This window comes from Streptomyces sp. 2131.1 (genome assembly GCF_900105515.1).
GTDB lineage: Bacteria > Actinomycetota > Actinomycetes > Streptomycetales > Streptomycetaceae > Streptomyces > Streptomyces drozdowiczii.
The window spans coordinates 2,454,710-2,568,216 of sequence record NZ_FNSY01000001.1; the positions used below are offsets into that span (position 1 = coordinate 2,454,710).

A 113,507-nucleotide genomic window follows, 5' to 3' on the forward strand; every position below is an offset into this window, starting at 1 on the left:
GGAGACGACACCCACCCCATCTACGACGTCCGCACCGAGAAGCGCATGAACCCGTCCCGGTCCATCGTCGTGGGCGAGCACGTCTGGATCGCCAAGCACGCGGTCGTGATGGGCGGCGTCACCATCGGCAACGGCTCCGTGATCGGCTTCCGCTCGATCGTCACGTCGTCGATCCCCAACAACTGCGTCGCCGTGGGCGCACCGGCGCGGGTCGTGCGGCGGAACATCGCCTGGGAACGCCCCGAGGTCGTGCCGCGCCGCCCGAACGAGGAGTATCCGCGCAAGGGCGAGAAGTCCGCGCAGTACTGGAACCTCACGGACGACGACGGCGTTCAGGGAAGCCCGGTGGTGCGGCCGCGGCCCGTGACGAAGCGACGGTGGACCCGGGTGCTCCCGGCCCCGGTGCGACGGCTGGCCAGGAAGCTCAGGTCCTCCTGAAGCGAGCACCACTGACCGGCGGACCTCCACGGGTCCGCCGGTCAGCCTGCTTCTAGCGGTCCTGGCCGCCCGATTCCAGGTGGGTCACCATGCGGTCGAGCCCGGCCGGCAGGCCGACCACCGGGCTCCAGCCCAGCGCCGCGAGGCGCGCGCTGTCCAGCCCCTGCTTCTTGGTCATGCTGTACGCGCGCGCGTCGGCCTCGTTCGTGAACCGCAGCTGCAGCCCGCGCTCCGGGCGCACCTCGGTGAACAGCTCCGCCAGCCGCCGGATCGACACCAGGCCGTCCGGGTCCGCGACGTTGTACGCCACCTCGTCACCGCGGAGCATCGCGTAGAACATGCCGGCGACCGCGTCGGCCACGTAGGTGTAGGTCCGCACGCCGGAACCGTCGCTGTTGAGCACGATGTCCTTGCCGGTCACCACGTTCGCCGCGAAGTCGGCCTGCACGCGCCCGTCGTCGAGCGCCATCCCGGGCCCGTAGACGTGCCCGAACCTGACGACCCGGCTCTCGATGCCGTGCTGCGCCCGGTAGGTCGCGCAGATGGTCTCCGCGGCGCGCTTGCCCTCGGCGTAGCACGCACGCGGGTTGAGGATGTCGAAGCCGCCGTAGCTCTGCTCGTCGATGAGCTCGGTCTCCGGGGCCTGGGCGCCGTAGACCTCCGCCGACGACATCAGGACGAAACCGCGGGCCCCCTTCTCCACGCAGAGGTCGAGCAGGTGGAACGTGCCCATCAGGTTCGCCCGGATCGTAGTGACCGGGGCGCTCCCGTGCAGGGCCGGCCGCGCGGCGCTCGCCCCGTGGATCACGTAATCGAGCGGCCCGGACAGTTCGAGCGGGGCCGACACGTCCTGCACCACCAGCCGGAAGTCCGGACGGTCGACCACGTCCGCGAGCAGCCGCCTGGCCTTCTCCTCGTTCCGCACCAGGCCGTGCACGGTGATGCCCGCGCCGTTCCGGTCGTTGAGGGCGAGAAGGGTGCGCACGGCGTACGACGGCAGCATGCCGCTCGCTCCCGTGACCAGCACGGTGCGGCCGGAGAGCTCGCTCCAGGGCAGGTCACGGTCGAGGATCTCGCCGAGGTCGCGCGCGACGACGGGGCTGGTATCGATGGTCACTGGGTCAGATCCCTCCGATCTGCTTGTTCTCCAGGATCTCGAAGAACGTCCGGCACAGGTAGAAGTCCTCGGCCGTCGTGATCTTGATGTTGGAGCGGGGGCCGACCACCCGGTAGATCTTGCGACCGTACCGGTGCATCAGCGAGCACGAGTCGATGCTGTCGTGCTCGCCCTCCTCGACGGCCCGGTCGTACAGCGACAGGATCTCCCCGAGCCGGAAGCTCTGCGGGGCCTGCGCGGCGTAGATGTGGTCACGCGGGATCACGTCGTCGATGTGCTCGTTCTCACTCGACACCACGGTCTCGTTGAACTTGGTGCAGGTGATGGCCGAGCCGTGCTCCAGGACCGTCGAGATGTTCGAGCTGATCAGCTGGGCGTCGATCAGCGGCCGCACACCGTCGTGGACCAGCACCACGGTGTCGGGCGGGCACTCCGCGGCGACCGTGGTGAGGGCCTTGTGACGCGACTCCTGACCGGTCCGGCCGCCGTCGATGATCCACTTGACCTTCTGGATCTCGTACCGCTGGAGCAGCTTCTGCATGTGCTCGCGGTACTCGGGGAGTATCGCGACCGCGATCGCGTCTATCTCCGGGTGCGCCTCGAAGTGCTCGAGGGTGTGGATGATGATCGGCTTGCCGTGGATCTCCAGGAACTGCTTGGGGAGGGCACGGGAGTTCATCCTCGAGCCGATACCACCGGCAAAAAGCAGGGCAACGTTCACAACTTACTCCTCCGACTGGTCACTGAGCGGCTGGTCGCCCGCTGTCGTATTGTCCGATACGGGCGCGAGCCACGGGCGCCCACCGCCCGTTGCCTGGTCACCGTGGTCCCCGACAACCAGCCAGTCGATGACGCGGTCCGCCGAGTTGGTGTCGACGTAGTCGAAGTTCTCCCGCCGGAACTCCGCGACCTTCGAGAGGTCGAAGTCCTCGTCCTGCAACGCCTTGACCAGGTCGTCGAAGGTCGTGCAGATCTTGCCGGGGGCCGTGGAGTCGTAGTCCCGGTGGAATCCGCGGATCACCGAGTACGTCTCCTTGTCGTACGCGTAGAACAGGATCGGCCTGTCGAGCAGCGTGTACTCGTAGATGATCGACGAGTAGTCCGTGACGAGTACGTCGGTCACCTGGAGCAGGTCGTTGGTGTCCGGGAACGACGCAAAGTCGATCAGCCGGTCCGCGTACTCGGCGGGGATCGGCGGGGCCTCGTCGATGAAGTGGTGCATGCGGAAGAGCACGACGTACTTGTCGCCGCAGACCTCGTGGAGCTTCGCGAAGTCGAGGCGGTCGTAGGGGTAGTGCGCGTCCCCGATGCTCTTCCCGCGGAACGTCGGCGCGAACAGCACGATCTTCTTGCCGCGGAACTGCGGGTAGGCCTCGAAGAAATCGTCGCGGACCTTACCGGCGCGCTCCTCGTCGAGGAACGTGTCGATACGGGGCAGACCGGTCGGCACGACCGCCGACTCCTCGATGCCGAACGCCTCGGCGTACACCGGCACCAGGTGCTGGGACCCGGTGATGACGTAGGTGTACTTGCGGTGCGCGTTGGTCAGCTTCGGCGAACCGTACTTCCCGAACCGGCTGTAGCCGACCGACTTGAATCCGCTTCCGGCGTGCCAGAGCTGGATGATCTTCGTCTCCGGCGCGATGTTCAGGTTCCCGAGGAGCCCGAAGTAGTCGTCCATCAGGACGGTGTCCGACGTCGCGAGCAGGTAGATCAGCCGCAGAGTGCTCCACTTGTTCGCCGTCGACGGTATGCGGAACGATCGGTTGAACGTGTACTTCTTGTCGAGGCCGCGCTCGATCATCCGGTCGTGGACGCGGGCCAGGTTGCCGCCGAGGCCGGTACGCATCTCCGAGGCGAACAGGATCCTGTTGCCCTTCGGCGGGTTCAGGCGGCGCGAGATCTTGTAGAAGCGCTGGGCGAGCTTGCGGCGCCGGGGCCTCGGCAGCACCTTCAGCGCCAGGCGCTGGCCGAGCGGCTTCTTCACCGGGTTCTTCGCCGGCCCCGCGCTGCGGTTCAGCTGGTACGTCCGCATGAGGAACTCGGGGTTCTCGTCGTCGTCCGACAGCCCGAACGCGATCACGTAAGCGGAACGGTTGCGGTCGTAGAGAAAGACCCGCGAGGATACGTCGAGCTGCTCCGTCGCCTTGAGGTCGTACGTCGCGCCCAGCAGCTTTTCCCCATTGAGGACGGGGACGATGCGCCACGTGCCGTTGGGTATCTGACGACGATCCGTGAAATTCGTGACGTTGAATTCCAGGCGGTACTGCCCGTCACCGACGAGCGTGGAGTTCACCGGGAATTCACGTTCGTTGTCAATAATGAGGAACCGGAGATCGCTAGGATCTCCGGTGAAGCTCGGGATCGTCACCACCAGGCTGAGATGCACGCGCTCCCAAGAAATCGTTGCGACAGAGCAACGCACCATCTTCGTCCTTCCGATCGTGAACCGTTGCGCCTCGTGCGAGGCATGCGCGACGGCCACAGAGCCTGCCAGCGCGAGGTGAGACGATTGCGGGAGCATAGCCCATCAGGTTTCGAGATTCCCAAAGCGGGTACGGGCTCCGTCGGGCGATTGCCTGCCGTACACACCGACTTGAACCCTCCCGCCACCAGCGGCGTTGCCTCCGAGGACCCTCCTCCGAGTCTGCGGCCGGGTCGCACCGCGCAGGGAAATCTCACATTCTGAAGCCGGGCCGCCCCCTTGATCCGCATGCGACCCGGAGTTCCCATTCGCACAGTAACCAGGCGAATACTCTCCGCAGTTCTTCCGACCCACCCGCGTCCGTCTCCACAGAGCGCTCGGTGGCGCCGGGGCCGCCGTGGCGACAGGGAGTGGGCCGCCCCGCCGACGCGGGGCGGCCGAACTTCGTCACTCGCTCCGGCGGAACGCCTCCACGGCATTCTGCAGGCGGTACCGGAGCGGTGTGGTCCGCCAGGTCCGCGACCACTGATGGATGCGCCCCGCGCCATATCCGCCGAGGACGGTTGCCAGGGCCTGACCGATTTCCGAGTAATGCATGACTGCCTCCGCACGCGCCGAATTCCCTCGGCACTCTTCCTGAGCGCCGATCCGATTCAAGATTCGGCGCTGCGGACCGACCCCACCGGCAGCCCGCCGGCGAGTTTCCGGCACGCCTCCGACCTGCGAAAACAGCTGTACTGGCAGCGAATTGGCAACGCATCGCGAGGCCGATGGAGGCCGGTCTTCCCGTTTTCGGTACCGGACGCCACATGCTGCGATAGCCTCCCCGCCAGGCTCGGTGAATGGGGGGGGCTTTGTCGTCGGTCGACCTCGGCGCGGAACACATGAAGGAACTCGAACGCCTTATCGACAGCGCAGCCGCCTGGCCGGTCGTCGAGAAGTGCTCGTCCCTGCTCGGCTGGTTACCGGATGCGCGGGTGCCCGCGCAGGACACGACCGCCAACCGCGCACGTGCCTTCCGCGCGCTGCTCGGCGAGATCGTCGACGACGCGCACCGCGCGTACATGGACGACCCGGGGGACTCCGCCGCACGCGACACCCTCGCCGTGGGCGCGCTGCTCGGCCTGGTGACATGGGGCCCGGATCAGTCCCGGGAGCGGGCGACCGCTCCCTCTGCCAGTAAAGAGGTACGCCGGGGCCTGGCCGGAAGCTGGCTGGATCCGCCCGTACAGGCCGACACCATCCGCCGCAGGGAGAACAAGGCACGCCTGCTGACGGAGTTCCGGCACAGGCTGCACGACTGGGTGGAGCCGTCACCGGAGCCGCGCGCAGAACCCTCACCGGATCCGCGGGCCGAGCCCCTGGCGAGCGCACAGCCGGTGCAGCCGGTGCTGAGCGCGCAGCCCGCCCCCTCCGGCTCCTCCGACGACCCGCCGCCGACGCGCCCCGCTCCGCGGTGGTGGTCCGTACCCCGGGCGTGGTCGGCCGCCCACAGGCGGACCGTCCTGGCGGGCGCCGCGGCTGTCGTCATCGGTGCGGCGGCGACGCCTTTCCTGCTCCAGGGGAAGGACGGCGCCGGCGAAGTCCTCTCCATCGACGACGTGGCCCGCGCCGAAAGCGCGGACAGCTTCGTCCTGCCTCTCCGGCTCGACCTGACCCCGGCCCAGCTGGACCGGATGAACCATGACAAGTACTGGCAGGGAGGCGCGGGTCACACCGGGTCCTTCACCTCCTGGTTCGACGGACAGAAGGCCGTCTGGGCGGAGAACTCGCTGATCAACGTGACGCTGAGCGGGGCGACGGACAAGACCGTCCGGATCACGCGGATCGACATCGACAGAGGCGCCTGCCGTGCGCCGGCCGGCGGCGGAACCCTCTTCTACGCACCTGTCGGCGGCTCCGGCGAGGACGAGAACATCGGCCTGCTGTTCGACCTGGACCTGCCGCAGCCGGTGGCCATGGGCAAGGAGGGCGAGAACTACTTCTCCCAGCGCGCCATCACCCTGGAGCCCGGCGAGGCGGAGACGATCAGCCTGTTCGTCAGCACCCATCGGCAGGACTGCGAGTACAGGTTCCGGCTGCGGCTCGTGGTACCCGGCGGCAAGAAGGCCGTCACCCGCACCATTCCCGAGGAGGGCAGCCCGCCCTTCCGTCTGACCGCGCTCGCCACGAACGACTCCTCCCTCCCCTATTCCGCCTACCGGGCCATGTACGTGGGCGGCGCCGCGTCACCGGCGCAGGGCGCCTTCGTACCGGCCGACCCGCTGACGTACGACAACGATCCGGCCACCCTCACCCAAGCTCGCCCGGGGGCCGGCCCATGACACACGCATCCAAGCGGCGCGGCCCGCTGCTCGCAGCGGTGATCGCCACGGCGGCCGTCCTCCTCGCCTGTGGATTTTGGTGGCTGTACCGGACGCACTACACCGCGTCGAAGCAGCCGGAAACCACCTCCGCAAAGCCGGGCAAGCCCCTGGACCTGGAACGGGTCGACTGGCGCAACGCGGTCATCCCCGGCGGGCTGTGCCATCACCGGGGCACCATCCGACTCCGGGACGGCACGGCGGTCAACGTGTCGTCGACCTTCGACGGCCCGGAACCGCACATGCCCCAGGACGTGGCCGCCACCACCGACCAAGTGGTCTACGGGGACCTCACGGGCGACGGCCGGTGGGAGGCCGCCCTGCCGGTGCTCTGCGCCAACCACAACTCGACCGCGGCGGGCCAACGGGCCATGGGCATCATGGTGTTCGACGGCTCCACGGGCCGGCTCCGCCACATCGGCACCCTTACCAGCCAACAGCCACACCTCGGGGAGCCCCCCAACGCCGTCCGCGTCGAAAGGATCACGCAGGGCCGCATAACGGCCACCGAGATGTTCTACGGCCCCCATGACGTCAACTGCTGCCCCACGGGCCTGGCGGACAGCTCCTGGCACCTCGTCGACGGCCAACTGCTCCCGGAGAACAGCGCAGTGCGCACCACGCCCTCACCGGCACCGTGACGTCGCGCGGCTGCCGTCACGGTCCCCGAAAAGTTCAAGGGCCCGACCCCGAGGAGCCGGACCCTTCATGACCTGCGTGCCCAGCGGGTGACCTCTCCCATCGAAACACCCGTCTAGTAGCTCGACGGCAAGGTCGACGAGTCCTACGACGCCCGCGCCGAGCTGATCGGGATCACGCCGACGCCATAACCGCCGTCAAAGGGCCTGCCCTCCCTCGGCGGCTCTGGCAGGCCGACCGCCATTGAGGTCTTCGAGGAGGCGGGCGATCCCCGTTGCAGCCCCGCTCTCATCGGCCTGCTGGACAGCGACAACCCGACCCTCCGCGAATGGGCGGCCGTGGACCTGGCGAGCCGGGAGATCGATGGCTCGGTCGAGCCGCTGCGCCGCGCCCACCACGCCTGCCCAGGACGGGCCGCCCTAACCGGACTGGATACATCGGAATACGCGCCACCCATCCAGCACGGTGACGCCGAAGGGGGGCGAACTGGGCAGAAGTTCGACCCCTTCCGACGCGCACATCCGAGTTAACCTCTAACGCAGAGTATGCACACGGCTAAACGTTGAAGCGGAACTCCACCACGTCGCCGTCCTGCATGACGTAGTCCTTGCCCTCCATGCGGGCCTTGCCGGCCGCGCGGGCTTCGGTGACCGAGCCGGTTTCGATCAGGTCGTCGAAGGAGATGATCTCCGCCTTGATGAAGCCCTTCTGGAAGTCGGTGTGGATGACACCGGCCGCCTCGGGGGCCGTGGCGCCCTTCTTGATGGTCCAGGCGCGGGTTTCCTTCGGGCCGGCCGTCAGGTACGTCTGGAGGCCCAGGGTGTCGAAGCCGACGCGGCCCAGGGTGGCGAGGCCGGGCTCCTCCTGGCCCATGGACTGGAGGAGTTCCAGGGCCTCGTCGTCGTCCAGCTCGATCAGCTCGGACTCGATCTTGGCGTTCAGGAAGATCGCCTCGGCGGGGGCCACCAGGGCGCGCTGCTCGTTCTTGAAGTCCTCGTCGACCAGTTCGTCCTCGTCGACGTTGAACACGTAGATGAAGGGCTTGGTCGTGAGGAGGTGCAGCTCGTGGAGGAGGCGGCCCTTCTCGGTGGAGGCGGTGATGCCCGCGTGGAAGAGGGTGTCGCCGGCTTCGAGGATCTTCTGGGCTTCCTCGACCGCGGCCAGGACCGCGACCTTCTCCTTCTGGAGGCGGGACTCCTTCTGGAGGCGCGGGACCGCCTTCTCGACGGACTGGAGGTCCGCGAGGATCAGCTCCGTGTTGATCGTCTCGATGTCGTCCTTCGGCGAGACCTTGCCGTCGACGTGCACGACGTTCTCGTCCTTGAACGCGCGGATGACCTGGCAGATCGCGTCCGACTCGCGGATGTTCGCGAGGAACTTGTTGCCCAGGCCCTCGCCCTCGCTCGCGCCGCGCACGATGCCCGCGATGTCGACGAAGTCCACCGTCGCCGGAAGGATCTTCTGCGAGCCGAAGATCTTCGCCAGGGCGTCCAGACGGTGGTCCGGGACGCCGACCACGCCGACGTTCGGCTCGATCGTGGCGAACGGGTAGTTGGCCGCCAGCACGTCGTTCTTGGTCAGGGCGTTGAACAGGGTCGACTTGCCGACATTCGGCAGTCCGACGATTCCGATACTAGTACTCATGCCACAAACGTCCGCTCAGGATCAAGAAGGGTGGGGTCGGCCGCGACGGCAGCCCAGGGGGCGCCATCGTCCACGTGCGCGTATCACGGTACAGGGGCCGGAGCGAGGAGATCTCCTCGCTCAGAACCAGTGCAGGCAGTGCGGGGCGACGTCGCTCCCGAACAGCGCGTCCGCGCGGGCGGCGGCGGCCGGGTCGTGGGCGCGGATGTGTCCGGCGCGTACGAGCGTGCTCGGGCGGGTGCCGCCGAGGTAGACCGAGCCCAGGTCCCGTACGTCCAGGGACAGGTCCGGCCGCCGGTCCGTGGGCACGCACTCCGCCCCGCCGTCGCGGACGGTCAGCAGGTAGCGGGCGTGCTCGCCCAGGAACGGGTCGTCGACGTCCAGCACGAGCTCCCCGTCCGCGAACCAGCCCCGGGCGGTCAGGGCACGCGGTACGTCGAGCAGGCGCACCCAGAGCCAGTCGGTGACGCCGCCGACCTCGCCGGCCCGGGGGTCGTCGAGCTGCCAGCGCAGCGGATGCTCGGCGGGGAGGTGCCGGAACACGACCTTGGTGACCAGGTCGTGGCCGAGGACGTACCGGGCCAGGGCGGTGAAGGCCGCGTCGTCGACGGCGATGGTCTCGTCGACCGTGAGGGTGCCGGACTCGGTCGAGTAGCTCGCGTACCCGTCCGGCGTGCCGTCGGCGTCCCGGTGGACGGCGACATAGCGGGGTGTCCGGGCGACCGGTGGCTGACCCGCGCCCAGGTCCCACCAGCGGTGCGGCCGGGACAGCGCGCCGGGCTGGGCGCGGCGGTACCGGTCGTAGACCGCTTCGAGGATCTCGCCGCACCCGTCCCGCCGCAGCACCTCGACGGAGCCGGCACCGTCCTCGACGCCGGTCCCCCGGGCCGCGGCCCACTCCGCCTTGTGCCGCTCCACCGTCAGCCGTGCCGTGGACGTGGCCGGTCCGTAGCCGAACCGGCCGTAGATCCGCGCCTCCGAGGCCAGCAGCACCGACAGGAAACCGCCGCGCTCCCGCACGTCCGCGAGCTGGTGGCGCATCATCGCGCTGAGCACGCCACGCCGCCGGTGCGAGGGCAGGACGCCGACGGCGGTCACGCCGGCGGCCGGGACGAGCGCCCCGCCGGGCAGGGTGAGCTCGAAGGAGTACGCGGCGGCGGTGCCCACCGGCTTGCCGCCCGGCGCCACGGCGAGCACGCCGCGGTCCATCTCCAGCGCCGACCACCAGCGTCCGCCGTCCCCGACCGGGGTCTCCGGGAACTGCCCGAAGGCCGTGTGGACGGTCTCGACGAAGACCTCCAGGTCCGCATCGGTCGTGGGACGGATCTCCATCACTGCCGCTTCTCCTCGGGTTTCGGAAGGGGGCCAGCGTACGGGCGGCCCCGCACCGGGCGCACCGGATTACTCGTGGGCGGAGCGCATCGTCACGGCTCCGCGGAAGCCGCCCGGCTCCATCGTCGACATCGCGTCGAGCGACGCGTCCGGCACCGGCAGCAGATGGGCGTCGACCCAGGTGTCGCCGGTCGCCCCGTTGGCCCAGGGGTCGTCGATCACCACCGCGCCGGGCACGACGCCGTGGCAGAGCACCCAGTGCGGCACCTCGAACCCCTGCATCGCGGCGAGCGAGAGCAGCAGCAGTACGTGCTCCCGCCGGCCGATCGCCTCCCGGACCGCGCTCACGGGGAGGTGGCCGGGGTCGACCGGGACGCCGATGCGCTCGGCCTCCGTACGGGACACCCGCTGGAGCAGTGCGCGCCACTCCTGGTCGGCCGGGGGCAGGTGGCCGAGCATGAGCGGCCGGTCCGTGTCGAGGTGGACCGTGACCCCGGACGAGGGCCGGGACCGGCGCAGGGCGACGCCCAGGCCGACGGGTTCGCAGGCCATGAAGTTGGTCGCGTCGCGCCACAGCGTCAGCTCGGCCCGGCGGTCGAGGGCTTCCCGGGGCAGGACGCCCGCGTGTACCTGGGCGACGAGGGCGGTGACGGCGCCGCAGCTGAAGTGGGTGGTCTGCCCGTAGTACGGGGGCGCGGTCACCGCGTCGTCGTTCAGCCAGCGCACGTAACCGGTGGCCGGTCCGGCCGCGCCCTCCGACTGCGAGAGCGGTGCGTCGAGAGGCGCGAAGCCCGCGGCGGCGGCCTCCTCCGGCGTGACCGTCCATCCCTCCCACTTCAGCTGGACGAGCCCCCGGCCGCGCGCGTGGGCGCCGACCGCCGCGAGGACGGCCGGTACGTCCCCGACGGCGTCGACGATCTTCAGGTACGCCGTGCCCGGGCGGGCGGTCACGAGCGCGGCGCCCGCCCACTCCACGCCGTCACCGGGGACGGCCACGAGGTGCGGGGCGTGGGCGGTGCGGTCCACCGCGTGCCAGCGCTCCGCCACCTCCGGGGGTACGAGCGAGGCCGGCGCGGTGCCGGACTCGTACGGCACGACGATGTGGTTCACGGACGGCACGGACCCTTCTTGCAGGGACGACGGCATTCGAGCACTCCAGAGGAAGTCAGGCGCGGGACTGCTTGAGCACCCACACGAAGTACGGCGCGCCGACCAGCGCGATCATCAGGCCCGCCGGCACCTGGGCGGGGGCGACTACGGTGCGGCCGAGCGCGTCCGCCACGCACACCAGCAGCCCGCCGAGCAGCATCGCGACCGGGATCGCGCGGGCCTGCCGGGCACCCGCCAGGGAACGGGCGAGGTGCGGGGCGACGAGCCCCACGAAGCCGACGACGCCGATGGCGATCACGCTGAGCGCGGCGAGCACGGCGGCGATCGCCAGTGCGGTGAAGCGGGTGCGCTCCACCCTGACGCCGACGATGCGCGGGGTGTCCTCGTCGACGGCGATCACGTCGAGCCGCTCGCGCATCGACAGCAGGACGGGCAGCGCGAGCGCCAGGGCCACGGCGACCGGGACGACGTCGGAGAACGTACGGCCGTAGGTCGTGCCGGAGAGCCAGGTGAAGATGCGGGGCGTGTTGTACGGGTCGGCGCGCAGCAGGAGGAAGGTGGTCACGGCGCTGAGGCCGTACCCCGTGCCGATGCCGATCAGGACGAACCGGTCGGGCAGGAAGCCCCCGCGCCAGGCCAGCAGGGCGATCACGGCGAAGGTGGCGAGCCCGGCCGCGACGGCGACCGCGACGAGCACCGTCCGTCCGCCGCCGAGCCCCGAGGTGACGACGCCCGCCGCGCCGAGACCGGCGCCCGCCGTGATGCCGAGCACGCCCGGCTCCGCGAGCGGGTTGCGTACGGTGCCCTGCACGACGCATCCGGCGAGTCCGAGTGCCATGCCCGCGAGAACGGCGGCGGTGACCCGCGGCACCCGGTCGTCGAGGGCCGCCCCGATCAGGTCGGGGGCGGTGCCCTGGATCCAGAGCGCGACGTCCCCGGTCTTCAGCCAGAGGCTCCCCGCCAGGGTGCCGACGAGGGCGGCCACGGCCAGCAGGGCCGCCGCGCCGGTCACGACGAGGAGGTAGGCGCGCCGGGACCGTACGGCGACCCGGGCCCGTGGGGGCTGCTGGAGCCGGCCCGTGTCGCGCAGCCGCAGCGCGAGGACCACGATCACGACGGAGCCGAGCAGGGTGGTCGGGACGCCGGTGGGGATGGAGGCCGCCCCGTCCGCCCCCTGCACCGCGCGCAGGACCGCGTCCGCGAGCAGGATGAGCAGCGCGCCGAGCAGACCGGCCGCGGGGATCAGGAGCAGGTGGCGGCGCAGAGCGCGGACCCGGCCGGCGATCAGGCGGGCGAGGACGGGGGCGCCGAGGCCGACGAAGGCCATCGGGCCCGCGAGGGTCACCGAGGTGCTGGTCAGGAGGACCGCGCAGAGCACGGCGAGGATTCGGGTGCTGCGGATCGGCACGCCGAGGGTGGCGGCGGTGTCGTCGCCCAGGTTCATGACGTCGAGGCGCCGGGACAGCGCGAGGGCGGCGCAGAGCACGAGGACGACGAGCGGGACGGCGCGCAGTGACGCGTCGATGTCGAGCTGCGAGAGCGAGCCGCTCCCCCAGGCGTACAGGCCGGTGGTGTTCTGCTTGAACAGGATGAGGAGCATCCCGGTCGCGGAGTCCAGGGCCATCGCCATCGCCGATCCGGCGAGGATGAGGCGGGTGCCCGAGGTGCCCGCCGCCCGGCCCGCGAGCAGGAGCACGAGCGCCGCCGCGACCAGGCCGCCGGCGAAGGCGACGACGCCCGAGGCCCACAGGGGTACGGAGAGGCCGAAGGCGGCGACGAGCGAGACGGCGAAGTAGGAACCGGCCGAGACCGCGAGGGTGTCGGGCGAGGCCAGCGCGTTGTGCGTGACGGACTGGAGCAGGGTGCCGGCGCAGCCGAGGGCGAAGCCCACCGCGACGCCCGCGAAGAGGCGCGGCAGGCGGGAGCCGGTGAGGATCTCGCCGACCGGCGCGCCGTCGGCGCTGTCCCGTTCCCCGGCGAGGTGGCGCACCAGGTCGCCGACGCCGACGCCCGATGTGCCCTGGGTCAGGTGCCACAGGCCGACGAGGACGGTCGCGGCGAGGAGGACCGCCAGGACGGCCGCCCCGGCGGGGCCGCCGCCGCGTTCCTCGAGCGGACGCGGCGGCGCTCCCTCAGCGGGTGGCGCTGTGCGTACGGCGCTCACTTCTTCTCGAGTACGTCGACGTAGGCGTCGATCGCCTGCTCGTTGGAGCGGGGGCCGCCGGCGCCCCAGACCCGCGCCGGGAAGGCGTGGGCGCGGCCTTCCTCGACGGCCGGGAGCTTCTTCCAGATCGGGTTCTTCCGCAGCGCGGCGACGTAGCCGCCGGCGCCCTCGTCGTTGGCGTAGAAGAGGTTGGCGTCGCCCACCGCGACGAGTCCCTCGACGTCCGTCTGCGCGAGGCCGTAGGCGGGGTCGACTCCGCCGTCGCCGTGCTCCTTGTTGACGCTGCTGGTCCACGCGGGCTTCAGGCCGAGTTCCTTGCCCAGTTCGGTGAAGAGGGCGCCGTCGCTGTAGGGGCGGACGGTGAGGTTGTTGCCCTCCAGCCAGCCGTCGAAGAACACGAAGTCCTTCGTCGGCAGGTCGGCGTGGGTGACCTGCTGCTTCGCCTTCGCGAGGTGGTCGTCGAACTCCTTGAGCACCTGGTCGGCGCGCTCGGTGCGTCCGGTGGCCTGTCCGATCATGCTGAAGACCTGGCGCATGTTCCCGATCGGGTCCTTCGGGTTGGCGCCGCGCGTGGCGAGCACGGGGACGCCGCGCTTCTCCAGCTTCTTGATCATCTCGTCCTTGGCGTCGAACGCCTCCACGACGATGAGATCGGGCTCGGCCGCGTAGAGGGTGTCGAGGTCGGGCTCCTCGCGGGTGCCGATGTCCGTCACGCCGCTGGGCAGCTTCTCCGCGCTGACCCAGGTGCTGTACCCCTTCGCGTCGGAGACGGCGGCGGGGGTGACGCACAGGGTGAGCGCGTCCTCGACCTGCTGCCATTCCAGGACGGCGATGCGCTTGGCGGGCTTGTCGAGCTTCACCTGCCGGCCGACGCCGTCCGTGAGGGAGACCGGCTTCGTCGACGTGGTCGTGGTGTCGTCGGCGCAGCTCTTGGACGCGGGGGCGGCCTTGGCGCTGCTCTTGGACGTGACGTCGTCGGCGTCGGTCGTGCCGCAGGCGGCGAGGGCGAACAGGGCGAGCCCGGTCGTGGCTGCGGCCGTCAGGCGGCTGGCGCGGTTCATGGAGGGTCCTCTTTCTCAGGTTCTCGGACGTTGAGCCGGAGCGCCGCACGGCTGCTCCGGAAGGGGTGGCGGCCTCGTCAGGAGAGGTGGCGCCCGAGTGGGTCGATGCGCAGCCGGCCCGTACGCGGGTCGAGGGCGACGTCGACGCGGATGTCGTAGACCAGGCCGATGTTCTCGGCGGTGAGCACGTCGGCGGGGGCGCCCGCCGCGTGGATGCGGCCGGCGTGCATGAGGACCAGCGTGTCCGCGACCCGCGACGCCTGGTCGAGGTCGTGCAGCACGATCCCGACGGCGAGGCCGTGCCGTTCCACGAGGTCCCGCACCAGGTCGAGCGTCTCGAACTGGTACCGCAGGTCCAGGTGGTTGGTCGGTTCGTCCAGCAGCACGACGCCGGTGTCCTGGGCGAGGCAGGCCGCCAGCCAGACGCGCTGCATCTCGCCGCCGGAGAGCTCCCCGACCTGCCGGTCCGCCATGTCCCGTACGCCGGTGACGCCCATGGCGCGGTCGACGGCGGCACCGTCCTCGGGGGTGGGTCCGGCGAAGCCGCGCCGGTAGGGGTGGCGCCCGAACGCCACGACCTCCGCGACCGTCAGCCCCTGGGGTGCGGGCCGCGACTGCGAGAACAGGGTGACCTCGCGGGCGAACCCGCGGGGGCTGAGCAGGGCCGCGTCCCGCTCGTCCGCTCCGTCGGGTGCGCCGAGGGTGACCTTGCCGCCGTCCACCTGGTGCAGCCGGGACAGCGCGCGCAGAAGCGTGGACTTCCCGCTGCCATTCGGGCCCACGAGGGCGGTCGCGCGGCCGGGTTCCAGGGCGACCGAGACGCCGTGGACGACCGGCTCGCCGCCGTAGCGCAGTACCAGGTCGCGCCCGTGGAGCGCGGCCGCCGGGCCGGCGGGGCCGTCCGGGAGTCTTCCGGCACGGCGGAAGGGGCTTGTGAACATGAGGAGGTCCGGGTGAGTCGGAGGGGCGCGGAGTGGGGCACCCCCCGCCCGGCCTTCACGGGCCGGGCCGCACGCTCTCCCGCACGCGGGCAGCACCGCATACGGGCGCACGCGGGCAGCGCCGCGCACGGCGAGCAACAACTAAGGGTTACCTAACTCGAAGAAGACTATATTCCGCTTGTCAGGCAGACAATCCGGCGTTCTCGCCACCCGATACGGAATTCCGGACATCCCCGGAAGCCCCGCCCGCCCCGAAGAACGCGCCGGGCGTGGTGCCCATGACGCGTCGGAAGGCGGCGATGAAGGAGCTGGACTGCGCGTAGCCGAGGTGCTCGGAGACGGACATCACATCGAAGCCGTCGGACAGGAGCATCAGCGCCCGGTGTACCCGCAGCATCTGCCGCCACTGCGCGAAGGAGAGCCCGGTCGACTGCCGGAACGCCCGGGTGACCGTGCGGTCGCTGGTCCCCAGCTCCCGCGCCCATTCCTCCAGCGAGCGGCCGTCGGCGGGGTCGTCCAGCAGTGCCTCGGCGATCGCGTCGATCCGTGGGTCCCCGGGCAGCCGCAGCGCCAGCTGGTGCTCCGAGGGCTCGATCACGTCGAACACGACGGCCTCCGCCCGCAGCCGGGCCGCCTCGTCGAGATCGGTGCGCGACAGATGGCTCAGGAGCGATACGAGGAGGGGGGTCATCGCGATGGCCTCCGGCTGCCCGAACGCGAACGGTGTGCGGTCGGGCGCGAAGAAGGCGCTGTGGAAGCGCGCGCCCTCCGTGGCCCGGCCCGCGTGGACCACTCCGGCGGGCATCCAGAGCCCGTGACCCTCAAACACGGTGAAGACGCGGTCGCCCACCCGGGAGGTCAGCGTCCCGCCGCGCACCCAGACCAGCTCGTGCAGCCGGTGCGCGTGCTGCGCCCACTCCGTGGGGGCGGGGACGACGCGGAACTCGGCGACGACGGCACCGGAGTCCGTCGCCCGCTCGGGGAGCGCCCCGGCCCGGCGGATCACCGTGCCCGCCTCGCGCCGCCACAGCCCCGGGCTCGGCTCACCACGGGACGACCGGACCATGCGGACGAGTCTAAGCGCGGGCCCCGATCCGGTTCCCGTTGCGCCGTGTGGCATCGAACTCATCGCCAAGGTCGGCCAAAGCGCGTGTCCCGCACCTGATTCCGGGCTCCCGGCGACCTACGTTGTCCCGGTGGAGCAGCACAGGACACGTCCCCCGCAGCGCAGGCAGACCCGGCAGACCCCGTTGTCCCCGATCGGGGCGGACCGGGGAGCCAGGAAGGCCGACGGCTCGGGGGCGCTCGGTTACCGGGTGATGAGCGCGCCCGCCGGGCGGGCGGCGTCGCCCGCCGTGCTCGCCCTGCGCCGGCTGCCCAACCCCCGGCTCACCGGTATCGGCGCCGGGCTGTTCGCGGCGGCCGCGATGTTCCTGATCGGGTGCGTGGACTGGCTGCTGTTCGACGAGTCCCCGGTCTTCTTCGGGCTGCTGTTCCTACCGGTCAGCGCGCTGACCGCGCTCTGGGTGCGGCCGGCGGACCTGGTGACGGCGCCGATCAGCGTGCCGATCGCCTTCGCCGTCGGCGTCGCGCCCATCGCGGGCGGCACCGGCGGTCTCGGCGGCCAGACCATGGCCGTCGTCACCGCACTCGCCGTGCACGCCGGCTGGCTGTACGGCGGCACCCTCGTCGCCGGCCTCATCGCCTCCGTACGCAAGGTGCGGCTGATGCGGGCCCGGCAGCGGCGCATGATGCTGGCCGCGCAGACCGCGCGGCCGGCCGCCGCCGGGCCGTCACCGGCGCCCCGCCCGGCCGGGCGGGGCGCCCGCAAGCCGTCGCAGCGCTGAGCCGTCAGTCCGAGGCCGCCGCCTTCGCGGCCATCGCCGCGCCCACGATCCCCGCGTTGTTCTGCAGCTCCGCCGGGACCATCTCCGCGCGTACGTGCTCGATCAGCGGCAGGAACTTGTCGGCCTTGCGGCTGATGCCGCCGCCGATGATGAACAGCTCCGGCGAGAACAGCATCTCCACGTGGGCCAGGTACTTCTGCACCCGGCGGGCCCAGTGGTGCCAGCCGAGGTCCTCGTCCTCCTTGGCCTTCGTGGACGCGTGCTTCTCCGCGTCGTGGCCGTTCAGCTCCAGGTGGCCGAGCTCCGTGTTCGGTACGAGCCTGCCGTCGACGAAGAGCGCGCTGCCGATCCCCGTACCGAAGGTCAGCATGATCACCGTGCCCTTGCGGCCCCGGCCCGCGCCGAACGTCATCTCGGCGATGCCCGCCGCGTCCGCGTCGTTGAGCACGGTGACCGGGAGGCCCAGTCTGTCGCCGAGCAGGGTGCGGGCGTCCTGGTCGATCCAGCCCTTGTCGACGTTGGCCGCGGTGCGGGTGACGCCGTCCGTGACGACGCCGGGGAAGGTGATCCCGACCGGGCCCTTCCAGTCGAAGTGGCCGACGACCTCGGCCACGCACCCGGCCACGTCCTTGGGGGTGGCCGGGTGCGGTGTCAGTACTTTGTGGCGCTCCTGCGCCAGGTCTCCGCGGTCCAGGTCCACGGGAGCACCCTTGATCCCGGATCCGCCGATGTCCACGCCGAAGATCTCCATGTGATCCACCGTACGGGCAGCGGCGCGCGATCACTCCCGGAACGGCACCCGAAGGCGCCGGTTACTCGCCCTTCAGGGCCGCCGCCTCCGCGCGCAGGTCGCGGCGCAGCTCCTTGGGGAGCGAGAAGACGATGGACTCCTCGGCCGCCTTCACGATCTCGACGTCCTCGAAACCCCGCTCGGCCAGCCACGCCAGCACGCCGTCGACCAGCACCTCGGGCACGGACGCGCCGGAGGTGACGCCGACCGTCGAGACGCCGTCGAGCCATGCCTCGTCGATCTCGTCGGCGCCGTCGACCAGGTGGGAGGCGCCGGCGCCCGCGCCGAGGGCGACCTCGACCAGGCGGACCGAGTTGGAGGAGTTCTTCGAGCCGACGACGATCACCAGGTCCGCGTCGGCGCCCATCTGCTTCACGGCGATCTGGCGGTTCTGCGTGGCGTAGCAGATGTCGTCGCTCGGCGGCGAGATCAGCAGCGGGAACTTCTCCTTGAGGGCGCCGACCGTCTCCATGGTCTCGTCGACCGAGAGGGTGGTCTGGGAGAGCCAGACGACCTTGGAGGGGTCGCGCACCTCGACGTTCTCGACGTCCTCGGGGCCGTCGACCAGGGTGATGTGGTCGGGGGCCTCGCCGGAGGTGCCGATGACCTCCTCGTGGCCCTCGTGGCCGATGAGGAGGATGTCGAAGTCGTCCTGCGCGAAGCGGACGGCCTCCTTGTGGACCTTTGTGACGAGCGGGCAGGTCGCGTCGATCGTGGCGAGCTTCCGCTCGGCCGCCTCCTGGTGCACGGTCGGGGCGACGCCGTGCGCGGAGAACATGACGATCGAGCCCTCGGGGACCTCCGCCGTCTCCTCGACGAAGATCGCGCCCTTCTTCTCCAGGGTCTGTACGACGTACTTGTTGTGGACGATCTCGTGGCGCACGTAGACCGGGGAGCCGTACTGCTCCAGGGCCTTCTCCACGGCGATCACGGCACGGTCCACGCCCGCGCAGTAGCCACGGGGAGCGGCGAGGAGGACGCGTCGGGGGGTCGTAGCAGTCATGCGTCCCATCGTAAGGCCGTACCGAACGGGCGCGAGGAGCGGCGGGTCGGGAGACTGGTGGCGACGCCGACTACGGAGGGCTCATGGCCGACAGCGCTACGGATTCCGGCTCCACGGAGAGGGCCCGGCTGCGGCGGACGCTCGGGTTCCGGGACCTGGTGGTCTACGGGCTGCTGTTCATCGCCCCGATGGCGCCCGTCGGCGTGTTCGGGACGCTCGACGCGAAGTCGGACGGGGCGGTCGCTCTGGTGTACGTCGCCGCGACCGTCGTGATGGCGTTCACCGCGTTCAGCTACGCGCAGATGGTGCGGGTCGCCCCGATGGCCGGGTCGGTGTTCGCGTACGCCCGCAAGGGGCTCGGCGAGGGGCCGGGCTTCATCGCCGGGTGGATGGCGATGCTGGACTACCTGCTGATCCCCGCCGTGGCGTACCTCTTCTCCGGGATCGCGATGAACTCGCTGGTGCCGGAGGTCTCGCGGTGGGTGTGGACGGCGCTCGCCGTCGTCGTGACGACGCTGCTCAACCTGTGGGGCGTGCGCGCCGCCGCCCGGGTCGGCTTCGCGGTGCTCGCGATGGAGATCGTGGTGCTGCTGGTGTTCGTGGTGTCGGCCGTGGTGGTGCTCGTACGGGACGGGGCGCAGCGGGGCTGGCTGACGCCACTCACCGGGGACTCGGGGTTCTCGACGACGGCGGTGCTGGGCGCGGTGTCCGTGGCGGTGCTCTCGTATCTCGGCTTCGACGCCATCGCCTCGTTCGCGGAGGAGGTGACGGGCGGCTCGGCGCAGGTGGCGCGGGCGGTGCTGTTGTGCCTGGTGCTCGCGGGGACGCTGTTCGTGGCGCAGGCGTACCTCGCCGCCCTGCTGGAGCCGATGACCTCGGCGGAGCTGACCGCTGATCCGGGGGCGCAGGGCTCGGCGTTCTACGACACGGTGGACGCCGCGGTGGGGACCTGGCTGCATGATCTGGTGGCCGTCAGCAAGGCGATCGGGGCGGCGTTCGCGGCGCTGGCGGGGCAGGCGGCGGCGGGGCGGCTGCTGTTCGCGATGGCCCGTGAGCGGCGGCTGCCGGGGCTGCTGTCCCGGGTGGACGCGCGCTCCGGCGTGCCGCGGACGGCGATCCTGATCGCCGCCGTGGTGACGCTGGTGGCGGCGGTGTGGGCGGCGCGGCGCGACGACGGGCTCGACCATCTGGTCTCGGTGGTGGACATCGGGGCGCTGACGGCGTTCGTGCTGCTGCACGCGTCGGTGGTCGGCTGGTTCGTGGTGCGGCGGATGGAGGGCGAGCCGATCTGGTGGCGCCATCTGGTGGTGCCGGTGGTCGGTGCCGGGGTGCTGGTGGCGGTGATCGTGGAGGCGTCGGGGAGCGCGCAGGTGGTGGGCGCCTGCTGGCTTGTGGTGGGGCTCGTGGTGGTGCTGGTGCAGCGGGGACGGCAGGGCGTGGCCCGCTGAACGGGGAAGGGCCCGTTGTCCGTCCCGGCCGTTACGCTCGCTCGCATGGCTCTGAACACTTCTCCGGAAGCCCCGCTGCCCGTCGGTGACGTGTCGCGGCTCATCGGCGGCTGGATCGACCGGCTCGGTGCGGTCTGGGTCGAGGGCCAGATCACGCAGCTGTCGCGGCGGCCGGGTGCCGGTGTGGTGTTCCTGACGCTGCGCGATCCCTCGCACGACATCTCGGTGAGCGTGACGTGCTTCCGGCAGGTCTTCGACCGGATCGCCGATGTCGTCTCGGAGGGCGCGCGGGTCGTCGTACTGGCCAAGCCGGAGTGGTACGCGCCCCGGGGGCAGCTCTCGCTGCGGGCGACGGAGATACGGCCTGTCGGCATCGGCGAGCTGCTGGTGCGCCTTGAGCAGCTGAAGAAGTCCCTGGCGTCCGAGGGGCTGTTCGCACTGGACCGGAAGAAGCCGCTGCCCTTCCTGCCGCAGCTGATCGGCCTGGTCTGCGGCCGGGCGTCGGCGGCGGAGCGCGATGTCCTGGAGAACGCCCGCCGCCGCTGGCCGGCCGTCCGCTTCGAGGTCCGCAACACCGCCGTGCAGGGGGTGCACGCGGTGAACCAGGTGGTGCGGGCGGTCAAGGAGCTGGACGGCATCCCGGACGTGGACGTGATCGTCGTGGCGCGCGGCGGCGGCAGCGTCGAGGACCTGCTGCCGTTCTCGGACGAGGAGCTGATCCGTACGGTCGCGGCCTGCCGTACGCCGGTGGTCTCGGCGATCGGGCACGAGCCGGACTCCCCGCTCCTCGACCTGGTCGCGGACGTACGGGCGTCCACGCCGACGGACGCGGCGAAGAAGGTCGTGCCCGACGTGGGCGAGGAGCTGGACCGCGTCCGGCAGCTGCGGGACCGGGCGCTGCGGACGGTGCGGGGGCTGCTCGACCGGGAGGAGCGGGGCCTGGCCCACGCGCTGGGGCGGCCCTGCATGGAGCACCCGCAGCGGATGGTGGACGAGCGCGAGGCGGACGTCGACGCGCTGGCCGGGCGCGCCCGCCGGGTGCTCGGCCATCTGCTGGACCGGGCGGACTCGGAGCTGGCCCACACCAGGGCCCGGGTCCTGGCGCTGTCCCCGGCCGCGACCCTGGAGCGCGGGTACGCGGTGCTCCAGCGCGCCGACGGGCACGTGGTCCGGGACCCCGAGGACGCGGGCGCGGCCGGTGAAACGCTGCGGGCCCGGGTGTCGGGGGGCGAGTTCGCGGTGCGGGTCGCGGAGTAGGGGCGGAGCCCCGGGGCGTACGGGCCCGCCACATACCGATACGGATACCTCTACCTAGGGTGGAACACATGACGGACGACGGGACGGCGGCCTCCGCCGCGAAGGGCACGCTCGGCTACGAGCAGGCGCGCGACGAGCTGATCGAGGTCGTGCGCCGGCTGGAGGCGGGCGGGACCTCGCTGGAGGACTCCCTCGCGCTCTGGGAGCGCGGCGAGGAGCTGGCGAAGGTGTGCCGGCACTGGCTGGAGGGCGCCCGGGCCCGCCTGGACGCCGCGCTGGCGGGGCCGGCGGAGGACGAGGCGTAACGACTTATTCCGGTTCTCCGGCGTGAGTCTCCCCACTCCCCATTTAGTTGAACGTTAACGCACTTTCGCCGTACCGTGATCGTCGTGGCCCGATCCCGCGTGTTCGCGGCCCGCTCCCCCCGTGTACGTCCGGAAGGTAATACGCACGATGTCCCTCGTTCTTGACCCCGCCGCCCAGGACCTGCTGTTCCGCGAGGCCCGCACCGCCAACACGTTCACCGACGAGCCGGTGACCGACGAGCAGGTCCAGGCCATCTACGACCTGGTCAAGTTCGGCCCGACCGCCTTCAACCAGTCGCCGCTGCGCGTGGTCCTGGTGCGTTCGGACGACGCTCGCGCGCGCCTCGTCAAGCACATGGCCGAGGGCAACCAGCCGAAGACCTCGACCGCCCCGCTGGTCGCGATCCTGGCCGCCGACAACGAGTTCCACGAGGAGCTCCCGGCGCTGCTGCCGCACTTCCCGCAGGCCAAGGACATGTTCTTCTCGGAGCGCCCGGTCCGTGAGTCGGCCGCCTCGCTGAACGCCGCCCTCCAGGCCGCGTACTTCATCATCGGCGTCCGCGCCGCCGGCCTGGCCGCCGGCCCGATGACCGGCTACGACGCCGCGGGCATCGAGAAGGAGTTCCTGGACGGCGACCACAACGTCCTGATGGTCGTCAACATCGGCAAGCCGGGCGAGGACGCCTGGTTCCCGCGCTCGCCGCGCCTCGCGTTCGACGAGGTCGTCAAGACCGTCTGAGCCACCGCCTTCTGAACGGTGAACACGGGGAAGGCCCCGGAGCACTCGCTCCGGGGCCTTCCCCGTGTCCGTACGCGGTATCGGTACGCGGCGTCAGGACGTCCTGAGCGCCGCCGCCATCTCGGCCAGCCGCTCCGCCGGGGCCGAGCCGGTCACGACCGTCGTCGCGCCCTTCTCCTCGCGCACCAGCGCGTCGTACTTCGAACCCTCCCAGCGCTGCCAGGTCTGCCCCGCGACCTCCTGCGTGCGCCCGGTGTTCTCGGCCTTCTGGCTCACCTGGCCGATGTAGAGCTTCGCCGGGGCCGTGGACTGCTCCACCGCGACGTACCCGCCGCCCGGGGCGAGGAAGCCCAGGTGCCAGCTGTCGCCCTTGTCGCGGCTGTACGTGACCGAGGTGGGCTTCCAGCCCGCGGGCAGACCCTCGGGGGCCGCCACCGGGTACGGCGCGGCGCGCCGCGCCGTCAGGAGTTCGACCCGGTAGTCGACCGCCTTGATCGGGTCGGCCTTGTCGTCGTGCGGGATGAAGATGTAGACGACACCCGCCACGGCGGCGATCGCCAACAACGACAGGATCATGTCCCGGACGGTCTGCTTGCCTCGCTTGCTTGCCACGCGTCCATCGTCGCATCAGCCCCCGAGCGGCCGGACCGGGGGCCACCCCGCTCAAACGTGACCCGGTCTGCTCATTTTATCGACCTGGCGATAGAGTCAGATCACCCTCATCCGGTCGTCGCCGTACAGAAAGGTGCGCTCCGATGTCCGAGCATCATCTGCCGTCCCAGCTGGAGGTCTCCCCGGAGGCCCCCGACCGCAACCTCGCCCTGGAGCTGGTCAGGGTCACCGAGGCCGCCGCCATGGCCGCCGGGCGCTGGGTCGGCCGCGGGGACAAGATCGGGGCCGACGGTGCCGCGGTGAACGCCATGCGGACCCTCGTCTCCACCGTCTCCATGAACGGCGTCGTCGTCATCGGTGAGGGCGAGAAGGACGAAGCGCCCATGCTGTTCAACGGCGAGCACGTGGGCGACGGGACCGGGCCCGAGGTCGACATCGCCGTCGACCCGATCGACGGCACGACCCTGAACGCCAAGGGCATGCCCAACGCGATCGCCGTCCTGGCCGCCGCCGACCGGGGCGCCATGTTCGACCCGTCCGCGGTCTTCTACATGGACAAGCTGGTCACCGGCCCGGAGGCGGCCGACTTCGTGGACATCAACGCCCCCGTCTCGGCGAACATCCGCCGGGTCGCCCGGGCGAAGAACTCCACGCCCGAGGACGTCACCGTCGTCGTCCTGGACCGCCCCCGCCACGAGGGCATCGTCAAGGAGATCCGGGAGACCGGCGCCCGCATCAAGTTCATCTCCGACGGCGACGTGGCCGGGTCGATCATGGCCGCCCGCGAGGGCACCGGCGTGGACCTGCTCATGGGCATCGGCGGCACGCCCGAGGGCATCATCTCGGCCTGCGCCATAAAGTGCCTCGGCGGCGTCATCCAGGGCAAGCTCTGGCCGAAGGACGAGGCCGAGCGGCGGCGCGCCCTGGACGCCGGGCACGACCTGGACCGGGTGCTGTCCACGGACGACCTGGTCAGCGGGGACAACGTGTTCTTCGTCGCGACCGGGATCACCGACGGCGAGCTGATGCGCGGGGTGCGCTACCGCTCGGAGACGGCGACCACCGAGTCCATCGTCATGCGGTCCAAGTCCGGCACGATCCGGACGATCAACTCCACCCACCGGCTGTCGAAGCTGCGCGCCTACAGCGCCATCGACTTCGACCGGGCGAAGTAGCACCCGGGCCCCACCCGCGGCCCGCGTCCGCGCGTCCGCCCGAAGAGGCGCCCCCCATGTGCGGTGGGGGCGCCTCTTCGTACGTACGGATACGGGACCTGGACCGGGTCAGCCCGCGGCCTTCAGCTCGACGTCGCGCCGGCGGCGCCGGGCGAGCGCGACACGGCGCTCGGCCGCGGTGAGGCCGCCCCACACCCCGTACGGCTCCGGCTGCATCAGGGCGTGCTCGCGGCACTCCACCATCACGGGACAGCGCGCGCAGACCCGCTTCGCGGACTCCTCGCGCGAGAGGCGGGCGGCAGTCGGCTCCTTCGACGGGGCGAAGAACAGCCCGGCTTCGTCCCGGCGGCACACCGCCTCCGAGTGCCAGGGGCCGGCCTGGTCCTCCCGAGCGGGGGCCCGCTGCGGGGGGACGGCGGCGACCTGCAGGGGCTGATGCGGCAGTTGCAGCACGGTCCACTCCTGACGACGGCTTCGCGAGCGAGAAGAGACGATGCAGCAGTCCCTACCCGCTGTGCGCGCGCCTATGCACTGAGTGGCACTCAGGTCCGTTTCACGCAATTGCGGTCGAGCGCCTTTCGGCCGGAAAGAATCCCCGCCGCCGCACCCGGCCGGACGCCCTCAGCGGTCGAGGTGCTTGTCGAGGTGCTTGCGCAGCCGGTCCTGGAGATCGGTGATGAACTTGCCGCGTTTCGGCTTCGCCTCGACGCTGCCGAACACCGAATAGCCATTGACGACGACCACGGGCGCCTCGGGATCGGCGGATTCCAGCGTGCGCACTTCGAAACTGCCGAAAACACCCGTGCCGCTGCCGCGCAGCGAGATGTTCTCGGGCACCCGGATCTCCACGCTGCCGAACACGGAGGTCGCGTTGATCACGGTGAGACGCTGTCCGAAAAGCGCCTCCGTCAGATCGATTTCCACACTGCCGAACAGCGAGAAGGCGTTCGTACGGGCGCCCACCCGCCAACGGCCCCTGCGCGTCGAGCTGCTGAAGATCGCCACGAGGTTCTCGGCGGGACCGGCGGCCTGTTCGGGGCCGTAGGCGTACGGCGCCCCGGTGGCCGCCCTGGGCTCGCCGCCCGGCGCCGGCAGGTCCCGTACGAGCGGTTCGAGTTCGCCGACGGTCTTGGCGCGGTACACGGAGTCGATCCGCTCCGCGTGCTCGTCGGCGGTCAGCCGGCCCTCGGCCAGCGCTTCCCGCAGGATGTCCGCGATCCGGTCTCGGTCCGCGTCGGAGGCGCGGATGACGTCGGTGTCCGCCGGTGCGGTCGGCTGCTGGGGCTGCTTCTCGAGGTCCACCGCCCCAGCGTACCGAAACGCGATAGATCGCGACAGAGGCGGTGAGCCCTACCTCACAAGCCCGGCGCACGTGCCGCGTCCTACCCTGGTGGGTGCGCTGTCCAAGGGTGGCCAGCCGCTGTCTGCCGAGTGAGGAATGGCCGTAATGCCAGAGTTTGCGTACTCCGATCTGCTCCCCCTGGGAGAGGACACCACGCCTTACCGCCTGGTCACCGCCGAGGGTGTGTCCACCTTCGAGGCCGACGGACGTACGTTCCTCAAGGTCGAGCCGGAGGCGCTGCGCACCCTGGCCGCCGAGGCCATGCACGACATCTCGCACTACCTGCGGCCGGCGCACCTGGCGCAGCTGCGGCGGATCGTGGACGACCCGGAGGCCTCGTCCAACGACAAGTTCGTCGCGCTCGACCTGCTGAAGAACGCGAACATCGCCGCCGCGGGTGTCCTGCCCATGTGCCAGGACACCGGCACCGCGATCGTGATGGGCAAGCGCGGGCAGAACGTGCTGACCGGGGGCGGTGACGAGGAGGCCCTGTCGCACGGCATCTTCGACGCGTACACCAAGCTCAACCTGCGTTACTCGCAGATGGCCCCGCTGAACATGTGGGAGGAGAAGAACACCGGCTCCAACCTCCCGGCGCAGATCGAGCTGTACGCCACCGACGGCGGCGCGTACAAGTTCCTCTTCATGGCCAAGGGCGGCGGCTCGGCCAACAAGTCGTTCCTCTTCCAGGAGACCAAGGCGGTCCTCAACGAGGCCTCCATGATGAAGTTCCTCGAGGAGAAGATCCGTTCGCTGGGCACCGCGGCCTGCCCGCCGTACCACCTGGCGATCGTCGTCGGCGGTACGTCCGCCGAGTTCGCGCTGAAGACCGCGAAGTACGCCTCCGCGCACTACCTGGACGAGCTGCCCGCCGAGGGCTCCCCCACGGGTCACGGCTTCCGGGACAAGGAGCTGGAGGAGAAGGTCTTCGAGCTGACGCAGAAGATCGGCATCGGGGCGCAGTTCGGCGGCAAGTACTTCTGCCACGACGTGCGCGTGGTGCGCCTGCCCCGGCACGGCGCCTCGCTGCCCGTCGCCATCGCCGTGTCCTGCTCGGCGGACCGCCAGGCCACCGCGAAGATCACCGCCGAGGGCGTCTTCCTGGAGCAGCTGGAGAAGGACCCGGCCCGCTTCCTGCCGGACACCACCGACGAGCACCTCGACACCGAGGGCGACGTCGTCCGCATCGACCTGAACCGCCCGATGGACGAGATCCTCGCGGAGCTGACCAAGTACCCGGTCAAGACCCGGCTCTCGCTGACCGGTCCGCTGGTCGTGGCGCGCGACATCGCGCACGCCAAGATCAAGGAACGTCTGGACGCGGGCGAGGAGATGCCGCAGTACCTGAAGGACCACCCGGTGTACTACGCGGGCCCGGCGAAGACCCCCGAGGGGTACGCGTCCGGCTCCTTCGGCCCGACGACGGCCGGCCGGATGGACAGCTACGTCGCGCAGTTCCAGGCGGCGGGCGGCTCCAAGGTGATGCTGGCCAAGGGCAACCGCTCCAAGCAGGTCACCGACGCGTGCGGCGAGCACGGCGGCTTCTACCTCGGCTCGATCGGCGGCCCGGCGGCCCGGCTCGCGCAGGACTGCATCAAGAAGGTCGAGGTCGTCGAGTACGAGGAGCTCGGCATGGAGGCGGTCTGGCGGATCGAGGTGGAGGACTTCCCCGCGTTCGTCGTGGTCGACGACAAGGGCAACGACTTCTTCACCGAGCCCGCCCCGGCGCCCACGTTCACCAGCATCCCGGTGCGCGGTCCCGGCCTGGGCTGAGTCCGGGCCGCGCGTCCTACGGCGGTTTCCAGCCAATCTCTCGCGTGCGCCGCGGCGGTCGTCCCGCCGCGCCGACCGGGTCCGGGGCCACCCGGAGGGGACCGGGCCGGGCCGCGGGCCCCCGTCCGGGCTCCGGCGCGGCCCGCGGCGCACCGCCGCTTTCGCGCACCGGGCCGTCCGCCGGACTTGCGGGGTGCCGATCGGATGCGGTGGGTTGTCCGGCGTTGCCGGAAAACTCCGCACCGCCGGGCGAACCAGTGCGGCCGCCCCACCCTCACCGTCCCCGTTCCGGAAAGGCGGACACCGCATGACGCCGGTCCCCCACCGCAGCCATGCCGACGACCTGCTCTCGTTCATCGCGGCGAGCCCTTCCCCGTACCACGCCGTGGCGAGCGCGGCCCAGCGGCTGGAGAAGGCGGGCTTCCGCGAACTGCGCGGAACCGACGACTGGACGGGCACCACGGGCGGCGGCTTCGTCGTCCGAGGGGGCGCGCTGATCGCCTGGTACGTTCCCGAGTCGCTGCCCGCCCACACGCCGTTCCGGATCATCGGCACGCACACCGACTCGCCGAACCTGCGGGTCAAGCCCACCCCGGACACCGCTTCGGCGGGGTGGCGGCAGGTCGCGGTGGAGATCTACGGCGGAGTGCCGCTGAACACCTGGCTCGACCGCGACCTGGGCATCTCCGGCCGGCTCGCGTTGCGCGGCCCCGGCGGCGGGACGGAGTCCCGGCTCGTGCAGATCGACGAGCCCCTGCTGCGGGTGCCGCAGCTGGCGATCCATCTGGACCGCTCCGTCAACGAAGGGCTGGCCCTGGACCGGCAGCGCCACATCGCCCCCGTGTGGTCGCTCGGCGCGACCGACGAGGGCGCGCTGCTGCGCCGGGTCGCGGCGGCGGCCGAGGCGGAGCCGGGCGAGGTGCTGGGCTGGGACCTGATGCTGCACGACGTGCAGCCCCCCGGATATCTGGGCGCGGAGCGGGAGTTCCTGGTGTCCTCGCGGCTGGACAACCTGGTGTCGGTGCACGCCGGGGTGACCGCGCTGGTGGCCGCGGCGACGGCCGCCGAGCCGCCGGCGTACGTCCCGGTGCTGGCCGCCTTCGACCACGAGGAGGTCGGCAGCGGCTCGGACACGGGGGCGCAGAGCCCGATGCTGGAGCGGGTACTGAGCCGTTCGGTGACGGCCCGGGGCGGCAGCGCGGAGGACTGGTCGCGGGCGCTGGCAGGCGCGTACTGCGTGTCCGCCGACATGGCGCACGCCGTGCACCCCAACTACGCGGAGCGCCACGACCCGGGCCACCAGCCGCTGCCCAACTGCGGCCCGACGGTCAAGGTCAACGTCAACCAGCGGTACGCGACCGACTCGACCGGGATCGCGGTGTTCGCCTCGGCCTGCGAGCGGGCGGGCGCTCCCTGGCAGCCGTTCGTCTCCAACAACGCGATGCCGTGCGGCACGTCGATCGGCCCGCTCACGGCGGCCCGCCTGGGCGTGCCGACCGTCGACGTGGGCGTTCCCGGGCTCTCGATGCACTCGGCCCGCGAGCTGTGCGGGGCGCAGGACCCGGGTCATCTGGCGGCGATCCTCACGGCGTTCGTGACGTCCGGTTGAGCGGCACGGGTACGGGGCGAGGCGACTGCGGCCCTTCCCCGTACCCGTGTCCGCGGCGGGTTACGCGAAGCGCTGCTTGGCGGTGCCGTCGCAGGGCTGGAGCCTCAGCGGGTCGTGGGCGCCCGCGAGGGTCGCGCACAGACCCGTCGACGCGGCGGGGCGCAGGGTGCCGGACTGGCGGACGAACCGCTGGTTGGCGGCGCCGGAGCAGTTGTAGAGGATCAGCGAGGCGCCGGCCTTGTAGTCGGCGCCGGGGACGTCCAGGCAGCGGTCGTGGCTCAGTTCGGTGCGCAGGGTCTGCGTGCCGGAGTCGTACCACCAGCCCTGGTTGCGCCCGCCGTGGCACTCCCAGCCGGTGACCCCGGTGTTGTTGCGGGTGACGGAGGCGGGGACGTCCAGGCAGGTGGCCGTCGCCTCGCCGCGCAGCGGCTTGAAGGCGTCGTCCCAGGCGAGGGGCTGGAGGACGGGCTGCCCGGCGCTCGCCGGGTCGGCGCAGCTCGCCTCGCGCAGGCCGGAGTTGTAGATCTGGGTCAGGCAGGAGGCGAAGGCGCCGTGGCCGGCCGCGTTCGGGTGGAAGGACTGGCGCACCGAGTTGGAGTCCGGCGGGAAGTGCGACAGGTCGATGTAGAGGCCGCGCGCCCAGGCGGACTCGCTGCACACCTCGTGGCCGTGGAAGAGCCGGGAGTTGTCCAGGTAGACGGCCCCGGTGTCGGCCGCCGCCCTGCGCATGCCGCGTTCGAAGGCGGGAACGGCGGCGTTGCGGCCCCAGGCGGCGTCGGAGTCGTACCCGGCGCAGCCGCCGGGAAGCTTGCCGGGGAACTTCGGGTTGTCGTAGAAGTCCGGGCCGATGGGGCTCGGGTAGCCCATGACGACGAGCTTGTAGTCGCCGTCCGCGTAGCCGGCGCCGGTCATCACGGTCCGCAGATCGCGCACGGTCTTCTCGACCTTGGGGACGAGCCCGTCCACGCGGGCCTGCCAGCCGCCCTCGTACTTCGACTGGCACGCCCCCTGGATGAGGACCCAGCGCTCGACGCAGTCCGTCATGACGGGCCCGAACTGGAGGTCGTCGTTGGCGCCCGCGACCAGCACGATCATCTTGATGCGGGTGTTGCGCGCCTTGATCGCCAGGTTGTCGCTCTGCACCAGTTCGTCGGCGTACTGCTTGGAGCCGCCGATGACGATGTTTCCGGTGTACGCGCCGGAGCACGAGACGTTGTACGTGACGTCGGCCGCGATCCCCGTGCGGTGGATGGCGGAGTCGGGCGAGCGGTGGCACCAGTTGTCGGGGCCGTTGGTGCCGGCCTCGTACGTGCCGACGCCCTCGCCGGAGATCTCGCTGTCGCCGAGCGAGATGAGGCCCGTCTTGCGCTGGGCCGGCGGGCGCTCGGCCGGGTCGCCGTACAGCCGGGTGGCCTCGGCGGCGCGGATGGCCTCCAGTTCGGGTGACAGGGGGGTTGATGCGGTACTGCTGGTACCGGACGCGGCGGCGGCCGTACCCGTCGCCGCGGTCATCCCGCCGAACGCCGCCGCGATGGCCGCGGCGGCCGCGACGGTACAGCGGATTCTGTGCCTGGTGCGCCTCATTGCGCCTCCCCGGGTTGTGGTTACCCCCGGTATTTACTGGTCGGTAGGCATCTTGGGAATACATGGAACAAGACAAGTGCTCATCTTTTTGGGTGACTTCAGAGAGGTTGAACGATGACGGATCAGGGAACGGGCGAGGGCTACCGCGTCGAGCACGACTCGATGGGCGAGGTCAGGGTCCCCGCGGACGCGAAGTGGCGGGCCCAGACGCAGCGGGCCGTGGAGAACTTCCCGATCTCCGGCCAGCGCCTGGAGCGGGCCCACATCGAGGCCCTGGCCCGCATCAAGGCCGCCGCCGCCAAGGTCAACGCCGAGCTGAAGGTGCTCGACCCGGACATCGCGCGGGCGGTCCGGGAGGCGGCCGACGAGGTCGCCGAGGGGCGCTGGGACGCGCACTTCCCGGTCGACGTCTTCCAGACGGGCTCGGGTACCTCCTCGAACATGAACACCAACGAGGTCGTCGCCACCCTCGCCACCGAGCGCCTCGGCCGCGAGGTCCACCCCAACGACCACGTCAACGCCTCGCAGTCCTCCAACGACGTCTTCCCCTCCTCCATCCACATCGCCGCGACCGCCGCGGTCACGGCCGACCTGATCCCCGCCCTGGACCACCTCGCCGCCGCCCTGGAGCGCAAGGCGGCCGAGTTCGCGACGGTCGTGAAGTCCGGGCGCACCCACCTCATGGACGCCACGCCCGTCACCCTCGGCCAGGAGTTCGGGGGGTACGCCGCCCAGATCCGCCACGGCGTCGAGCGGCTGCGCGCCTCGCTCCCCCGCCTCGCCGAACTCCCCCTCGGCGGCACGGCCGTGGGCACCGGCATCAACACCCCGCCCGGCTTCTCCGCCGCCGTCATCGCGGAGGTGGCCCGCGTCACCGGGCTGCCGCTCACCGAGGCCCGGGACCACTTCGAGGCGCAGGGCGCGCGGGACGGCCTGGTGGAGACCTCGGGCCAGCTGCGCACCATCGGGGTCTCGCTCACCAAGATCTGCAACGACCTGCGCTGGATGGCGTCCGGCCCGCGCACCGGCCTCGCAGAGATCTCCCTGCCCGACCTCCAGCCCGGCTCCTCGATCATGCCGGGCAAGGTCAACCCGGTCATCCCCGAGGCGGTGCTCATGGTCGCCGCGCAGGTGACGGGGAACGACGCCACGGTCGCCGCGGCGGGCGCCGCCGGGAACTTCGAGCTGAACGTGATGCTCCCGGTCATCGCGAAGAACCTGCTGGAGTCCGTACGGCTGCTGGCCAACGCCTCCCGGCTGCTCGCGGACCGCACGGTCGACGGGATCACCGCCCACGCCGAGCGGGCCAGGGAGTACGCCGAGTCCTCGCCGTCCGTCGTCACCCCGCTGAACAAGTACATCGGCTACGAGGAGGCGGCCAAGGTCGCCAAGAAGTCGCTCGCGGAACGCCGGACGATCCGTGAAGTGGTCCTCGAATCGGGCTACGTGGAGCGCGGAGACCTGACCGAGGAGCAGCTCGACGAGGCCCTGGACGTGCTTCGCATGACCCACCCGTGACGGGCGCCACCGCGCGGGGGCGGCGCGCTCCGTAGGATCTCTCCATGACAGGTACCGGAGGGACCGAGCGCTGGGCGCCGGGTGACCAGATCCTGTGGCGCTACCGCGGCAACGGCCCCCGACGGCCGGATTCCGCCGCTCACGCGTTCCACATCTGCCGTCCGGTCACGGTCGTGCAGGACACCGACGAGCTGCTCGCGGTGTGGGTGGCGCCCGGCACCGAGTGCGTCAAGCCGGTGCTGGCCGACGGCACCGACGTACACGCCGAGCCGCTCGCCACCCGGTACACCGCCCCGCGCACGACGGCCCGTTCGCCCTGGCTGGGCAACGGGGTGCTGAAGCTGGCCAGACCCGGCGAACCCTGGTCGGTGTGGCTGTTCTGGGAGCGCGGCTGGCAGTTCCGCAGCTGGTACGTGAACCTGGAGGAACCGCGCACCCGGTGGGCCGGCGGCATCGACTCCGAGGACCACTTTCTCGACATCTCCGTCTACCCGGACCGCAGCTGGCTCTGGCGCGACGAGGACGAGTTCGAGCAGGCCCAGCGGGTGGGCCTGATCACACCGGACGCGGCGCGCCGGGTGCGGGCGGCGGGCCGCGCGGCGGTCGGGCTGATCCGTGACTGGGGGACGCCGTTCCGGGACGGCTGGGAGGACTGGCGGCCCGACCCGGCGTGGCGGGTGCCCGAACTGCCGGACGACTGGGACCGCCGGCCGGACGGTTCGGATCGTACGGCTTCCGCCATGCCGTCGTGAGACCCTTGATGCACCCCAGGGGGGCAACCGTAGGATCGTCCCGACGAGAGCGGCTCGGCCCCAACCGGCAGGCGGGGTGCAGGGCCTGACCGTAAGTCACCGGCTCGTCGCACAAACCGCAGCCTCATCGACCGCACAGGCGTCACGAGTCGCCCGCATCGCATGAGCCACTACGAGGGGGTGGAGACGTGTCCGCTGTCCGCTGCCGTCCCCTCGGAAACGTTGTCACCGACACCCTGACCCAACATCGCGTTTCGGCCCCGTGTGGCGGGGAAGGCGATGTCAGCCGTTGTTATTGCCGCTCCTGCCGGGGCACAGTAGCGCCCCTCATGGTGATTGCCTCATACAACCGGCCCGGACGGACGGAATCCCACGCGTGACGGAGCATCCCACCTCCCACGAAGGCCGGCAGCCTCTCGCCGCCCGGCCGCAGGAACGCACCCGGCCGCGGCAGCGGGACGCCGCCGTGGCGGCCGCCGCTGCCGCCACGACGATCCCGGCCCCCGCCAAGGGCTCCGCCCCGGCGGCCCCCGACCCACAGGCGGCGACGCGGCGCGAGGGCGACCGGCTGCGCTTCGTGGGCGCCGCGACCCGGCGGATCGCCCGGGGCATAGACCTGGACGAGATCGTGCTGGGGCTGTGCCGCGCCAGCGTGCCGACGTTCTCCGACGCCATACTCGTCTACCTCCGCGACCCGCTGCCCGTCGGCGACGAGCGGCCGGTCAACCCCTTCGTGCTGCGGCTGCGCCGCTCGGACCGGCTGCGGCTGACCGACGAGGAGACCGAGAGCCTGTCGGAGACGGAGCGGCTGAGGCTGCCCGCCGTCGACCCGCAGGCCGATCTGATGCCCGCGGCCGAGCTGTGCGAGGTGCAGGCCGGGAGCGCGCTGGCCGAGGTGCTGCGCGGGGTGCGGCCGGTCTTCGGCGACTCCGCGGCGGCCCGCGTCGCGCTGCCCGAACTGCTCGGCGCGGACCGCACGGTGCCGTCCGGGCACCGGGTGATCCTGGCCCCGCTGCGCGGCCGGCGGCGGGTCATCGGGGCGGCGGTCTTCCTGCGCGGCGCCGAGCGCCCCGCGTTCGAGGCCAACGACCTCCTGGTGGCCGCCCAGCTGGCGACGCACACCGCCCTCGGCATCGACAAGGCCGTGCTCTACGGGCGCGAGGCGTACATCGCGGACGAGCTCCAGCGCACCATGCTGCCCGACTCGCTTCCCCAGCCGACCGGCGTGAAACTCGCCTCGCGCTACCTCCCGGCCGCCGAGACGGCACGGGTCGGCGGCGACTGGTACGACGCGATCCCGCTGCCCGGCAGCCGGGTCGCCCTGGTCGTCGGTGACGTCATGGGCCACTCCATGACCTCCGCCGCGATCATGGGCCAGCTCCGCACCACCGCGCAGACCCTGGCCGGGCTCGACCTTCCGCCGCAGGAGGTCCTGCACCACCTCGACGAGCAGGCCCAGCGGCTCGGCAGCGACCGCATGGCCACCTGCCTCTACGCGGTGTACGACCCGGTCGCGCACCGCATCACCGTCGCCAACGCCGGCCACCCGCCGCCCGTCCTGCTCCACCTGGGCGGCCGCGCCGAGGTGCTGCGGGTGCCCCCGGGCGCGCCGATCGGCGTCGGAGGCGTGGACTTCGAGGCCGTCGAGCTGGACGCGCCCGCCGGAGCGACGCTGCTGCTGTACACCGACGGCCTGGTCGAGTCCCGGCTGCGGGACGTCTGGACGGGCATCGAGCAGCTGCGGGAGCGGCTGGCCACGACCGCCCGGCTGACCGGCCCGGACCACTCGCCGCCGCTGGAGGCCCTCTGCGACGACGTGCTGGACATGCTCGGCCCGGGTGACCGCGACGACGACATCGCGCTGCTGGCCGCCCGCTTCGACGGGATCGCGCCGAGCGACGTCGCGTACTGGTTCCTGGAGCCGGACGAGTCCGCCCCCGGCCGGGCCCGCCGGCTGGCCCGCAGGGCGCTCGGCCGCTGGGGCCTGGACGACCTGTCGGACTCGGTGGAGCTCCTGATCAGCGAGGTGGTCACCAACGCCGTGCGGTACGCGGAACGCCCGGTGACCCTGCGCCTGCTGCGCACCGACACCCTGCGCTGCGAGGTCGGCGACGACTCCCCGCAGCTGCCCCGGCAGCGCCGCGCCAAGGACATGGACGAGAACGGCCGCGGCCTGTTCCTGGTCAACCGGCTGGCCCGGCGGTGGGGGGCGACCCGGCTGTCGACCGGCAAGGTGGTGTGGTTCGAGATGCCGGTGCGCGGGTAGCGCCGCGCGCGGGACACACGCGAACGGGCGGTGTACGAGGAGGCTCCTCGTACACCGCCCGTCGTCGCTGTCAGGCGCGGCGGATCAGCGCGTCAACCGTTGTCGTCGCTGTTGCCCGGCCGCTTGTCCCCCTTGTCCCCCTTGTCCCCCGAGAGGTCCGGCAGGCCCACGGAGGTCGACGGGTCCGGTCCCGGCTCGGTCGACGGGCCCGTGGGCGGCTTCTCCGAGGCGTCGCCGGACGGCGAGGCGGGCGGGGAGCTCTGCGGGGACTCGCTGGCCGGCGGGGGCTCGGAGGTCGCCGACTTGGACGGCGACGTGGAGGGCGTGGGCTTCTCGGAGGGCGAGGTGCTCGGGCTCGGCGAGGTGGACACGGGCGGCGGGCTGACCGCGGCGCCCATGTCGGTGTCGAGGTCGAACTCGCGGGCCTTGCCGACCGAGTGGCCCATGTAGTCGGCCCAGATCTCGGCGGGGAAGCCGCCACCGTTGACGCGTCCGCCGCCGCCGGCGCCCTGGAGGGTCACCTGCGCGTTCTTCTGCACCTTCTTGCCGTCATCGCCGGTGCGGTCGAAGGCCGCCTCGCCGAACAGGCCGACCGAGGTGACGAGGTTCGAGGTGTAGCCGGTGAACCAGGCCGACTTGTTGTCGTCGGAGGTACCGGTCTTGCCCGCGATGTCCTTGTCGGAGAGCCCCTCCGCGTTGCGGACCGACCCCCGGGCCGTACCGTCGTCGACCACGCCGGTCAGCACCGAGGTCACGGAGTCCGCGGCCTGGCGGGAGATCACCTGCTCGCCGATCGCGTCGGGCATCTTCACCGGGGAGTCGCCCTGGTGCACGGCGGACTTCACGATCTGCGGGGTGACCTGCTTGCCGTGGTTGTCGAGCGTGGCGTAGACCCCGGCCATCTCCAGCGGGCTCGCACCCATGGAGCCGAGGGTCATCGCGGGCGCGGCCTCCAGCTTCTCCACGTCCATGCCGAGCTTGCCGGCGGTCTTCATGACCTTGTCCATGCCGACGTCCACGCCCATCTGCGCGAAGACGGAGTTGACGGACGCGTTCATCGCGGTCTGGACGGTGATCGGGCCGTAGTTGTGGTCGTCCTCGTTCTCCGGCGCGAAGAACCGGTCGCCGCCGACGACGGGCCGCTTGCTGGTGCCGTCGTAGCGGGTGTTGGCGGTGATCCGCTGGCCTTCCTGCGTCTTCGACTCCTGGTCGAGTGCTGCGGCGAGGATGACCGGCTTGAAGGTGGAGGCGGGCTGGTAGTCGCGCCGGGAGGCGTTGGACGTCCAGTGCTCGTTCTGGCCGCGTCCGCCGTACAGCGCGACCACAGCGCCGGTCTTCGGGTCGACCGAGGCGGCGCCGGCCTGGATGTCCTTGTCGAGCTTGCGCTTCTTGGTGTCCAGCTTGTCGAGCAGCTTCGTCTCGACCGACTTCTCCAGCTGCTTCTGCTTCTTCTTGTCGATGTTGACGGTGATCGTCCAGCCGCCGAGGTCGAACTGGTCGTCGCTGATGCCCAGCTGCTTGATCACGGCCTTGCGGGCCGCCTCCACGATGTAGCCCTTCTGGCCGGCCGTCCCGTTCAGCGGCTTCGGGTCGCGCGGCACCGGGAACTTCAGCCCCTGCCGCTTCCCGGAGTCGAGCCAGCCCTCCCCGACCATGTTGTCCAGCGTGTACGCCCAGCGCGCCTTGACGAGCCGCTTGCCGTTCGGGCCCGCGACGGCCCAGTCGTACTGGCTCGGCGCCTGGAGCAGCGCGGCGAGGTAGGCGCCCTGGGAGACGTCCAGGTTTTTGGCGTCCACGCCGTAGTACGCCTGCGCGGCGGCCTGGATGCCCCAGGCACCGCGGCCGAAGTAGCTGGTGTTGATGTAACCGGCGAGGATTTCCTTCTTGGTCTTCTTCTGGTCCAGCTTCAGCGAGATGACCAGCTCTTTGAGCTTCCGGCTGACCGTCTGGTCCTGGTCGAGGTAGTAGTTCTTCACGTACTGCTGGGTGATGGTCGAGCCGCCCTGCTTGCCCTTGCCCGAGATGGTGTTGAGCAGGCCGCGCGTGGTGCCCTTGAAGTCGACGCCGTGGTCCTTGTAGAAGGACTTGTTCTCGGCGGCGACGAAGGTGTCCTGCACCTCCTTGGGCACCTCCGCGAGGCTCACGACCTCGCGGTTGACCTCGCCGGTCCTGGCGAGCAGGCTGCCGTCGGCGTACTTGTAGACGTTCGCCTGCAACTCCATCTTGGGGTTGCCCTCCGGCACGTCCACGAGCATGTAGAGCACGGCGAAGGCACCCATGCCCAGCAGGATCACCCCGAGGGCGGTGCCCAGTAGTTTGCGCCAGGTGAAGAGCCTGCGTATGCCGCTCTTCTCAGCCCGCCGCTGGGCTCGTCGCGCTTCCGCTCGACCCATCGCTTGGTCGCTCCCGTTTCTCTGCTCGGCCGGATCAGCTCGGACATGCCAGCTAACACCGTTGGCAAGCCCGAAAAGCAGGAGATCCGACGTTTTACGGACGTGAGAATCAGCACCCGTCTCCGATGGAACCGACTCCTGAGGGGTGCGCATGGTTGCGAGATCCATTAATGTGTAATCACATTGCTATCGACCGGCTAGCTCGTCCACCACGGGGGAAACCATGACCGATCCGCACGACCGCAACACCGCCGCCCAGACGTCCGCCGGACTGACCCCGGACGCCCCGGAGATGCCGGAACCGCAGGTCCGCGAGACGAAGGCGCACAGCATCGCCGGCGGTCTCGGGCTGCTGCTGACCGTGCTCGGAGTGATCGCCGGGATCGCCCTCGCCGTCGTCGGGGGCGTCATCGGCTCGAACGGGAACAACGCCGTGGGCATCCCGGTCTGCATCGTGGGCGTCCTGCTCGCCATCGCCTCGTTCTTCTGCATGGGCGGTGTGAAGATGGTCGCACCGGGCGAGGCGCGGGTCATCCAGCTGTTCGGCCGGTACGTGGGCACCATCCGCACCGACGGACTGCGCTGGGTCAACCCGCTGACCTCCAGCCGGAAGATCTCCACCCGGGTCCGCAACCACGAGACCGCCGTCCTCAAGGTCAACGACGCCTACGGCAACCCGATCGAGCTCGCCGCGATCGTCGTGTGGAAGGTCGAGGACACCGCGCAGGCGCTCTTCGAGGTGGACGACTTCCTGGAGTTCGTGGCCACCCAGACCGAGTCCGCCGTCCGGCACATCGCCATCGAGTACCCGTACGACGCCCACGAGGAGGGCGGCCTCTCGCTGCGGGGCAACGCCGAGGAGATCACCGAGAAGCTGGCCGTGGAGCTGACCGCCCGGGTGCAGGCGGCGGGCGTCCGGATCATCGAGTCGCGTTTCAGCCACCTCGCGTACGCCCCCGAGATCGCCTCCGCGATGCTCCAGCGGCAGCAGGCCGGCGCGGTCGTCGCGGCCCGGCAGCAGATCGTCGAGGGTGCGGTCGGCATGGTCGAGATGGCGCTGACCCGGATCGCCGAGCAGGACATCGTCGAGCTGGACGCGGAGCGCAAGGCCTCCATGGTGAGCAATCTGATGGTGGTCCTGTGCGGTGACCGCGCCGCCCAGCCGGTCCTCAATACGGGCACGCTCTACCAGTGACCGAACAGACCCCGGGCGAATCGCCCCGCGCCCGGCCGCGGCAGCGCAAGCAGATGCTGCTGCGCCTTGACCCCGCCGTGCACGACGCACTGGCCCGCTGGGCGTCGGACGAGCTGCGCAGCGCGAACGCGCAGATCGAGTTCCTGCTGCGGCGCGCGCTCGCCGAGTCAGGCCGGCTGCCGGGCGGGGCGGCACCGATCCCGCGCCGGGGGCGCCCGCCCAAGGCCGCGGAGGACCCACCGGCCGAGGAGTGACACGTCAGAGGCCCGTCCCGTGAGGGGCGGGCCTCTGACGTGCGCCGTTCGGGTGTACTCCCCGCGTATACACGGCAGGTATACACACCATGTAGAGTGCCGGTCATGTCTATCGGCCACACGCTGCTCGGGCTCCTGGAGTCCGGCCCCCGCCACGGTTACGACCTCAAGCGGACGTTCGACGAGAAGTTCGGGCACGACCGCCCCCTGCACTACGGGCAGGTCTACTCGACGATGTCCCGGCTCCTGAAGAACGGCCTCGTCGAGGTCGACGGCGTGGAGAGCGGCGGTGGCCCCGAACGCAAGCGCTACGCGATCACCGACGCCGGCATCACCGACGTCGCCACCTGGCTCGCGCAGCCCGAGAAGCCGGAGCCGTACCTCCAGTCGACCCTGTACACCAAGGTCGTCCTCGCCATGCTCACCGGCCGCAACGCCGGGGACGTGCTGGACGCCCAGCGCTCCGAACACCTGCGTCTGATGCGCATACTCACCGACCGGAAGCGGCGTGGTGACCTCGCGGACCAGCTGATCTGCGACCACGCCCTGTTCCACCTCGAAGCCGATCTGCGCTGGCTGGAACTGACCGCCGCCCGCCTCGGCCAGCTCCAGAAAGTGGTGACCGCGTGACCCCCGCCGGCTCCCTCCTCGCCGCGCACGACCTGCGCAAGACCTACGGATCGACCCCCGCCCTGGACGGCGCCTCGTTCTCCGTCCACCCGGGCGAGGTCGTCGCCGTCATGGGCCCCTCCGGCTCCGGCAAGTCCACGCTGCTGCACTGCCTCGCCGGGATCATCACCCCGGACTCCGGCACCATCACCTACGACGGCCGTAAGCTGTCCGCCATGTCCGACGCGGAACGCAGCGCCCTGCGCCGCAGCGACTTCGGCTTCGTCTTCCAGTTCGGCCAGCTCGTCCCGGAACTCACCTGCGTCGAGAACGTCGCCCTGCCGCTCCGCCTGAACGGCACCCGCCGCAAGGACGCCGAGCGCACCGCCCGCACCTGGATGGAGCGCCTTGAGGTCGAGGACATCGCCTCCAAGCGCCCCGGCGAGGTCTCGGGCGGCCAGGGCCAGCGCGTCGCCGTGGCCCGCGCGCTCGCCGGCTCCCCGAAGGTGATCTTCGCGGACGAGCCGACCGGCGCCCTGGACTCCCTCAACGGCGAGCGCGTCATGCAGCTGCTCACCGAGGCCGCCCGCTCCGCCAACGTCGCCGTGGTCCTGGTGACCCACGAGGCCCGCGTCGCCGCCTACTCCGACCGCGACGTCACCGTGCGGGACGGCCGCGCCCGCGACCTGGAGCACGCCGCATGACGCTCCTCGACGAGAAGCGGACCCCGGCCCCCGCGCCGTCGCCGGCCCGCCCCTCCCGTGCCGCGCCCTGGCTGCGCGACCTCGCCCTCGGCATCCGGTTCGCCGCCGCCGGCGGGCGCGAGGGCTGGACCCGTACCCTGCTCACCGCCGTCGGCGTCGGCCTCGGCGTCACGCTCCTGTTCCTCGCCGCCTCCGTGCCGCACGCGCTCGACGCGCGTACCGCCCGGGAGAACGCGCGCAGCGAGACCCAGATCTCCGAGAACCCGGACGCGCAGGCGAAGAAGTCCGACACCACGGTCCTGCGGATCGCGGCCGAGACCGAGTACCACGACCGCACGATCCTCGGCCACCTGATGCGCGCCGAGGGGACCCACCCGGTCCTCCCGCCGGGCATCGACGCCCTGCCGGCGGCCGGCGAGATGGTCGTCTCCCCCGCGCTGAAGGACCTGCTGAACGACCCGGGCAACGCCCTGCTCAGGGAGCGTTTCCCCTACAAGGTGACCGGCACGATCGCGGACGCAGGACTGCGGTCGCCCAACGAGCTGCTGTACTACGCCGGCAGCGACACCCTGACCCCGGCCGCGGGCGGCCACCGCGTCACCGGCTACGGCGACCCCGGCCCGACCCCACCGCTCGCCCCGCTGCTCGTCGTGCTCGTGATCATGGTCTGCGTGGTGCTGCTCGCGCCCGTCGCCATCTTCATCGCCACCGCCGTGCGCTTCGGCGGCGACCGCCGCGACCGCCGGCTGGCCGCGCTGCGCCTGGTCGGTACGGACATCAGGTCGACCCGCCGGATCGCGGCCGGCGAGGCCCTCTTCGGCTCCGCGCTCGGTGTGCTCATCGGCCTCGTCCTCTTCCTGGTCGGGCGGCAGTTCGTGAGCTACATCGAGGTCTGGGACATCAGCGCCTTCCCCGCCGACCTCGCCCCCGACCTGCGGCTCTGCCTGCTCATCGCGGTCGCCGTCCCGCTGACGGCCGTCCTCGTCACGCTGTCCGCGATGCGCTCCGTGGTCATCGAGCCGCTCGGGGTCGTACGCAACAGCCGGTCCCGCAAGCGCCGCCTGTGGTGGCGGCTGCTGCTCCCGCTCGCCGGCCTGGGCGTGCTCGCGGTCAACGGACAGTCCGGCGAGTACGAGGTCGTCAACCCGTACACCATCACCACCGGCGCGGTCCTGGTCCTGGTCGGGCTCGCCCTGCTGCTGCCGTGGCTGGTCGAGGCGTCCGTGGGCCGGCTGCGCGGCGGCCCGGTGCCCTGGCAGCTCGCCACCCGCAGGCTCCAGCTGAGCAGCGGGACCGCCTCCCGCGCGGTCAGCGGCGTCACCGTGGCGGTGGCCGGAGCGGTGGCCGTGCAGATGCTGTTCGCCGCGATGAACGCCGACTTCAACAAGGCCACCGGGCAGGACACCAGCCGCGCCCAGTTCTACGCCTCGTCGGAGCAGGTCAGCGGCAACGCCGCCGTGGAGACCATCAAGGAGTTCCGCGCCACCAAGGGCGTCACCCAGGTCATCGGCATGATCGAGGCGTACGCCAGCAAGCCCGGGAAGTATTCCGAGGACGACATCCAGCCCACCACCTCCTTCAGCATCGGCGACTGCGCCACCCTGCGCGAGGTCGCCCGCATCGACTCCTGCAAGGACGGCGACACCTTCGTCGTGCACCCCAGGGACGACAAGGACATGTCCGGCTGGATGGACAAGACCGCCCGCAAGGGCAAGGAGATCGAGTTCGAGTCCGGCACCGGCAGGAAGCTGCGCTGGACGCTGCCCGCCGACGCGAGGACCGTCGTCGGCCGCAAGGACCCGGTCGGCGAGGACCGCTGGGGCATCATGGTCACGCCCGGAGCGATCGACGCGACCACCCTGCCGGGCGCCAGCACCGTCTCCCAGATCCGCATCGACGACAGCGTGCCGGACGCCGCCGAGTACGTGCGCAACACGGCGGCCCGCATCGACCCCGGCATGCGCCTGGTCACCATGACGTCCGTCGAGCGCGACCGCCAGTACGCCAGCGTCCAGACCGGCCTCCAGGTCGGCGCGACCGTCACGCTGCTGCTGATCGCCGCCTCCATGCTGGTCTCCCAGCTGGAGCAGCTCCGGGAGCGCAAGCGGCTCCTCTCGGTGCTGGTGGCCTTCGGCACCCGCCGGACCACGCTCGCCTGGTCGGTGCTCTGGCAGACCGCGCTCCCGGTGGTCATCGGCCTCGCGGTCGCGGTGGCCGGCGGCCTCGCGCTCGGCGCCGCGCTGTGCTGGATGGTCGGCAAGCAGGTGACCGACTGGCTGATGTTCCTGCCCCTGGCGGGGGCGGGCGGGGCGCTCATCCTGCTGGTCACGCTGCTGTCGCTGCCGCCGCTGTGGCGCATGATGCGCCCGGACGGGCTCCGCAGCGAGTAGCCCTGCCCCGCGGCGGGCGGCCGGACGTCCCTACGTCCGGCCGCCCGCCGTCACGCGTACCGGCAGGGCCCGCATCGTCTCGCGCAGGGCCGCCGCGAACTCCTCGAACTCCTCCTGCCGGGCCGCCCCGGTCCGCATCGCCAGCGCCACCCGCCGCGTCGGCGCCGGGTCCGCGAAGTACCCCGTGGTCAGCGCCTCGTTGCGGGCGGTCTCGACGGTGACCGCGGTGCGCGGCAGCAGCGTCACCCCGAGCCCGCCGGCCACCAGCTGCACCAGCGTGGAGAGCCCGGCGGCGGTCGTGGTGACCGGGGCGCCCTCCGTACGGCCGGCCTCGCGGCAGATGTCGAGCGCCTGGTCCCGCAGGCAGTGCCCCTCGTCGAGCAGCAGCAGCGGCAGTTCGCGCAGGGCGTCGCGGGGGATGTCGGCCCGCCCGCCGAGCCGGTGGCCGCGGTCCATGACGAGCACGAAGTCCTCGTCGAACAGCGGGAGCTCACTGACCCCGGGGACTCCGAGCGGCACGGCGAGCAGCAGCAGGTCGAGCCGTCCGGCGCCGAGCCCCTCCACGAGCGAGGAGGTCTGCTCCTCGTGCACCTGGAGGTCGAGGGCCGGGTAGCGCTCGTGGACCAGGCGCAGCACGGCCGGCAGCAGATACGGGGCGACGGTCGGGATGACGCCGAGCCTGAGCACCCCGGTGAACGGCGCGCGGACCGCCTCGGCCTCCTCCATCAGCTCGCCGACGGCCTCGAGCACGACGCGCGCCCGCACCGCGAGCCGTTCCCCGGCGGGCGAGAGCAGCACCTTGCGCGTCGTACGCTCGATGAGCTGGACACCCAGTGCCTCCTCCAGCGCGGACACGGCCCCGGAGAGCGCCGGCTGACTCATCCCGATTGCTGCCGCGGCGTCCCGGAAGTGCAGATATTCGGCGACGGCGGCGAAGGCGCGCAGCTGCGAGAGGCTGGGCTGTTTGAGCCGGTTGCCCGGATTGCTCTGCACCACTGATAGGTACCTCCGATCATCACGACCGAGTGTAGCTATTTCCGCGATCAATGCACTCTGTGCCATGGTGGTGATCGTCCAACCCCCAGGAACTCCCTCAAAAGGGGAGAACCTACGCTGCAAGGAGAGCGCGTGCTCACTGTCGGTGACAAGTTCCCCGAGTTCGACCTGACCGCCTGCGTGTCGCTGGAGAGCGGCAAGGAGTTCGAGCAGATCAACCACAAGACCTACGAGGGTCAGTGGAAGATCGTCTTCGCGTGGCCGAAGGACTTCACCTTCGTGTGCCCCACCGAGATCGCCGCCTTCGGGAAGCTGAACGACGAGTTCGCCGACCGTGACGCCCAGATCCTCGGCTTCTCCGGCGACTCCGAGTTCGTGCACCACGCCTGGCGCAAGGACCACCCGGACCTGACCGACCTGCCCTTCCCGATGCTGGCCGACTCGAAGCACGAGCTCATGCGTGACCTCGGCATCGAGGGCGAGGACGGCTTCGCGCAGCGCGCAGTCTTCATCGTCGACCAGAACAACGAGATCCAGTTCACGATGGTGACCGCCGGTTCCGTGGGCCGTAACCCCAAGGAGGTCCTGCGGGTCCTCGACGCCCTGCAGACCGACGAGCTGTGCCCGTGCAACTGGACCAAGGGCGAGAACACCCTGGACCCGGTCGCGCTCCTCTCGGGCGAGTGAGCTGATACCACCATGGCACTCGACGAACTGAAGTCCGCCATACCGGACTTCGCCAAGGACCTGAAGCTGAACCTCGGCTCGGTCATCGGCAACAGCGAACTCCCGCAGCAGCAGCTCTGGGGCACCGTCCTGGCCTGCGCGATCGCCTCGCGCTCGCCGAAGGTGCTGCGCGAGCTGGAGCCGGAGGCGAAGGCCAACCTCTCCGCGGAGGCGTACACCGCCGCGAAGTCGGCCGCCGCCATCATGGCGATGAACAACGTCTTCTACCGCACGCGTCACCTGCTCTCGGACCCCGAGTACGGGAACCTGCGCGCGGGCCTGCGGATGAACGTCATCGGCAAGCCGGGCGTGGAGAAGGTCGACTTCGAGCTGTGGTCGCTCGCCGTCTCCGCGATCAACGGCTGCGGCCAGTGCCTCGACTCGCACGAGCAGGTGCTGCGCAAGGCCGGCGTGGACCGCGAGACCATCCAGGAAGCCGTCAAGATCGCCTCGGTGATCCAGGCGGTGGGTGTGACCCTCGACGCCGAGGCCGTGCTCGCCGAGTAGGCGCCGTACCCTGAATACGAGAAGGGCCCCGAGGACGACCGACCGTCCGAGGGGCCCTTCTTCCGTGCGTACGCGCTACGAGGCCTCCGGGGACGGCTCGCCGTCACCCTCGTCCTTCTCCGGCGCGGGGCCGGGGGCCGCCGCCGGTGCCGCGTCCAGCGCGGTCGCCCCGTGCGGAGGCGGCGAGTGGCGGCGCGACTCCTCCTGCCCGTACGACCGCAGATAGCCGACCACCGTGTTGGTCACCGCGACCAGCGGCACCGCGACGACCGCACCGCCGATGCCGGCGATCATGCCGCCCGCGGCGACCGAGAGCACGACGGCCAGCGGGTGCACCCGCACCGCCCGGCCCAGGATGAACGGCTGCAGGACGTGGCCCTCGATCTGCTGCACCGCGAGGACCACCGCCAGCACCATCAGCGCGGTGAACACGCCCTCGGTGACGAGGGCGACGACCACCGCCAGCGCCCCGGAGACCACCGCGCCGACGAGCGGGATGAAGGCGAACAGGAAGATGAAGACGGCCAGCGGTACGGCCATCGGCACGTCGAGGAAGTAGATCCCGAGCCCGATGAAGATCGCGTCGATCAGGGCGACGATGACCGTGCCCCGTACGTAGGCGGTCAGCGTCCGCCAGGCGCGCGGACCGGCCCCGGCGACCCCGGGCCTCGCCTGGGCGGGCACCAGCTTGAGCACCCACTGCCAGATGCGCGCGCCGTCGTAGAGCAGGAAGAGCGTCGAGAACATCGCGAGCAGCGCGCCCGTCATGAACTCCACGACCACGGTGACGCCCTGGAGCCCGGCGGACGTGATCGCCTCGGTGTTGGTGCCGACGGTGTCGCTCAAGTTCTTGGCGATGTCGTTGATCTGTTTGTCGGTCACATGGAACGGGCTGGCCAGGAGCCAGTTCTTGAGGTCCTCGATCCCCTTCGTCACCTTTTCGGACAGGGTGTCGATGTTGTCCATGACCTGCCACACCACGAACCAGCCGACCAGGCCCATGATGATGAAGCCGGAGACCGCGGTGACGGCGGTGGCCAGTCCCCTCGGCAGGCCGTAGCGCCGCAGCCGGGCGACGGTCGGCTGGAGCAGCGCGGTGACGAGCAGCGCGGCGACGAAGGCCAGCACCACCAGTTGCACGGCGCTGATGACCCGCATCAGCACCCACAGGGTCCCCGCGAGCACCAGGAGCCGCCAGCCCGCTTCGGCGGCGACCCGCATCCCCCAGGGGATGGCCGCGACCGGATCGGGCCGTGCGGCGACGGAGGGCGCGTATGTGGGCGGTGCGGGCACGTGGTCGACGGCCTCGTCCTTCCCGGACCTCCCGCCCGGCTCCCCGAGCAGGGGGTCGTCGGCCTCCGTCTCGGCCCGCCGTTCGTCAAGGCGCTCGCTCAGCCTGCTCAGTTCCGCACCCAGTTGTCCGAGCCACCCCGGCAGTTTCGACATAACGGTTCCTCTACCCCCGTCCGCTCTCCCCACCGCTCCCCCGGGAGCGGTTCCGCACGACCGTACACGCGTGAAGCCCCTCACCGTAGGACGGTGAGGGGCTTCACGAGGTTGAGCTGGTGAACCCTGGTCTCTAGTACCAGTGGTTGGCCTGCCAGAAGGACCAGGCGCCACAGGGGCTCTGGTAGCGGCCGTTCATGTAGCTGAGGCCCCACTTGATCTGGGTGGCCGGGTTGGTCATCCAGTCGGCCCCGGCGGAAGCCATCTTCGAGCCCGGCAGGGCCTGGACGAGACCGTAGGCACCGGAACCCGGATTGCTCGCGCGGTAGTTCCAGCTCGACTCGTGGTTCACGATGTTGCTGAAGCACTGGAACTGGTCGGCCGGCACGATCTGCCGCGCCATGGCCTGCACCTCGGCCACGGTGTACGAGCCCTGCACGGCGAAGGAGGTGGAGCGGACCTCGGAGCGGCTTGCGCGCTCCTGCGCTTCCTTCTTCTTCGCCTCGCGCTCGCGCTCGAGCTTGTCCTCGGCGGCCTGCTTCTTGGACTTGGCGTCCTTGGCGGCCTGGACTCGGGCGGTCTCCTCGGCCGACTTCTTCGCGGCGGCGTCGGCCGCGGACGCCTGGGCGTCGGCCTGCTGCGTGAGCGAAGCGGTCTGGACCTGGGCCTGCTGGCCCGCGGGGATGTCTGCGAGCAGCGTGGTGTCGGCTGCGGTCGCCTCGAAGTTGTTGTCGTCGGCAGCAGGGGTGCTGCCCGATGCAACGCCCACGACGGCGCCTACGGTGGTGACCGCGGTGGCGGATGCCACTGCGAACCCCCGGACCGAGATCCGGCTCACACGGTGTCCTTCCAGCATCGCCCGCTTAGGTGACCTCGCGGGCGCAATCGTGCCCCTGGCACTGGCCTCCCTACTGCTTGGGTCACGGGAGGCACGGGCCCGGTGGGCGACTCCCCGGGGGAAGCGCCGCGTGGTGCTCGCGGGCGGCATACGGACGGCGGTTGTTGAGTTGTGTGGTGCGTGGCGCCTCTGGAGGTGCCGGTGTGCCGTATGCGGGGCCTGACGGAAGCAAGACTCTGCCGGAACGGCACCACGGGAAGCAATTCTCCGTTGCGTGTGAAAGGTCACACCCCGTTTGGCGGACCCGAATTACGGAAAAGGCGCCGCAACACGACGCCGCCCGGCTAGGCTGCTTGGCCCGCCGGGCGGCGTCGGTCCCCCAATCCGTGTCAGATCTGGCCTTCCTCCAGCATTTCGGTCACCAGGGCGGCGATGCGGGAGCGCTCGGAGCGGGTGAGCGTGACGTGCGCGAAGAGCGGATGCCCCTTCAGTTTCTCGACGACGGCGACGACTCCGTCGTACCGGCCGACCCTGAGGTTGTCGCGCTGGGCCACGTCATGGGTGAGGACGACACGGGAATTCGTGCCGATCCTGGACAGGACGGTCAGCAGGACGTTCCGTTCGAGCGACTGGGCCTCGTCGACGATCACGAAGGCGTCGTGCAGCGAACGGCCCCGGATGTGGGTGAGCGGCAGGATCTCCAGCATGCCGCGCCCCAGCACCTCTTCGATGACCTCGCGCCCCGAGACGGCCGAGAGGGTGTCGAAGACGGCCTGCGCCCAGGGGCTCATCTTCTCGGCCTCGCTGCCGGGGAGATAGCCGAGTTCCTGGCCGCCCACCGCGTACAGCGGGCGGAAGACCATGACCTTCTTGTGCTGCCCTCTCTCCAGCACCGCTTCCAGGCCCGCGCAGAGCGCCAGCGCCGACTTGCCGGTGCCGGCCCGGCCGCCCAGCGAGACGATGCCGACCTCCTGGTCGAGCAGCAGGTCCAGGGCGATGCGCTGTTCGGCGCTGCGGCCGTGGATGCCGAAGGCCTCCCGGTCGCCGCGGACGAGCCGGACGTTGCCGTCGGGCGTCACCCGGCCGAGCGCCTTGCCGCGTTCGGACTGGAGGACCAGGCCGGTGTGCACGGGCAGGTCGGCGGCCTCGGGGACGTACAGCCGCTCCTCGGTGAAGAGGAGGTCGATCTGGTCGGCGGCGAGGGGCAGTTCGGCCATGCCCGTCCAGCCGGAGTCCGTGATCGCCAGCTCCGCGCGGTACTCCTCGGCGAGGAGGCCCACCGAGGAGGCCTTGATGCGCAGCGGCAGGTCCTTGGAGACGACCGTGACGTCGTACCCCTCGGCCTGGAGGTTGCGCGCGACCGCGAGGATCCGTGAGTCGTTGTCCCCCAACCGGTAGCCGGCGGGCAGAACGCCGGGATCGGAGTGGTTGAGCTCGACGCGGAGCGTCCCGCCGAGGTCCCCGAGGGGGATCGGCGCGTCCAGTCGGCCGTACCGGACCCGGAAGTCGTCCAGCAGGCGCAGGGCCTGGCGGGCGAAGTACCCGAGCTCCGGATGGTGCCGTTTGGCCTCCAGTTCCGTGACCACGACGACCGGGAGCACGACTTCGTGCTCGTCGAAGCGGGCCATGGCGTTCGGATCGGCCAGCAGGACGCTGGTGTCGAGAACGTAGGTGCGCCTGTCGGGCATGCGGCGCTTAGTGCTGGTCACCACGGAAGGACGTACCCCCTCGGAAGAGGTTGGGGTGCGACGGCGTCGCGGAGCATCCCAATGGGAGAGGACGGACCGGGCTCCGGCCACCTTGCACGGGCCGTGCGCCGGCCCTCCGCGTCAGCCGCACTGTTCGTACGGTCCTTCGTGTGCAAAGGGCCTCCCGGGCGAGCGGACTCGACGCCGCTCACTTGGACACGGCGTCCGCCTGGTTGGTGACCGGACGCCGACCTGTCAGGGATATGCCCTCTTACCCGGCCGGCCATGCCGACCGGCCCACTTCCGGGGGAAGGGGGCGCGGGAACACGCGCCCCGGCGCCTCAGCCCCCGTAGCGGCGGTGGCGGGCGGCGTAGTCGCGCAGCGCCCGCAGGAAGTCCACCCGGCGGAAGGCCGGCCAGAAGACCTCGCAGAAGTAGTACTCGGAGTGGGCGCTCTGCCAGAGCATGAAGCCGGACAGCCGCTGCTCGCCGCTGGTGCGGATGACGAGGTCGGGGTCGGGCTGGCCGCGGGTGTAGAGGTGCTCGGAGATCAGGTCGGTGGAGACGATCTCGGCGAGGTCCTCGAAGGAGGTGCCCTTGGCGGAGTGGTCGAGGAGCAGGGAGCGCACGGCGTCCGCGATCTCCTGCCGGCCGCCGTAGCCGACGGCAACGTTGACGAGTATCCCGTCGATACCGACCGTGGCCTGCTCGGCCTCCTTGAGGACCGTCTGGGTGTGGGCGGGCAGCAGGTCGAGGGTGCCCACGTGGTGGACGCGCCAGCGGCCGTCCGCGGCGAGGCCGCGCACGGTGTTCTCGATGATGCCGAGGAGCGGGGTCAGCTCGGACTCGGGCCGGTCGAAGTTGTCGGTGGACAGCAGCCAGAGCGTGACGACCTCGACGTCGGTCTCGCTGCACCAGCCGAGGAGTTCCTTGATCTTGTCGGCCCCGGCCTGGTGCCCCTCGGCGGCCGTGCCGCCTGACGCCTTGGCCCAGCGGCGGTTGCCGTCGAGGATGACGCCGATGTGCTTGGGCACCTGGGCGTGGTCGAGGCGGGCCTCCACCCGGCGCGCGTAGAGCCCGTACACCAGGTCGCGCAAGTTCACTGAGTCCACCTCTCGGTTCCGTGCGGGCCCGCCGGCCCCTTCACCAGGGGTCCGGGGTCGTCCCCTGGGGATCGGATCGCCGCACTGGAAGGGGGCGGATCGCCCCGCCGTGTCATGGCAGTCCCGTCAGGCCACATTACTGCGCGGGCGCCGCACCCACCCAACCCGGCCTGTCACAAGTACGTGATAAGGAGAGAATCGTGACTGATTCCTCCTCCCCCTACCAGGCCGCCGGCTCGCGCTACGACTCCATGGAGTACCGGCGCAGCGGACGCAGCGGTCTCAAGCTCCCGGCCGTCTCGCTCGGCCTCTGGCACAACTTCGGCGACGACAGGTCGCTCGGCTCCCAGCGGGCCATCCTGCGCCGCGCCTTCGACCTCGGCGTGACCCATTTCGACCTGGCCAACAACTACGGCCCGCCGCCCGGCTCGGCCGAACTGAACTTCGGCAAGCTGTTCCGGCAGGACTTCGCCCCGTACCGGGACGAACTCCTGATCTCGACCAAGGCGGGGTACGAGATGCACCCGGGCCCGTACGGGGAGTGGGGGTCGCGCAAGTACCTGCTGTCGTCGCTGGACGCCTCGCTGAAGCGGATGGGCCTCGACTACGTCGACGTCTTCTACTCGCACCGCTTCGACCCGGAGACTCCGCTGGAGGAGACGATGGGGGCGCTGGCCTCCGCCGTGCAGCAGGGCAAGGCGCTGTACGTGGGAGTGTCCTCGTACAACGCGGCGCAGACGGCCGAGGCGGCGCGGCTGCTGCGGGAGATGGGCGTGCCGGCCCTGATCCACCAGCCGTCCTACTCGATGATCAACCGCTGGACCGAGGAGGACGGGCTCCTCGACACGCTGGAGGCGGCCGGGATGGGCTGCATCTCCTTCGTGCCGCTGGCCCAGGGGCTGCTGACCGGGAAGTACCTGAACGGCATCCCGGAGGGGTCGCGGGCCACGCAGGGCAAGTCGCTCGACCCGGACCTGCTGTCGCAGGAGGTGGTGCGCCGGCTCAACGGGCTGAACGACATCGCGCGCCGCCGGGGCCAGTCGCTCGCCCAGCTGGCCCTCACGTGGGTGCTGCGCGACAGCCGGATGACGTCGGCGCTGATCGGTGCGTCGAGCGTGGGGCAGCTGGAGGAGAACGTCGCGGCGCTGGCGGGTCCCGAGCTGTCGGCCGACGAGCTGAAGGAGATCGACGTCTTCGCGGTCGACACCGAGGGCACCAACATCTGGGCCGGACGGGGCTGAGGCCCCCGGGCACAAAAAACGGGCCGGTCCGTGGGGGGGGGTTACGGACCGGCCCGAGGGGGGGTTTCCACCATAACCCTTCGTAAGTGATGGTGGGTGCCGCGGCGCGAAATAATTACTCTCCGAAAGTGAGCAGCTCCGCTCCGGGCCCGTCCGCGATGGCCGCTTTGCGGTCGTGACCTGCGGCGATACGGCCCGTCTCCGAATGGGCGACGGGGACGCACCCGAGACGTCCACAGGATGTCCACATTCCGTTCGGTGGAGCCGTCAGGTCGGGGCGGCCGCGCCGCGGTGGCCACGGGTGAACCGGATGCCCACGGTGTCCCCGCCGACGACCACGAACCGGCCGCCCTCGCACCGGATGACCGCCTCGTGGACCTCGCCCCGCTCGTCCCTGCGCTCGTCGGTACTGAGCACCGTCCAGCCGCCCTCGGGAGCCTGCGGCAGACCCGCCAGGGCGGCGAACTCCCACTGGGCGGCGGGCACACACCAGTCGGGCATCTGCGGCCAGGTGCCGGCGCCGATGTGCAGGGTGCCGTCGGAGGTGCAGGTCAGGCGGACGGACAGTCCGTCGTCCAGCACGAAGCACACGGCTTCGGGCTCGCCCATGCGCCCCTCGGGCCGGTAGAAGATGCCGAGGACACCGACGATCCTCGCCCCCTTGAGCCACTCGGCACCGCCCCGGCGCGGGCCGTGCGTGGCGTCCCCGTCGGTGCCGCGGTCCATGGCCTGCCCCTTCCTCTGGACGCCCCCGAGCGCTCAGCGACCAGAGTGCCATCCTTCGGGCCCCGAGGGGGCGTTGGTCTCACGCGGGTTTGCGGGCCTCGATCAGGAAACGGGTGGTGTGCGCGACGAACGGGCCCTCGTTCTCCAGCCGGTGGTGGAGCTCGGCGAGCCGGGGCCGGTACTCCTCGACGGTGAAGCCGGGCACCATCCAGATCACCTTGCGCAGGAAGTAGACGACGGCGCCGATGTCGCGGAACTCGGTGCGCAGCCGCTCGAACCGCAGGTCGACGACGTCGAGTCCGGCCGCCTGCGCGTCGGCCCGGGCCCGCTCCGGGTCGCGTGCGCCGCGCACCTCGGGGGGCTGCGGTCCCAGGAAGTACTCGACGAGCTCGAAGACGCTGGCCGGCCCGACCTGTTGGGAGAAGTACGTGCCGTCGGGGGCCAGCACCCGGGCGATCTCGTCCCACCATGTGGTCACCGGGTGCCGGCTGACCACCAGGTCGAACGCGGCGTCGGCGAAGGGCAGCGGCGGCTCGTCCTCGTCCGCGACGACGACGGCCCCGAGCGGATGCAGCAGCGCGGTGGCGCGGGCGACGTTCGGCGGCCAGGACTCCGTGGCGACGGCGAGCGGCGGCAGCTTCGGCACGGAGGCCAGCACCTCGCCGCCGCCCGTCTGGATGTCGAGCGCGGCCCGCGCCCGGCCCATCCGCTCCCCCATGGCCCGCGCGTACCCCCAGGAGGGGCGCTGCTCGGTGGCCCGGCCGTCGAGCCAGGAGAAGTCCCACCCGTCGACGGAGACCGCGTCGGCCTCGGCCACCAAAGCGTCGAACCGGGCGGCTTCGTCGGGGGCGGTTGCGGGGTCGTGGGGCGTCGCGGGCATGGGGGCATGGTCGCAGGCGCGGTCGTCGGACGCGACAGGATTACGCCGGGCGGTCAGGCCGCCAGGCCGCCGAACAGCACGCCCAGGAACGCTCCCGCGATCATGAACGGGCCGAACGGGATGCCCGTCTTGCGGCCCGCCCGCCGGAGGACGACGAGCGCGAGCCCGTACCCCGCGCCGAACAGGAAGCCGGCGAAGCCCCCGGCGAAGACGACCGCCCAGCCGTACCAGCCGAGGACCGCGCCCAGGGAGAGGGCGAGCTTGACGTCACCGAGGCCCATGCCGTCCGGATTGACGAGGAAGAGCAGGAGGTAGAACCCGCCGAGGACGAGCCCGCCGAGCAGGGCGGAGAGCCAGGAGCCCGCGTGTTCCGGCAGGAGCGCCGCCAGGCCCAGGAGTACGGCGGCGGCCCCGGCGGCCGGCAGGGTCAGCATGTCGGGCAGCCGGTGGACGCGGTGGTCGATGCTCGCGAGGAGCACGCCGACCGGGGCGAGCACCAGCCAGACCGCCAGCTCGGGCCGCGTCCCGGTGGCCCAGGCAAGGGCGGCACAGGCCAGGGCGGTGACGACGGGGGCGAGGCGGTGGGGGGCGGGGCCGGTGAAGGGGCGGCCGGCCGGGCAGTCGGTACGCCAGGGTTCGCCGGGCGGGACGGCGAACCGGTACGCGGCGCGCGGGACCAGCAGCCCGGTCGCGGCGCCCCAGAGTGCGGCGATCCCCATCAGCGTGGCGTACATCCCGGCGATCCTAATCGGCGCGCCCCGGCCGGGCGTCGGGCCTGTGGATTCCGCCTCGCGGCCGGTCCGGCGCCGCTACCGTCGGGCCATGGCTCGATGGCGCGACGGCACGGGAACGCTCACGATCACGGACCGGGACGGGGTGACCGAGACCCGGGTGCCGCTGCGGATCGCGGCGTCCTACCGGTGCCGGGCGCGCGGGCTGCTCGGCCGGGACGGGGTCGACGGGGCGCTGATGATCACGCCGTGCGGGAGTGTGCACTCCTTCGGGATGCGGTTCACGATCGATGTGGCGTACCTGGACCGGAGGTTCAACGTGCTGGCCGTCCACACGATGCGACCGGGCCGGCTGGGCCTGCCGCGGCTGCGCGGCCGCCATGTGATCGAGGCGGAGGCGGGCGCGATGGCGGCCTGGGGGCTGCGGCCGGGCATGCAGGTGCGGGTCACCCGGGCTCGCTGACCGGTCCGGATCAGCGGTTGGGCACGTCGCTGCCGTAGACGGTCCACGGCGACTGCCCGAAGGAGTTCACACCGGACAACTGCGGCTGGGCGGCGGCCACTTCGGGGAGCACGGCGAGGGTGTCGGGCCAGCAGTCGAAGTACACCGCCCCCTTGACGATGAAGCCGGCCCAGTCGGTGGCCGCCGACGCGCCCTCGCGGTCGAGCACGAAGCCGACGCAGAGCAGCGAGGCCCGCCCGATCGCCTCGCGTATCGCGCGCACCAGGCGTTCCTCGTCGGCGCGGCCCAGCGGGCCCAGGGCGAAGCGCAGTTCGACCGCCCCGTCGTCGCCCCGGCCGATCCGGACGTGGATCGCGTCCCCGCCGGGGAGCCAGAGCAGGAAGTCGACCCGGTCGAGGCGTTGCAGCCCGGCCAGCAGCACCAACTGGTCCCGGGTCACGAAGGACTGCGTGGCCGCCGGCCCGGCGCCGGGGCTGATCAGCGTGATCCGCCGGGTGACCGGGTGGTCCGCCCGTATCCCGGCCGCCTCCAGGTCGCCGAGCAGGGATTCGGCGTCGGGGCGGCTCCAGCACAGGTGGTACGAGCAGAAGAATCCGTCACTCATCGGCACGTCACCTCGGGACACGTGAGGGCTGCCCTCCTCGCCCGTACGACACCGCGTTCGGCGGCGGCACGGGGTGGCTGGCGGGTGGTCGGGCCACCAGCGTAGAGGCCGATGCCGGTCCGCGTAGAAGCCGTTGCCGGTCCGTGGCGCGGGCCGGTTCGTAGACTCGCCGGGGCGGGCCGGTCGGTTCCCGCGACGGGGGCGACGGGAGTCTCGGCATGGCGATGTGGGTCCAACCGGCTTCAGCCGCGGATGTGCTGGCGTACGAGGACGGGGTGCGCAGCGCCTACGCGGAGGCGTTCGCGGGGCCGCCGTGGCACGAGGACCCGGCCACGGCCGCCGGTTACACGGAGCGGCTGCGCGAGGACGCCCGGCGCCCCGGGTTCAGGGCTGCGCTCGCCTCGCGGTGTTCCTCGGCCCCGGGCACCCAGGACTCACCGGCCGTACGGGATATGCGCTGGACAGCGGAGCACAGGGCGGAGAGGCTGTGCGGCGATGACACGCACCGATACGCCTCCCGCATGGGACGAGCGCACCCAGCTGACCACCTTCCTCGACTACACCCGCGCCACCGCCGTGGCCAAGTGCGACGGGCTCACACAGGAGAACGCCGTCCGGGCACCCCTGCCCGGGTCGCCGCTGATGACGCTCGCGGGCATCGTCAACCATCTGCGCTGGGTCGAGTACTACTGGTTCGAGGTCGTCTTCCTCGGCGGTGAGGACGAGGGCCCGTGGACGGACGAGGACCCGGACCGCGAGATGCGGATCGCCGTCGACATGCCGCTCGCCGACGTACTGAAGGAGTACGAGGAGCAGAGCGCCCGCTACCGGGAGCTCGTCGCGGCCCACGACCTGAACGCCTCGGCCCAGCGGGAGCGCGTGGGCGGCCGCCGGCCCGATCTGCGCTGGATCATCCTGCACCTGATCGAGGAGACGGCCCGGCACAACGGCCACATCGACATCATCCGCGAGACCGTCGACGGGACGACCGGGGGCTGAGGGCCGCTACGCGGCGCGGCGCCGGGCCCGGTCCAGCTCGACGTTGAACTGGGCCCCGGCCAGCAGCGCCAGGTTGGTGAACCACACCCAGATCAGGAACACCACGAGCCCCGCCAGTGAGCCGTACAGCCGGCTGTAGGAACCGATGTACGTGGTGTACAGCGCGAACCCCGCCGACGCGATCAGCCAGAGCAGCGCCGCGAGCATCCCGCCGGGCAGCGCGTTGCGGGCCCTCCGTGCCGGCTCCGGGCCGGTCCGGAAGAGGAGCGTGATCAGTGCGGCGACCAGGCAGAGGATCAGGGGCCACTTCGTCACCTCCCACACCGCGTCCCCGACGTGTGTCAGGCCCAGCCGACGCCCCGCCCAGCGCGCGAACGGCCCCGTCAGCACGAGGGCGAACGCGCTGGCCATCATGAGCAGCAGCAGCCCGATCGCCCACGCCAGGATGACGTGGACCTGGCGCAGCGGGTGCCGGGTGTCCTGGACTCCGTGCATGGCGTGCAGCGCCCGCCGGAACACCGCCAGATAGCTGGAGGCGGACCACAGGGCGCTGACGGACCCGGTCGCCAGCAGCAGCCAGACGGCGCTGCGCTGTTGGGTGGCGGCCTCCAGCGGCTCGCGCAGCGCGGCGGCGGCCTCGGCGGGGGCGAAGGCCGTGATGTCGGCGATGAGCGCGCCGGTGGCGCCGGGGCTGGCGAGGCCGATGACGGAGACGGTCACCAGGAGCGCGGGCAGCAGGGCGAGGATCGCGTAGTACGTGAGGGCCGCGGCCCAGTCGGATATGTCGTCGTTCCACAGCGAGACGGGGGTGCGGCGCAGGGCAGCCGGCCAGAGCCGTACCCGCCCGGCGACGCGGCGGCCCGGGCGGGCCTCGGCCCGTGCGGATCTGGGCGGGTGGGGCGGGGCCCCGGCGGCGGTGCCGCTGGACTGGCTGGACACGGTTGCGGCTCCGGGGGCGTGAGCGGTATGCGGGGGCGGTGTGTGGTCTGCGGTCTGGGCGGCGGTGTCGGGGAACGGCGCTCCCCGTCTCCCCTCTTCTGCTCACCTTCCCGCCCGGTACACCCGTTCCGGGCGGCCCGGACCCCGTTGTCGGACCCCCGCCGTACGCTCCCCCCATGAGCGTCTCCCTCTACTACACCGCGCGCCGCACCACCCCGCTGAGCGGGCCCGAGTCGGCCGCCGTCACCCGTATCGTCACCGCGCGCCAGGCGTCGTTTCCGTACGAGGACGAGGAGAGCCTGTACGTGTACGACCCGCGGGCGGCGGAGTCGGGGACCGTCCTCGACGGCTCCACCAAGATGCCGTTCGACCCCGGCCGCCTGCTGCCGGTGATCGCCCATGTGCTGGACTCCGTCACGGAGTTGCGCCGGTCCCTGCCCGATGCCGAGTGGCATGTGCACATGGACGACCTGGACATCGAGTGGGACGAGACCAAGGGGTACGAGCTGCCGGGGATGCGTGACGCGGACCTGGCGGCGGCGTTCGCGGAGGCGGACCGGGAGGACGTGTAGGGCGCGCCGGACGGCCGTGCCGGGTCCTCTGCGAGGAGAACCGGGCCGAGGCGGCAGGCGTGCCGGCCCCGAGCGCCGCCCCGGTACGCCTGGGCGGCATACGCGACCGGAAGTGATCACGGACCGACCGAAATACGCTTGCGGGCGACCGGTCCCCTGTCTACTTTGGTCTGCATGGGTTCTCTGTGAAATTCCCCCTGCGTCTGCGTTGAGCTCCGCTCCGCAGCGCATTCTCCCGCGCATCCGCACCCCCACGCCTCCGTAGCTCCGTGACGCCTGCCCGCTTTCCGGCGCGCGTCCCCGGTGTGCTGCCGGCGTGCGCGGACGCGCCCCGACCACCGCGCGCCGATCGGCCCGGGCCGAGAACAGGGGGCTTCACATGCACACCGGACAACTCACTCTTCAGAACGTCACCCGCCGCTACGACGACCACGTCGTGCTGGACGACGTCACCTTCAGCATCGGGCCGGGCGAGAAGGCCGGCATCATCGGCGACAACGGCGCCGGCAAGTCCACGCTGCTCCGGCTGATCGCCGGGCGGGACCGGGCGGACAACGGTGAACTCACCGTGGTCGCGCCCGGCGGTACGGGGTATCTCGCCCAGTCACTCGCCCTGCCCGCCGGGGCCACCGTGCGGGACGCGGTGGACGCGGCGCTCGCCGGTCTGCGGGAGCTGGAGGCCCGGATGCGCCGGGCCGAGGCCGGGCTCAAGGGCCTGGCCGGGGCGGGACTGGCCGCCGCGCTGGAGGAGTACGCCGGGCTGGTCGCCCGGTTCGAGGCTCGGGCCGGCTACGAGGCCGACGCGCGGGTGGACATCGCCCTGCACGGGCTCGGTCTGCCCGGCCTCGACCGGGACCGGCCGCTGTCCACCCTGTCCGGCGGCGAGCGGTCCCGGCTCGCGCTGGCGGCGACGCTGGCCTCCCGCCCGGCGCTGCTGCTGCTCGACGAGCCGACCAACGACCTGGACGACCGGGCGGTGGCCTGGCTGGAGGACCACCTGCGGGCTCATCGGGGCACCGTGCTCGCGGTCACCCACGACCGGGTGTTCCTGGAACGGGTCACCACCACGATCCTTGAGGTCGGCGAGGGCCGGGTGACGCGGTACGGCGACGGGTACGAGGGGTACCTCGCCGCGAAGGCCGCGGAGCGCCGGCGCCGGCTGCGGGAGTACGCGGACTGGTGCGACGAACTGGCCCGCAACCGCGAGCTGGCCGCGTCCAACGTGGCCCGGCTGGACGCGATCCCGCGCAAGGTGCCGCTCAGCGTCTTCGGGCACGGCGGGTTCCGGGCGCGGGGGCGGGGGCACGGGGCGATGGTCCGCATCCGCAACGCGAAGGAGCGCGTCGAGCGGCTGACGGAGCGTCCGGTGACACCGCCGCCCGATCCGCTGGTGTTCGCCGCCCGGGTGACCGCCGCGGAGGCCGACGCGCCGCTGTTCGCCGCGGAGCTGGACGGCGTACGCGTCGACGGCAGGCTCTCCGTTCCGGCGCTGCGGATCGGCGGCACGGAACGGCTGCTGGTCACGGGGGCCAACGGGGCCGGCAAGTCCACGCTGATGCGGGTGCTCGCCGGTGAGCTGCGGCCCGACGCCGGGGCCGTGCGGACGCGGGGCCGGGTCGGGCACCTGCGCCAGGAGGAGACGCCGTGGGCGCCCGGCCTGACCCTCCCGGAGGCGTACGCCCACGGGCGCGGCGGGGACCTCGACGAGCACACCGACCGGCTGCTGTCGCTGGGCCTGTTCCGCCCGGCCGACCTGCGCCTGAAGGTGGGCGAGCTGTCGTACGGGCAGCGGCGCCGGATCGAACTGGCCCGGCTGGTCGGCGAACCCGTCGACCTGCTGCTCCTGGACGAGCCGACGAACCACCTCTCCCCGTCCCTGGTGGAGGAGCTGGAGGGCGCGTTGGCCGGGTTCCGGGGCGCGGTGGTCGTGGTGACGCACGACCGGCGGCTGCGGGACCGGTTCGACGGGAGGCGGCTGGAACTGGACGGTGGACGGGTGGTGGAACGTACGGAGGCGGCATGAGCGGCCGATAATGCCCTGGCACGACGCCGGGCACATGAACACCGGCCGAGAGAACCCACAGGAGAGTCACCGTGCTCGAAAACCTGGGCCGGTACGACGGCGCGCACAGCGACTACTGCAAGGCACACCTGTGCTGCCGCTGCCAGCAACGCACCTGGACGACCCGCCGGCACGACGAACGCCTGTGCGGTCTGTGCGCGTCGTGCTGTACCGACTGCGGCCGAGCACCCGCAGCCCATCTCGAAGGACTGGCCAACGGCATCTGCGCGGAATGCCTGGGCAGATGCCCCCGCTGCGGGAACCGGCTCCCGGAGACGGCCGCCTGCCCGTGCCGTACCTGGAAACGGGGACCGGGAAACGACCCAGTCGCCTACATCACGCAGGGCCTGCCCCAGCCGCTGCTCCAGGCCCTCGGCCACCGCCTCCCCCACACCCTCCGCGAGATCCTCTCCGCCGAACTCACGCAGCGCACCCCCGCACAGCTCCTCACCCGCGTCGAACGCCGGTGGCACACACGCTGGTCACACGCGATCCACGAGCGCGACGAGGACAACCGGCGGCGCTGGTCCCCCCAGGAGATCGTCGAGCACCTCGTCCGGCGCGGCTCCTGCCGGAACCCGGACTGCGAAGACGGCTACCTCATCCACGACGACCCCAGCCGCGACGACACCCCGTGCGGCTACTGCCGGCAACCGGCGCACCGCTTCGTTCCGGGCACCGCGTCGGTGACCTCGACCAGCGACCACGCACGCAGAACCGCCGCCCAGATCCGCCAAGCCCTCCTCGAGAACCGCACCGACCGCAAGAAGCGGCCCGGCCTCCGCGGGGGCGGATCCACTCCGCCAGTAGTCTGATGCGATGGTCGACGTGGGGGTGGGGGAGCTGCGGCGGAGCCGCGCGCGGCTCGAGAAGCAGGGACTGGCCGCCGAGCAAACGGGGGACGGGGCGAGCAGCGGGTTGTTGCTCTTCTACGCGGCGGAGTGCGGGTTGAAGGCGGAGATCCTGCGCTGGATTCTGCAACGGGAGGACACCTCCGCCCTGCCCAGTGACCTGCGGTCACACGATCTGCGCCGCTTGGCCAAGGCGCTGAACCTCCAGGATCCCGTCCCCGGCCACGACCCCTTGCGCTGTCGTCGGCACAAGGACAGCAGCTGGATCGAGAGCCATCAGTTGCATGAGGCCTGGCGTTATGGTGCGGAACTGCGCGCAGCTGATCAGAAGGCCGCGCTGGAAGCCTTGAAATCACTGGTGAAGAACGCCAGGAAAGGATCTTGAGCGTTATGGCCGGCAAGCTCTTCACCTGGGTGGACATCGACTCCCGACTGGCGGAGGCCGCTGTCGACGGCCTGTGGCCGCAGTGGCTGCTGGAGGTCGACGCCTGGTGGGACGCGCTGGAACTGACCGTCCGGCCCAGTACGGGGAATGGGGCCGTCCGCGACTGGCTGGACGACCAGTTCGGTCTCGGATCGACAGCCGAGAGTGAGCGGGGACTGACGCTCGCTCTCGATCGCCCCGCAGCTCACCACCCTCTCTCTCTGCCCGTACGCCTGGTCGAAGCGAACGACTCCGGCGCGGCCCCACGCCGTCCGAGGCTCAGCGAACGACGCGTCACCTCGGCACTGGGCGAGCCCCTGCAACGCCCGGGGAGCGCTCAGTTCGCCGACGACAAGCAGCTCATCGCGTTCCATTCCTTCAAAGGCGGCGTCGGACGAACCCTGCACGCCGTCTCGCTGGCCGACTTGCTGGCCTCCCAGGGCCGGCATGTCCTCCTCGTGGACGCGGACCTGGAGGCACCCGGCATCACCTGGATGTACGAGGCGCAGGGCGGCCGTTGCGATATCGCCTACGAGGATGTCCTCGCCCTCCTCCACGGGTCCCAGCACGGCGATCCCACGCGGGCCGTGGAGATCGCCGCCGCGTACCTCCCCAACCAGCGGGTCTCGCGCTACCCGGGGCAGGGCAGTGTCACGGTGCTTCCCGCCAGCCGGCGTACTCAGCTCGGGCCGCCTCGTATCGGCCCCACCGACCTGCTGACCGAGGACCGCTCGCCGTACTTCCTCAGCGAGTCCTTCGCCGCCCTCGCCGTCGCGGCCGGCGCCGACACCGTCGTACTGGACCTGCGGGCTGGAGCGTCCGAACTCGCGGCGCCCATCCTTATGGACCCGCGAGTGAGCAGGATCTTCGTCACCACGATCAGCAGCCAGTCCCTCCGGGGAACCCACCTCATGATCCGGCAACTCGGCGCGGCGTCCCCCGCGGTGGCGGGAACGGACCCGACTCCCGGCGCGATCGTGACGCAGTTCCGGCAGGACGTCCACGACGCCCACGCGCAGGAGGCGTGTGGGCAGTTGTCCGCCGAGTTGTCGTCCGCCCTCGCCACACCGGACGACGAGGGAGCCGAGGAGGATCTCGCCGTCGACAAGCAGGTCCTGACCGAACCCGTGCGCAGCCCCTTCCGGGAGGAACTGCTCGCGCTCCCGGAGAACTGGGACGCGGTGGTGGAGGTTGTACGGCGCTGCGGACTGCCCGATCTGCTCAGCGGTTTCGCCCCCAGCCCCCCGCAAGCGGACCTCCCACCGACCGGGGGGCCGTCGACACTGGAGGACCGCCGCCGCGCATTGGAAGGGGAGGCGAGCCGCCTCGTCTTCGCCGAGCGCCGGGGCATGGACGCGGGTCTCGGGTTTCTCACCACCGAGCCGGTGCGCCGCCTCGTCGCTGATCACATCACCGACCTTCCGGTGGCGGTGGTCGTCGGCGCGAAGGGCGCGGGCAAGACGTTCACGTTCGCCAGGATGTGCACGGCCGGCACCTGGGAAGGTTTCGCACGGGAGAACGGGCTGCGGGTGCAACGGACGGCCGAGGTCGTCCCGGTGCTCGACCCGGCCAACATGTCGGAGCCGACGTCCGGCGGACACTCCCCGCAGACCCTCCGCGACCGTGCCGCCGGTGGGCAGGGCATCACAGCCCCCCAGCTCCGCGGGCATCTGAACGCGGGCCTCGCGGACGACCGTGCCACCGACCCCGGCTTCTGGACTGAGCGCTGGCTGGAGTGCATGGCCTGGTCGGCCGGCGCGGACCGCGACGAACCGGCCGACGAGTTCCTCATCCGACGGGCCCTCGAACCGGGGCAGGGCTGCCTCTTCGTGATCGACGGACTGGAGGACTGGCTGGAGTCCCTGGAGGACGAACCACGTCGCATCGCCCTGCGGACGCTGCTGCACGACGTCCCCGAGTGGCTCCGCCGCCTCCGCAACCGCTCGCTCGGCCTGGTGGTGTTCGTACGTCAGGACCTGGTCCGCGGCGCGATCAAGCAGAACCTGGGGCAGTTCCTCGACCGCTACTCCCCGTACGAGCTGCGCTGGGGCACCGACGACGCGCTCCGGCTCTCGTTGTGGATCGCATCGAACGCCGGCGCCGTCGCAGAGCCGGAGGTTCCCATCGCGGACATGTCCCCCGATGAGATCGGGCGCGGCCTCCTCCCGCTGTGGGGCTCGAAGCTCGGTGCCGAGAACTCGCGGGAGGCGTGGACGGAGCGGTGGGTTCCGGCGGCGCTCGCGGACTTCAACAAGCAGATCCAGGCGCGCGATGTCGTCCGGTTCCTGCGTGAGGCCGCGGCCGCCTCCGTGGGCGACGATCACTGGCCGGACCGGGTGCTGACCCCGGCCGCCATGCGTGACGCGCTGAGTAGGTGCAGTCGCGCGAAGGTGGACGAGATCAGCCAGGAGAACCCTCGCCTGGGGAGGCTCTTGCGTCACATGGCGGACTTCTCCGACTCGGTCAAGATGCCCTTCGACGCGGGCGACCTGAAGCTGTCCACTGACGACGTCGAAGCACTGGAGCAGTGGGGCGCGATGGCCAGAGACGCCGACGGACGTTACCGAATGCCCGAGATCTACCGGCATGCGCTCGGCTTCCGTACGCAGGGAAGGGCTCGCGTGGTGCGGGGGCGATAAAACGCCGAGCGGCCGAAGCCCTCTCGCGGGCCCCTCCGTGCGAAGTCAATGCAAGTGTTAAGTTCGAGGGCTTGGAACCAAGGTTGCATCAGACCTTCGAGTGACCTTCCACCGGGCTGGCTGACACCGATCGAGCGCGGTAACAGGTGGTGTCACCTCTCTCTGACCCGGTCGGCAGGTCGATGGTCAATCGCAGCAGAGGCCTGTGGGTGGAACCGACCGTGAGGACGGACGACATGACACGGTTCGTCTGGGAAGACGCCTTCTGCGGGGAAGGAAGCAACTGTTTCCTCCTGGGTACGGACTCCGGGGGCAGCGGCTACATCGCCGTCGCCGGTGACGAGGCGCGTGCCCTCACCGACAGCCGCGAGGCACTCGCGCAGACGATCCGGGACATCAAGGCCGGCAAGGCGGACCACCTGCTCTGACCTCCGCTTCCGGGCGCGACGTGTGCTTCGGCTTCCCGACCCTGCAAGCCTCACGTCGCAGAACGGCCGGGCGACGTTGCCAGGGCCCTGGGGCCGCTCCGCCTCGCGGGGCGGCCGCGCAGACCGGCTGGATCGCGGCCTGCGACTACCAGCGGCCACACCGGGAGCGGAGATCGAGCTCTGCCTCCAGGAAGAACCGCAGGACAGACATGCCGTCCCCGCAGGGATCGGCCCCGGCTTGGCCAACACGACAGGGAGCGGGGAAGACGAGGCAGCGGACGCGGGAACTTGCGCGAGCCCTGGCGCGTGGCAGGGCTCGGCCGCTCAAGCGCAGAGCCGTTTGAAGGCGCTCGCACCCTGCCGGGCACGGAAGTGGACCTCATGGCCGGCATCGTCGGTGAAGACGGCCTCACTGTCGGACTTCAAAGTCATTGTGCCGCGCTGGGTGGGATTCCCCCATCCCTCGGGCGGGTTGCCCGAGCCATCGGAGAGCGGGGTTTCCGCCACGAAGTACGTTGAGCCGATGCGGGCTTCGTCGATCCCGCAGTGTGTGTAGAGGTCGAAGGGCACTGCCCGACCGGACGGTGCCGACCGGACAGGCTCCTCGTCGTCACCGCCGGCTGTGCCGCAGCCTGTCAGTACCCCGGCAGCCAGCACAACAGCGACGACGGCCTTCCCGATTCGTTCAGTCATGGCCTTCTGACGCGCAGGCGGGGTAGGCGGTTCCGCGGCCTTTCCCTCCCGCGCGCCGCCCGGCTGTCCGCCCTCCGGGCTGCTCGTGGGAGTGGCGGCCCCGCAACAGCTGTTGGTCGTCGCGGCGTTCAGCGGTTCCTCAGTTGGGTGCGGAGGTGTTGTACGTGGGCTTGGACGCCGGGGGTGAGCGTGGGGGGCTCGGCGGGGTTGGGGATGCTGCGGTAGCAGGGGCCGCAAAGGCCGTCGCGGAAGACCTGGGGCGGGCCGGGTGTGCGGCAGTCGGCGCACTCGATCATCAGGTGGCGGGCGGGAGCGGCCTGCGCGGCGGGAGCGGGAAGGTGTGGCGGGAGCTTGTCGACGAGGCGGCGGCGGACGAAGCCGACGGGTGAGCCGACGGCTTCGGGGAGACCGGCGGCGAGGACGCGGGTGAGGTGCTGCGCGTCCGCACCGCGGGCGAACCACTGGGCGGCCAGCTGTTCCAGCGCCGTGCAGTCGGCGGCGGACAGGACCAGGCGGGGATCGGTACGGCCCAGTTCCGCCAGGGCGAGGTACGCGGGCGAGGGGCCCTGCGGTTCATCGGTGCGCTGCTGCGGCAGGGCCGGGGCGGGTGCCGGTGTCTCCGGGGCGTCCGTGTCGGTGGGTTCGGCCGGGACCCACGGCGGCGGCGGGCCCACAGGTGCCACCGGCGGCTGCGGGGCGCAGTGGGTGGTCTCCTCGGCGGTGAGCAAGGTGGTCCACCACTCGTTGTCGCGGGCTGTACGCGACCAGAAGGTGCGGGTGACCCAGCGGATGCCGTCGCCGTCGCTGACCGCGCACCGGACCTGACGCAGGTGGCCGGCGACGGCCAGGGCCCGCAGTGCGCTGCCGACGGCCATCTGCCCGTACAGGGGCTGGCACTTGGCCAGGGACTTGATGCTCATCGCCGCACCGTCGGGAAGCGTGTCGACGTACCCGGCGATGTAGCGCTCCCGCGCCGGGAGGAAGGTGAAATCGTCGGCGGCGGGCGGGCGTTGGCCCGGGACGGCCCGCTTGCCGTAGCCGGGGCTGGCCTTCGGATACGGGGCCGAACGGGCCTGCGAGGGCGGGGCGGGGCTAAGGTTCTGAGTAGCCACGGGATCGGGTCTTTCTGCTAGCGATCTTGAGGTGAGACCCCGGCCGGTGTGCCATCACCGCGTCGGGGTCGCTTCGTCTGACGGCACCGTAAGCAGCCGCGACCCCGCGTCGCAAGCTGATCACTTTTAGTCATACTTGCTCGTCGTTACGGGTCAGGGAGGGAGGGGAGGTTTCCCCAACCCCCCTTCTTTTACCTACCGGTTGTACAACAGCGCTCGACTTCCGAAGCCCGGGTCCCGACGCCCGGCTCTCGGGTCCCGAGACTCGGGCGGGGCGCCCTCTCCGTACACACGAAAGAGGGAACGCAACCGGCCCGGGTCTCGCGCCCCGAGACCCGGGCCCCGAGACCCGAACTGCAGAAGTGGCGGGCGGTGAGCGTCAGCTCTGCGAGCCCGTCTCGCCACGTTGGAAGGAGACCTCCACCCTGCGGTTCTTCCGGCGGCCCTCCTCGTCGTCGTTGCTCGCGATCGGGTAGTCCTCGCCGTAGCCCCGGATCTCGAACGTGATCCCGGTGCCGCCGAGCGCCTCGTCCAGCACGTTGTGGACGGCCTCGGCGCGCTTCTTGGACAGCACGTCACCGTGCTCGGACGAGCCGAGGTTGTCGGTGAACCCGAACACCCTGACCTTCCTGGCGTCCTGCCGCTTGATCTCCTCGGCGATGGCGTCGATCCGCCCCTTGGCCTCGCCGCTGAGCTTGGCGCTGTCCTTGCCGAAGAGCACTTCCGCCTGGAGCGCGAACTTGATGTCCGCGTTGGTGTCCTCCCGGCGCTCCTCGCCGCCGAGGTCCTCGATGACGGACTTGATGTCGAGGACCTTGGGCGGGGCGAGGGTGGCGCCCTCGGGGAGCTTGAGGTCGGAGTCGGTCGGGTCGATCTCGACGGGCGGCTCGGCGGAGGCGGAGGGGTAGGGGCTGTCGTCGGCGAATGCCTGCGGGGCCCCGGCCCCGAGGACTCCCAGTGCGACCACCCCGGCGAGGACGGTTGTCGCCATGCTGCGGGGGGTCATCCGGAGATCTCGATCGTGGCGTTGGGGAAGCCGGGGAACTGGAGGTCGACCTTGGTGGTCGTGCTCGGGGGGACGGGAACTGAGCGAAGAAGTTCAGGCTCTTGCCCGCCCCGATGGTCAGCTCGTAGTTGCTGGTGGTGAGGGGGCGGTTGTCCGTGTCCCGGAGCACGTAGTAGCGCTTCTTCCCGACCGAGTCCACCAGCGTCATACCGGCGAACGAAGATCCCGCACGGGCCACAGCTTCCTCTTGCCCGTTCCACTGGAGAGGTGTGACGAAGCTCTGCCCGCCGGTGTTCTTGATCTCCCCGCTGATCGTAAGAAAGCCGCCACTGTCCCGGCTGGCCGAGTGGACGACCATCTCGACGCCTCCGTCGCCCTTGAGGGTGGCGAGCGTCTGACTGCGATCGGGCAGCGTCTCGTCGTCTTCGGGGGTCTGCTTGTCCTGCCCCTTGCCTTTGTCGGACGAAGCCGCAGGAGCCTTGTTCGACCCTGTGTCGTCGCCGCCACACGCTGCTACGGAAAACAGCAGTGACGAAGCCAGGAGAGCGACAGCCCCAGCCCGGCGCACTTTCCTCACGTGCCGGAGATTCATTCGACATCCTTTGGGTTCATTCGCGATCAATTTTCGACCAAGTGGACGGAAAAGAGGTCGGCCATGTCAGGCATGAGCGTCACGTCTTCGGGGTCGACGGTCCACTCCTGGCCACCGTCACAGCGCACCTTGCCGACCGGCTCGACCGTCGCCTCGGAATCCGGCTCTTCGTCCGTGCCCGGGGAGCTTCCCGGGTCCGGGGTGCTCTCGGGCTCAGGAGTGCTCCCCGGCTCCGGGGCGAACGAGCAGCGCGGTTCGACCACCGCCACGGCCTGGGCTTCCGCCTTCTTGCCTTCGGTGCCCGGCACTGTGCCTGTGCTCATGCCCTTGGCCGACTTCAGACTGACCTCGTAGCCCCATCGCCCGTCCGCGAGAGGACTGCACCGGACAACGCTCGCCTTGTTCAGAGCGGCAAACGCGGATGCTTTCCAGCAGGCGTTGCCCGGTCCCCCGGGAAACGACGGACCGAACACCGAGGCGAAGTAGTCAGGGTCCGCGAGGTGCGACATCAGGTCCGGTTCGAGCAGAGTGCGTGACTCCTTTGCCGCGGCCAACGCGGCGGCGTCGGCCGCGCTCTGAGCCCCATTGCGCCGGACATCTGCTTCACCGAACGCGAAGAGGACCAGCGCGACGAAAAGAAGGCCCACCACCGCCGCAACATAGAGCGGCGTGGCCTGCCCGGAGTCCGCGACACTCCAGCTCAGTCTCCCAGAACCGAAGCGATCTTTTCCCTGAACTTGTTGCCGATGGTCACACCGAGATTGGTGTTTAGCAACGCGATCACGATCGCCACCACCAGGATCGTGATGCCGACGTACTCGATCGCCCCCTGGCCGCTGTCCTTCCGGCGCTTCATGTGTGCCGCAGTCGTGTTCACCCATTGGGTCACATAAGTCTGCGTGTGCACCGCCGCCTTGAGCGCGATGTTCTTCATGAGGATGTCCCCCTCCGAGTTCGACCGACCGGGAAGCGGTCGACGTTGGTCCGTGAGCCCGTCTGGCATCGGCAACATGGGTCGGTGCGACGCCCCTCATCAAGCCGTACCGTTTCGTCTTCGCCGTCTTGCCGTCCATCACCTCCCCCTCCCGCACGCTCAGCTCCGAATGTCCCACAAATGGCCCCCCGGGGGAGCCACTTCGTGGCCTCAGCTGCCGAAGATGCCGTTGATGTCCACGTCCGCCGCGTAGTAGAAGCCCACCGCGATCAGGATGATCGTGCCCGGGAGCATGAAGCTGGTGACGATCAACGTGGCCTTCGGGATGGCCTTGGCCGCCTTGCGGCGGGCGTTCTGGGCGTCTGTGCGGCGCATGTCGTTGGCGATCTGGATCAGCGTGTCGACGATGGGGGCGCCCAGCTCCTCGCCCTGCTGGAGGGCGGAGACGAACATCGACACCTGTTCGGACTCGTTGCGGCGGCGGAGCTGGTCGAAGGCGTCGCGGCGGCTGACGCCCATGTCCATCTGGCGCAGGGTGATCCGCAGTTCGTCGGACCACGGCCCCGTGTACTTCTCCGAGACCCGCTCCAGGGCCTGCCGGAAGCCGAGTCCGGCGGAGACGACGACCGCGAGGACGTCGAGGAAGTCGGGCAGCGTGCGCTCGATGTCGTCCCGGCGGCGGCTGATCGCGGCCCGGATGATGACGTCCGTCCAGAACAGCCCGTAGACGAGCAGGACGACGGCGAGGACCACCTGCCCGTTCATCAGCATGGACAGGGCCGCCAGGATGCCGAGGCCGCCGTAGACCGCGCGCCGGGCGGCGTAGCGGTCGACGGTCAGGCCGCGCGGGTTGCCGGCCATGTCGAGCTTGCGGCGGATCCGGTCGACGCGCTTGGGGCCCATCATGGACAGGACCCGGGGGGCGTACCGCATGCCGATCCGGTCGATGGCCGAACCGGCGGCGGTGGTGCGGGTGGCGCCGATCTCCAGGGCGACGGCCAGGTCGCCGGGGAGCTTGGCCTCGGCGCGGTACATGCGGACGCCCTGGAAGGCGCCGAGTACGGCGAGTCCGATGACGGCCGCGAGCAGGAATTCCATCTGGGTCTCCTCGTCCCTTTCCGGCCGTCAGATGCGGACGCGGGTGAGGCGGTTGATGAGGAAGAAGCCGAGGCCGTAGAGGCCGGCGGCGACGACGACGGCGATGCGGCCGGGCGTGGCCGCGGCCATGTCGTCGAGTGCGCCGCCCCGCATGCCGTTGATGATGAGCAGGAAGGCGAGCCCGAGGACGGGGACGGCGACCGCTGTGACCTTGACCTGGGAGAGCAGGGTGGTGACCTCGCGCCGGGTCTCCTTGCGCTCCTCCAGGGTGTCGGTGAGGTTGCGCAGCGAGGAGACGATGGTGCCGCCCGCCCGGTTGGAGAGGATGAGGGTGGAGACCAGGACGGTGAGCTCCCGGGAGGGCAGCCGTTCCACTAGTTCGCCCAGGGCGTCGTCGAGGGAGTGGCCGATGGCCAGCCGGTCGGCGACCCGGCGCAGTTCCTCGTGGGCGGGGTCGTCCAGTTCCTCGACGGCCATGGAGATGGCGGTGCGCAGCGCGAGGCCGGCCTGGGTGGCGTTGGCGAGGACGCGGGTGAGTTCGGGGAGCTGGTTGATGAACGCCTCGGTGCGTTTGGCGCGCTGCCAGTTGAGGAAGGCGTTGCCGCCCCAGACGCCGATGAGGACGGCGAGGAGCCCGAAGAAGGACGCGAAGACGGACGCCGTGACGAAGTAGAGCGCGAGCAGGGCCGCGACGACGTAGACGGCGTACTCCCCCGGTGTGAGGTCGAGGCCGGTGACGGCGAGCTTGCGTTCGATGCGCTTGCCGAGCCGGGTCCTGCGCAGCCGCCGGTCGATGGAGCGGAAGCGGCGTACGCGGCCCCCGGCGGCCGGTGGACCGGTCAGGGACAGGCGGTCGATCAGCGCCCGCTGCTGTTCCCTGCCGGAGGCGAATACACGCAGGCCGATGACGGCGAGCACGCAGGCGAGCAGGGTCACGCCGACCGTCAGGAGCGGGAGGTTGTCCATGTCGGGAGGGCCTTCTGGGTGAGCGGCGGGGGGCAGGGGTCAGGCGGTGGAGGTGCGGATGAGGAGCTGTTGGTCGGTGTCGGCGACTCCGAAGGCGGCCGGGACCGTCTCGTTCGCCATGTAGAAGCGTTCGGCGACCCGGCGCGGCACCGGGAAGTACGTGAAGCGTCCGTACACGCGCCCGTCGGCGGCCATCGGGAGGGCGTCGAAGCGGCAGACGGAGACGATTCGGTAGTCCTCGCGGCCGTACGAGTCGACGACGGCGATCTCCGTGACGCGGCGGGAGCCGTCGCCGTGCCGGGTCAGCTGGATGATGACGTCGACGGCGCTGTTGATCTGGTCGTGGATCGCGGCGAACGGGATCTCGACCTCGGACATGGAGCTGAGGGTCTGGAGCCGCATCAGCGCGTCCTCCGCGCTGTTGGCGTGGACGGTGGCGAGCGAGCCGTCGTGGCCGGTGGACATGGCCTGGAGCATGTCGAGGGTCTCGCCGCCGCGGACCTCGCCGACGATGATGCGGTCGGGGCGCATGCGCAGGGAGTTGCGGACGAGATCGCGGATGGTGACCCGGCCCTTGCCCTCGACGTTGGGCGGGCGGCTCTCCAGGGTGATGACGTGGGACTGCTGGAGCCGGAGTTCGGCGGAGTCCTCGATGGTGACGATGCGCTCGCCGCCGGGGATCAGCCCGGAGAGCGCGTTGAGCAGGGTGGTCTTGCCGGTGCCGGTGGCGCCGGAGACGATCACGTTGAACTTGGCGCGGACGAAGCCGGCGAGCAGGACCAGCATGTGTTCGTCCAGCGAGCCGAGCGTGATCATCTCCTGGAGCGTGAAGGCGCGGGGGAAGCGCCGGATGGTGAGGATCGGGCCCGACAGGGAGAGCGGCGGGATGATCACGTTGACGCGCTCCCCCGAGGGCAGCCGGGCGTCGACCATCGGGTTGGACTCGTCCACGCGGCGGTTGACCGTGGAGACGATGCGTTCGATGGTCTGCATCAGCTGTTCGTGGGACGAGAAGCGCATCGGGAGGAGTTCGAGGCGGCCGCCTCGCTCCACGTAGACCTGGTCGGGGCCGTTGACCATGATCTCGCTGATGGAGGCGTCCTCCAGGAGCGGTTCGAGGATGCCGAGTCCGAGTGCCTCGTCGACGACGCGCCGGATGAGCTGCGAGCGTTCCACGGAGGACAGGACGGGGCCCTCGCGGCTGATGATGTGGCCGAGGACGCGTTCGAGCCGTGCCCGGCGTTCGGCCGCCGCGAGGGCGGACATCTCGGCGAGGTCGATCTCCTCCAGGAGCTTGGCCCGGTAGGCGCCGACGAGCCGGCTCTCCTCGCTCGTGCCGTTCGCCGGTTCGGGGCTGGTGATGCGCGCCCGCAGGCTCATGTGATCGACTCCCTCGTTTCCTGTGGCCGCATGGTCGGTTCCGGGTCAGTCGCTCGGCATGGTGGCGCTCTTCTCGACGGAGCCGAAGGAGAACATCGGCAGCAGGGCGGGTACGGAAACCCGCACGGTCACGGTGACCGACTCCGCGCCGCCCCCCGTCGTGACGGTCGCCCCGTCCGCGAGCCAGCCGCTCATGGACTCCCGGGCCACCGCGCCCGCCCGGCCCTCCTGGTGGTCGGTGGAGGCGACCCGGGCCGCCGCCCGCGCGGCCGTACCCGCCTGCTGGGCCGCGTACACCGCGAGGCCGAGCTGGACCACGGCCAGCGCGACGACGAGGAGCAGGGTGAGCACGCCCACGTACTCGATGGCGGCCTGCCCGCGCTGCCGGGTGCCCGTGGGACGCCGCCCCCCGCGCTGCCGGGTGCCCGTGGGACGCCGCCTCACCACGCGTCACGCCCCTCGTTCCTGGCCTTGGCCTCGCCCGTGGCGTGCATGGGCAGGCTGAACGCCCCGGGGAACAGCAGGGGTACGTCGATGCGCACGGTCGCGGTGACCAGCTCGCCGGACCCGCCGCACTCCACCTGCGTCGACCAGGCGCCCGGGACGTCCTCGCGCACCGCCCGCGCGCAGGCCGCGCCCTGGTCGCCCTCCGCGACGGCCGCGGCCCTGGCGGCCTTGTCGGCGGCGTTCCCCGCCAGGATGTACGTGTAGCAGACCATCGCGGCCTGCCAGAGGAGCGCGAGGGTGAGGAGGATCAGGGGCAGGGTGCCGACGAACTCGATGGCGGTCTGGCCCCGGTCGGCAGGGCGGCGGAGCGTGGCGCGCCCTCGTCGCCGGCCCGCTCGTAAGAGGTTCATGGCGCAACGCTCCCCCTCGGTGTCCTCGCGCTCACTTCCCGCGCCTCCCCCGCCCGCCCGGCGCGGCGCGCTCCCCCTTCGTCCTGCCCGCCCGGGGGGCTCCTTCCGCGTTCTTGACCAGACCGAGTTCTCCGGCCAGCCCCCAGAGTGCCTGCTTCACCGTGGACTTGGCGTCCAGGTCCTGGAGCCGCCCGGCGTCCACCACGGCCTGGAGCTCCTTGAAGTTCGCCGGGACCGCGATCCGCGCGGCCCTGGTGGCCGTGATCCGCTCGACCAGGGCGGGCTGGATCTCCGTGTGGCGGGTGTGGCGGTTGACGACGGTGACGGTCTCCTCGGCCTTGCGGACCTGGAGCCGGTCCCAGAGCCGGACCATGCGCTTGGCGGCCCGGACGGTGATCACGTCCGGGGTGGTGACCAGCAGGGTCAGGTCCGCCATCTCGACCGCCGCCGCGTTGGCCGAGTTCATGTACGTACCGCAGTCGACGACGACGACCTCGTAGCGGTGGCGCAGGGCGCTGAGCGTCTGGCGTACGACGCGGTCGGTGACGTCCTCGCCGCGCTCGCCCTCGGCCGGGGCGAGGAGCAGGGCGAGGCCGGACTCGTGGTTGTACAGGGCCTCCTGGAGGACCCGGGGCGAGATGTCCTGGATGGAGGCGAGGTCGACGACGGACCGGCGGAACTGCACGTCGAGGTAGGAGGCGACGTCCCCGGACTGGAGGTCGAGGTCGGCGAGGGCGACGGTGTGCCCGGACGCGGCGGCGGCCAGGGCCAGCTGGACGGCGGTGACGGTGGCGCCGACGCCGCCCTTGGCGCCGCTGACCGTGACGAGCGTGCCGCCGGGGCCTGTGAGGGCCTCGGCGCCGGCCCCGAGGTGGCGGCGTACCCCGACGGACCAGCCGGAGGCGGCCTGGACGCGCTGGGCGAGTTCCTCGTACGAGAGGGGCAGGCCGACCAGGCCGCGCGCGCCGGAGTCCATGGCGGCCGAGTAGAGCCCGGGACTGGTGTCGGCGGTGACGAGGACGACGCCGACGGCCGGGAAGCGCAGGGCCACTTCCCGGATCAGCTCCAGGGCCGGGACGGGGCCGATCCGTTCGTGCACGAGGACGACCTCGGGCAGCTCGTCCAGGGATTCGGCGGCCAGGCGGGCGAGGGTGTCGAGCAGTGAGGTGGAGTCGCCGAGCGGGGCGGCCGGTTCCGCGTCGGGGAGCTGGCCGAGCAGCGTGGAGACGGCTCGGGCGGCGTCGGCCTCGCCCACGGCCGGGAGGATGCGTGTGCTCATCCGGTCCTCACTTGTTCTTGTCTTCGTCGAGGTTGTAGCTGCCCTCGCCCGGGCGCAGGGTGGTCGGGCTGCCGTCGGGGAGCAGGGCGAGGCGTACGTGCTCGGCGAAGGACTCCGCGTAGGCGACGCGCTGGGCGTCGTCGGTGTCCAGGGCGAAGGTGATCGGGACGGCTTCGGTGATGCCGTCGCCGCGGTCCTCCGGCTTGGGTTCGAGCGAGGTGAGCGTGCCGACGTCGATGACCTTGGCGTTGGCCACGATGACCCGGGATGTGGCCGCGTCCTTCTCGGTGCGGCCGGCGAACGTGGCGTAGATGTTGACGAGGTTGCCGGGCCTGATCTTGCCGGCGACCCCGGTCGCCGCGTCGATCATGATGGCGATCTCCTGCTGCCCCTTCTTCAGCTGCGGGCGGTCGACCAGCATGTCGTCCTGGAGCAGGGAGCCCTTGTGCAGTTCGGTGACGGCGATCTTGCCGCGGAGGGCGGAGAGGTCGGTGACGGCGTTTTCGGACAGCCAGCGCTTCGGCATCGAGATCTTCTCGAACTGGTCGGCTTCCAGGGGCCGGTAGGGCGTGATGGTCGTCTTCACCCGGTACGCGGTCACCTCGGGCCCGACCTTCGAGTTCACGTCACCTATCACGAAGATCACTCCGGCGAAGGCCGCGAGGGCGCACAGGACCGACAGGAGGAGCAGGATGACGCCGCGGCGTTGCCGTGAATTCATGGGCGGAGCAACCTCGTTGGGGTATGTGGGCCGACGGGCGGTACGGGACGGGGCTCGCGGGGAACCTCAGGGGTTCAGGGCGGCGGGTCCGCGTGTGCGTTGCTCGGGCGGGTTCAGCGGGGCGTTGCACAGGCCGCAGCGGTCGCCGATGAGTTCGTTTCCGCACCAGGTACAGACCTCTCTGCGCACCGAGGAGACCAGTTGGTAGATCAGCGAGATGTCGGGCAGGTAGGCGGCGAACTCGATCATCTTCGATGTGCCCCACCAGCCGGGCGACTCGTCGGGCAGGACGGCCTCGTGCACCGCGGCCGCCTGCCAGGCCGGGGCCAGCGTCCCGGTGACCCACTCGGACTGGGACTGTCCGCGGGCGACGAGGAGGTGCGTGGCGTACTGGGGGCCGGTGAGCTCGCCCGTACCGATCCTGACCAGCTGGGGCTGCGGGTTGGCCAGCACCCCGAACTGAGCCCCGGGCACCCAGGACTTGGCGTGCGACTTGAGGCCGACCGGCACCCGGTCCAGCCTGGTCACGGAGTGGAGCAGCGCCCCGGCGTGCACGTAGTGGGAGAGCAGTCTCGCGGCGGAGGCGAGCACGCCGGCGCTGAAGTCGCAGACGGACAACTGCCGTAACTGGCGTACCAGTACGGCGACTCCGAGCGGCGGCAGGTCCGACTTGAGCAGGGCGATCCGGTCGCTCTCGAGGACGGCGCGGACGGTGTGCAGGCGGTGCTCGTGCGCTGGCGCGATGCCGGACGGGTAGACGGCGATGACGTGTCCGTGCTGCTCCAGGAGGAGTTGCATGTCGGCGAGCGCCTGGTCGAGGGACTGTTCGCCGGGGGCGCGCAGGACGACCGCCGGGGGTGTCTGCTGGTCCTGAGGGGGCAGCACGAGGCCGGGACCGGTCACTGCTATTGCTGTCGGCACGCCGTTCCCCGTTCCTCGGGCCGCCGCGTACCGCCGGCCGTAATCGCTCCTGCCGGGTGCTTCCGCTCGGATGCTCCCGCCTGAGCACTTTATCCACGTACGGCAGGACAGAGAACACCTTCAAGAAGGCTGCGGAGCACGGGGGATGGCGTCTCGCCGCAGCTCCGGCCGGACCGGACGCTGCCAGAGGTCTTGACAACTTGATTGGTCTGGACCAGTTTATCGGCCAGCGGTGGCCACCGTTCCTCGATTCCACACCCCGGCACCCCCGTGTCGCCCCCCCGCCATCCCCGACTCCCCCCGGAGGCAGCAAGTGGATCGTTCCCCCGCACCGAGCCGCAGAAGACGCCGTACCCGCCCGGTCCTCGGCTCCGCCATGGCCGTCGTCGCGGCCGGCGCCCTGACCCTCACCGGGCTCGTCACCAGCGCCGAGGCCGCCGACGTCAACGTCGCCAAGAACGCCGGCTTCGAATCGGGCCTCGCCAACTGGACCTGTACCGGCAACTCCGGCACCACCGTCTCCTCCCCCGTGCACGGCGGCACCTCCGCCCTGAAGGCCACCCCGGCCGGCCAGGACAACGCCAAGTGCTCGCAGACCGTGGCCGTAAAGCCCAACTCGACGTACGCGCTCAGCTCCTGGGTCCAGGGCGGTTACACCTACCTGGGCGCCAGCGGCACCGGGACGACCGACGTGTCGACCTGGACGCCCGGCTCCACCGGCTGGACCCAGCTGAAGACCAGCTTCACCACCGGCCCGAACACCACGTCCGTCACGGTGTACACGCACGGCTGGTACGGCCAGGCGGCCTACCTCGCCGACGACGTCCAGGTCACCGGCCCCGACGGTGGCGGCGGCACCGACCCCGGCCCGTCGGTCCCCGGCGCCCCCGCCGGTCTCGCGGTCGGCTCGACCACGTCGTCCTCGATCGACCTGTCCTGGAACGCGGTGTCCGGCGCGACCGGCTACACCGTCTACAAGGACGGCGTGAAGGCGACCACCTCCACCGGGACCTCGGCGACCGTCACCGGGCTCTCCGCCGACACGGCGTACCAGTTCGCGGTGTCCGCCACCAACGCGGCCGGTGAGTCGGTGAAGTCCGCGACCGTCAGCGGCCGCACCGCCAAGTCCGGTTCCACCAACCCGAACCCGGGCACCTCGGTCCCGAAGCACGCGGTCACCGGCTACTGGCAGAACTTCAACAACGGCGCGACCGTCCAGAAGCTCAGCGACGTGCCCGCGAACTACGACATCATCGCGGTCTCCTTCGCCGACGCGACGACCACGCCGGGTGCGGTCACCTTCAACCTGGACTCGGCGGGCCTGAACGGCTACACCGTCGACCAGTTCAAGGCCGACATCAAGGCGAAGCAGGCGGCCGGCAAGAACGTCATCATCTCGGTCGGCGGTGAGAAGGGCTCGGTCTCGGTCAACAGCGACGCGTCCGCGACCAACTTCGCCAACTCCGTCTACTCGCTCATCCAGGAGTACGGCTTCAACGGCGTCGACATCGACCTGGAGAACGGCCTCAACTCCACGTACATGACTAAGGCGCTGCGTTCGCTGTCGCAGAAGGCGGGCTCCGGCCTCGTCATCACCATGGCCCCGCAGACCATCGACATGCAGTCCACCGCGGGCGAGTACTTCAAGACGGCGCTCAACATCAAGGACATCCTGACCGTCGTCAACATGCAGTACTACAACAGCGGTTCGATGCTCGGCTGCGACGGCAAGGTCTACTCGCAGGGCTCGGTGGACTTCCTCACCGCGCTCGCCTGCATCCAGCTGGAGGGCGGCCTCGACCCGTCGCAGGTCGGCCTCGGCGTCCCCGCCTCCACCCGGGGCGCAGGCAGCGGCTACGTCGCCCCGTCGGTCGTGAACGCGGCGCTCGACTGCCTCGCCAAGGGGACGAGCTGCGGCAGCTTCAAGCCGTCGAGGACCTACCCGGGTCTGCGCGGCGCGATGACCTGGTCCACCAACTGGGACGCGACGGCCGGCAACGCCTGGTCGAACGCGGTCGGCCCGCACGTCCACGGCCTCCCGTAGAACCACACCCCGGAACCAGCAGCGCCGCCGCTCCCCCGGCGGCGCTGCTGCGTGTACGGGACACCTCGGCGCAGCACGCCGACGCGCGGCTTCGGTACCGGTAACGCAACAGTCGTGTACGGGAGTCGCCCCGTCTCATGGCTGTCGGCGCCGGTACGTGGCACCGTTGTGAGGCGCGGTGCTGGGCGACGGGGGGACTGACATGGCCGGGGCGCGGATCGATGCGCTGGGCGGGGACGATCCGGTGACGCTCGGACCGTACCGGTTACTCGGGCGGCTGGCGTCCGGCGGCATGGGGCGGATCTATCTGGCCCGGGCCGGCGGCCGGGGACTCGTCGCCGTGAAGACGCTGCTCGCGGAGGGCCGGGTCAGCGACACCGACCGGCGGCGCTTCGCCCGCGAGGTGACGGTCGCCCAGCGGGTGGACAGCGCCTACACCGCGCGCGTACGGGACGCCGATCCGGACGCCGAGCGGCCCTGGATGGCCATCGACTACATCGCCGCCCCGCCGCTCTCCGAACTGGTCCGCTCCTGCGGGGTACTGCCCGCCTCGGCCGTACGGTGGATCGCGGCCGGCACCGCCCAGGCCCTGGTCACCCTGCACGGTGAGGGGATCGTCCACCGCGACGTGAAGCCGCAGAACGTGCTGCTGCCGCTGGACGGGCCCCGGGTCATCGACTTCGGCATCTCCCACGCCAGCGACCTCACCCTGACCGGCCTCACGCTGGGCACGATCGCCTTCACCTCGCCGGAGCAGGCGCGCGGCGAGGAGTCCACCGCCGCGTCCGACGTGTACTCGCTGGGCGCCACGCTCTTCCTGCTCGCCACCGGCCGGACGCCCTACCGCGCGGACGGCGACACCCTGCGGCTGCTGGCCCGGGTGCAGCGCGGCGAGCTCGACCTGACCGGCCTGCCCAAGGAGCTGGTCGCGACGATCCGCCCGTGCCTGGCCGCCCAGCCCCGGCACCGGCCCACCCCCGCCGAGCTGCTCGCCCGCTTCCGGGAGCAGCAGGCAGGGCTGCCAATGACGACGAGCGGCACCCGGTGGCTGCCGCCGCGCTGGACGGCGCTGATCGGCGCGTACGCGGACCAGGGGCTGGAATGGGCGGGGGGCCGCGCACCGGACGGCCCGTCGCACGCCCCGACGGTCACCCAGCGCACGCGCGCCGTACCGAAGCCGCCCCCGACCCTGGTGTACTCGCCGCAGCGGCAGGCCCGGGCCGACCGGGACCGCACGCGCCGCGAGATGGCGGCCCTCGCGCAGCTGGCCGAGCGCCAGCGCGCCGAACGGGAACAGTCGGAGCGCGAGGAGGCCGACCGCCTCGCCCGGCTGCGGGCCGAGCAGGAGGAACGGGAGCGCGCCGACTCCGCCCGCCGGGCCGAACGCGAGCGCGTGGAGGCGGCCCGCCGCGAGGCCGCCCGGCAGGAGGCGGCCCGGCGCGAGGCGGCCCGCGTGGAGGCCGAGCGCGCCGCCCGGGCCCGTGCCGCCCAGGAACGCGCCGACCGCGAACGGGCCGAGCGGGAACGTGCGGCCAGGCAGCGTGCCGAGGCGGCCCGCCGACGGGCCGAGCGGGAACGCGCCGAGCGGGCCAGGACCACCTCGCCCACCCCGGCCCCCCGGCCCGCGCGCACCGGCTCGTCGTCGGGTGCCTCCGCCCTGGGCTGGCTGCTCGCCCTGGTCGCCGTGGCCGGGCTGCTGACGTGGCAGCCGTGGGAGAAGGCGGGCGGCGGCGGTTCGGCGTCGGGCGGCAGCGCGTCCGGTTCCGTCACCTCGGGCAGCAGCCTCGACACGCACACCGACGACAGCACGGGCGCCGACACGGACTCCGGGAGCGGCGGCTCGACGGACGACGACTCGGACGACCCGACGCCGACACCCTCACCGACCCCGACCCCGACCCCGACACCCACGCCCACGCCCACACCGAAGCCCACCATGGACGCCGTGGACCGGGCGTTCGCCGCCGTGCACGCGGGCGACTGCCTCAACGTCTACAACGACGGCCACGACAACATGAGCGCCGACCGCCCGATCCGGGTGAACTGCGGTGCCTCGAACGCGTACATGCACGTCAACCGCGTCAGCACCCGCACCGGCGCCGCCGGCTCCTGCGACACGGGGGCGGGCTTCACCTGGTGGAGGCGGCCGGGCGACGACGGGGTCACGCGGACGCTGTGCCTGGACCGGTTGTACCGGGCGGGCCAGTGCTTCCCGGCCGACGTCACCGGGGAGACCACCGCGGACCTGACGGTGGTGTGGCGCTGCAACGCGTCGAAGGTGCATTCCAGGGACTTGCGGGACCAGCCGCGCCGGATGCCGAGCAGGTAGTACGCGAGCAGCAGCGCGATCGTCAGGGCGACGAAGGGGTTCCCGAAGAACTCGATGACCGAGCGGCCCGTCGAGGGGTCCATCGCGATCGAGGAGAACGTGGCGGCGAGGATCAGGATCAGCGGGGTGCCGATGATGGCGAGCACGGTCGAGAGCGCGACCGGCTCCTCGCGCGGGGTGACCCCGGCGGCCCGCTGCTCGGCGACGACGGCGGCCTTGGCCTCCTCGGCCGCTTCCACCATGTCCTGCGGAACGTCCACGAAGATCCGCTTGCCGATCCAGGCGGCGTAGCCCCAGGCGGCGAGCACGGACGGGATGCCGACGAGGGCGCCCATGAGGATGACCCAGCCGAGCGAGACGTGGAAGAGACCGGCTGCGGCGACCGGGCCGGGGTGCGGCGGCAGGAACGCGTGGGTCATGGACAGGCCCGCGAGCAGCGGCATCGAGTAGAGCAGAATCGATTTGCCGGACCGCTTGGCGGCGGCGTAGACGATCGGCGCGAGGACGAAGATGCCGACGTCGAAGAAGACCGGGATACCGAAGATCAGACCGGTCAGGCCCATCGCGAGCGGGGCGCGCTTCTCGCCGAAGAGCCGCAGCAGCCGGGCGCTCAGCACCTCGGCGCCGCCGGAGACCTCCAGGATCGCGCCGAGCATCGTGCCGAGGCCGATGATGATCGCGACATGACCGAGGATGCCGCCCATGCCGGATTCGATGACGGAGACGGCGGCGGACTTCTGCACGGTGCCGAAGAGTTCGGTGACCGAGAGCCCCGCGCCCAGGCCGACGGCTATGGAGACCGCGAGCAGCGCGACGAACGGCTGGAGCCTGACCTTGATGATCAGGAAGAGGAGGAGCGCGATGCCGAGGGCGGCGACGGTCAGCAGACCGGGCGTGCCGTCGATCAGGAGGAGGAGTCCACCGGTGTGGGGTGGCGTCTCGGCGGGGGCGGGACCTGCGGCGAACTGCATGGGTAACTCCGTTGTTGATCCATGTTCTTGGGCAGGGGGGACCGCGGCACGGCGCGAATGGTGTGCGCGCCGTGCCGGGCGGGGTGCGGATTACGGGGATGACTCAGCCCAGGACCGCGAGGGCGTCGATCTCGATGAGGAGGCCCTTGGGCAGGCCGACGTAGACCGTGGTGCGCGCGGCCGGCGCCTCCTTGAGGTTCTGCTCGCCGAAGTAGGTGTTGTAGATCTCGTTCATCTCGGCGAAGTGGTCCACGTCCGTGAGGTAGACGCGCATCATCATCACGTCGTCCCAGCTCGCGCCGCCCTCCTCCAGGATCGCCTTGACGTTGGCGAAGGTCTGGAGGGTCTGCTCGCGCAGGGTGGGGCCGGCCGGGGTGGGCGCCTGGCCCTCGACGGCGGGCAGGAAGCCGACCTGGCCGGCGACCTGGAGGATGTTGCCCTTGCGCACGCCGTGCGAGAACTTCGCCGGCGGGGTGGTGTGGGTGCTGGGGGTGAGGGCGGTCTTGTCGGTCATCGCTGATCAGACTTTCTTGGGTCGGTTGCTGCCGGAGTACTCCCGGCTGATGGTGTCGGCGGTCCGACGGACCAGGGGGAGCAGGGTGAGGAGTTCCTCGGCCGTGACGACCACGTTCGGCGCGGAGACCGACATCGCGGCGACGACGCGCCCGTCGGCGCCGCGAATGGGGGCGCCGACGCAGTTGATGGACTCCTCGTGGCCGCCGAGGTCGGTGGCCCAGCCCTGTTCGCGTACGGCGGCGAGCTCCTTGAGGAACGCGGCCGCGCCGGGCGTCGAACGGGGCGTGTACATGGGGTAGTCGAGCTTGTCGGCGACGGACCGGCGCTCGGCCTCGCTCAGGTCGGCGAGCAGCAGCTTGGCCACGGCCGCGACGGTGATCGCGACGGGCTTGCCGATCCGCGAGTACATGCGGACCGGGTAGCGGCTCTCGACCTTGTCGATGTAGAGGACCTCGTTCTCCTCGTACACGGCGAGGTGGACGGTGTGCCCGCAGTTCTGGTTCAGCTCGACGAGGTGCGGGTGGGCGATCTCCCGTACGTCGAGGTTCTCGACGGCCTCCTGCGCCAGCGCGAACAGCCGGGCGCCGAGGCGGTAGCGCTGGTCCTGCTGCCGGTAGACGAGCCCGTGTTCGTGCAGCGTACGGAGCAGGCGCAGCGCGGTGGACTTGTGGACGCCGAGCCGCTCGGCGACCTGCCCGAGGTCGGCGGGCCCCTGGGCGAGGAGCGGCAGGATGCTGAGCGCCCGGTCGACGGTCTGACTCATGTCGTACGTACCTCCGTGTCGTCCCCCGTCCACCCGGGGCCGAGACGCAGTCTCCCCCACGCGTCGTCGTCCAGTGCCGCGAGCCGGTCGGCGTACGCGCGGGCGGGGGGTTCGGTGAGGTCGCCGGGGACGGTGAGGACCGCGGCGGCCATGAGGTGGCCGTGCCGGGCGCGGTCGCGGACGGGGAGTCCGCGGAGGGTGGCGGAGAGGAACCCGGCGGCGAAGGCGTCGCCGGCGCCGACGGGGGCGACGACGTCGACGTGTAGTGCGGGGACGTGGGTGACCTCTTCAGCCCCGCCGGCGTTGGAGGCGCGGGGTCCGGGGCGGAGCCCCGGTTCATGGGAGAACACCGTCACACCGTCGGCGCCGCGCTTCACCACGACCACCCCCGGCTCCGGCAGCGCCTCCCGGATCGCGGCGGCGCCCACGACCCCCCACGCCTCCTCCGCCTCGTCCTCCCCCACGAACACCACATCCGCCCGCCGCGCCAGGTCGAGCAGCACCCCGGCCGGCTCCCCCCGCCACAGCCCGGGCCGGAAGTTCACGTCGAAGGAGATCAGGGGCCGCCCCTCCCGGGGAGCGGTCAGCTCGTGGAGCAGCGCCAGGCAGTCGGCGGACAGCGCGGCGGTGATGCCGGACAGGTGCAGGACGCGCCCGGCGGGCAGCCCGTCGCACGGCACGGTCGCGGGCGACATCGCGGAGGCCGCGGACCCGGCCCGGTAGTAGGCCACCTCGTGGACGTCCGTGGCCCGGTCCGTGGCCGTGCGGAAGTAGATCCCGGTCGGGCGCGAGGGGTCGCGCCGTACGAAGGAGGTGTCCACGCCGTACGCGGCGACCGCCTCCACGAGGTGGTCGCCGAAGCCGTCCGCGCCGACCCGGCTCACCCAGGCCGTCCGGTGCCCGGCCGCCGCGAGGGCGCAGGCCACATTGGATTCGGCACCGCCGATCCCGCGGGCGAAGGACGGTACGTCGGCGAGGCGCCCCGGCCGTGAGGGCAGGAACGTCACCATGGACTCACCGAGGCACACGACGTCGGCGGGCGTGGTTCCGGACACGCGGGGCTCCTCAGCAGTCGGACGGCGGCACCGGCACTCACCATTGACCGGGCGTCGGCTCGGATGTTAGACAGCCCTGAGCGATATACGCAATGGGTGTTGCACATGTTGCAATCACATCGCCGACCGGACCCGCACCGAGGAGACCCCCATGGCCGCCGCGCACCACGTGACCGCTCTCGCCGACGAACCGGTCGACCACCGGTTCAAGGGCCTCCCGCCCGACGCCGGGGGCCTGACCGTCGGCGCCCTGGCCGCCGAGCGCCGCAACCTCTTCGACGGCGGGTTCACGACCCCCGTGCTCGCCCTGTCCGCCGAGAACGTGGAGCACAACCTCGCGCTCCTGGAGACGTACGCGGAGCGCCACGGCCTCGCGTTCGCCCCGCACGGCAAGACCTCGATGTCCCCGCAGCTCTTCGCCCGCCAGCTGGAGCACGGCGCGTGGGGCATCACGGCCGCCGTCCCCCACCAGGCCCGGGTCTACCGGGCGTTCGGGATCGGCCGGATCTTCCTCGCCAACGAGCTGGTCGACGCCGCCGCGCTGCGCTGGCTCGCGGGCGAGCTGGACGCCGACCCGGACTTCTCCTTCGTCTGCTACGTGGACTCCGTGCGCGGGGTCGAGCTGATGGACGAGGCCCTGCGTGCGGCGGGCGCCTCCCGCCCGGTCGACGTGGTGGTGGAGCTGGGCGCGGGCGAGGGCGCGCGCACCGGCGCCAGGACCGAGGCGGACTGCGCCGCCGTGGCCGACGCGGTGGCCGCGGCGCCGGCCCTGCGCCTGGTCGGCGTGGCGGGGTACGAGGGCGAGGTGCCGGAGGCGTCCGGCGACCGGGTCCGGGCCTGGCTGCGCCGGCTCGTCGCGCTCGCGGCGGACTTCGACGCGGCGGGCCGCTTCGGCGCGCTGGGGGCCGGCGAGCGCATCATGATCAGCGCGGGCGGCAGCGCGTGGTTCGACGCGGTGGCGGACGTGTTCGCCGAGATCCCGGAGCTCTCCGCGCCCGTGCTCAAGCTGCTGCGCTCGGGGGCGTACGTCTCCCACGACGACGGGCACTACCGCCACCTCACCCCGTTCAACCGCGTCCCGGAGGAGGGCGCGCTGCAGCCCGCGTTCCGGCTGTGGGCGCAGGTGGTGTCGCGCCCGTCCGCCGGGCAGGCGTTCCTCAACGCGGGCAAGCGGGACGCGGCGTACGACCTGGACCTGCCCGAGGCCCAGGTGGTGCGCTCGGGCCGGGACGGCTCGGTGCGCCCCGCCGAGGGGATCACCGTCACGGGCCTGTCCGACCAGCACACCTGGGTCCGCACGGACGACGGCGCCCGGCTTGAGGTCGGGGACTGGGTGGGCATGGGCCTGTCCCACCCCTGCACCAGCTTCGACAAGTGGCAGCTGATCCCGCTCGTGGAGGCGGACGGCACGGTCACGGACTTCGTCCGCACGTTCTTCTGAGCATTTCGAGCCCCTCCGGCTTCTGATCACTTCAAGCCCCTCCGGCGACAGAGGAGCGGGGGTCCGGGGCGGAGCCCCCGCTCCCGGACCCCGAAAGGCACCCATGGACCTCGTCATCCGCGACGCGACCGTCATCGACGGCACCGCCACCCCCTCCTACCGCGCCGACGTGGCCGTCACCGACGGCCGCATCGCGGAGATCCACCCCGAGGACTCCCCCGGCCCCCGCCCCGCGGGGAAGCGCACGGTGGACGCCGACGGCCTCGCCCTCTCCCCCGGCTTCATCGACATGCACGCCCACAGCGACCTGGCGCTGCTGCGCGACCCGGACCACAGTGCGAAGGCCGCCCAGGGCGTCACCCTGGAAGTCCTCGGCCAGGACGGCCTGTCGTACGCGCCCGTGGACGACCGCACGCTCGCCCAGGTCCGCCGCTCCATCTCCGGGTGGAACGGCGACGGCGAGGACATCGACTTCGACTGGCGCACCGTGGGCGGCTACCTGGACCGCCTGGACCGCCAGGGCATCGCGGTCAACGCGGCCTACCTCATCCCGCAGGGCACGGTCCGGATGTACGCGGTCGGCTGGGACGACCGGCCCGCGACCGCCGCCGAACTGGACCGGATGCGCCAACTCGTCGACCAGGGCATGCGCGAGGGCGCGGTCGGCATGTCCTCGGGCCTCACCTACACGCCCGGCATGTACGCGGACGACGCCGAACTCACCGAGCTGTGCCGGGTGGTGGCCGCCCACGGCGGCTACTACTGCCCGCACCACCGGTCGTACGGGGCCGGCGCCCTGGAGGCGTACGAGGAGATGGTGCGGCTCACCCGCAGCGCGGGCTGTTCCCTGCACCTGGCCCACGCGACCATGAACTTCGGGGTCAACGAGGGCCGCGCCCCCGACCTCCTCGCCCTCCTGGACGACGCGCTCGACGCGGGCGCCGACATCTCCCTCGACACCTACCCGTACACCCCCGGCTGCACGACCCTCGTCGCGATGCTGCCCAGCTGGGCGAGCGAGGGCGGCCCCGAGGCGGTCCTGGCCCGGCTGGCCGACGCGGAGACGGCCGCCCGCATCCGCCACGACCTGGAGGTGGTCGGGTCGGACGGCTGCCACGGGGTGCCGATCGAGTGGGAGACCATCGAGATCTCCGGCACCGGCGAACCCGCGCTCGCCGGGTACGTCGGCCGTACGGTGGCCGGGTCCGCGGCGCTGCGGGGCGAGGAGCCCTGGGTGACCGCGCGGCGGCTGCTGGTGGAGGACCGGCTCGGCACGACGATCCTCCAGCACGTGGGCCACGAGGAGAACGTCCGGCAGATCATGCGCCACCGCGTGCACACCGGCGGCAGCGACGGCATCCTCCAGGGCGACAAGCCGCACCCCCGGGCGTACGGCACCTTTCCCCACTACCTGGGCCGTTACGCACGCGAGTTGGGCATCCTCTCCCTGGAGGAGTGCGTCGCCCACCTCACGTCCCGCCCGGCGGCCCGGCTGCGCCTCCCCGACCGGGGCCTCGTACGCGAGGGCTACCGCGCCGACCTGGTCCTCTTCGACCCGGCGACGGTCGCGGCGGGCTCGACGTTCGAGGAGCCGCGCGTCCTGCCGTACGGCATCCCGCACGTGCTGATCGACGGCCGCTTCGTCATCGAGGACGGCAGGCGCACTCAGGTGCTGGCGGGCCGTGCGGTGCGCTCGGCGGGAGGCGCAGTGTAGTTTCTCCGGCCGCCGCCAGGGCAACCGGGAGTCATGAATATCTCTGCGACAGCCTCGAAGGGCCAGGGAAAGGCCCGGCAGGCGGGAAACAGCACAGCTGTGGAGGCGGCCGGCCGTGCGGGGTTCGTGGCACGCGGGGTCATCTACTTCCTGGTCGGCTTCCTCGCCCTGCGCATCGCGTTCAACGGCGGCGACAGCGACGGCAAGGGCGGCGGCGGCAAGCAGGCGGACCGGGGCGGGGCTCTCGCGGAGATCGCGCAGAAGCCCTTCGGCCACGTCCTGCTGTGGGTCCTGGGCATCGCGCTCGTGGGCATGGCCCTGTGGCGGCTGTCCGAGGCGGCCTTCGGCGCTGCCGGCCCGGACGGGCACAAGGCCACCAAGCGGGTGGCCTCCGGCGGACGGGCCGTCTTCTACGGCTTCGTCGCCTACTCGGTCCTGTCGTTCGCGGCCGGTGACAAGGGCAGCGGCAGCGGCAAGGGCGACGCCCGCTCCCAGGACGTCACGGCCCGGGTGCTGGACCTGCCGGGCGGGCGCTGGCTGGTGGGCGCGGCCGGGGTGGGCATCGCCTGCGCGGGCCTGTGGATCGCGGGCCGCGCGGCGCTGCGCAAGTTCCACAAGCACCTGCGGATGGACGACATGTCTCCGGTCATGCGGCGGGCCGTGGACACCACGGGGATCTTCGGCGGTGTCAGCCGCGGGCTCGTCTTCGCGGTCGCGGGAGGTTTCGCGGTGTCGGCCGCGGTGAAGGCGCGCTCCGGTGAGGCCAGGGGCATGGACGACACCCTGCGGTCCTTCAGCGCCACCCCGGCCGGCCCGTGGCTGCTGGCCCTGATAGCCGTCGGCCTGGTCGCCTTCGGCCTCTTCTCCCTCGCCAACGCCCGGTGGCGCAAGATCTGAACCGCGTGACGCACGACGAAGGGGCGGGGCCGCGAGGGCCCCGCCCCTTCTCATGTGCCGACGGTCACGGCTTGGGCAGCGTGCATCCCGAGCGGTTCAGGTCGAAGACGTTGCCGGTGCCGATGCACGCGGCGATGCCGTAGGTCTCCTGGGCGTAGTTGATGCCCTGGCGGACCGTCACCTGCCCGTTCTCGTCGACCTCGCACGGGTTGTTGTCCGTGCAGCGCTGACCGTCCTCGTTACCGGTGTTGTTGACGGCGACGACCTTGCCGGTGGCGTTGTCGATCACCGGCGAGCCGGAGGTCCCGCCGATGGTCTGGCAGGCGGAGGTGTAGCGGACCGAGTCCTTCCAGGTCCAGTTCCCCTCCTTGAGGCGGTAGACGAACCCGTCGACGTTGCAGCTGTACAGGCGCTTCCAGTACCCGGACGCGACGGTGATCGCGGTGCCCTGGACGGGGTGCGTGGTGCTCAGCTCCAGCGCCTTGATGCCGTAGCGGCTCTCGATCTGGGCGTACGTGGAGGTGAGCTGGTACACCGAGATGTCGGTGTCCGTCATCGTCCCGTACGCGATCTTGCTGGCCCGGACCGTGCCGACACCGCTGCCCGAGGCGTTGAGCAGGGTGAAGCTGCGGCTGGAGGAGCGGTTGAACACGACCGCGCCGGGGGCCGGGAAGCCTGTCTCCAGGCAGTGCCCGTTGGACAGCACGAGAGCGGGGTCGCTCTGCTGCGAGGCGGGCGTGCGGACGACCGAGCCGGAGCAGTTGCTGAGCGCAACGGTCCCGGCGAAGTTGACCGCCTTGGCCCGTATCTCCTTCTCGGCCTTGACCGCAGTGCGACCGGTCGGAGCCGCGGCTCCGACCGTGTCTGCCGGTGCCGCGCCGTGGCTCGTGGCCGCGGTCGCGGGGGCGATGCCCGCTCCGAGGAGCAGCACCGCGAAGAGTGCACCGACGAGAGGCTTTTTCATGTGGGGGTCCCCTCTTGTGACTGAACAGAGCGCGACTGGCCTCTGCGACCGAAGTTTCTTCGGTTTGACATGCGCATGTTGGCGTACGAAGAGGGGGCGCACAAGGGGCGGATTCCGGCCGCTCGTTCAGGTCACCAGGCCCTGGCGGTAGGCGTAGACCACGGCTTGGACGCGGTCGCGGAGCCCGAGCTTGGCGAGGATGCGCGAGACGAACGTCTTCACGGTCTCCTGACTGATCAGGAGCGCGGCCGCGATCTCGCTGTTGGAGAAGCCGTCCGCGATGAGGCGCAGGACCTCCAGTTCGCGCGGGGTCAGCGGGAGGTCGGACGAGGTGTCCCCGGTGGGGCGGATCCGGGCGGCGTACCGGCCGACCAGCCGGCGCGTGACCTCCGGATCGATCAGCGCCTGGCCCGCGTGCACGGTCCGGATGCCGTGCAGCAACTGGGCCGGCGGGGCGTCCTTGAGCAGGAACCCGCTCGCCCCGGCCCGCAGCGCCTCGTACACGTACTCGTCCAGGTTGAAGGTGGTCACCACGAGCACTTTGGCGGGCCGCTCCACGCCCGCCCCCGCCAGCAGGCGGGTCGCCTCGATGCCGTCGAGCTCCGGCATGCGGATGTCCATCACCACGACGTCCGGGTGCAGCCGCCCGGCCATCTCGACGGCGGTCCGCCCGTCCCCGCACTCGCCCGCCGCCTCCAGGTCGGGCTGGGCGTCGATGATCGTGGCCAGGCCGGTGCGGACGAGCACCTGGTCGTCGCAGACGAGGACCCGGACCGGTGCGGTCACCGCGCGCTCCCCGAGGGTATGCGTGCCCGCACGACGAAGCCGCCGTCCGGTCCGGGCTCCGCGCTGAACTCGCCGCCGAGGAGGCCGACCCGCTCACGCAGCCCGGCCAGCCCCCGCCCACTGCCCGCGGGCACCTCGGCGCGCCCGCCCGAACCGTCCGTGTCGACCGCCACGGCGATCTCTCCTCCCCCGTGCCGCACGAGCACCGAAATCCGTCCCCCCTGGGCGTACTTGAGCGCATTCGTCAGCGCCTCCTGCACCACACGGTAGGCCACGAGATCGGCGCTCCCGGCGGACTCGGCGGGGGAGCCCTCTTCGCTGAAGTCCACGTCCTGTCCCGCCCGCCGCGCCTGCTCGACCAGGCCCCGGATGCGGCCGGCGGACGGCTCCCGGGCCCCGGCGCCGTGGCCCGGGTCGAGCAGGTCGAGCAGGTGGCGCAGGTCGCTGACGGCCCGCCGCCCGGTGTCGGTGACGCTGCTCAGGGCGCCGTCGAGCCGGTCTGGCGCTGCGGTCAGATAGCGGGCCGCCTCGGCCTGGACGATCATCGCCGTCACGTGATGGGTCACCACGTCGTGCAACTCCCGTGCAATCCGGGCCCTTTCGGCGCTACGGCTCTCTTCCGCGACCCGGATCCGCCGGTCGGCCTCGGCGGCCCGGGTCGCACGCAGCCACGCCCCGACGCCCCAGACGAGGGCGAGCACCAGGTAGAACGTCAGGAACTCGTCCACCGGTTCGGTGCCGTACCGGTGCAGGGCGAGCGCCAGCGGCACGTACGCGGCGGTCAGGGCGAGCGCGACGGCACGGCGGTGACGGTCCAGATGGGCCCCCGCGCTCAGCACCGCGAAGGGCAGCGCGGTCCCGGCGACCAAGTGGTAGCCGCCCAGTTGGTCGACGGCGAAGCCCAGCGAGACCAGGGCCAGGCAGATCACCGGCCACCGCCGTCGCAGGGCGAGCGACAGGCTCTCCAGCACGGCGGCCACCGCGGCCAGCATGTCGAACGGACGCTCCGCCACGGCGCCCAGCTGCGTCCCGTGCCGGTGAAGAGCCGGAATGAGCGACAGGACGAGGAGGAGCAGCCCGAACGGCAGGTCGCGAACGGTGGGGTCGAGCCGCTGCCACCGCGCCGGACGGCGGACGGCAGTGCCCAACCGCCGCCATCGGGCCGGCAGTTCGCGAGGACTGATCACCGGGGCACTGTAGTGGCGGCCGGGGCCGGGGCGGGGCGCCGTCCGCCACGCGGCACCAGATGGCCGCGCCGGCGGGCCAGCCACAGGAACGCGAGCGTCACGAGGATCCCGAAGACCACGGAGTACACACTCGCCTCCGGGCCGAAGTCGCCGCCGGTGAGCAGCTCGGAGCCGGTGGCCGTCGAGTCCAGAAGACCCTGCGAGGCGCCGTTGCCCGAGACCTCCGAGCTGTAGATTCCCGCCGCGGCGAAGTTCCAGGCGAAGTGCAGGCCGATGGGCAGCCACAGACTGCGGGTGGCGGCGTACGCGGCGCCGAGCATGCCGCCCGCCTCGATCGCGATGGCGAGCGCGCCCCACAGGTTCGCGTCCGGGTTGGCCAGGTGCATCAGCCCGAACAGCAACCCGGTCGACGTCAGCGCGATCCAGGTCCCCGCGCGCTCCTCGACGATCCGGAACAGCACGCCGCGGAAGACCACTTCCTCGGTGACGGCGGCAGCGGCCATGAAGCCGACGAACCCGACCGCTCCCGTGACCGACCCCAGGCCGTTCACCTCGTAGTCCCCGAGGAGGGCAAGGTTCGCGACGACCGCCGTGAACAGCACCGACCCGATGAGCGCACCGCGCCCCAGGGCCGACGGCGCACCCTCCCGGGCCAGCTCGGTGACCCGGCGGCGCTCGGTGCGCCCCACCACCCACCGGTAGGCGACGACGGCGAGCACCGCCGTCACCAGGCCGGTCACGAGCGTGAGCCACGGATTGCCGTCCACCGCGCTGACGCACTGACCGCCGATCGCCCAGACCGCCACGACGGCGAGAAGCTGCCACACCACTCTCATGAGTCCCCCTCGGAAGTGCCCGCGGCGACCTGCCGCGGCTACCCCTGAACGCTATGAACGTCCGGCGCCGAAAGCGTCACCGCTGGGTGGACACCTGCGCGTAGCTCGCACGGGGGACAACGCGGGCCGACTAGGGTTTCGGCACCGCCGCCGCCTCCCGCGACAGCTGCACGGCCTGCCGCAGGCTCAGCCCCGGCTCGGCCTGGCGCAGCGCCTTGACCGCCGCCACCGCGTCGAGGGGCCCGGCGTACCCGCCCGACGTGATCCGCCGCGCGGCCCACCGCCCCCGGAGCTCCGCGTCCGGGACCCCGGTCCGCGCCTCGGCCAGCGCGAGGGCCCGCTCCAGGCCGGGGCGTTCCGTCTCGCCCGCCCGCGCCAGCTCCTCCCGCAGCGCGGCGACGACGGCGTCCGAGTCGCGCACCACGATCACGGCCATGTCCTTCTTCCCGTTTCCGATCATGTCCCGACCCTGCCCCGAAACGGTCCGGCGCTCACCGGTATTGAGCTGCTTCAGAGGTACGCGGGGACCAGGACCGATGGACGATGCCCGCCCCGTGCCGCGGGCGGAGGCGGCGGACCGGGGTCGGCGCCGCGCTGCGGGCCCGTACACGGGCCGACGGGTGGGAAGGGCAGCGTCCCGCACGACGGCGGCGCCCCGGAGAAGCGCACCCCCGCGGACACCACCACTCCGTGGCGCATCTCACCCGTCCCCGTCCGTCACACCGCCGCGCCACCCCATTCCAAGCCGCACGCCGCCCGCGACCGGGGTTCCCACGGTTCGCGGAAGGCGGGTGCATGGCGATGAAAGCCCGCACTGACGTGCACCCCTACCCGGCCGGGCCAACCGGCGGGCAAAGCCCGGGCGGGCCGTGAAACACAGTCGTAAGCTCGCTGACATGCAGGTCATCCAGTCCACCAAGCTCGCCAACGTCTGCTACGAGATCCGCGGACCCGTGCTGGAGGAGGCGATGCGGCTGGAGGCGGCCGGACATCGCATCCTCAAGCTGAACACCGGCAACCCCGCCGCGTTCGGCTTCGAGTGCCCGCCCGAGATCCTCGAGGACATCCTGCGCAACCTCTCCGGGGCGCACGGCTACGGCGACGCGAAGGGGCTGTTGTCCGCGCGCCGCGCGGTGATGCAGCACTACCAGACCAAGGGCATCGACCTGGACGTCGAGGACGTCTACCTGGGCAACGGCGTCTCGGAGCTGATCCAGATGTCGATGCAGGCGCTGCTCGACGACGGCGACGAGGTGCTGGTCCCGGCCCCGGACTACCCGCTGTGGACGGCCTCGGTCTCGCTGGCCGGCGGCACGGCCGTGCACTACCGCTGCGACGAGCAGTCCGACTGGATGCCCGACCTCGCCGACATCGAGCGGAAGATCACCGACCGCACCAAGGCGATGGTGATCATCAACCCGAACAACCCGACGGGTGCCGTCTACGACGACGAGATGCTGCGCGGGCTGACGGAGATCGCCCGCCGGCACAACCTGGTCGTCTGCTCCGACGAGATCTACGACCGCATCCTGTACGACGGCGCCACGCACACCCCCACCGCGACGATCGCCCCCGACCTGATGGTGCTCACCTTCAACGGGCTGTCGAAGAACTACCGGGTCGCCGGATACCGCTCGGGCTGGATGGCCGTCTGCGGGCCGAAGGCGCACGCCTCCTCGTACATCGAGGGGCTGACGATCCTGGCCAACATGCGGCTGTGCGCCAACATGCCCTCGCAGCACGCCGTGGCCACCGCCCTCGGCGGCCGGCAGTCGATCAACGACCTGGTGCTGCCGGGCGGCCGCATCCTGGAGCAGCGCGACGCGGCGTACGACCTGCTGACGCAGATCCCGGGTGTGACCTGCGTGAAGCCGAAGGGGGCGCTCTACCTCTTCCCCCGGCTCGACCCCAAGGTGTACAAGATCAAGGACGACCGCCAGATGGTCCTGGACCTGCTGCGGGCCGAGAAGATCATGGTGGTGCAGGGCACGGGCTTCAACTGGCCGGATCCCGACCATTTCCGCGTGGTGACGCTGCCCTCGACGGAGGACCTGACGGACGCGATCGGCCGGATCGCCCGCTTCCTGGACGGCTACAGCCAGGTGTAGCCGTACCGCCCCTCAGCCTTTTCTCGAAGATGGATAACTTTAGACTGAATCCAAGCTAGGATGGTTCTCACAGCACCACCAGGAGGCCATCCATGTACGAACCGATCCGCACCAAATCGGTCCACACACCGGCCGACCCCGCCGGCGACTTCCCGCACCGCACCCGCGAGGAGGAGCTGGACATCCAGCTCGCCGGACACCTGGCCGCCCTGCTCGCGGTCACCGACGAGCTGGGGCTCGGCGAGGCGGGCGACCGCATCGCCGGGCAGGTGGCCAGGCTGCGCGGTGCCCCGCCCGTCCGGCACGCCGGACTGAGCGACGCGCCCGCGACCGCCCTCCACCGCCGCGCCCACGCCCTCGCGGGCCGGGCCCTGGTGGTGGCGGCCTCGCGCGCCGACACGGCGGTCGCGATCCTGTCGGCCGAGCGCATGGACGCCCACACCGAGGCGCTCTCGGCCGACGCCCGCACGCCGCTGGTCGGCGCCCACTGACGGCCCCGGTCCACGCGCCCTCTGGGCGCGTGGACCGGGTGCCACCCAGGCCTCACGGGCCGCGCGAAGGCTCCTCCCGGGCCGCGCGTGTCGACTCGAAGGTCACGTCCCCGAGCTCACACTCGGCGGCGCCCCCCACCGGAACCGGACCGGTGACCCGCCCGGACGCCGTGGCGTCCACCGCCAGGTCGGCCACAGTGACACCGCCCTCCCCCGCGTCCACCCCGCGTCCCTTGCCGCTCCGCACATCCCTGAACACGACGTGCACGACGTAGGTCCCGCGCCGCGCCGCCTCACTCGTGACCCGTACGCCCGCCATCGGGCGGCCCGTCGCCCCGTCCCGGCCGCAGGAGGTGACGGTGACGTCCTCGTCCGGAAACCGCAGGCTCTCGTGGGCCTCGCCGGATGCCCGGATGTACGCGCCCAGGGTGCCGACCAGGCCCGCGATCAGCGCGCTCACGGTGACCAGAACCAGCGTCCAGCCGTGCGTACGGCGCCCGCCGAAGAGGGGCGGCCCGCCCTGCGACGTGTTCGGGTACGGCGGATACTGCATGCCGAGCGGCCCCCTCCGCTGCCGCGCGCCGGCGGCACGACCGGGCCAACCGTACGGCGGCGCGCATCACCCCTGCGGCTCCGCAGGGTCACAACACGACTACGAACGCGGCGGGCGGGCAGGCCGACGGCCCCCGAAGCGCTCGGGGGCCGTCGTCGTACGCAACGGGCGGCTCAGCCCAGGCGCTCCACCAGCGCGCGGTACTCGTCCCACAGCTCCTGCGGGGTGTGGTCGCCGAAGGTGTTGAGGTGTTCGGGGACCAGCGCCGCCTCCTCGCGCCAGACCTCCTTGTCCACCTTGAGCAGGAAGTCGAGGTCGGACTCGGACAGGTCGAGGCCCTCGGTGTCGATGGAGCCCTGCGCGGGAAGGATGCCGATCGGCGTCTCGACGCCCTCCGCCTTCCCCTCCAGGCGCTCCACGATCCACTTCAGGACGCGGCTGTTCTCGCCGAAGCCGGGCCACACGAACTTGCCGGCGTCGTTCTTGCGGAACCAGTTCACGTAGTAGATCTTCGGCAGCTTCGACTGGTCCGGCTTGTCCGCGCCGACCTTCAGCCAGTGGTTCATGTAGTCGCCCATGTTGTAGCCGCAGAACGGCAGCATGGCGAACGGGTCGCGGCGCAGCTCGCCGACCTTGCCCTCGGCGGCGGCGGTCTTCTCGGAGGCGACGTTCGCGCCGAGGAAGACACCGTGCTGCCAGTTGAAGGACTCGGTGACCAGCGGGACGGCCGAGGCGCGGCGGCCGCCGAAGAGGATGGCCGAGATCGGCACGCCCTTCGGGTCCTCCCACTCGGGCGCGATGATCGGACACTGCCCGGCCGGGACGGTGAAGCGGGCGTTGGGGTGGGCGGCGGGCGTCTCGGAGGCGGGCGTCCAGTCGTTGCCCTTCCAGTCCGTGAGGTGCGCGGGCGGCTCCTCGGTCATGCCCTCCCACCAGACGTCGCCGTCGTCGGTGAGCGCGACGTTGGTGAAGACGGAGTTGCCCCACATCGTCTTCATGGCGTTGGCGTTGGTGTGCTCGCCGGTACCGGGCGCGACGCCGAAGAAGCCGGCCTCCGGGTTGATCGCGTACAGCCGGCCGTCCTCGCCGAACCGCATCCACGCGATGTCGTCGCCGATGGTCTCGACGGTCCAGCCGGAGATCGTGGGCTCCAGCATGGCGAGGTTCGTCTTGCCACAGGCGCTCGGGAACGCGGCCGCCACGTACTTCGACTCACCGCGCGGCGGCGTGAGCTTCAGGATCAGCATGTGCTCGGCGAGCCAGCCCTCGTCGCGGGCCATGACGGAGGCGATGCGCAGCGCGTAGCACTTCTTGCCGAGCAGCGCGTTGCCGCCGTAGCCGGAGCCGTACGACCAGATCTCGCGGTCCTCGGGGAAGTGCGAGATGTACTTGGTCTCGTTGCAGGGCCACGGGACGTCCTCCTGGCCCTCCGCCAGGGGCGCGCCCAGCGTGTGGACGGCCTTCACGAAGAAGCCGTCGGAGCCGAGTTCGTCGAGCACGGGCTGCCCCATGCGCGTCATGGTGCGCATCGAGACGGCGACGTACGCGGAGTCGGTGATCTCGACGCCGATCGCGGACAGCGGCGAGCCGAGCGGGCCCATGCAGAAGGGGACGACGTACATGGTCCGGCCGCGCATCGAGCCGCGGAAGACGCCCTGCTCGCCCACGAAGATCTCCCGCATCTCGGCGGGGTCCTTCCAGTGGTTCGTCGGGCCGGCGTCCTCCTCCTTCTCGGAGCAGATGAACGTACGGGTCTCGACGCGGGCGACGTCGCTCGGGTCGGAGGCCGCGTAGTAGGAGTTCGGGCGCTTGATCTCGTCGAGCTTGGTGAAGGTGCCCTTCGCGACGAGCTCCTCGCACAGGCGCTCGTACTCGGCCTCGGAACCGTCGCACCAGACCACCCGGTCCGGTTCGGTGAGTGCCGCGATCTCGTCCACCCAGGAGATCAGCTCCTGGTGGTTGGTGGGAACAGTGAGGGGAGCCGCGATGTCGCGCGCCACGATCGCTCCTTGGTGAGGGTGTATTCGGTTGGTGCTCCTACTGCCCCGTGGGGGCTGCGACCCGGATGCGTGTACCCCTTCGAATTCCCCTGGCGCTCATCCGGTGCCGACCGCACTCATTTGATCATCCGACCCTCGCGCCCATATGTCCAGAGGGCCGCCCATGTGAGCATCCACACTCCGTTCCGGCCCATATCCGGTACCTACGGAGGCGTAGGTACGATGCGGGAATGACTGCTGCCGCTGCCGCACCCGACAACGCCGGCCCCCGCGCGACCACACCCGACGCCCCGCTGAAGCCCCTGATGCGCGGCTGGCTGCACGCCGGCATGTTCCCCGCCGTGGTCATCGCGGGCATCGTGCTCGTCGCCCTCTCGGACAGCACCCGGGGCCGGATCGCCTGTTCGATCTACGTCCTGACCGCGTGCCTGCTCTTCGGCGTGAGCGCGGTCTACCACCGGGGTACGTGGGGGCCGCGCGGCGAAGCCGTCCTGCGCAGGCTCGACCACGCCAACATCTTCCTGATCATCGCGGGCACCTACACGCCGCTCACCCTGCTCCTGCTCCCCGAGTCCACCGGCACCCCGCTGCTTTGGGCGGTGTGGACGGCGGCGCTCGCGGGCATAGCCTTCCGGGTCTTCTGGGTCGGCGCCCCACGCTGGCTGTACACCCCCTGCTACATCGCGATGGGCTGGGCGGCGGTCTTCTTCCTGCCCGACTTCATGCGGACCGGCGGGATCGCCGTGCTGGTGCTGGTCGTCGTCGGCGGCGTGCTCTACAGCGCGGGCGGCGTCATCTACGGCATCAAGCGGCCGAACCCGTCGCCGCGCTGGTTCGGCTTCCACGAGGTCTTCCACTCGCTGACGCTGGCCGCCTTCGTGGTGCACTACATCGGCATCTCGCTGGTGGCGTACAACCACAGCTGACGCGGCCGCGACATGTGCCCGACAATGGGCCCATGGCCGCCACCTCCCGTCCCCTCTCCCCCGGCGCGCAGCCGATGGGCTTGCGCGAGCGCAAGAAGCTCAAGACCCGGACGGCGATCCGGGAGGCGACACACCGCCTCCTCGAGGCGCGGGGTTACGAGGCCACGACGATCGAGCAGATCGCGGAGGCGGCCGAGGTCTCGCCGAGCACGGTGTTCCGGTACTTCGCGTCGAAGGAGGACATCGTCCTCACCGACGAGCACGACCCGGTCATGGAGGCCCTGCTCCGCGGCCGCCCGGCGGGCGAACCGCCGCTGGAGTCGGTACGCGTCGTGATGCGGGAGGCGCTGACCACGTTTCTCGCCACGGACGACGGGGACCTGCGCCGGCGCACCCGGCTGATGGTCGAGGTCCCCGCCGTCCGCGCCCGGATGACGGAGACGATGTCGGACACGGCACGGGACCTGGCCCGGGTCCTCGCCGACCGCACCGGCCGCGCCCCGGACGACCTGCGCGTCCGGGTCTTCGTCGCGGCGGTCCTGGGCGCCCTCCGCGAGGCCACGCTGCACTGGGCGGAGCACGGCCAGGAGGGCGACCTCCTGACCCGGGTGAACGAGGCGCTGGACGCGCTGGAGGGCGGGTTGCGGCTCTGAGGGGCCGGGCCGGGCCCTGCCCCCGGGCCTGTCGGGCGACCCGGTCACCCCGGTCAGAGAGTCAGACCGCCCCGCCCAGCGCCCGGGCCAGCGCCTCCGGGTCCGTCGTCGGCGCCTCGCAGACGAAGTGGCGGCAGACGTACGCGGTCGGCGCGCCGTCCGCCGACGGCCGGTCCGCCAGCAGCGGGAACTCCGCGCCGCCCGACTCCCCCGCCGCGACCACCGCGCCGGGCGCCCGCCCCAGAAGCGCCGTCCGGTGCAGCTCGCCGCCGACCGGACCGGCGACGGCCACCTCGCGCGGGCCGTCGAGCAGCGCCTCGGCCACCGCGAGCCCCCAGCCGATGAAGCGCGGCGCGCGCGGGCCCAGCGCCTTCACGACGCCCAGCGCCTCCTCGGCGGCGGTGCGGTGGGGCTCGGAGCCGGTGTGCGCGGCGTACGAGAGGAGCGCCCCCGCGGCGGCCGTCCAGCCGGCCGGGGTCGCGCTGTCGGTGGGGTCCTGGGGGCGCCGGATCAGCTGCTCGGCGTCGTCCGCGGTGTCGTACAGCTGGCCGCCCTCGCCCCGGAAGTGCTGGAGCACGATGTCGAGCAGGAACCCGGCGAACTCCAGCCAGGCGCCCTCCCCGGTGACCGCGGCCAGCGCGAGGAAGCCCTCCGCGACGTCCCCGTAGTCCTCCAGCACCCCGGCGTGCTCACCGGCGCGCCCGTCCTTGGACGTGCGGACCAGCCGGGCGACGGGGCCCATGTGCACCCGCACCAGCAGGTCGGCGGCCTCGGTGGCGCGCTCGACGAGGTCGGGCCGGTCGAAGTAGGCGCCCGCCTCCGCGAGGGCGGCGATGGCCAGCCCGTTCCAGGCGGCGACGATCTTGTCGTCCCGCCCGGGGCGCGGCCGCGCCTCACGGGCGGCGAGCAGCCGCTCGCGTACGCCGGCGGCGCGGGGGGCGTCGGGGCCGCCGGACCGGCCGGGTTCGCCGGACTCGCCGGTTTCACCGGATTCGCCGGGTTCGCCGGGTTCGCCCGGAAGCTGGAGCACCGAGGATCCCTCCTCGAAGGTGCCCTCCTCGGTCACCCCGAAGTACGCGGCGGCGAACGCGGCGTCCTCCTCGCCCAGCACCTCGCGCAGCTGCGCCGGCGTCCACACGTAGTACGCGCCCTCGACGTGCCGCCCGGCCGCGTCCTCGCTGTCGGCGTCCAGCGCGGAGGCGAACCCGCCCTCGGGCGTGCGCAGCTCGCGCACCATGAAGTCGGCGGTCTCCAGGGCGACCCGCCGGGCGAGTTCGGACCCGGTTGACCTCCACAGGTGCGCGTACACGCGGCAGAGCAGCGCGTTGTCGTACAGCATCTTCTCGAAGTGCGGCACGACCCAGTCGCGGTCCACGGAGTACCGGGCGAATCCGCCGCCGAGCTGGTCGTAGATCCCGCCCCGGGCCATCGCCTCGCAGGTGTCGGCGGCCATCTGAAGGGCACCGTCCGCCCCGGTGCGGGCGTGGTGCCGCAGCAGGAACTCCAGCGCCATGGACGGCGGGAACTTCGGCGCCCCGCCGAACCCGCCGCGCTTCTCGTCGTACTCCCGGGTCAGCCCCAGCAGCGCCTGCGCGAGCTCCGCCTCCCCGGGCGACCCTTCGCCGCCGTGCGCGAGGCTGCGCTCGGACAGGTCCCGCACGATCCGCCCGGCCACCTCGCCGACCTCGTCGCGCCGCCCGGTCCAGGCCGCGGTGACCCCCTCGAGCACCTGCCGGAACGACGGCATGCCGTGCCGGGACTCGGGCGGGAAGTAGGTCCCGAAGTAGAACGGCTCCGCGTCGGCGGTGAGGAACACGGTCATCGGCCACCCGCCCTGCCCGGTCGCCGCCTGCACCGCCTCCATGTACACGGCATCCACATCGGGCCGCTCCTCGCGGTCCACCTTCACGGACACGAAGTGCTCGTTCATGTACGCGGCGGTCGCCTCGTCCTCGAACGACTCGTGCGCCATGACGTGACACCAGTGGCACGAGGAGTACCCGACACTGAGCAGCACGGGCACGTCCCGCCGCCGCGCCTCTTCGAACGCCTCGGGCGACCAGGGCCACCAGTCGACCGGATTGTCAGCATGCTGAAGCAGATACGGCGAGGTCACACCAGCCAACCGGTTCATACGGGCCAGCCTCTCACAGTGCCCCGCACCGGCATGGGGACCTCGCGGAGGCGGCCTTCCCGGACCACAGGACAGTAGGCTGAGGCGGAACTGTTCCGGCTCCTCGAAGGAGGTACACCGTGACTGCCGAGATGGTGGCGCCCGAGTGGATGCACACGCAGATCAGCGCGGAGCAGTACGACTCCTGGTCCGAGGAGCAGTGCGCCGGCATCGAGATCGTGGACGGGATGGTCGTCGTGAGCCCGAGCGCCTCCAAGCGCCACAACCGGCTGGCCCGCTTCCTGGCCAACGCTCTGGACGCCGCCGCGGGCCCGGACTGGAACGCCGACACGGACTTCGACGTCCGCCTGCAGGACGTCCCCCTCACCAACCGCCGCCCGGACGTCACGGTGTACCGGGCTGACACCATCGACCTCACACCGACTCGCCCCGAACACGTCCTCCTGGTCGTCGAGGTCGTGTCACCCGGTTCGGAAACCACGGACAGGGTCGTGAAGGTCGACCAGTACGCCAAGGCGGGCATCCCGTTCTACTGGCGCATCGAACAGGCCGCGACCGGTGTCCCGATCATCTACACGTACGTTCTCGACCCCGCCGCCAACGCCTACAGGGACGGTGAGATGTTCACGGGCACGGTAAGGGCCAACGCGCCCTTCTCCGTCACGGTCGACCTCGGAGTCTTGTAAGGAAGCGAGAAGCCGCTCGCCTGACCGCCACGCTCCTAGGAAGGCAGGCCCTGTTCGGCTGGTCGACGCCACCATTCGGTGGACTTGAAGCAGCCCATGAGCCAGTGGGCTTCGGCACTGTCAAGGATGACAGCCCCGATCGACGGAACGACATCGAGGCGAAGCGTTCGCTCCTGGATGCGCACAGGCTCCCAGTCGAGGTCGTGATGCAGCAGCATCGCAAACGGCTCACCACGCTTTTGCCAGAAGACCATAGGCTCACCACACTCGTTAACAAACGGTTTGACGATGTCGCCCGGATCGAACTCGACGTCCGCCATGTCCGCCCACCTGCCAACACCCTCGCGCTCGCGAGCCAGGTAGTTTCGCATTCTCACGAGGAATGCCTCGAAGGTTGAATCATCCAGAACGGACTCCCGTCGAACGACAACGGAGTTCAGTACCTTGCGCAGCGCTTCGGCTCGGCGGAGCTGACGAGTCGCGTTGGCCCAGAAGAGGCCGCCCCGCTCAGGATCATGAACGACGCAGAGCACCGGCAGGCCGGCCTCTCGCCAGTTGTCTCCGTGATCCCCGACCTTGACCCGATACCCCCGTCGAGTGCGCGTCGAGACCCCGCCCTTGACCTGCACGGCCAGAGAGTCCGCCGTTCGTTGTCCGTCTTGGACGAAGGTTACGTGCAGATCCTCCCCGTGGTCGTTCGCTCCATCAATCTCCTGCACGATGTGGCCGTTCCGCTCCAACAACGAACGCACCTCATTCACGGCCATGCGTCCGACACGCCGAGTCTCAGGAACCCTAGGCATTTCTCCCCCTCTTGATCCATTCGCTCAAGGCTAGAGCAGTACACCGACACGCAGGCCAAACTTCCGCCCGACCGCACAGCAGGCAAAGCTTCGTAGCTCGTGGAGCAGGGCTGCAGGCCGCCTCCACCACCCTCCTTCTTGTGCATGTGACAGTAACTGCTGTACCGTCAGGGCCATGCCCGATGACGCCTGGTCACCCCCCTCTGTACTACTGACAGTCGATCTCGTGATCCTGACGCTGCGGGATGGCCGCCTGCACATCCTCCTGGTAGAGCGGGGCGAGGCTCCCTTCCAGGGCATGTCCGCCCTGCCCGGAGGATTCCTGAACCACGGCGGTGAGGAGATCCTGGATGCGGCGCACCGAGAACTGAGCGAGGAAACGGCTTTGGCGTCCAGCTGGGTGCACCTCGAAGAGCTGGGCGTATACGGGGAATCGGGCCGCGATCCCCGGGGCCGAGTCGTTTCCGTGGCGCACTTGGCGATCGCGCCTGGGCTGCCCGACCCGGTCGCGGGGACTGATGCCTTCGATGCTGCGTGGATTCCCGCGAACGCCGTGCTGTCCGGGGAGGTTGAACTCGCCTTCGATCATCGTCGAATCGCGAGGGACGGTATTGAACACGCCCGCACCAAGCTTGAGTTCTCGTCTCTGGCCACGGCCTTCTGCGGAACGGAATTCACCATCGCGGAGCTACAGCATGTGTACGAGGCGGTCTGGGGCACCTCACTCGACACTCGCAATTTCTACCGGAAGGTACAAGCCGCGAAGGGATTCATCATCCCCGCTGGCACGGACCGCAGGAGGACCGGCGGACGGCCTGCGCGTCTGTATCGGGCCGGCCCGAAGACCATCCTGTTCCCACCGCTGATCCGCCCCACGATGTCCGCAACGGAAGAGAACACAAGAGGGGAAGAGGAATAGATGTCGAAAGGCCCGGTGGTGATCCTCACCGCTCTCAATCTCGAGTATCAGGCCGTACGTCAGAAGCTGGTGAGTCCGCAGATGCACCGCCATGAGCGTGGTACCCGATTCGAAGTGGGGACCGTAAAGGGCGCGTCATGCCGTGTCGCGCTCGGCCTGACGAGCAAGGGGAATAATTCCGCCGCGGTGATCGCCGAACGCGCGATTCAAGAGTTCTCGCCGTCGGCCGTGCTGTTCGTAGGGGTTGCCGGCGCTTTATGGGACGCCACCAGGCTGGGTGACGTCGTCATGGCGTCGCACGTGTACGCCTACCATGGCGGGACCAGCGAGGATGACGGTCTCAAGGCGCGCCCGCGGGTGTGGGAAGCACCGCACGGCATCAGTCAACTCGCTTCCCACCTGGCCCGCTTGGATGACTGGGCGGATTCCAACTCGGGTCACGAGGATGCGCCGAAGGTGCGCTTCGGGGCGGTCGCCGCCGGCGAGATCGTCCAGAACTCGAGGATCTCGACCGAGGCGAAGTGGATCCGGCAGCACTACAACGATGCCCTCGCCATCGAGATGGAGGCTGCCGGTGTGGCGCAGGCCGGCCATCTCAACGGGGCGCCTGTAGCCATCATCCGGGGAATCAGCGACCGAGCAGACGGCACGAAGAACAGCACAGACGACCGCAACTGGCAGCCGCAGGCCGCTGCGAACGCTGCGGCGTTCGCCATCCGTCTGGCGGTGGAACTGGTAGCGGAAGAGGAAGAGACCACCCGCCCCCGGGACAGCAGGGCGCATTCGGCCCACCTGCCTGGCCGACACGTCAACAACACCGCTCACAACAGTACCGTCGGCATCATGGCCGGCGCGGTCACGGGCAGCAGCGTTCACATGAGCACGGCTCCACAGGAGTCCCGCCCGATGGACCTGATCGCGGCACTCAATGGATTCCGCGCAACTTTGGGGCAGCACCACACTGAAGGCGCCATCGACGAGGACACCCATCGGGAGGCGCTGGTCGACCTGGACTCCGCGCTCAGGTCAGCCGGGGAAAACACCCCTGATTCGTCGAAGAGGGCGGCCATGGCGCTCAAAAGACTTCGCGGACTGGTCGCCGAGTGCCCAGCACTGATGGCCGAGCTGGCCCCTTTGATCGCAGCAGCCGGTGACCGGGCATGAGCGACAGCGACGGTGCCACGTACGGCTCGGCCGCGTACGACTCCACCATCGGGATCCAGGCGGGGACCGTACACAACTCCAACGTCTACTTCGTCCACCCGGATGCTTCGCCGCAGGAGAAGTACAGGGTGGGCGTGCGGCTTCTGGAAGACGGCATTCCCGGCCGCGCCCGCGAAATGATCACTGACGCGATCGCCCACGGCTACACCAACGCCGAGGTTCGGTTCCACTGGGTGCTCGCGGTGCTCAGCGCACGCACTTACCACGACCTCAGCACCGTAGAGATGCAACAGTTGCACCACGCCTCCGGGCTCGTGCGGGGCTATGCCGAAGACGAGTGGAAGGACGCCCTGCGCGTCACCTTCGACCTCTTGGCGGCACTCGGCACCGCGAGCGGCACGGCCGGACCTGTGCTCAAGCAACTGCAGGACCTGCCGCCCCGGCAGCATGATGCGATCCTTCGCCACCTCGATCTCATGCTCACCGGAGGGCTGAAGGACGACCTGTGGGCGGAGACCCTCGAACGGGCCGGTGCGGAGCGCTTCGGCAACGACCGGGTCAAACGGGTCTGGGCCTACTTCGAGCCCCTTCCCATCGGGGCGCGTGCTGTGCTTCCCCGCATGGACACGGAGGCCGCCGCCGCAGCCCGGGCAGCCCTTCCCCTGCGGGTGGTCCTATTCGTAGTGAGCAGTGCGGTCCTCGGGGCCCTGGCGTGGATCGCACATCCGGTCCAAGCGGTCCTCGAGTCACTGGTGGCAGTCGGCGCGAGCCGCGTCGCGGCCCGGTACGGCGTCCAGTGGTGGGGCCGGCAATCCCGGCCTGCCCACTCGGCCGACGCCGGCGCCGTACCCCCGCGCGGACCCGCACCTGCCGGGGACGGATTCACCAAGCACGTGCACAGCAGATTCGATCACTACTTCAGCGTCCGTACGCCCCACAGTTTCACCCCGGAAGCATGGCTCGCACACACCACTGAGGTCCGCAGCGATCTCGCCGCGGAGATCGCGGACCTCTACCGGGAAAGCCGGATCAGTGTGGACCGGGTCACCTGGCTGATCCGGCACCTCGCCGAGGAGGCCCGTGACCGCCACAACGACGGCACTCTCTTCGACCGGCACCGTCAAGACCCGACACCGGCCAGAACGAAGGTCCTGACCGTGGCGGCCCTGGTCGTTCTCGGCGCCGCGGCGCTGTCGGGGCTCAGCACTGCGGTCTCCGGCGCCGACGAGCCGGGGCCGCTGTGGGCGTTCCTGGCCTTGCTCGGTGCGGCCTGGTCGGGATACGAGGCCGCGCAGCTGTGGCTGCAGTTCCGGCGTGAGAGACACCGGGTTGCCCGGGAGGCTCGTAGGTACCAGGAAGAGCTGGCCGCGCGGCAGATGGCTTACCAGCGTTGGAAGGCATTCCTGGACGAGATCCGGCCCAGCGAGCTGGAGATGGAAACCTGGTTCACCTGCGACAAGACCTGGTTCGTCGACGAGGCGCTGCGACATCACCGGCTCACCTGGCGCGACCTGATCACACACACCATCCTGGTGGCCCCGGCGCGCCCCTACCGACGGGCCCGGGTCCAAGGCGGCCCATGGCGGTACTCGCACTACGTCATCCACCTGTTTCTGTTCACCCGGGACGGCATCCGCGAAATCAGCTCCGACCTCAAGTTCGCCGACTCGACGCGCAAGAACGAGCAGCGCAGCAATTACCGGTTCGACGCACTGTCCTCGGTGCAGGTGACGGAGAACGCCGATGTCGGCTACGACCTGGAGCTCATCCTCACCAACGGGCCCGCCCGGAAGATCCGTGTCAAGGACGCCGATGCCCATCAACTCGCACCTGACGAGAGTGCTCGGGAGATCTCCGAGATCAGTCTCAGCTCGGCCGGCTTCACCCATACCTTCCGCCTCCTTGAGGGGGTCGCGGCAGACGGGAAGGACTGGATCGAGCGGCGAAACCCCGACAACCTGACGCCCTTCCAAGTCGCCGACTGAACCCGGAATCGAGCAGAGGACAGCTGTGACCTCCATGGACGATGTCACCGAGAGCAAGGTTCTGCTGGCCGAGTACGACCGCCTCAAGGAGGAGCAGAAGACCCGCATAGGCTTCCGCGACAACCTGCTCTACTTCACGCTCGCCGCGATCACCGCGGTCCTAGCGGTCACCGTCCACAGCGGACAGTCCCGACTACTGCTCTCCGCCCCCGCAATCTGCCTGATCCTGGGCTGGACCTACCTGGTCAACGACGAGAAGATCTCGGCGATCGGCTGCTACGTCCGCGACCAACTGGGACCGCGGCTGGCAGAGCTATCCTCCGCACAAGGAGCGGTGTTCGGCTGGGAGGCCTACCACCGCAACGCAGCCGGACGCACCTTGCGTAAGCGGCTTCAAACTGCGGTGGACCTGTTCACTTACCTCATTCTGCCCATGGTCTGCACGACCGTGTTCTGGTGCTCTCCCACCGCTCAGCCCTTGCTCGTGGTCACCTCTCTCGGGCAGGCACTCGCCCTGGCCGTGCTGGGCTGGCAATTCCTGCGTCGTACGGAGCAGTAGCGCTTGCCTTACCGCTGGGGTGCCCCGGCCTGCGCAGGGCCCGGGCTGGAACGTGCGGCCGGTTCAGGTTGGCTCGGCTGAGCCGTGCCCCGACGTCGGCGCGCATCGCCCACTCCCTCGCGCAGGCGCCCCCCACCAAGGACACTGGTACCTCGCGGCGGCCCGGGGAACGCGGGCCGGCGTCGTGGACCGGAGTGTGAGGGGGACGACAGATGCGGATGCGGGACGACCACCGGGCGGACGCCGAACGGCTGTTGGTGCGGGCCGTGGAGGAGGAGGTGCGGCTCACCGGCGGCGGGACGGACCCGTCCGTGCTGCTGACCCGGGCCCGGGCCGCGCTCGACGGCATCGCGGACGGCGCGGCGGAGGAGTACGCGGCGTACGTCCAGGCGCTCGACGCCGCGGCGGGCGGGCAGCGGTTCAGCCGGGAGAGCCTGTCGACGCCGTTACTGGTCACCGGAGTCGCAGCGGCCGCCGCCTTCGGGGCCGACGTGGCGCTCGGTACGGCGTCGGGGCTGGCGCTCGGCGCGGGGGCGGTCGTCGCCGTGGCGGGGGCCACCGCCACCGTCGCCAAGGCCACCACCTCGCACCGGACGTCCGCGCAACCGGCCGACCGGACCGAGGAGTTGCGGCTCCAGTGGCTGTCGGCGCTTGAGGTGCGGGGCATACGGCCGTTCCTGGACCAGCAGCGGATGCTCGCCGCGACCACCCGCGCCCCGGCGAAGAAGGCCGCCGCCAAGGCACGCACCCCGCTGCGCGGCGGGGACCGCAGCGCGGCCGCCCGGATGCGCTCGCTCCTGGAGCAGTCGTTCGGGCATCTCCCGGCCGCCGACGGCCTGTTCGCGGGGCGGCGGGCCGAACTGGCCCGTATCGGGCAGTGGGTGCACGCGGCCCGCGCCTCGACGGAGACCAAGCCGACCGTCGTCGTGCTGCACGGGCCGCCGGGCGCCGGGCGCACCACCCTCGCCGTGCGGGCCGCGCACGAGCTGAAGGACCAGTTCAAGGGCGCGTGCGTGGTGGACCTGCGGGGCGGCGCGGAGGGCGAGGCCCCGCTGTCGACCCGGGACGCGCTGCTGCACCTGCTGAACCGGCTCGGCGCCCCCCGCGAGCAGCTGCTGTTCCGGGACAGCACGTCCGCCGATCAGCAGGTGCGCCGGCTCGGCGAGCTGTACCACCAGCATCTGACCGGGACGGCCGTGACGATCGTCCTCGACGACGCCCGCGACGCGGAGCAGGTCGCCACGCTGATCCCGGAACGCTCCGAGAGCCTGGTCCTGGTCACCGCCCCGGAGCCGCTCGACCTGCCCGACACGCTGCCTGCCTGGGTGCACCGGCTGGAGGTCGGGGCGCTGGGTGCGGGCGGCGCGGAGGAGCTGCTGCGCGAGGTGTCGCAGGAGGCCGAGCCGGGGCCATACGACTATCCGTCGAGCGAGGCGATCACCGAGCTGTGCGGCGGGCTGCCGCTGGCGCTGCGGATCGCGGGCTCCTCGCTCGGGGCGCGTACGGCGGACGTGCTGGCCGCCGACCTCGCCGCGTACGGTCCGGTCGCGCCCGTCGAGCGCGCCCTGTGGCTGCGCTACACCGACCAGTCCGAGCAGGCGAGGCGGCTGCTGCGGCGCCTGGCGCTGGCCGGCCGGGCGAGCCTGGGCGCCGCGGCGGCCGCCGCCCTCCTCTCCGCCGACGAGCAGGAGGCCGGCCGGCTGCTGACGGCGCTGGCCGGTGCCGGTCTGATCGACCACGTGCGCGGCTCCCGCTACCGGCTGCACGACCTGGTACGCGGCTTCGCCCTGGCCCGGCTGCTCGACGAGGAGGAGCCGGCCGAGCGCGCCGCCGCGCAGGAACGCCTCATCGTGAACTACGCGGAGCTGGCCGGGGCGGTGATCCGGATGGTGGACGGCAAGATGTCGACCCGGGCCGGACAGTTCGGCTCGCACGGCTTCGGCTCGCTGGACGCGGCCCTGCGCTGGCTGGACGACGAGTCGAGCTTCATCACCTCGGCCCTGCGGCACGCCGAGGGCGTCGACCAGGGAGCGGTGCTCGCCCTGCTCGGCGCGCTGTGCGACTACTGCCTGCTGCGCGGCGACCTCTACCGGCTGGGCGAGATAAGCGAGCTGACCCAGGCCGTCGACCAAGGGCTGCTGGAACGGTCGGTGCGATGGCGTACGGGCATCGCCGCCCGGCAGCTCGGCGAACTGGACAAGGCCCGCACGACGCTGTCCTCCGTCGTCGGGCTCTACCGCGAGGCGCAGAACGACTCCGGCACCGCCCTGGCGCTGTGCTCGCTCGGGATCACGCTGCACCACCAGGGCAACCTGACCGAGGCGGCGGCCCGGCTGCGCGAGGCCATGGAGCTCCAGTCCGCCGCGGGGCAGGACGAGGACCGGGCCTGGTCGATGCACGCGCTGGCCGCCGTCGAGCGCGACCGGGGCAACCTGGCCGAGGCGGTGGCCCTCCTGGACACCGCGCTCACCCTGCACCGCGAGGGCGAGTCGCTGCACGGCGAGGCGTGGACGCGGTTCCAGTCGGGCCAGGTCCGGCTGCGCCTGGGCGAGGTGGAGCAGGCCGAGACCGCGCTGCGCACCGCCCTCGACCTGTACGGGCGTACCCGGGACGAACGCGGTGTGGCGTGGGCGACGACCCAGCTGGCGCGGGCCCGGCTGCTGGCGGGCGACGCGGGCCCGGCCGTCGAGCAGCTGACCGCGGCCCTGGCCCGCCACCGCGACAACGAGGACGCGCGGGGCGAGGCGTGGACGCTGTACTACCTGGGCCAGGCGCTGGAGGAGTCCGGCGACACCGTCGAGGCCGTCCGTCAGCTGGAGCGGGCGCGCACGATGTTCTCGCGGATGCGTGACGTCTACGGTCTCGCGTGCGCGCGGCACCACTCGGGGCGCGTCACCCGCGACCAGCGCGCCGCGCAGACGGGGAACCTGCGCAATTCCGGCTTCGCCCGCCAGCTGCTGGTCGACGCCCGGGCGGACTTCCGGCGCATCGGGGTCGCCCACGGCGAGGCGTGGACCTGCCTGGACCTCGCGCTGATCGACGCGGGCAACCAGCGGGCCCCCCAGGCCCTGGAGCTGTGCGGCGAGGCGGTCCGGCTGTTCGAGTCGTACGGGGACGCGCGCGGCGCGGACTGGGCGCGCTTCCTGCGCTGCACGCTCCTGCCGTACGCCTCACCCGGCGGCATCGAGGTGGGCACGGTGGTCGCCCAGCAGGAACTGGCCGACCTCCACGCCGCCGCCCACCCGTCCCGGGACCCCAAGGTGAACGAGTGCACGGACACGTACCGCGTGATCCTGGACCGTGGCACGGACCTGGAGACGGGCTGGCAGGCATGGTCCCTGCACCTGATCCCGTCCCGCCGGACGCGGGAGATCATGGGCGTGACGGTGTGACCGGTTCCACCCTGCGGGCGGGGCGCACCGAGGCGCCCCGCCGTACTACTTCCGCTTCGCGGACCCGGCCACCGGCTCGGAAGCCGGCTCCGCCGGCGCAGGCTCCTCCTCGAAGTTCACCCGCCCCATGTGCCGGTTCATCGACTTCATCAGCGCCCACACGCCCACGGCGAGCGCGGCGAAGACGATGAAGCCGAGGACCCCGGGGGTCACCTTGTTCTTGTCGAGCTCGTCGGCGGCGAGCGGGACGAGGTGCGTCAGTGCCTGAGTCGCGTACATATCAGGCATTGTCGCGGATGCCCGCGAAGAGGTCGCTCTCGGGGAGGGAGGTATCGACGAGAGACTTCGCCAGTTCGTACTCCTCCGTCGGCCAGACCTCGCGCTGGACGTCCATCGGGACGCGGAACCAGCCGCCGTCCGGATCGATCTGCGTGGCGTGCGCGATCAGCGCCTTGTCGCGGATCTCGAAGAAGTCCGCGCACGGAACGTGCGTGGTCAGCGTGCGTTCGGCGCGCTCGAACTCCTTCCAGCGCTTCAGCCAGTCCCCGTACGGGGACTCCAGGCCGCGGGCGAGGAGCGCCTCGTGCAGGGCGACGGTGCGCGGCCGGTTGAAGCCCTGGTTGTAGTAGAGCTTCTGCGGCGTCCAGGCGGGGCCGAACTCCGCCTCGGGGAACTTCTCGGTGTCCGCCGCGCCCTCGAAGGCGATCATCGAAATGGTGTGGGTCATGATGTGGTCGGGGTGCGGGTAGCCCCCGTTCTCGTCGTACGTGGTGATGACCTGCGGCCGGAACGCGCGGATCTTCGCGACGAGGCGGCCCGCCGCGACGGTCTCGTCCTCCAGCGCGAAGCAGCCGTCGGGCAGCGGCGGCAGCGGGTCGCCCTCGGGCAGGCCGGAGTCGACGAAGCCGAGCCACTCCTGCTTGACGCCCAGGATCTCCCGGGCCTCGTCCATCTCCTTCCGGCGCACCTCGTGGATGTTCTCCTCGATGTACGCGTCACCCTGGAGTTTCGGGTTGAGGATGGAGCCGCGCTCGCCTCCCGTGCAGGTCACGACCAGCACGTCCACCCCCTCGGACACATACTTGGCCATGGTGGCCGCGCCCTTGCTCGACTCGTCGTCGGGGTGAGCGTGTACGGCCATCAGTCGAAGCTGCTCAGTCAAGACTCGATCCTCAGTCACTGGTCGTCATCAAAAGTGCCGTCCCGCAGGGACGCCGGTCTCGGGGCGGCGGTCGGGTGACGGGTGGGCAACTTCTATAGTGACCGAACCGGGGGGTGGAAAATTCCTCGATCCCCGGCACGGGAGGAACGATCATGACGGCGGTGCGCGAGGCGCTTCCCGAGAACCGCTACGGCCGCTCCGCGGACCGGCGCGCGGACCGCAAGCTCAAGATCATCGGCGCGGTGCTCGGCGCCGTCCTGCTGGGCGTGATCGGCTGGATCGGGTACGGCTATGTGGCCGGGCAGGGCCTGAGCGCCGAGGTGATCAAGTTCAAGGTGGTCTCGGACGAGCAGGTCCAGGTGCACCTGGAGGTCCGCAAGGACGCCGGTGCCAAGGGCTACTGCACGCTCCGCGCACAGCGCGAGGACGGTACGGACGTGGCCCGCAAGGACTTCCGTTTCGACGGTGACACCGGCCGGATCGACGAGATCCTCACCCTGCGCACGACGTCCCGGGCGACCGCCGTCGAACTTCTGGGCTGCACGGACGACGGCGGGGCGTCGAGTTGACCGTCCCACGCCCGTCGTAACCCCATTTCACCCGCTCCGACCTGCGTTTTCGTCGGTCCGGGGTTTTACCTTCTCCCCCTTTTCCCGGTGAATTGTTAGGCTCGTGGTTTCGCCCACCCGTAGGAGCGCATGCTCACGGGTAGGGCGTTGCTTTGTATTCCCAGTACCGACGAGGAGCACCCTGTGACCCAGACCAGCGAAAACGTCACCTGGCTCACGCAGGAGGCGTACAACCAGCTCAAGGCCGAGCTGGAGTACCTGTCTGGTCCCGCGCGCACGGAGATCGCCGTCAAGATCGCGGCGGCCCGTGAGGAGGGGGACCTGCGTGAGAACGGCGGGTACCACGCGGCCAAGGAGGAGCAGGGCAAGATGGAGCTCCGGGTGCGCCAGCTGACCCAGCTCCTCGAACACGCGAAGGTCGGCGAGGCGCCGGCCGACGACGGCGTGGTCGAGCCCGGCATGGTCGTGACGATCGCCTTCGACGGCGACGAGGACGACACGATGACCTTCCTCCTGGCGTCCCGCGAGTACGCGAGCGCGGACATCGAGACGTACTCGCCGCAGTCGCCGCTCGGCGTGGGCGTGAACGGCAAGAAGATGGGCGAGGACGCCGATTACGAGCTGCCGAACGGCAAGACCGCCACGGTGAAGATCCTGTCGGCGAAGCCGTACACCGGCTGACCGCCCGCACCGGACAGCAGAAGGCCCCGGCCGCACCACGCGGCCGGGGCTCTTCCGTGTCCGGGCCCCTCAGACGGCGACCGAGCGGTACTTGCGTACGGCCAGGGTCCGGAAGACCAGGATGATCAGCACGGACCAGATCAGCGAGGCCCAGACCGGGTGCTCCATCGGCCAGGCACCGGTCACGGACTTCGGGACGCCGGGGATCGTGTTGCCGAACAGTTCGCGGGCCGCCGCCACCGTCGCGCTGAACGGGTTCCACTCGGCGACGTACTGCAGGAAGGTCGGCATGCCGTTGACCGGCACGAAGGCGTTCGAGATGAACGTCAGCGGGAAGAGCCAGATCAGGCCGCCCGAGGTGGCCGCCTCCGGGGTGCGGACGGAAAGGCCGATCAGCGCGCCGATCCAGGTGAACGCGTAGCCGAGCAGCAGGAGCAGGCCGAAGCCGCCGAGGACCTTGCCGATGTTCTCGTGGGTGCGCCAGCCGACGAGCAGTGCGACGCCCGCGAGGACCACGAGCGTGACGGCGGTCTGCACCAGGTCTGCCAGGGTCCGCCCGGTCAGCACCGCGCCCCGGGCCATCGGCAGCGACCTGAACCGGTCGATGAGGCCCTTGTGCATGTCCTCCGCGATGCCCGCGCCGGCGCCCGCCGTGGCGAAGGTGACGGTCTGCGCGAAGATGCCGGCCATCAGGAATTCCTTGTACGCGCCGGCGCTGACGCCGGCGCCCGGGATGGCGATCGAGCCGCCGAAGACGTAGGTGAACAGCACCACGAACATGACCGGCTGGATGATCCCGAACAGGATCATCTCGGGGATCCGGGTCATGCGGATCAGGTTCCGCCTGCCGATGACCAGGGAGTCGCGGACGGACTGGCCGATGCCGCCGCCGGGCCGTGGGGCGGCCGTGCGGGCGGTTTCGCTGAGGGCGCTCATTTCTCCGTCTCCGTTCCGGGGGTCCCGGCCTCGTTCTTCTCCTGTTCGGCGGCGTGCCCGGTGAGGGAGATGAACACGTCGTCGAGGGTGGGGCGGCGCAGCCCGATGTCGTCGATCTCCACGCCCTGGGCGTCGAGGTCGCGGATGACCTCGGCGAGGAGCTTGGCGCCGCCGTCGACCGGGACGGTCAGCTTGCGCATGTGCGGCAGGACCGTGGTCTCGCCCTTGCCGAGGCGGGTGAGGACGGTGCGGGCCCGCTCGATCCCGTCGGGGTCGTGCACGACGACCTCGACGCGCTCACCGCCGGTGCGGGCCTTGAGCTGGTCGGAGGTGCCGCGGGCGATGACCCGGCCGTGGTCGATGACGCAGATGTCGTGGGCGAGGTGGTCGGCCTCCTCCAGGTACTGCGTGGTGAGGAGCAGCGTCGTACCGCCGGCGACCAGTTCCTCGATGACCTCCCAGAGCTGCTGGCGGTTGCGCGGGTCGAGGCCGGTCGTCGGCTCGTCCATGAACATGACCGGCGGGGAGACGACGAGCGCCGCCGCCAGGTCGAGGCGGCGGCGCATGCCGCCCGAGTACGTCTTGGCGGGGCGGTCCGCCGCGTCGGTCAGGTGGAACCGCTCCAGCAGTTCGCCCGCCCGGACCTTCGCCGCGCGCCCGCTCATCTGGTACAGCTGGCCGACCATGCGGAGGTTCTCACGGCCGGTCAGGTATTCGTCGACGGCGGCGAACTGGCCGGAGAGCCCGATCGAGCGCCGCACCTCGTTGGGGTTCTTCAGTACGTCGATCCCCGCCACGAAGGCCTTGCCGCTGTCCGGCCTGAGCAGTGTGGTCAGGACGCGGACGGCGGTCGTCTTGCCGGCCCCGTTGGGTCCGAGGAGGCCGAGGACGGTGCCTTCCGGCACGTCGAGGTCGACACCGCCGAGTGCTCGCACGTCTCCGAAGGTCTTCACGAGCCCTTCGGCGTAGATGGCGCCTGGCATATGGGATTCCCCCAGTGCGTTCGGGTGGCTACCTCTCAGACCCCAGATCCTAGGTTTGCCGGGGTCGCCGTGCCCGATG

General features: G+C 71.2%; 103 protein-coding genes and 1 pseudogene (1 of these 104 cut by a window edge). 47 read left to right on the plus strand and 57 right to left on the minus strand.

Annotated elements, in window-relative coordinates:
- Nucleotides 1–438, plus strand: the 3' portion of a protein-coding gene (locus tag BLW14_RS10810; protein ID WP_093706625.1) for an acyltransferase. It extends 369 nt beyond the left edge of the window; 438 of the gene's 807 nt are visible here — the last part of the coding sequence; the start codon falls outside the window, past its left edge; it ends in the stop codon at nt 436–438.
- Between the two features lie 52 nt (nt 439–490).
- Here BLW14_RS10810 and BLW14_RS10815 read toward each other — a convergent pair whose 3' ends face one another.
- The 3 genes from BLW14_RS10815 to BLW14_RS10825 are packed head-to-tail and all read right to left on the minus strand — an operon-like array spanning nt 491 to nt 3,851.
- Nucleotides 491–1,555 carry an NAD-dependent epimerase/dehydratase family protein gene (locus BLW14_RS10815; protein ID WP_093706627.1) on the minus strand — a complete coding sequence of 355 codons (1,065 nt, stop codon included), beginning with the start codon at nt 1,553–1,555 and terminating at the stop codon, nt 491–493.
- A 4-nt stretch (nt 1,556–1,559) separates the two neighbouring features.
- Nucleotides 1,560–2,276, minus strand: a complete 717-nt coding sequence (locus tag BLW14_RS10820) for an IspD/TarI family cytidylyltransferase (protein WP_026242552.1) — start codon at nt 2,274–2,276, stop codon at nt 1,560–1,562.
- Nucleotides 2,277–2,279: 3 nt separating this feature from the next.
- Nucleotides 2,280–3,851, minus strand: coding sequence for a CDP-glycerol glycerophosphotransferase family protein (locus BLW14_RS10825; protein ID WP_093706629.1), 1,572 nt, complete (start codon nt 3,849–3,851; stop codon nt 2,280–2,282).
- Between the two features lie 971 nt (nt 3,852–4,822).
- Here BLW14_RS10825 and BLW14_RS10830 point away from each other — a divergent pair.
- Both BLW14_RS10830 and BLW14_RS10835 read left to right on the plus strand, forming a co-directional pair.
- Nucleotides 4,823–6,304 (plus strand): hypothetical protein, encoded by a 1,482-nt coding sequence (locus tag BLW14_RS10830; RefSeq protein WP_256332736.1) that lies wholly within the window; start codon nt 4,823–4,825, stop codon nt 6,302–6,304.
- Nucleotides 6,301–6,984, plus strand: a complete 684-nt coding sequence (locus BLW14_RS10835; RefSeq protein ID WP_093706633.1) for a hypothetical protein — start codon at nt 6,301–6,303, stop codon at nt 6,982–6,984. The genes BLW14_RS10830 and BLW14_RS10835 overlap by 4 nt, the downstream gene beginning before the upstream one ends.
- Nucleotides 6,985–7,537: 553 nt before the next feature.
- Here the strand turns inward: BLW14_RS10835 and ychF are convergent.
- From ychF to BLW14_RS10875, 7 genes are all read right to left on the minus strand, one after another.
- Nucleotides 7,538–8,626 carry a redox-regulated ATPase YchF gene (gene ychF, locus BLW14_RS10845; RefSeq protein WP_093706635.1) on the minus strand — a complete coding sequence of 363 codons (1,089 nt, stop codon included), beginning with the start codon at nt 8,624–8,626 and terminating at the stop codon, nt 7,538–7,540.
- A gap of 120 nt (nt 8,627–8,746) precedes the next feature.
- Complete coding sequence (locus BLW14_RS10850) at nt 8,747–9,958, minus strand: GNAT family N-acetyltransferase (RefSeq protein ID WP_093706637.1); 1,212 nt, start codon at nt 9,956–9,958, stop codon at nt 8,747–8,749.
- 69 nt (nt 9,959–10,027) lie between these two features.
- A complete protein-coding gene (locus BLW14_RS10855) occupies nt 10,028–11,104 on the minus strand; it encodes a peptidase C39 family protein (protein WP_093706639.1) in 1,077 nt (358 codons plus the stop codon).
- A gap of 19 nt (nt 11,105–11,123) precedes the next feature.
- Nucleotides 11,124–13,232 (minus strand): iron ABC transporter permease, encoded by a 2,109-nt coding sequence (locus BLW14_RS10860; RefSeq protein ID WP_093706641.1) that lies wholly within the window; start codon nt 13,230–13,232, stop codon nt 11,124–11,126.
- On the minus strand, nt 13,229–14,293 hold the full coding sequence (locus tag BLW14_RS10865) for an ABC transporter substrate-binding protein (RefSeq protein ID WP_093706643.1): 1,065 nt from the start codon (nt 14,291–14,293) through the stop codon (nt 13,229–13,231). Before BLW14_RS10865 ends, BLW14_RS10860 begins: the two co-directional genes overlap by 4 nt.
- Nucleotides 14,294–14,370: 77 nt before the next feature.
- Nucleotides 14,371–15,234: an ABC transporter ATP-binding protein gene (locus tag BLW14_RS10870; protein ID WP_093706645.1), complete on the minus strand. Its 864-nt coding sequence runs from the start codon at nt 15,232–15,234 to the stop codon at nt 14,371–14,373.
- Between the two features lie 181 nt (nt 15,235–15,415).
- Nucleotides 15,416–16,300 (minus strand): helix-turn-helix domain-containing protein, encoded by an 885-nt coding sequence (locus BLW14_RS10875; RefSeq protein WP_093706647.1) that lies wholly within the window; start codon nt 16,298–16,300, stop codon nt 15,416–15,418.
- A gap of 253 nt (nt 16,301–16,553) precedes the next feature.
- On the opposite strand from BLW14_RS10875, the gene BLW14_RS10880 reads away from it, so the two are divergent.
- A complete protein-coding gene (locus tag BLW14_RS10880) occupies nt 16,554–17,081 on the plus strand; it encodes a DUF6542 domain-containing protein (protein ID WP_093706649.1) in 528 nt (175 codons plus the stop codon).
- A 4-nt stretch (nt 17,082–17,085) separates the two neighbouring features.
- Here BLW14_RS10880 and ppgK read toward each other — a convergent pair whose 3' ends face one another.
- Complete coding sequence (gene ppgK / locus BLW14_RS10885) at nt 17,086–17,832, minus strand: polyphosphate--glucose phosphotransferase (RefSeq protein ID WP_093706651.1); 747 nt, start codon at nt 17,830–17,832, stop codon at nt 17,086–17,088.
- A gap of 61 nt (nt 17,833–17,893) precedes the next feature.
- On the minus strand, nt 17,894–18,883 hold the full coding sequence (locus BLW14_RS10890) for a 4-hydroxy-3-methylbut-2-enyl diphosphate reductase (protein WP_371128064.1): 990 nt from the start codon (nt 18,881–18,883) through the stop codon (nt 17,894–17,896).
- 74 nt (nt 18,884–18,957) lie between these two features.
- Between BLW14_RS10890 and BLW14_RS10895 the strand changes: the two genes are divergently transcribed.
- From BLW14_RS10895 to BLW14_RS10910, 4 genes are all read left to right on the plus strand, one after another.
- A complete protein-coding gene (locus tag BLW14_RS10895) occupies nt 18,958–20,322 on the plus strand; it encodes an APC family permease (protein ID WP_093706653.1) in 1,365 nt (454 codons plus the stop codon).
- Between the two features lie 45 nt (nt 20,323–20,367).
- Nucleotides 20,368–21,579: an exodeoxyribonuclease VII large subunit gene (xseA, locus tag BLW14_RS10900; RefSeq protein ID WP_093706655.1), complete on the plus strand. Its 1,212-nt coding sequence runs from the start codon at nt 20,368–20,370 to the stop codon at nt 21,577–21,579.
- Between the two features lie 68 nt (nt 21,580–21,647).
- The gene (locus BLW14_RS10905; protein WP_093706657.1) at nt 21,648–21,884 is read left to right on the plus strand and encodes an exodeoxyribonuclease VII small subunit; all 237 of its coding nucleotides are present in this window, start codon (nt 21,648–21,650) and stop codon (nt 21,882–21,884) included.
- Between the two features lie 148 nt (nt 21,885–22,032).
- On the plus strand, nt 22,033–22,623 hold the full coding sequence (locus BLW14_RS10910; RefSeq protein WP_018519016.1) for a malonic semialdehyde reductase: 591 nt from the start codon (nt 22,033–22,035) through the stop codon (nt 22,621–22,623).
- Between the two features lie 93 nt (nt 22,624–22,716).
- On the opposite strand, the gene BLW14_RS10915 is transcribed toward BLW14_RS10910, so the two are convergent.
- Entirely contained in the window at nt 22,717–23,235 is a 519-nt protein-coding gene (locus BLW14_RS10915; RefSeq protein ID WP_093706659.1) for a DUF4245 domain-containing protein, read from the minus strand.
- A 143-nt stretch (nt 23,236–23,378) separates the two neighbouring features.
- Between BLW14_RS10915 and glpX the strand changes: the two genes are divergently transcribed.
- On the plus strand, nt 23,379–24,410 hold the full coding sequence (glpX, locus tag BLW14_RS10920) for a class II fructose-bisphosphatase (protein WP_093706661.1): 1,032 nt from the start codon (nt 23,379–23,381) through the stop codon (nt 24,408–24,410).
- Nucleotides 24,411–24,518: 108 nt separating this feature from the next.
- Here glpX and BLW14_RS10925 read toward each other — a convergent pair whose 3' ends face one another.
- The gene (locus BLW14_RS10925) at nt 24,519–24,863 is read right to left on the minus strand and encodes a WhiB family transcriptional regulator (RefSeq protein ID WP_093706663.1); all 345 of its coding nucleotides are present in this window, start codon (nt 24,861–24,863) and stop codon (nt 24,519–24,521) included.
- 168 nt (nt 24,864–25,031) lie between these two features.
- Nucleotides 25,032–25,712, minus strand: coding sequence for a DUF1707 SHOCT-like domain-containing protein (locus tag BLW14_RS10930; RefSeq protein ID WP_093706665.1), 681 nt, complete (start codon nt 25,710–25,712; stop codon nt 25,032–25,034).
- 145 nt (nt 25,713–25,857) lie between these two features.
- On the opposite strand from BLW14_RS10930, the gene BLW14_RS10935 reads away from it, so the two are divergent.
- Nucleotides 25,858–27,525, plus strand: coding sequence for a fumarate hydratase (locus BLW14_RS10935; RefSeq protein ID WP_093706667.1), 1,668 nt, complete (start codon nt 25,858–25,860; stop codon nt 27,523–27,525).
- Nucleotides 27,526–27,832: 307 nt separating this feature from the next.
- Nucleotides 27,833–29,134, plus strand: coding sequence for a M18 family aminopeptidase (locus BLW14_RS10940; protein WP_093706669.1), 1,302 nt, complete (start codon nt 27,833–27,835; stop codon nt 29,132–29,134).
- Nucleotides 29,135–29,194: 60 nt separating this feature from the next.
- On the opposite strand, the gene BLW14_RS10945 is transcribed toward BLW14_RS10940, so the two are convergent.
- Entirely contained in the window at nt 29,195–30,718 is a 1,524-nt protein-coding gene (locus BLW14_RS10945; RefSeq protein WP_093706671.1) for a ricin-type beta-trefoil lectin domain protein, read from the minus strand.
- A gap of 114 nt (nt 30,719–30,832) precedes the next feature.
- Here BLW14_RS10945 and BLW14_RS10950 point away from each other — a divergent pair, with 114 nt between their 5' ends.
- From BLW14_RS10950 to BLW14_RS10960, 3 genes are all read left to right on the plus strand, one after another.
- Nucleotides 30,833–32,236, plus strand: a complete 1,404-nt coding sequence (locus tag BLW14_RS10950; RefSeq protein WP_093706673.1) for a class II fumarate hydratase — start codon at nt 30,833–30,835, stop codon at nt 32,234–32,236.
- A 44-nt stretch (nt 32,237–32,280) separates the two neighbouring features.
- On the plus strand, nt 32,281–32,988 hold the full coding sequence (locus BLW14_RS10955) for a cytidylyl-2-hydroxypropylphosphonate hydrolase (protein ID WP_093706675.1): 708 nt from the start codon (nt 32,281–32,283) through the stop codon (nt 32,986–32,988).
- 376 nt (nt 32,989–33,364) lie between these two features.
- Nucleotides 33,365–35,254, plus strand: a complete 1,890-nt coding sequence (locus BLW14_RS10960) for an ATP-binding SpoIIE family protein phosphatase (RefSeq protein ID WP_093706677.1) — start codon at nt 33,365–33,367, stop codon at nt 35,252–35,254.
- 92 nt (nt 35,255–35,346) lie between these two features.
- Here the strand turns inward: BLW14_RS10960 and BLW14_RS10965 are convergent, their stop codons facing one another.
- Nucleotides 35,347–37,647 carry a transglycosylase domain-containing protein gene (locus BLW14_RS10965; protein ID WP_093706679.1) on the minus strand — a complete coding sequence of 767 codons (2,301 nt, stop codon included), beginning with the start codon at nt 37,645–37,647 and terminating at the stop codon, nt 35,347–35,349.
- 223 nt (nt 37,648–37,870) lie between these two features.
- Here BLW14_RS10965 and BLW14_RS10970 point away from each other — a divergent pair, with 223 nt between their 5' ends.
- The 5 genes from BLW14_RS10970 to BLW14_RS10990 all read left to right on the plus strand — a co-directional run bounded on the left by BLW14_RS10970 (nt 37,871) and on the right by BLW14_RS10990 (nt 42,799).
- On the plus strand, nt 37,871–38,842 hold the full coding sequence (locus BLW14_RS10970; protein WP_093706681.1) for an SPFH domain-containing protein: 972 nt from the start codon (nt 37,871–37,873) through the stop codon (nt 38,840–38,842).
- Nucleotides 38,839–39,096: a type II toxin-antitoxin system antitoxin gene (locus tag BLW14_RS10975; RefSeq protein WP_093706683.1), complete on the plus strand. Its 258-nt coding sequence runs from the start codon at nt 38,839–38,841 to the stop codon at nt 39,094–39,096. Before BLW14_RS10970 ends, BLW14_RS10975 begins: the two co-directional genes overlap by 4 nt.
- A gap of 105 nt (nt 39,097–39,201) precedes the next feature.
- Nucleotides 39,202–39,726 carry a PadR family transcriptional regulator gene (locus tag BLW14_RS10980; RefSeq protein ID WP_018519032.1) on the plus strand — a complete coding sequence of 175 codons (525 nt, stop codon included), beginning with the start codon at nt 39,202–39,204 and terminating at the stop codon, nt 39,724–39,726.
- Nucleotides 39,723–40,409, plus strand: a complete 687-nt coding sequence (locus BLW14_RS10985; RefSeq protein ID WP_093706685.1) for an ABC transporter ATP-binding protein — start codon at nt 39,723–39,725, stop codon at nt 40,407–40,409. The genes BLW14_RS10980 and BLW14_RS10985 overlap by 4 nt, the downstream gene beginning before the upstream one ends.
- Nucleotides 40,406–42,799 (plus strand): ABC transporter permease, encoded by a 2,394-nt coding sequence (locus tag BLW14_RS10990; protein WP_093706687.1) that lies wholly within the window; start codon nt 40,406–40,408, stop codon nt 42,797–42,799. The genes BLW14_RS10985 and BLW14_RS10990 overlap by 4 nt, the downstream gene beginning before the upstream one ends.
- A gap of 30 nt (nt 42,800–42,829) precedes the next feature.
- Here BLW14_RS10990 and BLW14_RS10995 read toward each other — a convergent pair whose 3' ends face one another.
- Nucleotides 42,830–43,795: a hydrogen peroxide-inducible genes activator gene (locus BLW14_RS10995; RefSeq protein ID WP_018519035.1), complete on the minus strand. Its 966-nt coding sequence runs from the start codon at nt 43,793–43,795 to the stop codon at nt 42,830–42,832.
- Between the two features lie 132 nt (nt 43,796–43,927).
- Between BLW14_RS10995 and BLW14_RS11000 the strand changes: the two genes are divergently transcribed.
- Nucleotides 43,928–44,482 carry a peroxiredoxin gene (locus BLW14_RS11000; RefSeq protein WP_018100933.1) on the plus strand — a complete coding sequence of 185 codons (555 nt, stop codon included), beginning with the start codon at nt 43,928–43,930 and terminating at the stop codon, nt 44,480–44,482.
- A 12-nt stretch (nt 44,483–44,494) separates the two neighbouring features.
- Nucleotides 44,495–45,028 (plus strand): alkyl hydroperoxide reductase, encoded by a 534-nt coding sequence (locus BLW14_RS11005; protein WP_093706689.1) that lies wholly within the window; start codon nt 44,495–44,497, stop codon nt 45,026–45,028.
- A 75-nt stretch (nt 45,029–45,103) separates the two neighbouring features.
- Here BLW14_RS11005 and BLW14_RS11010 read toward each other — a convergent pair whose 3' ends face one another.
- From BLW14_RS11010 to BLW14_RS11025, 4 genes are all read right to left on the minus strand, one after another.
- The gene (locus BLW14_RS11010; RefSeq protein WP_093706691.1) at nt 45,104–46,474 is read right to left on the minus strand and encodes an AI-2E family transporter; all 1,371 of its coding nucleotides are present in this window, start codon (nt 46,472–46,474) and stop codon (nt 45,104–45,106) included.
- Nucleotides 46,475–46,607: 133 nt separating this feature from the next.
- On the minus strand, nt 46,608–47,312 hold the full coding sequence (locus tag BLW14_RS11015) for an aggregation-promoting factor C-terminal-like domain-containing protein (RefSeq protein ID WP_093706692.1): 705 nt from the start codon (nt 47,310–47,312) through the stop codon (nt 46,608–46,610).
- Nucleotides 47,313–47,701: 389 nt separating this feature from the next.
- Entirely contained in the window at nt 47,702–49,024 is a 1,323-nt protein-coding gene (locus BLW14_RS11020) for a PhoH family protein (protein ID WP_093706694.1), read from the minus strand.
- A gap of 317 nt (nt 49,025–49,341) precedes the next feature.
- Nucleotides 49,342–50,103 (minus strand): isoprenyl transferase, encoded by a 762-nt coding sequence (locus BLW14_RS11025; RefSeq protein ID WP_093706696.1) that lies wholly within the window; start codon nt 50,101–50,103, stop codon nt 49,342–49,344.
- 200 nt (nt 50,104–50,303) lie between these two features.
- On the opposite strand from BLW14_RS11025, the gene mgrA reads away from it, so the two are divergent.
- A complete protein-coding gene (mgrA, locus tag BLW14_RS11030; protein ID WP_093706698.1) occupies nt 50,304–51,344 on the plus strand; it encodes an L-glyceraldehyde 3-phosphate reductase in 1,041 nt (346 codons plus the stop codon).
- 267 nt (nt 51,345–51,611) lie between these two features.
- Here the strand turns inward: mgrA and BLW14_RS11035 are convergent, their stop codons facing one another.
- The 3 genes from BLW14_RS11035 to BLW14_RS11045 all read right to left on the minus strand — a co-directional run bounded on the left by BLW14_RS11035 (nt 51,612) and on the right by BLW14_RS11045 (nt 53,684).
- Nucleotides 51,612–52,070: a hypothetical protein gene (locus tag BLW14_RS11035; RefSeq protein WP_093706700.1), complete on the minus strand. Its 459-nt coding sequence runs from the start codon at nt 52,068–52,070 to the stop codon at nt 51,612–51,614.
- A gap of 79 nt (nt 52,071–52,149) precedes the next feature.
- The gene (locus BLW14_RS11040) at nt 52,150–52,950 is read right to left on the minus strand and encodes a class I SAM-dependent methyltransferase (protein WP_093706702.1); all 801 of its coding nucleotides are present in this window, start codon (nt 52,948–52,950) and stop codon (nt 52,150–52,152) included.
- A gap of 53 nt (nt 52,951–53,003) precedes the next feature.
- A complete protein-coding gene (locus BLW14_RS11045) occupies nt 53,004–53,684 on the minus strand; it encodes a prepilin peptidase (protein WP_093706704.1) in 681 nt (226 codons plus the stop codon).
- A gap of 88 nt (nt 53,685–53,772) precedes the next feature.
- Here BLW14_RS11045 and BLW14_RS11050 point away from each other — a divergent pair, with 88 nt between their 5' ends.
- Nucleotides 53,773–54,144: a DUF192 domain-containing protein gene (locus BLW14_RS11050; protein WP_177153949.1), complete on the plus strand. Its 372-nt coding sequence runs from the start codon at nt 53,773–53,775 to the stop codon at nt 54,142–54,144.
- A 10-nt stretch (nt 54,145–54,154) separates the two neighbouring features.
- On the opposite strand, the gene BLW14_RS11055 is transcribed toward BLW14_RS11050, so the two are convergent.
- Nucleotides 54,155–54,748: a hypothetical protein gene (locus BLW14_RS11055; RefSeq protein WP_093706708.1), complete on the minus strand. Its 594-nt coding sequence runs from the start codon at nt 54,746–54,748 to the stop codon at nt 54,155–54,157.
- Nucleotides 54,749–55,243: 495 nt separating this feature from the next.
- Here BLW14_RS11055 and BLW14_RS11065 point away from each other — a divergent pair, with 495 nt between their 5' ends.
- Complete coding sequence (locus tag BLW14_RS11065; RefSeq protein ID WP_093706710.1) at nt 55,244–55,747, plus strand: DinB family protein; 504 nt, start codon at nt 55,244–55,246, stop codon at nt 55,745–55,747.
- 6 nt (nt 55,748–55,753) lie between these two features.
- Here the strand turns inward: BLW14_RS11065 and BLW14_RS11070 are convergent, their stop codons facing one another.
- Nucleotides 55,754–56,686, minus strand: a complete 933-nt coding sequence (locus tag BLW14_RS11070; RefSeq protein WP_093706712.1) for a YihY/virulence factor BrkB family protein — start codon at nt 56,684–56,686, stop codon at nt 55,754–55,756.
- A gap of 176 nt (nt 56,687–56,862) precedes the next feature.
- On the opposite strand from BLW14_RS11070, the gene BLW14_RS11075 reads away from it, so the two are divergent.
- The 6 genes from BLW14_RS11075 (at nt 56,863) to BLW14_RS11100 (ending at nt 63,662) form a co-directional block, all read left to right on the plus strand.
- On the plus strand, nt 56,863–57,258 hold the full coding sequence (locus BLW14_RS11075; RefSeq protein WP_093706714.1) for a hypothetical protein: 396 nt from the start codon (nt 56,863–56,865) through the stop codon (nt 57,256–57,258).
- 379 nt (nt 57,259–57,637) lie between these two features.
- On the plus strand, nt 57,638–59,281 hold the full coding sequence (locus tag BLW14_RS11080) for a TlrC/CarA/OleB/SrmB family ABC-F type ribosomal protection protein (protein ID WP_093706716.1): 1,644 nt from the start codon (nt 57,638–57,640) through the stop codon (nt 59,279–59,281).
- A gap of 71 nt (nt 59,282–59,352) precedes the next feature.
- Nucleotides 59,353–60,135, plus strand: a complete 783-nt coding sequence (locus tag BLW14_RS11085) for a hypothetical protein (protein ID WP_093706718.1) — start codon at nt 59,353–59,355, stop codon at nt 60,133–60,135.
- Between the two features lie 4 nt (nt 60,136–60,139).
- Nucleotides 60,140–60,556, plus strand: coding sequence for a hypothetical protein (locus BLW14_RS11090; protein ID WP_093706720.1), 417 nt, complete (start codon nt 60,140–60,142; stop codon nt 60,554–60,556).
- 5 nt (nt 60,557–60,561) lie between these two features.
- On the plus strand, nt 60,562–63,234 hold the full coding sequence (locus tag BLW14_RS11095) for a KGGVGR-motif variant AAA ATPase (protein WP_093706722.1): 2,673 nt from the start codon (nt 60,562–60,564) through the stop codon (nt 63,232–63,234).
- A 236-nt stretch (nt 63,235–63,470) separates the two neighbouring features.
- On the plus strand, nt 63,471–63,662 hold the full coding sequence (locus BLW14_RS11100; RefSeq protein ID WP_093706724.1) for a hypothetical protein: 192 nt from the start codon (nt 63,471–63,473) through the stop codon (nt 63,660–63,662).
- Nucleotides 63,663–63,986: 324 nt separating this feature from the next.
- Here BLW14_RS11100 and BLW14_RS11105 read toward each other — a convergent pair whose 3' ends face one another.
- The 13 genes from BLW14_RS11105 to BLW14_RS11170 form a co-directional block, all read right to left on the minus strand.
- Entirely contained in the window at nt 63,987–64,355 is a 369-nt protein-coding gene (locus tag BLW14_RS11105) for a hypothetical protein (RefSeq protein WP_093706726.1), read from the minus strand.
- A gap of 128 nt (nt 64,356–64,483) precedes the next feature.
- Entirely contained in the window at nt 64,484–65,467 is a 984-nt protein-coding gene (locus BLW14_RS11110) for a MarR family transcriptional regulator (protein WP_093706728.1), read from the minus strand.
- A 379-nt stretch (nt 65,468–65,846) separates the two neighbouring features.
- Nucleotides 65,847–66,458: an OmpA family protein gene (locus tag BLW14_RS11115; protein WP_256332740.1), complete on the minus strand. Its 612-nt coding sequence runs from the start codon at nt 66,456–66,458 to the stop codon at nt 65,847–65,849.
- A 633-nt stretch (nt 66,459–67,091) separates the two neighbouring features.
- Nucleotides 67,092–67,715 carry a pilus assembly protein TadG-related protein gene (locus BLW14_RS11125; protein WP_371128065.1) on the minus strand — a complete coding sequence of 208 codons (624 nt, stop codon included), beginning with the start codon at nt 67,713–67,715 and terminating at the stop codon, nt 67,092–67,094.
- A 50-nt stretch (nt 67,716–67,765) separates the two neighbouring features.
- A complete protein-coding gene (locus tag BLW14_RS11130) occupies nt 67,766–67,999 on the minus strand; it encodes a hypothetical protein (protein ID WP_093710695.1) in 234 nt (77 codons plus the stop codon).
- A gap of 210 nt (nt 68,000–68,209) precedes the next feature.
- The gene (locus tag BLW14_RS11135) at nt 68,210–69,097 is read right to left on the minus strand and encodes a DUF5936 domain-containing protein (RefSeq protein WP_093706732.1); all 888 of its coding nucleotides are present in this window, start codon (nt 69,095–69,097) and stop codon (nt 68,210–68,212) included.
- Between the two features lie 27 nt (nt 69,098–69,124).
- Nucleotides 69,125–70,063: a type II secretion system F family protein gene (locus BLW14_RS11140; protein ID WP_093706734.1), complete on the minus strand. Its 939-nt coding sequence runs from the start codon at nt 70,061–70,063 to the stop codon at nt 69,125–69,127.
- Between the two features lie 39 nt (nt 70,064–70,102).
- Nucleotides 70,103–71,443, minus strand: coding sequence for a TadA family conjugal transfer-associated ATPase (locus BLW14_RS11145; RefSeq protein WP_093706736.1), 1,341 nt, complete (start codon nt 71,441–71,443; stop codon nt 70,103–70,105).
- 45 nt (nt 71,444–71,488) lie between these two features.
- Nucleotides 71,489–71,890, minus strand: a complete 402-nt coding sequence (locus BLW14_RS11150; RefSeq protein WP_093706738.1) for a TadE/TadG family type IV pilus assembly protein — start codon at nt 71,888–71,890, stop codon at nt 71,489–71,491.
- The gene (locus tag BLW14_RS11155) at nt 71,884–72,300 is read right to left on the minus strand and encodes a TadE/TadG family type IV pilus assembly protein (RefSeq protein WP_093706740.1); all 417 of its coding nucleotides are present in this window, start codon (nt 72,298–72,300) and stop codon (nt 71,884–71,886) included. The genes BLW14_RS11150 and BLW14_RS11155 overlap by 7 nt, the downstream gene beginning before the upstream one ends.
- A gap of 31 nt (nt 72,301–72,331) precedes the next feature.
- On the minus strand, nt 72,332–73,579 hold the full coding sequence (locus tag BLW14_RS11160; protein WP_093706742.1) for a CpaE/TadZ family protein: 1,248 nt from the start codon (nt 73,577–73,579) through the stop codon (nt 72,332–72,334).
- Nucleotides 73,580–73,586: 7 nt separating this feature from the next.
- Nucleotides 73,587–74,300 (minus strand): Flp pilus assembly protein CpaB, encoded by a 714-nt coding sequence (cpaB, locus tag BLW14_RS11165; RefSeq protein WP_093706744.1) that lies wholly within the window; start codon nt 74,298–74,300, stop codon nt 73,587–73,589.
- 66 nt (nt 74,301–74,366) lie between these two features.
- The gene (locus BLW14_RS11170; protein ID WP_093706746.1) at nt 74,367–75,203 is read right to left on the minus strand and encodes a hypothetical protein; all 837 of its coding nucleotides are present in this window, start codon (nt 75,201–75,203) and stop codon (nt 74,367–74,369) included.
- A 331-nt stretch (nt 75,204–75,534) separates the two neighbouring features.
- Between BLW14_RS11170 and BLW14_RS11175 the strand changes: the two genes are divergently transcribed.
- Both BLW14_RS11175 and BLW14_RS11180 read left to right on the plus strand, forming a co-directional pair.
- On the plus strand, nt 75,535–77,265 hold the full coding sequence (locus BLW14_RS11175; protein WP_371128066.1) for a chitinase: 1,731 nt from the start codon (nt 75,535–75,537) through the stop codon (nt 77,263–77,265).
- A gap of 202 nt (nt 77,266–77,467) precedes the next feature.
- Nucleotides 77,468–79,594: a serine/threonine-protein kinase gene (locus BLW14_RS11180; RefSeq protein ID WP_093706750.1), complete on the plus strand. Its 2,127-nt coding sequence runs from the start codon at nt 77,468–77,470 to the stop codon at nt 79,592–79,594.
- Here BLW14_RS11180 and BLW14_RS11185 read toward each other — a convergent pair.
- The 4 genes and pseudogenes from BLW14_RS11185 to BLW14_RS11200 form a co-directional block, all read right to left on the minus strand.
- Nucleotides 79,549–80,565 (minus strand): annotated as a pseudogene (locus tag BLW14_RS11185) (GntP family permease); the annotation flags it as partial. The gene BLW14_RS11180 and the pseudogene BLW14_RS11185 sit on opposite strands and share 46 nt — an antisense overlap.
- Nucleotides 80,566–80,668: 103 nt before the next feature.
- Nucleotides 80,669–81,079: a RidA family protein gene (locus BLW14_RS11190; RefSeq protein ID WP_018519066.1), complete on the minus strand. Its 411-nt coding sequence runs from the start codon at nt 81,077–81,079 to the stop codon at nt 80,669–80,671.
- 6 nt (nt 81,080–81,085) lie between these two features.
- Nucleotides 81,086–81,844, minus strand: coding sequence for an IclR family transcriptional regulator (locus BLW14_RS11195; RefSeq protein ID WP_093706752.1), 759 nt, complete (start codon nt 81,842–81,844; stop codon nt 81,086–81,088).
- Nucleotides 81,841–82,899, minus strand: a complete 1,059-nt coding sequence (locus BLW14_RS11200; RefSeq protein ID WP_093706754.1) for a sugar kinase — start codon at nt 82,897–82,899, stop codon at nt 81,841–81,843. The genes BLW14_RS11195 and BLW14_RS11200 overlap by 4 nt, the downstream gene beginning before the upstream one ends.
- Before the next feature lie 151 nt (nt 82,900–83,050).
- On the opposite strand from BLW14_RS11200, the gene BLW14_RS11205 reads away from it, so the two are divergent.
- From BLW14_RS11205 to BLW14_RS11215, 3 genes are all read left to right on the plus strand, one after another.
- Entirely contained in the window at nt 83,051–84,340 is a 1,290-nt protein-coding gene (locus tag BLW14_RS11205) for an alanine racemase (protein WP_093706756.1), read from the plus strand.
- Between the two features lie 103 nt (nt 84,341–84,443).
- Nucleotides 84,444–86,054 (plus strand): N-acyl-D-amino-acid deacylase family protein, encoded by a 1,611-nt coding sequence (locus tag BLW14_RS11210; RefSeq protein ID WP_093706758.1) that lies wholly within the window; start codon nt 84,444–84,446, stop codon nt 86,052–86,054.
- A 33-nt stretch (nt 86,055–86,087) separates the two neighbouring features.
- Entirely contained in the window at nt 86,088–86,951 is an 864-nt protein-coding gene (locus BLW14_RS11215) for a DUF1206 domain-containing protein (RefSeq protein WP_177153950.1), read from the plus strand.
- A gap of 64 nt (nt 86,952–87,015) precedes the next feature.
- Here BLW14_RS11215 and BLW14_RS11220 read toward each other — a convergent pair whose 3' ends face one another.
- The 5 genes from BLW14_RS11220 to BLW14_RS11240 all read right to left on the minus strand — a co-directional run bounded on the left by BLW14_RS11220 (nt 87,016) and on the right by BLW14_RS11240 (nt 91,184).
- Complete coding sequence (locus BLW14_RS11220; protein ID WP_093706762.1) at nt 87,016–87,915, minus strand: S1 family peptidase; 900 nt, start codon at nt 87,913–87,915, stop codon at nt 87,016–87,018.
- Nucleotides 87,916–88,041: 126 nt separating this feature from the next.
- Complete coding sequence (locus tag BLW14_RS11225) at nt 88,042–88,701, minus strand: response regulator (RefSeq protein WP_093706764.1); 660 nt, start codon at nt 88,699–88,701, stop codon at nt 88,042–88,044.
- Nucleotides 88,698–89,849, minus strand: coding sequence for a sensor histidine kinase (locus tag BLW14_RS11230; protein WP_093706766.1), 1,152 nt, complete (start codon nt 89,847–89,849; stop codon nt 88,698–88,700). The genes BLW14_RS11225 and BLW14_RS11230 overlap by 4 nt, the downstream gene beginning before the upstream one ends.
- Before the next feature lie 35 nt (nt 89,850–89,884).
- On the minus strand, nt 89,885–90,724 hold the full coding sequence (locus BLW14_RS11235) for a CPBP family intramembrane glutamic endopeptidase (RefSeq protein ID WP_177153951.1): 840 nt from the start codon (nt 90,722–90,724) through the stop codon (nt 89,885–89,887).
- A 130-nt stretch (nt 90,725–90,854) separates the two neighbouring features.
- Nucleotides 90,855–91,184: a hypothetical protein gene (locus BLW14_RS11240; protein WP_093706770.1), complete on the minus strand. Its 330-nt coding sequence runs from the start codon at nt 91,182–91,184 to the stop codon at nt 90,855–90,857.
- A gap of 436 nt (nt 91,185–91,620) precedes the next feature.
- Between BLW14_RS11240 and BLW14_RS11245 the strand changes: the two genes are divergently transcribed.
- Together BLW14_RS11245 and BLW14_RS11250 are read left to right on the plus strand one after the other, a co-directional pair.
- Entirely contained in the window at nt 91,621–92,832 is a 1,212-nt protein-coding gene (locus BLW14_RS11245) for a pyridoxal phosphate-dependent aminotransferase (protein ID WP_018519074.1), read from the plus strand.
- A gap of 92 nt (nt 92,833–92,924) precedes the next feature.
- A complete protein-coding gene (locus BLW14_RS11250) occupies nt 92,925–93,323 on the plus strand; it encodes an SCO4983 family protein (RefSeq protein ID WP_093706772.1) in 399 nt (132 codons plus the stop codon).
- 52 nt (nt 93,324–93,375) lie between these two features.
- Here the strand turns inward: BLW14_RS11250 and BLW14_RS11255 are convergent, their stop codons facing one another.
- Nucleotides 93,376–93,876, minus strand: coding sequence for a hypothetical protein (locus BLW14_RS11255; protein ID WP_093706774.1), 501 nt, complete (start codon nt 93,874–93,876; stop codon nt 93,376–93,378).
- A gap of 173 nt (nt 93,877–94,049) precedes the next feature.
- Nucleotides 94,050–95,876 carry a phosphoenolpyruvate carboxykinase (GTP) gene (locus tag BLW14_RS11260; protein ID WP_093706776.1) on the minus strand — a complete coding sequence of 609 codons (1,827 nt, stop codon included), beginning with the start codon at nt 95,874–95,876 and terminating at the stop codon, nt 94,050–94,052.
- Between the two features lie 230 nt (nt 95,877–96,106).
- Here BLW14_RS11260 and BLW14_RS11265 point away from each other — a divergent pair, with 230 nt between their 5' ends.
- Nucleotides 96,107–96,802 carry a PAQR family membrane homeostasis protein TrhA gene (locus BLW14_RS11265; protein WP_093706778.1) on the plus strand — a complete coding sequence of 232 codons (696 nt, stop codon included), beginning with the start codon at nt 96,107–96,109 and terminating at the stop codon, nt 96,800–96,802.
- A gap of 32 nt (nt 96,803–96,834) precedes the next feature.
- Nucleotides 96,835–97,455: an acyl-CoA-like ligand-binding transcription factor gene (locus tag BLW14_RS11270; protein WP_093706780.1), complete on the plus strand. Its 621-nt coding sequence runs from the start codon at nt 96,835–96,837 to the stop codon at nt 97,453–97,455.
- A 61-nt stretch (nt 97,456–97,516) separates the two neighbouring features.
- On the opposite strand, the gene BLW14_RS11275 is transcribed toward BLW14_RS11270, so the two are convergent.
- Nucleotides 97,517–99,589: a thioredoxin domain-containing protein gene (locus BLW14_RS11275; RefSeq protein ID WP_093706782.1), complete on the minus strand. Its 2,073-nt coding sequence runs from the start codon at nt 99,587–99,589 to the stop codon at nt 97,517–97,519.
- A gap of 119 nt (nt 99,590–99,708) precedes the next feature.
- Here BLW14_RS11275 and BLW14_RS11280 point away from each other — a divergent pair, with 119 nt between their 5' ends.
- Complete coding sequence (locus tag BLW14_RS11280; RefSeq protein ID WP_093706784.1) at nt 99,709–100,275, plus strand: Uma2 family endonuclease; 567 nt, start codon at nt 99,709–99,711, stop codon at nt 100,273–100,275.
- A 35-nt stretch (nt 100,276–100,310) separates the two neighbouring features.
- Here the strand turns inward: BLW14_RS11280 and BLW14_RS11285 are convergent, their stop codons facing one another.
- A complete protein-coding gene (locus tag BLW14_RS11285) occupies nt 100,311–101,042 on the minus strand; it encodes a DUF4365 domain-containing protein (protein ID WP_093706786.1) in 732 nt (243 codons plus the stop codon).
- 211 nt (nt 101,043–101,253) lie between these two features.
- On the opposite strand from BLW14_RS11285, the gene BLW14_RS11290 reads away from it, so the two are divergent.
- The 5 genes from BLW14_RS11290 to BLW14_RS11310 all read left to right on the plus strand — a co-directional run bounded on the left by BLW14_RS11290 (nt 101,254) and on the right by BLW14_RS11310 (nt 109,097).
- Nucleotides 101,254–101,997 (plus strand): NUDIX hydrolase, encoded by a 744-nt coding sequence (locus BLW14_RS11290; protein ID WP_093706788.1) that lies wholly within the window; start codon nt 101,254–101,256, stop codon nt 101,995–101,997.
- The gene (locus BLW14_RS11295) at nt 101,998–103,161 is read left to right on the plus strand and encodes a 5'-methylthioadenosine/S-adenosylhomocysteine nucleosidase family protein (RefSeq protein ID WP_093706790.1); all 1,164 of its coding nucleotides are present in this window, start codon (nt 101,998–102,000) and stop codon (nt 103,159–103,161) included.
- Entirely contained in the window at nt 103,158–105,146 is a 1,989-nt protein-coding gene (locus tag BLW14_RS11300) for a hypothetical protein (RefSeq protein ID WP_177153952.1), read from the plus strand. The genes BLW14_RS11295 and BLW14_RS11300 overlap by 4 nt, the downstream gene beginning before the upstream one ends.
- A 34-nt stretch (nt 105,147–105,180) precedes the next feature.
- Nucleotides 105,181–105,705, plus strand: a complete 525-nt coding sequence (locus tag BLW14_RS11305; protein ID WP_093710697.1) for a hypothetical protein — start codon at nt 105,181–105,183, stop codon at nt 105,703–105,705.
- Nucleotides 105,706–105,917: 212 nt separating this feature from the next.
- A complete protein-coding gene (locus BLW14_RS11310; RefSeq protein ID WP_093706791.1) occupies nt 105,918–109,097 on the plus strand; it encodes a tetratricopeptide repeat protein in 3,180 nt (1,059 codons plus the stop codon).
- A gap of 45 nt (nt 109,098–109,142) precedes the next feature.
- Here the strand turns inward: BLW14_RS11310 and BLW14_RS11315 are convergent, their stop codons facing one another.
- Both BLW14_RS11315 and mca read right to left on the minus strand, forming a co-directional pair.
- A complete protein-coding gene (locus BLW14_RS11315; RefSeq protein ID WP_093706793.1) occupies nt 109,143–109,376 on the minus strand; it encodes a hypothetical protein in 234 nt (77 codons plus the stop codon).
- Between the two features lies 1 nt (nt 109,377).
- Nucleotides 109,378–110,259 (minus strand): mycothiol conjugate amidase Mca, encoded by an 882-nt coding sequence (gene mca, locus BLW14_RS11320; RefSeq protein ID WP_093706795.1) that lies wholly within the window; start codon nt 110,257–110,259, stop codon nt 109,378–109,380.
- A 152-nt stretch (nt 110,260–110,411) separates the two neighbouring features.
- Here mca and BLW14_RS11325 point away from each other — a divergent pair, with 152 nt between their 5' ends.
- Together BLW14_RS11325 and greA are read left to right on the plus strand one after the other, a co-directional pair.
- Nucleotides 110,412–110,828, plus strand: coding sequence for a DUF4307 domain-containing protein (locus BLW14_RS11325; RefSeq protein WP_018519088.1), 417 nt, complete (start codon nt 110,412–110,414; stop codon nt 110,826–110,828).
- 183 nt (nt 110,829–111,011) lie between these two features.
- Nucleotides 111,012–111,509, plus strand: coding sequence for a transcription elongation factor GreA (greA, locus tag BLW14_RS11330; RefSeq protein WP_018519089.1), 498 nt, complete (start codon nt 111,012–111,014; stop codon nt 111,507–111,509).
- Nucleotides 111,510–111,578: 69 nt separating this feature from the next.
- Here the strand turns inward: greA and BLW14_RS11335 are convergent, their stop codons facing one another.
- Together BLW14_RS11335 and BLW14_RS11340 are read right to left on the minus strand one after the other, a co-directional pair.
- Nucleotides 111,579–112,445 (minus strand): ABC transporter permease, encoded by an 867-nt coding sequence (locus tag BLW14_RS11335; protein ID WP_093706797.1) that lies wholly within the window; start codon nt 112,443–112,445, stop codon nt 111,579–111,581.
- Nucleotides 112,442–113,428 (minus strand): ATP-binding cassette domain-containing protein, encoded by a 987-nt coding sequence (locus BLW14_RS11340; RefSeq protein ID WP_093706798.1) that lies wholly within the window; start codon nt 113,426–113,428, stop codon nt 112,442–112,444. The genes BLW14_RS11335 and BLW14_RS11340 overlap by 4 nt, the downstream gene beginning before the upstream one ends.
- Between the last annotated feature and the right edge of the window lie 79 nt (nt 113,429–113,507).

Excerpts from the sequence above, each read along its gene's own strand:
- BLW14_RS10830 (WP_256332736.1), top strand. The coding sequence starts at position 4,823 with ATGGGGGGGGCTTTGTCGTCGGTCGACCTCGGCGCGGAACACATGAAG.
- BLW14_RS10835 (WP_093706633.1), top strand. The coding sequence starts at position 6,301 with ATGACACACGCATCCAAGCGGCGCGGCCCGCTGCTCGCAGCGGTGATC.
- ychF (WP_093706635.1), bottom strand. The coding sequence starts at position 8,626 with ATGAGTACTAGTATCGGAATCGTCGGACTGCCGAATGTCGGCAAGTCG.
- BLW14_RS10850 (WP_093706637.1), bottom strand. The coding sequence starts at position 9,958 with ATGGAGATCCGTCCCACGACCGATGCGGACCTGGAGGTCTTCGTCGAG.
- BLW14_RS10855 (WP_093706639.1), bottom strand. The coding sequence starts at position 11,104 with ATGCCGTCGTCCCTGCAAGAAGGGTCCGTGCCGTCCGTGAACCACATC.
- BLW14_RS10865 (WP_093706643.1), bottom strand. The coding sequence starts at position 14,293 with ATGAACCGCGCCAGCCGCCTGACGGCCGCAGCCACGACCGGGCTCGCC.
- BLW14_RS10870 (WP_093706645.1), bottom strand. The coding sequence starts at position 15,234 with ATGTTCACAAGCCCCTTCCGCCGTGCCGGAAGACTCCCGGACGGCCCC.
- BLW14_RS10875 (WP_093706647.1), bottom strand. The coding sequence starts at position 16,300 with ATGGTCCGGTCGTCCCGTGGTGAGCCGAGCCCGGGGCTGTGGCGGCGC.
- BLW14_RS10880 (WP_093706649.1), top strand. The coding sequence starts at position 16,554 with ATGAGCGCGCCCGCCGGGCGGGCGGCGTCGCCCGCCGTGCTCGCCCTG.
- ppgK (WP_093706651.1), bottom strand. The coding sequence starts at position 17,832 with ATGGAGATCTTCGGCGTGGACATCGGCGGATCCGGGATCAAGGGTGCT.
- BLW14_RS10890 (WP_371128064.1), bottom strand. The coding sequence starts at position 18,883 with ATGGGACGCATGACTGCTACGACCCCCCGACGCGTCCTCCTCGCCGCT.
- BLW14_RS10895 (WP_093706653.1), top strand. The coding sequence starts at position 18,958 with ATGGCCGACAGCGCTACGGATTCCGGCTCCACGGAGAGGGCCCGGCTG.
- xseA (WP_093706655.1), top strand. The coding sequence starts at position 20,368 with ATGGCTCTGAACACTTCTCCGGAAGCCCCGCTGCCCGTCGGTGACGTG.
- BLW14_RS10905 (WP_093706657.1), top strand. The coding sequence starts at position 21,648 with ATGACGGACGACGGGACGGCGGCCTCCGCCGCGAAGGGCACGCTCGGC.
- BLW14_RS10910 (WP_018519016.1), top strand. The coding sequence starts at position 22,033 with ATGTCCCTCGTTCTTGACCCCGCCGCCCAGGACCTGCTGTTCCGCGAG.
- glpX (WP_093706661.1), top strand. The coding sequence starts at position 23,379 with ATGTCCGAGCATCATCTGCCGTCCCAGCTGGAGGTCTCCCCGGAGGCC.
- BLW14_RS10935 (WP_093706667.1), top strand. The coding sequence starts at position 25,858 with ATGCCAGAGTTTGCGTACTCCGATCTGCTCCCCCTGGGAGAGGACACC.
- BLW14_RS10940 (WP_093706669.1), top strand. The coding sequence starts at position 27,833 with ATGACGCCGGTCCCCCACCGCAGCCATGCCGACGACCTGCTCTCGTTC.
- BLW14_RS10945 (WP_093706671.1), bottom strand. The coding sequence starts at position 30,718 with ATGAGGCGCACCAGGCACAGAATCCGCTGTACCGTCGCGGCCGCCGCG.
- BLW14_RS10950 (WP_093706673.1), top strand. The coding sequence starts at position 30,833 with ATGACGGATCAGGGAACGGGCGAGGGCTACCGCGTCGAGCACGACTCG.
- BLW14_RS10955 (WP_093706675.1), top strand. The coding sequence starts at position 32,281 with ATGACAGGTACCGGAGGGACCGAGCGCTGGGCGCCGGGTGACCAGATC.
- BLW14_RS10965 (WP_093706679.1), bottom strand. The coding sequence starts at position 37,647 with ATGGGTCGAGCGGAAGCGCGACGAGCCCAGCGGCGGGCTGAGAAGAGC.
- BLW14_RS10970 (WP_093706681.1), top strand. The coding sequence starts at position 37,871 with ATGACCGATCCGCACGACCGCAACACCGCCGCCCAGACGTCCGCCGGA.
- BLW14_RS10980 (WP_018519032.1), top strand. The coding sequence starts at position 39,202 with ATGTCTATCGGCCACACGCTGCTCGGGCTCCTGGAGTCCGGCCCCCGC.
- BLW14_RS10990 (WP_093706687.1), top strand. The coding sequence starts at position 40,406 with ATGACGCTCCTCGACGAGAAGCGGACCCCGGCCCCCGCGCCGTCGCCG.
- BLW14_RS11005 (WP_093706689.1), top strand. The coding sequence starts at position 44,495 with ATGGCACTCGACGAACTGAAGTCCGCCATACCGGACTTCGCCAAGGAC.
- BLW14_RS11010 (WP_093706691.1), bottom strand. The coding sequence starts at position 46,474 with ATGTCGAAACTGCCGGGGTGGCTCGGACAACTGGGTGCGGAACTGAGC.
- BLW14_RS11035 (WP_093706700.1), bottom strand. The coding sequence starts at position 52,070 with ATGGACCGCGGCACCGACGGGGACGCCACGCACGGCCCGCGCCGGGGC.
- BLW14_RS11040 (WP_093706702.1), bottom strand. The coding sequence starts at position 52,950 with ATGCCCGCGACGCCCCACGACCCCGCAACCGCCCCCGACGAAGCCGCC.
- BLW14_RS11045 (WP_093706704.1), bottom strand. The coding sequence starts at position 53,684 with ATGTACGCCACGCTGATGGGGATCGCCGCACTCTGGGGCGCCGCGACC.
- BLW14_RS11050 (WP_177153949.1), top strand. The coding sequence starts at position 53,773 with ATGGCTCGATGGCGCGACGGCACGGGAACGCTCACGATCACGGACCGG.
- BLW14_RS11055 (WP_093706708.1), bottom strand. The coding sequence starts at position 54,748 with ATGAGTGACGGATTCTTCTGCTCGTACCACCTGTGCTGGAGCCGCCCC.
- BLW14_RS11065 (WP_093706710.1), top strand. The coding sequence starts at position 55,244 with ATGACACGCACCGATACGCCTCCCGCATGGGACGAGCGCACCCAGCTG.
- BLW14_RS11075 (WP_093706714.1), top strand. The coding sequence starts at position 56,863 with ATGAGCGTCTCCCTCTACTACACCGCGCGCCGCACCACCCCGCTGAGC.
- BLW14_RS11080 (WP_093706716.1), top strand. The coding sequence starts at position 57,638 with ATGCACACCGGACAACTCACTCTTCAGAACGTCACCCGCCGCTACGAC.
- BLW14_RS11090 (WP_093706720.1), top strand. The coding sequence starts at position 60,140 with ATGGTCGACGTGGGGGTGGGGGAGCTGCGGCGGAGCCGCGCGCGGCTC.
- BLW14_RS11095 (WP_093706722.1), top strand. The coding sequence starts at position 60,562 with ATGGCCGGCAAGCTCTTCACCTGGGTGGACATCGACTCCCGACTGGCG.
- BLW14_RS11100 (WP_093706724.1), top strand. The coding sequence starts at position 63,471 with ATGACACGGTTCGTCTGGGAAGACGCCTTCTGCGGGGAAGGAAGCAAC.
- BLW14_RS11105 (WP_093706726.1), bottom strand. The coding sequence starts at position 64,355 with ATGACTGAACGAATCGGGAAGGCCGTCGTCGCTGTTGTGCTGGCTGCC.
- BLW14_RS11115 (WP_256332740.1), bottom strand. The coding sequence starts at position 66,458 with ATGGCGACAACCGTCCTCGCCGGGGTGGTCGCACTGGGAGTCCTCGGG.
- BLW14_RS11130 (WP_093710695.1), bottom strand. The coding sequence starts at position 67,999 with ATGAAGAACATCGCGCTCAAGGCGGCGGTGCACACGCAGACTTATGTG.
- BLW14_RS11135 (WP_093706732.1), bottom strand. The coding sequence starts at position 69,097 with ATGGAATTCCTGCTCGCGGCCGTCATCGGACTCGCCGTACTCGGCGCC.
- BLW14_RS11140 (WP_093706734.1), bottom strand. The coding sequence starts at position 70,063 with ATGGACAACCTCCCGCTCCTGACGGTCGGCGTGACCCTGCTCGCCTGC.
- BLW14_RS11145 (WP_093706736.1), bottom strand. The coding sequence starts at position 71,443 with ATGAGCCTGCGGGCGCGCATCACCAGCCCCGAACCGGCGAACGGCACG.
- BLW14_RS11155 (WP_093706740.1), bottom strand. The coding sequence starts at position 72,300 with ATGAACCTCTTACGAGCGGGCCGGCGACGAGGGCGCGCCACGCTCCGC.
- BLW14_RS11160 (WP_093706742.1), bottom strand. The coding sequence starts at position 73,579 with ATGAGCACACGCATCCTCCCGGCCGTGGGCGAGGCCGACGCCGCCCGA.
- cpaB (WP_093706744.1), bottom strand. The coding sequence starts at position 74,300 with ATGAATTCACGGCAACGCCGCGGCGTCATCCTGCTCCTCCTGTCGGTC.
- BLW14_RS11180 (WP_093706750.1), top strand. The coding sequence starts at position 77,468 with ATGGCCGGGGCGCGGATCGATGCGCTGGGCGGGGACGATCCGGTGACG.
- BLW14_RS11190 (WP_018519066.1), bottom strand. The coding sequence starts at position 81,079 with ATGACCGACAAGACCGCCCTCACCCCCAGCACCCACACCACCCCGCCG.
- BLW14_RS11195 (WP_093706752.1), bottom strand. The coding sequence starts at position 81,844 with ATGAGTCAGACCGTCGACCGGGCGCTCAGCATCCTGCCGCTCCTCGCC.
- BLW14_RS11205 (WP_093706756.1), top strand. The coding sequence starts at position 83,051 with ATGGCCGCCGCGCACCACGTGACCGCTCTCGCCGACGAACCGGTCGAC.
- BLW14_RS11210 (WP_093706758.1), top strand. The coding sequence starts at position 84,444 with ATGGACCTCGTCATCCGCGACGCGACCGTCATCGACGGCACCGCCACC.
- BLW14_RS11215 (WP_177153950.1), top strand. The coding sequence starts at position 86,088 with ATGAATATCTCTGCGACAGCCTCGAAGGGCCAGGGAAAGGCCCGGCAG.
- BLW14_RS11220 (WP_093706762.1), bottom strand. The coding sequence starts at position 87,915 with ATGAAAAAGCCTCTCGTCGGTGCACTCTTCGCGGTGCTGCTCCTCGGA.
- BLW14_RS11235 (WP_177153951.1), bottom strand. The coding sequence starts at position 90,724 with ATGAGAGTGGTGTGGCAGCTTCTCGCCGTCGTGGCGGTCTGGGCGATC.
- BLW14_RS11240 (WP_093706770.1), bottom strand. The coding sequence starts at position 91,184 with ATGATCGGAAACGGGAAGAAGGACATGGCCGTGATCGTGGTGCGCGAC.
- BLW14_RS11245 (WP_018519074.1), top strand. The coding sequence starts at position 91,621 with ATGCAGGTCATCCAGTCCACCAAGCTCGCCAACGTCTGCTACGAGATC.
- BLW14_RS11250 (WP_093706772.1), top strand. The coding sequence starts at position 92,925 with ATGTACGAACCGATCCGCACCAAATCGGTCCACACACCGGCCGACCCC.
- BLW14_RS11255 (WP_093706774.1), bottom strand. The coding sequence starts at position 93,876 with ATGCAGTATCCGCCGTACCCGAACACGTCGCAGGGCGGGCCGCCCCTC.
- BLW14_RS11265 (WP_093706778.1), top strand. The coding sequence starts at position 96,107 with ATGACTGCTGCCGCTGCCGCACCCGACAACGCCGGCCCCCGCGCGACC.
- BLW14_RS11270 (WP_093706780.1), top strand. The coding sequence starts at position 96,835 with ATGGCCGCCACCTCCCGTCCCCTCTCCCCCGGCGCGCAGCCGATGGGC.
- BLW14_RS11275 (WP_093706782.1), bottom strand. The coding sequence starts at position 99,589 with ATGAACCGGTTGGCTGGTGTGACCTCGCCGTATCTGCTTCAGCATGCT.
- BLW14_RS11285 (WP_093706786.1), bottom strand. The coding sequence starts at position 101,042 with ATGGCCGTGAATGAGGTGCGTTCGTTGTTGGAGCGGAACGGCCACATC.
- BLW14_RS11290 (WP_093706788.1), top strand. The coding sequence starts at position 101,254 with ATGCCCGATGACGCCTGGTCACCCCCCTCTGTACTACTGACAGTCGAT.
- BLW14_RS11295 (WP_093706790.1), top strand. The coding sequence starts at position 101,998 with ATGTCGAAAGGCCCGGTGGTGATCCTCACCGCTCTCAATCTCGAGTAT.
- BLW14_RS11300 (WP_177153952.1), top strand. The coding sequence starts at position 103,158 with ATGAGCGACAGCGACGGTGCCACGTACGGCTCGGCCGCGTACGACTCC.
- BLW14_RS11305 (WP_093710697.1), top strand. The coding sequence starts at position 105,181 with ATGGACGATGTCACCGAGAGCAAGGTTCTGCTGGCCGAGTACGACCGC.
- BLW14_RS11310 (WP_093706791.1), top strand. The coding sequence starts at position 105,918 with ATGCGGATGCGGGACGACCACCGGGCGGACGCCGAACGGCTGTTGGTG.
- BLW14_RS11315 (WP_093706793.1), bottom strand. The coding sequence starts at position 109,376 with ATGTACGCGACTCAGGCACTGACGCACCTCGTCCCGCTCGCCGCCGAC.
- BLW14_RS11325 (WP_018519088.1), top strand. The coding sequence starts at position 110,412 with ATGACGGCGGTGCGCGAGGCGCTTCCCGAGAACCGCTACGGCCGCTCC.
- BLW14_RS11335 (WP_093706797.1), bottom strand. The coding sequence starts at position 112,445 with ATGAGCGCCCTCAGCGAAACCGCCCGCACGGCCGCCCCACGGCCCGGC.
- BLW14_RS11340 (WP_093706798.1), bottom strand. The coding sequence starts at position 113,428 with ATGCCAGGCGCCATCTACGCCGAAGGGCTCGTGAAGACCTTCGGAGAC.